The following is a 113,434-nucleotide window of genomic DNA, read 5'->3' on the forward strand; positions in this document are numbered from 1 at the left end:
CATGCTGGCCATCGACGCCGCCTCGACCGAATTCTTCAAGAACGGCAAGTACGAGCTGGCCGGCGAGGGCAAGTCGCTGGCGCCGGAGCAGATGGTCTCCTATTGGGCCGATCTGGTCGGCCGCTACCCGATCATCTCGATCGAGGACGGCATGGCCGAGGACGATTGGGAAGGCTGGAAGGCGCTGACCGACGCCATCGGCGGCAAGGTGCAGCTGGTCGGCGACGACCTGTTCGTGACCAACCCGGCGCGTCTGGCCGACGGCATCCGGAAGGGCGTAGGCAACTCGATCCTGGTCAAGGTCAACCAGATCGGCACGCTGTCGGAGACGCTGGAGGCCGTCGACATGGCCCACAAGGCCGGCTACACGGCGGTCCTGTCGCACCGCTCGGGCGAGACCGAGGACAGCACCATCGCCGATCTGGCGGTGGCCACCAACTGCGGCCAGATCAAGACCGGCTCGCTGTCGCGCTCCGACCGGCTGGCCAAGTACAACCAGCTGATCCGCATCGAGGAGATGCTCGGCACCGCCGCCCGCTTCGCCGGACGCGGCATCCTCAAGGCGTAACGCGCCTTCAGGAGTTCCGCCATGGAAAGCCCCTTCCCGGGAGACCGGGGAGGGGCTTTTTTCTGTGGTCTTCCGGGGTTGCGACCGGTGCGCGGGAGATTTCCAAATCACCACCGTGCAAGGGGCGCGCGCTTCTGGTAAACAGCCGCCATAGTTTCGCCCGCTTGGGCCGGCACCCTCTCAACGACGGCTTTTTCCGCCCGGACAGGACCCCCGACGCATGACCAAGACCACTTCATTCGCCGCTCTGCTGCTCGGCGGCCTGCTGTGCAGCGGTTCCGTCCTCGCGCAGACGGTTTCGCTGCAGGATCGTCTGGACCGGCTGGAGTCGGGGGTGGAGGCGCTGGGCGGGCGCGTCGAGGTGGCGCAGGCCTATCCGGGCAATTCCTACACGCGCGGGCAGACCGCCGAGATCCAGCCGTCCCTGGCCGCGGATTTCGAGGTGCGGCTGCAGAAGCTGGAGCGCGCCCTGTCGGAACTGACCGGGCGCTATGAAGAGGCGACCTATCAGATCTCGCAGATGAAGGACCGGCTGGAGCGGGTCAACAGCGACATCGATTTCCGCCTGAAGGAGCTGGAAAGCAAGGGCGGCGGAGCGGCCAGCGATCCGTTCGGCGGTCCGGCCAAGCCCAGCGCGGCGGCTCCGGCGGCGGCCCCCAGCGCCGCCAAGGCGCCCGAGAAGGCGGCTGACAAGCCGGCGGAGAAGCAGGCCGCCGCCCTGGCGCCGCTGCCCGCCAATTCGACCCCGGAAAAGCAGTACGAGCACGCCTTCGAGCTGCTGCGCCAGTCCGACTACGACAAGGCGGAAAAGGCCTTCAGCGACTTCCTGGCGAAGAACAAGAACCACCAGCTCGCCGGCAACGCCCAGTACTGGCTGGGTGAGACCTATTACGTCCGCAACAAGTTCCAGGACGCCGCCGTGGCCTTCGCCGAGGGCGTGCAGAAGTACCCGAAGAACAACAAGGCGGCGGACAACCTGCTGAAGCTCGGCATGTCGCTGCAGCAGCTGAACCAGAAGAAGGACGCCTGCACGGCCTTCAACCAGCTGATCACCAAGTTCCCCGAAGCGTCGGCGAGCGTGAAGCGCCGCGCCGACACCGAGCGCCGCCGCCTGAACTGCGCCTGACGGGCGCGGTGAGCGAGCCCGCCCCGGCCGGGCCGATTTCGGCACCCGAATTCGCCGTCCGCATGGACCGGCTGGGCGGCTTCGAGGCGCGGCCGCGCGTGGCCGTCGGCGTGTCCGGCGGGGCGGACAGCCTCGGGCTGGCCTTGCTCGTCCAGACTTGGGCGGCGGAGCGGGGCGGGGATGCCCTCGCGCTGATCGTCGATCATGGCCTTCGCGCGGAATCCGCGGCGGAGGCCGCCCGTGTGGGCGGCTGGCTGCAGGCCCGCGGCATCGCCCATGCCATTCTGCGTTGGGACGGCGAGAAGCCGGCGACCGGCATCCAGGAGGCGGCCCGCGCCGCGCGCCACCGTCTGCTGTCCGAGCGCTGCCGGGAGGAGGGCATCCTCCATCTGGCGCTCGCCCACCACCGCGACGATCAGGCGGAGACGGTGCTTCTGCGCTTCGCCCGCGGCTCCGGAATCGACGGGCTGGCTGGCATGGCGCCGGTGCGCGCGGGCGGCGCGGCGCGGGTGATCCGGCCGCTGCTGGACCTCTCCCATGACCGGCTGGTGGCGACCTGCCGCGCCTTCGGCCAGGAGTGGATCGAGGACCCCTCCAACCGCAACCCGCGCTTCGCCCGCGCCCGCCTGCGCGCGGCGGGGGAGGCGCTGGCCGCCGAGGGGCTGGACGCGCCGCGTCTGGCCGACCTCGCGCGCCGGGCCGCCCGCGCCCGCAACGCGCTGGAGGCGGGAACCGCCGCCCTGCTGGCCGAGGCCGTGGAGGTCCATCCCGAGGGGTGGCTGCGGTTGGATCCGACTCCTCTCCTGGGCGCGCCGGAGGAGATCGGCCTGCGCGCGCTGGCCCGCTGCATCGCCGCCATCGGCGGCGCCGCCTATCCGCCGAGGGACGAGGCGGCGGAGCGTCTGCTCGCCGACATCGCGGGGGGACGCTTCCGGGGGCGCACGCTGGGCGGCTGCCGAATCGTGCCGCTGCGGGGACTTCTGATGATCGCGCGGGAACCGGTCGGGGTGACCGAATGGCTGGACCTTACCCCTGGCGGGGAAGTCTGGTGGGATCGCCGATTCGCCGTTCGGCTGGGGCCGGGGGCGAATGGGGCGGTCAGCGTGGCGAAATTGGGGCGGGACGGGTGGCAAACGGTGCGGTCCGCAGGCCCGGATTCGGGCCGCATCGCCCTGCCCGAACCGGTCCGCGAGACGCTGCCGGCGCTGTGGGACGGAAACGGGCTGGCGGTGGTGCCGCATCTGGGCTTCAGGCGGCCCGGATTCCCCCTTTCGGCGGTCGCTTTGCACGCGCCCGGGGTGGTGTTGGCCGGCCCAGCTTTTCCGGTTGTTTCGGACCGTGTCGGCATTATTTAATCTGGGAACGTGCCCGTAAGCCCGGGAGGGGTGGCTCCGCATCGGCCTACCTTTCCGCGCAGGGTTCGCAGAAAGGCTTTCGACGTGAACAATTTCGGCAAGAATCTCGCGCTCTGGATCATCATTGGGCTGCTGCTGGTGGCCCTGTTCAACCTGTTCCAGAGCTCTTCCACGCGCAGCCCGCAGACGACGGTTCCGTTCAGCGAGCTTCTCGCCGAAGTGGACCGCGGCCAAGTGGCCGACGTCACCATCAAAGGAAACCAGGTCTCCGGCCACTTCACCGACGGCCGGTCCTTCAGCACCTACGTCCCGCCCGAAGCCGGGCTGGTCGAGCGGCTGACGCAGAAGAACGTGCGCATCAGCGCCGTTCCGGATGACAGCAACGTGCCCTCGCTGTTCTCCGTCCTGCTGTCCTGGTTCCCGATGCTGCTGCTGATCGGCGTCTGGATCTTCTTCATGCGTCAGATGCAGTCGGGCGGCGGCAAGGCCATGGGCTTTGGCAAGTCCCGCGCGCGCCTGCTGACGGAGAAGGTCGGCCGGGTCACCTTCGACGACGTCGCCGGCATCGACGAGGCCAAGCAGGAACTGGCGGAAATCGTCGAGTTCCTGAAGGACCCGCAGAAGTTCCAGCGTCTGGGCGGCAAGATCCCGAAGGGCGTGCTGCTCGTCGGCCCGCCGGGCACCGGCAAGACCCTGACCGCGCGCGCCGTGGCGGGTGAGGCCAATGTGCCCTTCTTCACCATCTCCGGCTCCGACTTCGTCGAGATGTTCGTGGGTGTCGGCGCCAGCCGCGTCCGCGACATGTTCGAGCAGGGCAAGAAGAACGCCCCCTGCATCATCTTCATCGACGAAATCGACGCCGTGGGCCGCCATCGTGGCGCCGGCCTGGGCGGCGGCAACGACGAGCGCGAGCAGACCCTGAACCAGCTGCTGGTCGAGATGGACGGCTTCGAGGCGAACGAGGGCGTCATCCTCATCGCCGCGACCAACCGTCCGGACGTGCTCGACCCCGCGCTGCTGCGTCCGGGCCGCTTCGACCGTCAGGTCGTCGTGCCGAACCCGGACGTGCTGGGCCGCGAGAAGATCCTCAAGGTCCACATGCGCAAGGTGCCGCTGTCCCCGGACGTCGACGCCAAGGTGATCGCGCGCGGCACCCCGGGCTTCTCGGGCGCCGACCTCGCCAACCTCGTCAACGAGGCCGCGCTGCTCGCCGCCCGCATCGGCAAGCGCGTCGTCGGCATGGCCGAGTTCGAGGCCGCCAAGGACAAGGTCATGATGGGCGCGGAACGCCGCTCCATGGTCATGACCGAGGACGAGAAGAAGCTGACCGCCTATCACGAGGCCGGTCACGCCATCGTCGCCATCCACCAGCCGGACAGCGATCCGGTGCACAAGGCCACCATCATCCCGCGCGGCCGCGCGCTCGGCATGGTGATGCGCCTGCCGGAAGGCGACCGCATCTCGCTGTCCCAGGCCAAGCTGCACGCCGACCTGCGCGTCGCCATGGGCGGCCGCATCGCGGAAGAGCTGATCTTCGGCAAGGACCGCGTGACCACGGGCGCGTCGGGCGACATCAAGATGGCGACCGACATGTCGCGCCGCATGGTCACCGAGTGGGGCATGAGCGACAAGCTGGGCCCGCTGCTCTACGGCGAGCCGACGCAGGAGGTCTTCCTCGGCCACTCCGTCACCCAGCACAAGAACATGTCCGACGCCACGGCCCGCACGGTGGACGAGGAAATCCGCCGGATCGTCGACGAGGCGTACGGCGAGGCCCGCCGCATCCTGACGGAGAACATCGACCAGCTGCACACCATCGCCAAGGGCCTGCTGGAGTATGAGACCCTGAGCGGTGAGGACATCGCCCGCCTGCTGCGCGGCGAGCCGCTGATCCGCAACGACGAGCGGGAAGGCTTCTCTCCGGCCCCGCCGAAGCAGCCGACCCCGACCTCGGGCCGCCGCCCCTCGGTGCCGACCACTAAGGAAAGCGGCGGAATGGACCCGGAGCCCCAGGGGACCTGATCTCCGGCATCCGATCCGCACCGCTGCTTCGTTCAGAGAAACCGGCGCTCCGCAAGGGGCGCCGGTTTTTCTTTGCCGGCCGCTTCCCCGGCGTTTTCCGAGGCATCTTCCGGCTGTACGTGCGTCCCGTACGTCTTGGCGGAACCGACCGGCGGGGCCATCGTGTTGAACAGGGTCGCCTCCACCGAAAGCGCCGCCGATGCTGTTCCTGCCCATCTACGACGACAACCCGACGCGGCGGACGCCGGTCGTCACCATGGCGCTGATCGCGCTGTGCGTGATGGTGTTCCTGTGGCAGCTCTCGCTGGGCGCGCGGGGCGGAAACCTCGCCGTCTATTCCTTCGGCCTCGTCCCGGCGGTGCTGTTCGGCTATGCGGACCTGCCGGAACCGTTGCGGGTCGTTCCGCCCTGGATGTCCATCATCACCTCGATGTTCATGCATGGTGGCTTCCTGCACCTCGCCGGCAACATGCTGTACCTCTGGATCTTCGGCAACAACGTCGAGGACAGCATGGGGCGGGGCCGCTTCGTGGTCTTCTACCTGCTGTGCGGAACGGCGGCGGCGCTCGCCCAGAGCTTCGCGGCCCCGACCTCCCAGGTGCCGATGGTGGGGGCGAGCGGGGCCATCGGCGGGGTGCTCGGCGCCTATCTGGTGCTGCACCCGCGGGCCAATGTCGGCGTCTTCTTCTGGTTCATCATCATCGTGCGCGTCATCAGCGTCCCGGCGGTGCTGGTTCTGGGCTTCTGGTTCGTCGGCCAGATCCTGAGCGGAGTCACCACCCCGACCTCCGACGACAGCGGCGGGGTGGCCTTCTGGGCGCATGTGGGCGGGTTCGTCATGGGGGCGGCGCTGATCCCCTTCTTCAAGCGCCCCGAGGTGCGGTTGCTGGAGCCGCCGCACAGCCGCGCCTTCGCGGTCGTGCCGCCCGGCACCCGGCTGCGCCGTGGCAGCGTGCCGGAAGCCGGTGACCGCCACCGTCCCTTTCGCTAAACGATAGAGAAAAACTATTGATGTGTTCGGATCGTTCGATTGGACCTTTCGCCGCTCGGCACGCATGCTGAGGCTGCACAAAAACGGCGGCGTTCGGGAGTTCCACGATGACCAAGACCTTCAGCTTTGCCTGCATCCACTTCACGGTGGCTTTCACGGTCGGCTATCTGATGACCGGCAGCATCGCGGTGGGTGGCGCGCTGGCGCTGGTGGAGCCGCTGTGCAACACGGTGGCCTATCACCTGCACGAGCGGGCCTGGGCGGCCCATGAGCGGCGCAAGGTGCTGGCGGCCGAGGCGGAGCCGGCGGAAGGGGCCGCCGTTCCTGCTTGAAAGGAGCGGTAAAACCCCTCTCCTGTGGAACAACAGGAGAGGGGCAGTCGGAGAGGCTCAACGCGACCGCAGGTAGGCCAGCACCGCTTCCGGAGCGGATTCGCCGTAGGGGTCGCCGCCCTCGCCGGCGTCGTTGATGCCCGGCTCCTCGAACAATTTCTCGATCACGCCGTCGGTCACCACCATGGCGTAGCGCCAGCTCCGCATGCCGAAACCGACATGGTCCTTGTTGATCAGCATGCCCATGCGCCGGGTGAAATGGCCGGAGCCGTCGGGGATCAGCTTGACGTTCTTCACGCCGAGATGCTTGCCCCACTGGAACATCACGAAGGCGTCGTTGACGCTGAGGCAATAAACCTCATCGACGCCCAGGTCGCGGAACTCGGGATAGAGCGCGTCGTAGGTCGGCACCTGCTGGTTGGAGCAGGTCGGGGTGAAGGCGCCCGGCAAGGAAAAGACGACGACGCGCTTGCCGGCGAACAGGTCGTCGCTGCTGACGTCCTGCCAGCGGAACGGGTTGGGGCCGCCGACGCTTTCGTCGCGCACGCGGGTCTTGAACACGACCGAGGGGACTTTGCGTCCTTCCATGAGGGTCTCCGGATCGAAGGGAAGCGGTTGGTGTGGGATGGCCTGAAGCTTAGCCCTTCAACGGATTGACGAAAACCGGCCGGAGCCGCCTGCGCGGTCTTGTCTCAGCCGGCTTCGTGGATCAGGGGAGAAGCGCCTCCGCGAAGGGGCGGAAGGCGCCCTCCGTCACCAGCCGTTTCGCCGCCGCGATGTCCGGTGCCATCGCACGGTCTTCCGTCCACACCGCCACGCGGGCGCGCAGCAGCCCCCGAGCGCGCTCCAGCGCGGGGGAGGAGGCCAGCGGCGCCCGCAGGTCGATCCCCTGGGCCGCGGCCAGAAGCTCCACCGCGACGATCCCCGCCAAATTGTCGGCCATGTCCGTCAGGCGGCGGGCGGCGTGGGTCGCCATGCTCACATGGTCCTCCTGGTTGGCCGAGGTGGGCAGGCTGTCCACGCTGGCCGGGTGGGCCATCTGCTTGTTCTCGCTGGCCAGCGCCGCCGCAGTGACCTGGGCGATCATGAAGCCGCTGTTCAGCCCGCCATCGGCCACCAGGAAGGGCGGCAGGCCCGACAGGTGGGTGTCCATCAGCAACGCGATCCGCCGTTCCGACAGCGCCCCCGTCTCGGCGATGGACAGGGCCAGCACGTCAGCGGCCATCGCCACCGGCTCGGCGTGGAAATTGCCGCCCGACAGGATGTCGCCGCTGTCCGGGAAGACCAGCGGGTTGTCGGAGACGGCGTTGGCCTCGCGCTCCAGCACGCCCGCGGCGAAGCGCAGATGGTCGAGCACCGCGCCCATCACCTGGGGCTGGCAGCGCAGGCTGTAGGGGTCCTGCACCGTCTCGTGCCCCTCCCGGTGGGAGTCGCGGATGCCGCTGCCCTGGAGGAGGGAGCGGTAGACGGCGGCCACGTCGCGCTGACCCGGCTGGCCGCGCAGCTCGTGGATGCGGGCGTCAAAGGGGCCGTCGCTGCCGAGGGCGGCATCGACGCTGAGGGCCCCGGCGACCAGGGCGGCGGCGAAGCCGTCCTCCGCGGCGACCAGCCCGGCCAGACCCAGCGCGGTGGACACCTGGGTGCCGTTCAGCAGGGCCAGGCCCTCCTTGGCTTCCAGCGTCAGCGGCGCCAGCCCGGCGCGGGCCAGCGCCTCGGCGGCGGGCAGCCGCTCGCCGTCCACGTCGGCCTCGCCCTCGCCGATCAGGACGCCGGTCAGGTGGGCCAGCGGCGCCAGATCGCCGGACGCCCCGACCGACCCCTTGGCCGGCACCACCGGCAGGACACCCCCGTTGTAAAGCGCCAGCAGCGCCTCGATCACCGCCATGCGCACGCCGGAATGGCCGCGCGCCAGCGCGTTGACCTTCAGCGCCAGGATCAGCCGGACGACGCCCGGCGGCAGGTCCGGTCCGGTGCCGGCGCTGTGCGACAGGACCAGCCGCCGCTGCAGCTCCCGCACCTGATCCGGAGGAATGCGCTTCTTCGCCAGCAGGCCGAAGCCGGTGTTGACGCCATAGACCGCGCGCTCCCCGCCCGCTGCCTCCGCCACCGTGCGGGCCGAGGCGTCAATGGCGGCGCGGCAGCCGGGCGTCAGGGCCAGGACCGGCGGGTCGCGCAGGATGCGGCGCAGGTCGGGCAGGGCGAGACGGCCGGGGTCGATGGTCAAGGTGTCGGTCATGCGGCGTTCCTTCAAGCGGGGCGGCGCGAAACGGGGTGAACAGGGCTGTCCTTCACATGAGGCGTCCTTGTCGTTTGCGCAAAGGGGGTGGTTTTCAGTGGCATTCCTGTGATGTCCCTCAATCTTCAGATTTCATTTACCAAAAACGCGCCAACTGACCTCGCCTGCATCCAGTGGGCACTGCCGCAAACGGTGACAATTGGAGGGCTGTAAATGCCTCGCCTGTTTTCTCGCGGGTCTGAAAAGACCAATAAAGACATGGCTCACGGGGGACGCTATTTCACCCGGGTACTCGTTGGTGCATTTGTCTTCAGCGCCACCATCAATCTTCTGATGTTGGCGATGCCGCTTTATTCACTTCAGGTCTTCAGCCGGGCCATTCCGTCCGGAAACATCGACACGCTGGTCATGCTGACGGTCATCGTCGTGATGGCCCTGACGCTGAGCGCCGCCATGGAAACGGTGCGGGCGCGCATCCTGGCCCGCGCGGGCAACGCGCTGGAGGTCACCTGGCGCCGCCGGCTGACCGCCGACGTGCTGGACGCCTCGGGCCGCGGCCGCCCGGACACCGCCCCGGTCAGCGACCTCATGGAGGTCAAGGGCGCGATGAGCCGCCCGTCGCTGCCGGCCCTGATGGATCTGCCCTGGGTGCCGCTGTACGTCATCGGCATCTACCTGATCCACCCGCTGCTCGCCGTGATCCTGGTCGCCGCGATGGTCATCATGACGGCGCTGGGTTATCTGAGCAACTGGGCGGTGCGCCACTTCGCCGAGGACAGCAAGGCCCCGGCCAGCCGTTCGCAGCGCCTGTTCGACTCCCTGCTGTCGCGGTCGGAAACGGTGCGCGGCCTGCGCATGGGGCCGAGCGCGCTGGATGCCGTGGCCCGCGACGCCATGACCACCTCCGCCCTGCAGGGCCGCTCGACCGAGCGCGCCGCCGCCATCGGCGCCTTCACCAAGTGGGTCCGCATGGTCATCCAGATCGCGGTGACCGGCGTCGGCGCCCTGCTGGTGATCGAGCAGCACCTGTCCTTCGGCGGCATGATCGCCACCTCCATGCTGGTCGGCCGCGCCCTCGCCCCGGTCGAGCAGACCGCCGGCGCCTGGGGCCAGATCCAGAAGTCCTACCAGGCCTTCCGCCGCCTGTTCCCGCTGCTCAAGCGCCTGTCGCTCGAGCCGGAGCGCCCGATGATCCCGGTGGAGCGCGAGCGCCTGACCGTCGAGAACCTCCTGTTCGTCTCCCCCCGCGACCAGAAGCCGATCCTGCGCAGCGTCACGCTGGCGGTCGAGCCGGGCCAGACGGTGTGCATCGCCGGCCCCAACCGCTCCGGCAAGTCGGTCCTGGCCCGTCTGCTGGCCGGCGTGGCGATGCCGTCGGCCGGCACCGTGCGGCTGGGCGGTCTGGCCGTCGCCTCGCTGAACCCGGAAACCCCGGAGCAGGGCATCGGCTACATGGCGCAGGGCGCCGATCTGCTGCCCGGCACCATCGCCGAGAACATCGCCCGCTTCACCGAGACGACGCGGGAGAAGGTCGAGGACGCCGCCAAGCGCGCCGGCATCCATTCCTGGATCGAGAGCCTGCCCGGCGGCTATGACACCGAAGTGACCGACCCGCTGTTCCCGATCACCGGCGCCTCGGCCCGCCTGATCGCCCTGGCCCGCGCCGGCTACGGCCGCCCGTCGCTGATGGTTCTCGACGAGCCGTCGGCCGGCATGGACGAGATCGGCCATAAGGCGGTGCGCGAGTTCATCGTCGAGGCCAAGAACCGCGGCGTCACCACCATCGTGCTGACCCACTCCCCGGCCTTCGTCGACATCTCCGACAAGACCTTCGTTCTGAAGAACGGCATGGCGGTCGAACTGCCGCAACGCCAGCAGGAGCAGCAGGGTCCGAACTGGAGCCGCCTGCGCAACATCGGCCCGGCGCCGGTGCAGAGCGCCGCCGGCTGACGCCGGAATGTCCAGACCAGCACCCAGCACTTCCGGCGATCAAGGACCGATTGTTATGACCGACACCACCATGAACACCTACAAGACGAAGACCATGACGTCGATCGGCGCGCTGCGCGCGCTGGTTCCCGACACCCGGGTCAGCGGGCTTCTGGCCGGCGGCTTCATGGTGCTGGCGGTGGGCTTCGGCGGGATGACCGCCTGGGCCGCGCTCGCCCCGCTTCACAGCGCCGTCATGGCCTCCGGCGCTCTGGCCCCGGAGACCGGCCGCAAGATCGTGAAGCACACCGAGACCGCCCAGATCGAGGAGATCCTCGTCAAGGAAGGCGACACGGTGAAGGCCGGTCAGGTCCTGATGCGGCTGGACAGCACGGAGGCGGCGACCCGGCTCCAGGTGCTCAGCACCTCCTGGCTGGAGACCCAGGCGCTGGAAGCGCGGCTGACCGCCGAGCTGTTCGAGCAGCCCACCATCGAGTGGCCGGAGGAGCTGCTGCGCCGCCGCGGCACCGACCGCACGGTCGAGAAGCTGATGGGCAACCAGGAGACGCTGTTCCAGGTCCGCCGCAACCAGCTCGACACCGAGGCCAAGCTGACCAAGGAGCGCGTCGCCACGCTGCGCGAGGAGGGCAAGAGCCTTCAGGAGCAGCGCAAGTTCCTGGCCCGCGAGATCCAGCTCATCGAGGACGATCTGCGCATCACCCAGGGCCTGCTGTCCCGCGGCAACGCCACCCGCACCAAGCTGGTCGAGCAGCAGAAGGAGGAGGCGCAGCTCAAGGGCCGCGACCGCGAGCTTGAGGCCCGCATCGCCCAGGCCAACCAGGCCGCCGTGGACGCCGAGGGCGAGCTTCTGCGCCGGCGCAACGACTTCCGCGAGAAGGTCCTGGTCGATCTGGAGAAGTCCCGCGGCGACGTCATCCGCCTCGCCGAGCAGATCCGCGACGCCGCCAACCGGCTGGAGACCCGCGCGATCAAGGCTCCGGACGCCGGAACCGTCGTGATGCACAGCCATTGGGCCGCCGGCGGCACGATCACCGCCAACGAGCCGATCCTGGACATCATCCCGGACGGCCGCGCCCTGCTGGCCGAGGTGAAGGTCCAGCCGAAGGACATCAAGTCGCTGACCGTCGATCTGCCGGTGAAGGTGCAGCTGACCGCCTATGACAGCCGCGTCGTCGGCTCGCTGGACGGCACGGTGACCTACGTCTCGGCCGACCGCGTGATGGACCCGATCACCCGGCAGGAATCCTACATCGCGCGGATCAAGCTGAAGGACAGCGACTCCCATCAGGTCCACAACCTGACCATCAAGCCGGGCATGCCGGTGGAGGCGCGCATCCTGCTGTCCGCCCGCACCCCGCTCGACTATCTGGTGCAGCCGCTGTCGCACTCCTACGTCAAGGCGTTCATCCAGGAGTAACGGCCGGGCCGGAGGGCGTCACGCTCCGCGATGGTTCGGAAAAGGAAAGGGCGGCTTCCCACAGGGGAGGCCGCCCTTCCTTGTTTGGCGAAGCGGGACGGTGTCAGCCGCGCGGGCCGTGCAGGCGCCGCGCCGCGAGGTCCAGCGCGAGCTTCAATTGGGCCAGAGAATAGGGTTTGTTGACGACGCCCAGCGGGTAGGTCTCGGTGATGCGGGCCATGATCGCGTGGTTGGCGTAGCCGGACAGGAAGATCGAGCGGATGCCGTAGTTGGCGCGCAGGCGCCGCGCCGCCTCGATCCCGTCGCCGCCGGCCAGACGGACGTCCATCAGCGCGACGTCGGGGCGCTCGCGGCCGGCGATGGCCACCGCCTCCTCCTCGGTGCGGGCGGTGCCGCAGACGATGTGGCCGAGGTCCATGGCGGCCATGCCCACCGCCTCGGCGGCGAGGGTCTCGTCCTCCACGATCAGCAACCGCAGCGGACGGACCGCCGCCTGGGTGCCGCGCCGGGATGTCTCGGTCCGGTCGGTCTGGGCGGCCGGGCCGCAGCGGTGCCGCCATTCCAGGCTGGACGCCGGTCGTGCCAGCATATCCACATCGTCCCGTGTCATGACCATCACCCCTATGCGTCGCCGCAGGTGTTATTGGTAAAGATTCATTTACCAAATAAAGTGGTAGCCTCACCCATTTTGGAGTTCAAGGAAAATCGGTGTGACGTGGGTGCGTTCGGACGAGGTGCGACCTTCCCGCAACAGCGGAGCGACGGTGCCAGGGCGCCAGCGGCGTGGCGACAGCGGAAGGTCAGCGTTTGGGCCGGCTCAGCCAGTCCACGTTGCCGCTGCGGGGAGCGCTGCCGTTGACGCCGGGCCCGCTCTTGCGCCCGGACAGGGGAGAGAGCCAGGAGGGAGCCGGCGGCGCGTCGGGCGTGGGCTCCGGTGCTGCGGGGCGCTGTGGCGCCGGGGCTGGGGCGCGCGGCACGAAGGGCGAGAAAACGGGCGCCGGCGGTGGCGGCGGGGGTGGCTCCTCGCGCGCCGGTTCGGAGGCGAAGGGCGGGGCCGGCTCGTCGGACGGCGGCGGCGCGTAGGTTCGGGGGGCGGTCTGGGGCGCGGCCGGCGACGCGGTCTGCGGGGAGGGCGGCGGTGCAGCCGGCGTCCCGGTGGAGGGCTGGGGGCGCGGATCGGCGACGGTCCGCGTGGGGCGGTCGTCATCGTCCACCGGGCCGGTCTGGGTGTTGATCCGCCGGGCCTCGTCGCGGATGGTCAGCAGGGTGGAGACAGCGAACTGGAGCAGCGGCGCCATCGTCTCGGAGTTCGCCAACTCCTCCGCCGTCAGGGCGGCGAAGCGCTGGCGCACCTGCTCCACCGCGTCCTCGATGCTGTCGCGCAGGGCGCCGGTGTCCTGGAGGACCCGTTCCAGATCCTCCCGGAGGGCCGATATCTCGCAGGCCTGACGCAGCTCGTGGAAGCCGATGGGCGTCCCCGGCGTCCGCCCGGAGTCGGCGGTCCGCTGATCCTGCGATCGGAAATCATAGGGCATCTTCGCCAAACGCCGGGCCCTATCCTGCAATCCAGGCGGAGACCAAGGAAGGTTGCCGCGTCACAGGTTTAATGCGGTTGAACATGGTTGGAAACCGTTTGCGCACCCCAATCGCTTGTACTATTTTTTCCGCACCGGGGGGAACGGAATCCTGCGGTATCACAAATCCTACCCACCCCTCCCCAGAACCACGCATGCCGGGTACTCACGGTGTCGATTGATCGCGCGGAACTGGAACGGCTTCTTGCCGATCGTCCGACTGCAAACCGCTCGGCCATGCAGGCTGTCCGCGAAAGCTACGCCGACATCGGCCTGATGCGCGAGCGTGGCCTGTCCTGGGCGGACATCTCGGATGTGCTGGCGAAGCTGGGTGTCACCGCCCGCGACAACCAGCCGATTTCGCCCGTCACCCTGCGCTCCGCCTTCTTCCTCGTGGGGAACGAGGAACGCGACGGTGGCGCGGACGGGGCGGTGGCGGGCGAGACGACCCCGCGTGAAACGCTGGACGCGGTGCACCGCGCCGCTCTCGCCGCGGGCCGGCCGGACGACGCCGAGGATGCGTCGGAAACTCCGGCGTTGGCCGAACCGGAAGCGGCTGCACTAGAAGCAACGGAACCCGAAGCCGTCGAACCCGACGCTGTCGAACCCGACATGGCGGACGGAGCGGCCGATGGCCCGCCGGACGCCGACGTGCCGGAACCCCCGCCTGTTTCCGAACCGGAGCCGATGCCCGTTTCCGAACCGCCGTCCGCCGGTGCGCCGGAGGAGCCGACTCCGGCCCCGGCTCCGGAGGTCTCTCCCATGCAGGCTCCGATTCTCAAAGCTCCGGACCTCAACGTTTCAACACCTCAAAATTCGACATCGAACAGACTCTGGAAAGGCGACCGCATGCTGGGCACCATCTTCGTTCTCAACGACCGCGGTGGCGTCGGCAAGACGCTGCTGTCCCATCACCTGATGGCGACCGCCATGCTCGAAGGCCTTCAACTCAAGGTCGTCGAGTATGAAGTCAACGAGCGCCTGAACCGTCTGTTCGGTCCGGAGGTGGTGGAGCACCGCCGCATCACCCAGGACTTCATGAACATGATGGGCTCGGGCGACGGCTTCTACGAGTTCTGGGACCAGATCGGTCCGGAACTGCAGCGCGGCGGCCGCCTCTACGACTTCGGTGGCAACATCTCCCAGTGGTTCTTCAACTGGGCCGAGGTGTCGGGCTTCGACTACTATGTCGGCGAGGGCGAGCGGCTGACCTTCATGGTGCCGGTCACCGTCGATCTGGCCTCGCTGTCCACCGGCATGAACACGCTGGAGCGCATCGCCACCATCGCCCCGAAGGCCAAGCGCGTCCTGGTCGAGAACGGCTTCTCCGGACCGTTCTCGCAGCTCGACGACAGCCAGTACGCCCGCCGCAAGGCGGAGATGGTGGAGCGCGAGGGCGTGGAGGTCATCTCCATGGCCCCCTGCACGGCTCCGGCCTGGGCGCGCCTGACCGGCCACCGCATCGACGAGGTGGCGCAGATGACCCGCGAGGATCTGGTGAAGCTGGGCATGACCCCGCCGGTCGCCTCCCGCTCGCTGATCATCATCCACGAGTGGCTGCGCACGATGCGGCAGGCGCTGTCGCCCTACCTGCGCGACGCCTTCAACCAGTCCGCCGCCCCGGCCGCCACCAAGACCGGCGCCCGTCAGGGCGCGCTCTGACAGGACCGCGCATCTCCAGCATGCGGAAACGGGGGCCTTCGCGGCCCCCGTTTCTTTTTGCCGTCCGGCTGGTTCAGGCGAAGGCCTCGACCAGGGCCGCGAACTCCTGCGGGCGTTCGGCGTGCAGCCAGTGGCCGGCGCCCTCGATCATCTCGATGGTGGCCTTGGGGAAGTGGCGGCGGATGGCGGCGTGGTTCTCCGGCACGATGTAGTCGGACCGGGTGCCGCCGATGAACAGGGTGGGGCCGTCGTACCGGGCGTTGCCCAGATCCGGGAAGCCGATCAGATCGGCCATGCGGGCGCCGATGGCGTCGAGGTTGATCCGCCAGTGAAACGACCCCTGCTCGAGAACGAGATTCTGCAGCAGGAAGGAGCGCAGGGGGGCTTCCGGCACCGCGTCCACAAGCTGCGCCTCGACCTCCGAGCGGCGGGTGCAGCCGTCCAGCCTGGCCTGCTTCATGGCCGCCACGAAGGGGGCGTGGGTGTGGGTGTAGGCGACCGGCGCGATGTCCGCCACCGCCAGCCGCTCAACCCGGTCGGGATGGGTCAGCGCCAGAGCCATCGCCACCTTGCCGCCCATGGAGTGGCCGACCACCGACGCCCGCGCGAAGCCGCGGTCGTCGAGGAAGCGCAGCACGTCCGCGGCCATCGCCGGGTAGGTCATCTCGTCCGACCAGGGGGCGCCGCCGTGGTTGCGCAGGTCCAGCGCGTAGACCCGGTGCCGCTCCGCGAAGCGCTTCGCCAGGGTCTGCCAGTTGCGCGCGGACCCGAACAGGCCGTGCAGGACCAGCAGGGGGGTGCCGCCGTTCGCTTCGCCGGCTTCCAGATAGGTGAGGGGAAGACCCTGGGCCATGGACGTTCCGCTTGTCTGAAGGTGGGGGATGGGACAATGGGTGGGCGGCGATCCTAGCAGACCGTTTCCGCCCGCCGCCTTCAAATTCCACACGGGCTGGCATGCCGAAAGGCGTGACGCGGGCGGGGAAAACGCTAGGATGGCGCCGCCCATCAGAGGACCCGTACCACCGTGCTCCGCAACATCCTGTCCGTCGGCGGGCTGACGCTGGTCAGCCGCGTCCTTGGCTTCCTGCGCGACGTCCTGACCGCCGCGCTGCTCGGCGCCGGGCCGGTGGCCGACGCCTTCTTCGTGGCGTTCCGGCTGCCCAACCATTTCCGCGCCCTGTTCGCCGAGGGGGCCTTCAACTCGGCCTTCGTGCCGCTGTTCTCCGCCAAGCTGGTACAGGACGGGCAGGCCGCCGCCAAGCGCTTCGCCGAGGAGGTGATGAGCCTGCTGCTGGCGGTGCAGCTTCTGTTCCTGGCCGGCATCCTGGCGATCATGCCGCAATTCATGACCGTCTTCGCGCCGGGCTTCTCCGACGAGCCGGAGAAGTTCCGGCTGGCCGTGCTGTTCACCAGCATCACCTTCCCGTACCTGCTGTTCATCTCGCTGGAATCGCTGCTCGCCGGCGTGCTCAACAGCATGGGCCGGTTCGGGGCGGCGGCGGCGGCGCCGATCCTGCTCAACCTCTGCCTGATCGCGGCGATGGTGCTGGCCGCGCCGCTGATGCCGACGGTGGGCCACGCCCTGTCCTGGGGCGTCTTTGCAGCCGGGCTGGCGCAGTTCCTCTATCTCTATTGGGAAGCCAGCCGCGCCGGGATGGGGCTGCGTCTGGCCCTGCCGCGTTTCACGCCCGATGTGAAGCGGTTCCTGACCGTGCTGGGGCCGGCAGCGCTGGGGTCCGGCCTGACGCAGATCAACCTGTTCGTCGACACGCTGATCGCCTCGCTGCTGCCGACCGGGGCGGTGTCCTACCTCTACTATGCGGACCGGCTGAACCAGCTGCCGCTGGGCGTCATCGGGATCGCGGTCGGCACCGTTCTGCTTCCGGAAATGGCCCGGCGCATCAAGGGCGGCGACGAGCCGGGCGCGGTGGAGAGCCAGAACCGGGCGGTGGAGCTGTCGCTGGTGCTGACCCTGCCGGCGGCGGCGGCCTTCCTGGTCGCCGGCCTGCCCATCGTGTCGGTGCTGTTCCAGCACGGCGCCTTCGGCCCGACCGACGCGGCGCAGTCCGCCGCGACCCTGCAGGCCTACGCGCTGGGCCTGCCGGCCTTCGTGGTGATCCGCAGCCTCGTCAACGGCTTCTACGCCCGGCACGACACGGCGACCCCGGTGCGGGTGGCGCTGGCCGCGACGGCGGTCAACGTGGCGCTGAAGCTGGCCCTGATGGGGCCGCTGGCCCAGGTCGGGCTGGCGGTGGCGACCTCCGTCGCCGCCTGGGTCAACGCCGGCCTGCTGGCGTGGTTGCTGACCCGGCGCGGGCTGTTCAAGGCCGACGCCCGGCTGCTGCGCAACCTGCCGCGCATGGCCATCGCGGCGCTCGCCATGGGCGGCACGCTGTGGCTGGTGCAGACCCAGCTCTCGCCCTGGCTGACCGCCCATGGGCTGTTCGAGCGGCTGGGTGGGCTGGTGCTGCTGGGCCTTGCCGGCCTGTTGGTCTACGCGGTGCTGGCGGTCGCGCTGGGCCTGCTGCGCCGGTCGGACCTCGGGCGGTTCCGCCGGCGCCGCAAGAGCGGCTAACGCCTAAGCCGCCGGCCCGTTCTTGACGGGACGGGCCGGGTCGGCGGTCCATTCCGACATCGACCCGTCGTAGAGGCGGACCCCGTCGATCCCCGCCACCTCGCTCAGCGCGAACCAGGACACCGAGGCGAGGTGGCCGGTGTTGCAGAAGGTGATCGTCGCGTCTCCCGTCCCGGCCTGATCCGCCAGCGCCTTCACCGCGTCGGCGGTGAGGAAGCGCTTCTCGGCGGCGGAGTAGAGGGCGCCGTTCTCGATCAGCACCGCCCCCGGCAGCGTGCCCGGAACGCGGGCCTGCGGGCTCTTGGCCTTGCCCTCGAACTGCTCGGCGGAGCGGGAGTCCAGAAGCGGAACGGAGCCGCCGGCCACCGCCGCCGCGACCACGGGCAGGGGCGCGCGCAGGTCCTCGCGGGGCGCCGCGGTGAAGGTGGTGGCGGGGCGGGTGGCGGCGGCCGTGGCGACGGGCTGGCCGGCCTCGCTCCAGGCGGCGAAGCCGCCGTCCAGCACCGACACGCGGTCATGGCCCAGCGTCTTGAGGGTCCAGTAGACGCGCGTCGCGTTCCCCATGTCGGCGGCGCTCAGGCCGCTGGCGACCAGGACGACGTGGTCCCCGTTGCCGATGCCCAGCCCGCCGATCAACCTTTCCAGAACGTCCGCGTCGGGCAGCAGGCCCGGGACGCCGTCCACCGTCGCCCGCCAGCCGGCCTTGGCGTAGTCGGAATGGATCGAGCCGGGGATGAAGCCACCCGAGGGCGGCGTGCGCACATCGAGGATCACGAGGTCCGGGCGGGTGAGGGCGCCCTTCAACCAGGCGCTGTCGACCAGCGGGCGGTGGGAATCGGTGGTCATGGCTCTGCCTTCGCGGCTGGTTTCACGTCGGGGTTTCACGTCGGGCGGGCAGGGTATCAACACAAGGCGGCGCAGGAAAACCAAATCTGCGCTGTTGATTCCCATCCTTGTCGCAGGCCCTCGCGACGGTCGCCGTTGCCCCGGCGCGCCCGGTGCGGTAACTCTAGTCGGTTGACGGGTCCGGTGACCCGGGGTGAAGGAGTGCGGCATGGCCAACATCGACGATCTGCTGGGCGCCGGCTCGTCCGACGACATGAGCAGCGACGCCTTCGCCATCGGCGACGCGCCGGTCGAGATCAAGGTGGTCATCGGCACCGCCATGCTGCGTGTCCGCGACCTGCTGAAGCTGGGCCGCGGCGCCGTCGTGGAGCTGGACCGGCACCTGAAGGACCCGACCGACGTCTATGTGGAGGGTGTGCTCGTCGCCCGCGGCGAGGTGGTCATCGTGGACGACAAGATCGGCGTCACCCTGACCGACTTCGTGAAATCCAGCCGCGAGTGGAAGCGCTAAGGTTCTGGCGCTTCGATGCGCTTGCGCAATGACATGTTCCGGAAGCGAAACGACTTGTTGCGCTCCCGGAACAATCATGATGCGGCTTCGCAACGATCCTTAAATCGTCACTCGGCCGGCTCGGGGACCACGATGTCCAGCGGCGTGCCGGTGGCGTGGGCGTAGAGCATCAGGTCGTTCAGCAGTTCGGCCTCCTGCTCGCCGGCGTCCTTGCGGCGGATGGCGACCAGCTTGTCGAGCGCCTTGATGTTGAAGCCGGCGGATTTGACCTCGCTGCGCAAATCCTTCAGGTCGGCCTTCAGGCCGTCGATCTCGTCCATCAACCGCTCCATGCGGTCGGCGAACTGCTTCAGCTGGTCGGCGGCGGTGGTGTTGAAACCGGTCGTCACGACGGAACCATCTCCTTCAGGAACGGGAACCCCGCCGCCTTCGGCACCCTGCCGGGCCGCGGGGGGAGGCGCTGTTAGCACAGCTCGCGGCGCTTTGTCCGGGGACAACGCGCTGGCTTGACGCGGCGTGGCCGGCAGTGCTTTCGTGGCTGCGGCCGTCCCTGCGGCGCTGGAGAGCGAACACGATGTCCGACCTGCCGCCGCTTGGCACCCCGCGCCTCTTCTCGAATCCGCGCGCCGACACGGACCAGCCCTACGGGCCCGCCGAACGGGCGATCCTGAGCCGCGCCGCCTTCCAGGACGCGATGACCGAGATCGGCGCCTGGCCGGGCTACGCCCCGACCCCGCTGCGCTCGCTGGGCGGGCTGGCCCGCGCCGCCGGCATCGACCGCGTCTGGTACAAGGACGAGAGCAGCCGCTTCAACCTGCACAGCTTCAAGGCGCTGGGCGGCGCCTACGCCGTGCTGCGCCTGCTGGTGCGCGAGGTGCAGGCCCGCGTGCCCGGCGTGCCGGTGACCGCGCTGGATCTGGTGGTCGGGCGCTACGCCAAGGTGACCCGCGGCATCACCGTGACCACGGCGACCGACGGCAACCACGGCCGCTCCGTCGCCTGGGGGGCGCAGGTGTTCGGCTGCGGCTGCGTCATCTACATTCCCGGCAACTGCTCCCAGGGGCGGCAGCAGGCGATCGAATCCTTCGACGCCCGCGTCGTCCGCGTCGCCGGCAACTACGACGACGCGGTGCGGCAGGCCGCGGCGGACGCGCGGGAGCATGGCCGGCACGTCGTCTCCGACACCTCCTACACCGGCTACATGGACATCCCCCGCGACGTGATGCAGGGCTACACCGTGATGGTGGAGGAGGCGATCGGCCAGCTTCCGGCCAGCGAGCGCCCGACCCATGTCTTCGTGCAGGGCGGGGTGGGGGCCTTGCCGGCCGCCGTCTGCGGCCATCTGTGGGAAAGCTGGGGCCGCCAGCGCCCGCGCTTCGTGGTGGTGGAACCGCACGCCGCCGACTGCCTGTACCAGAGCGCCGTCAACGGCCGTCCGACGCCGTCCAAGGGTGACCTGGAGACGCTGATGGCCGGGCTGGCCTGCGGCGAGGTGTCCCTGCTGGCCTGGGCCATTCTTGAGCGCGGGGCCGACGATTTCCTGACCATCCCCGACGGCGCAGCGGTGGCGACGATGCGCCTGCTGGCCGAGGGGCGTCACGGTGGGCGGCCCATCGTGGGCGGGGAGTCCGGCGTGGCCGGTCTGGCCGGCCTGCTCTGCGCCGCGGCGGACCCGGCGACCCGTGCCAGCCTGGGCCTCGCCCCGGACGCCCGCGTTCTGGTCTTCGGATCGGAGGGGGCGACCGACCCCGAGGTCTATGAGGCCCTGGTGGGCCGCAATCCGGACGCGGTGCTGGTGGGCGCCTGACCCGGGCTTGGCCCCGCGGGCCCTGCCATGCGCGTTCCCCTGTTCTGGTCCCTTGCGCAAGCCCGGCGGGGCGGTCCACCATGGCGCCCCATGAAAATCGGACCCCGCAGACTGGACATCAGGGAATGGACCGCAGAGACGTCAACCCGCTCGTCGCCGCCACCGAGGCCCCGCCCATCGCCGAGGCGTGGCGCTGGGTGGAAGGCCGCAGCTTTCCGGCGGACAAGCCGCTGATCGACCTCTGTCAGGCGGTGCCCGGCTATCCGCCCGCCGACGCGCTGACCGCCCATCTGGCGGAGCAGGTGCGGGCGCCGGACACCGCGCGCTACACCGCCATCGACGGCATCCCGCCGCTGACCGCCGCGCTGGCCCGGCGCACCGGGTCGCTCTACGGCGCGGAGGTCGCGGCCGGCGAGGTGCTGATCACCGCCGGCTGCAACCAAGCCTTCGCGGTGGCGGTGATGGGGCTGGCGCGGGCGGGCGACAACGTGATCCTGCCCGCCCCCTGGTACTTCAACCACAAGATGACGCTGGACATGCTGGGCATCGAGGCCCGGCCGCTGGCGCTGCGCGAGGAGAACGGGCTGATCCCCGATCCGGCGGAGGCCGAGCGCCTGATCGACGCCGGCACCCGCGCGCTGGTGCTGATCTCCCCCAACAACCCGACCGGCGCCATCGCCGCGCCCGAGGCCATCGCCGCCCTCTATGAGCTGTGCGAGCGGCGCGGCGTCAAATTGCTGCTCGACGAGACCTACCGCGACTTTCCGGACTGGGAGGGGCGGGCGCCGCATGGGCTGTTCCAGCGGCCCGGCTGGCGGCGCACCCTGGTCCAGCTCTACAGCTTCTCCAAGGTCTACAGCCTCGCCGGCTACCGGGTCGGCGCGGTGATCGCCGACGCCGGCCTGCTGTCCCAGGCGCGCAAGGTGATGGATTGCCTCGCCATCTGCGCCCCGCATGTCGGGCAGAAGGCGGCGCTGTTCGGGCTGGAGAATCTCGACGGCTGGGTGGCGGAGAAGCGTGGCGACATCCTGGCCCGCGTCCACGCCTTCCAATCGGCGATGGAGGCCAGCGGCACCGCATACCGCATCGCCAGCATCGGGGCCTATTTCGCCTATGTCCGGCATCCCTTCGCCGGCAAGCGCGCCCACGAGGTCGCCGAGGGGCTGGCCCGCGATCACAACATCCTGTGCCTGCCCGGTTCCATGTTCGGTCCCGGCCAGGACGATTACCTGCGCTTCGCCTTTGCCAACGTGGACGCGGCGGTCATGCCGGAGATCGCGCGGCGCCTCGTTGAAAGCGAAGTGTAACGAACGTCAGCGGATCAGGTGGGTGACGATGTTGGCGCCCACCGCCGCCAGATGGTCGGCGTTGTCGCGGTAGTCGAGGCTGCCGGAGAAACCGCCGGCGGCCCGCACCCGCTCGATCCAGGCGGGGGCGGCGCCAAGCGCGACCAGACGCTTCACCATCTGGTCGGTGGAGCGCAGCGTCATGCGGCCGTTCTCGGCCAGACGCGGGGCGTGCACCATGAACTCCGCGGTCGGCGCGGCGTAGCGCGGGTAGCCGGCCAGATAGAGGCCGACGCACATGCTCTCGCAGGACTGCCCGCCGGCCACGCGGGTGGCGACGGCACGCCCCGCCTGCCGTTCCGCCAGCATCAGGTCGATCATGCGGTAGCCCGCGGTCGTGAAGCCGCCGGGGCTCGACAGTTCGACCACCACCGGCTGGCCGGCCGGCACGCTGCGCAGCGCGTCGGAGAAGCGCTGCTCCACGGCCGGGGTGATGATGCCGTCGAGCCGCAGCGTCGTGGAGTCCGTCTGATCGACCCGGATCAGCGTGGCGTCGGGGAAGTCGGAGGCGGCGGGCGTCGGCGCCGGGTTCGGACGGTTCACCGACAGGCTGTCGGCGGTCGCGGCCCCCGACGAGCCGACGGCCAGCAGCAGCCCCAGAACCATCATGCGTGCAGTCGCGCGAACCGGCATTGAAACCTCCTTGCTCTGGGAAGGAGGGTGCCGGGAAATGCTTGCGTGATGGTTAACGACAAGCCTGCCCAAAGGTGCAACGTCCCTCGCCGCAGGCTGTTTATGGAGGAAGGCGATCGTTCGGGCTGTGAATGGCGAAACAATTTTGCGCATTTTGCGCTGCGGCCTTGCTGATTCTGTGGGGCTTCCAGGGCTTATCGGCGGAATTGGTTAATAATGTGGCGCCGCAGCGCTTGTCGCGCGGCTGCGGAGCGCCGCCCCCGGCGACGGCGCCCGACCATGTAACTTTGGACGGGGCGGCGCGCGGCCTGATCGTGGCCGTGCCGGAGGGCTACGGCCCCGACCGTCCGCACAGCCTCGTCGTCGCCTTCCACGGGCGGACCAACAGCAACGCCGAGGTGCGGCGCTACTTCGGCCTGGAGGGACAGGCGGCGGAGCCGACGATCGTCGTCTATCCCGCCAGCCTGAAGGATTCCCGCGGCTTGAACGTCTGGTCCGACCCCGGCGACCCGCCGGACCGGCTGCGCGATTTCCGGCTGTTCGACGCCGTTCTGGAAAGCGTGGCGGCGTCCTATTGCCTGGACCTGGGCCGGGTGTTCGTTGTCGGCCATTCGCTGGGCGGGTCTTTCGCCAACAGCCTCGCCTGCGCGCGGGGCGGGGTGATCCGCGGCCTGGCCAGCGTCGGCGGCGGGTCCGCGCGGCCCAAGGATTGCGGAGGGCCGGTCGCCGCCATGGTCCTGCACAACCCGCGCGATGAGCAGGTGCCGCTGTCCGAAGCCCTGCGCCTGCGCCGCTCCCTGCTGGCCCAGGACGGACTGCCGACGGGCAGCGAGCCGGACGAGCCGCACCGCTTCAACTGCCGGCGCTACGGCACCGAGGGCGAGGAAAACCCGGTGCTGTGGTGCCCGCTGGCCGACGACCGCACCCGCAACGGGCGCTTCTACCCGCATCAATGGCCGCAAGGGGTGGGGGCGGCGATCATGGCCTTCTTCGCGCGGCTGGACTGATGCTCGCCGTCCGCGACAACGATTGTTGGCGGCACCCATTGCCGAGGCCGCCTCATTCCGCCAAGATGCCGTGAAAACGACCATCAGGGATGGAACGCATTGATGTCAGACAGCGCCGCCGTGGCGGCCGCCCTGCGGACGGAGGGGGCGGACAAGGCCGCGCTCCGCCTGGACGGCGTGACCTGCACCTTTCCATCGCCCGACGGGCGCGGGCAGACCTACACGGCGGTCCAGGGTGTGACCCTGTCGGTCGCCGCGGGGGAATTCGTGTCCATCGTCGGGCCCACCGGCAGCGGCAAATCGACGATCCTGAACGTGGCGGCGGGACTTCTCGCCCCCAGCGCGGGGCGCGCCCTGACCTTCGGGGAGCCGGTCGACGGCATCAATCCGCACGCCGGCTACATGTTCCAGGCCGACGCGCTGATGCCCTGGAAATCCGCGCTGGAGAATGTGGCCGCCGGGCTGGAGTTCCGCGGCGTGCCGCGGCGCGAAGCGGAGGAGCGGGCGCGCCCCTGGCTGGCCCGCGTCGGGCTGGACCGCTTCGGCGACCGCTATCCCCACCAGCTCTCCGGCGGCATGCGCAAGCGGGTCGCGCTGGCCCAGACGCTGATCGTCGATCCGAAGATCGTGCTGATGGACGAGCCCTTCTCGGCGCTCGACATCCAGACGCGGCAGTTGATGGAGAACGAACTGCTCGACCTGTGGTCGGCGGACCGCAAGTCGGTGGTCTTCATCACCCACGACCTGGAGGAGGCGATCTCCATGTCCGACCGGGTGCTGGTGCTGTCCGCCGGCCCCGGCGCCCGCCTGATCGGCGAGTACCGGGTGGACCTGGAGCGCCCGCGTGACGTGGCGGAGATCCGCATGACGCCGCGCTTCCTTGACCTGCACCGGGAGATCTGGGGGCAGCTGCGCGAGGAAGTGCTGAAGGGCTACGCCCAAACCAAACTGAAATGACGTCCAAGCCGACGTGAGGACCCCATGGCCGTGGCCCGTGTGAAACGCCTGCCGAGCCGCCCGGTGATCCTGCTGCTGCAGGTGGCCGTGCTGATCGGTTTCTTCCTGATCTGGCACGTCCTGACCGCGACGAAGATCCTGAGCCCCTTCTTCTTCGGCACGCCGCTGGCGGTGCTGGAACGCACCTGGAGCGACTTCGCCTCCGGCGTGATCTGGTACCATCTGGGAATCACGCTTCTTGAGACCGCGCTGGCCTTCGTCATCGGCACGGTGGCTGGAATCGCCTTTGGTTTCTGGTTCGCCCGCGCGCCCTTGGTCTCCATCGTGTTCGACCCCTACATCAAGGCGGTCAACGCGCTGCCCCGCGTGGTGCTGGCGCCGATCTTCGCGCTGTGGCTGGGTCTCGGCATCTGGTCGAAGGTGGCGCTCGGGGTGACGCTGGTCTTCTTCATCGTCTTCTTCAACGTCTACCAGGGCGTGAAGGAGGTCAGCCCGGTCGTGCTCGCCAACGCGAAGATGCTGGGGGCGAGCAACCGGCACCTGTTCCGGCACGTCTATCTGCCGTCCGCCCTGTCCTGGGTCTTCTCCAGCCTGCACACCGCGGTCGGCTTCGCCATGGTCGGCGCGGTGGTGGGCGAGTATCTCGGCTCCGCCGCCGGCCTCGGCTACCGCATCCATCAGGCGGAGGGGGTGTTCGACACCGTCGGCGTCTTCTCCGGCATGCTGGTGCTGACGATCTTCGTCGTGGTGATCGACGCCGTGGTGACCGTCATCGAGAAACGCCTTCTGCACTGGCGCCCGCAGGAGGCGCAGACGACCAACGCGCAGGGATGACCGCGCCATAGCAAAGAAATTCGGGAGGGAAGCCATGCGTATGAAAAGCGTGATCGCCGCCGCGGCGGTGGTCCTGGCCTTCGGGATCGGCGGGGCGAACGCCCAGCAGGTCGAGAAGAAGGACCTGAAGCTGGCGGTCGGCGGCAAGCCGCTGCTCTACTACCTGCCGCTGACGGTGGCGGAGCGGCTCGGCTACTTCAAGGAGGCCGGGCTGAACGTCGAGATCAACGACTTCGGCGGCGGCGCCAAGAGCCTCCAGGCGCTGGTCGGCGGCTCGGCGGACATCGTCACGGGCGCGTTCGACCACACGGTGCAGATGCAGGCCAAGGGCCAGCCGATCACCGCGGTCGCCTTGCTGGGCCGCTATCCGGGAATCGTTCTGGCCGCGGTCAACAAGGCCGGTTCGATCAAGTCGGTCAAGGAGTTGAAGGGCAAGAAGATCGGCGTGACCGCTCCCGGCTCCTCCACCAACTTCATGGTCAACTATCTGCTGACCCAGAACGGCATGACCCCGGAGGACGTGTCCTTCATCGGCGTCGGCGGCGGCCCCAGCGCGGTGGCCGCGGTGAAGCGCGGCGAGATCGACGCCATCGCCAACCTTGATCCGGTGATCAGCCAGCTGGAGGCCGACGGCGACGTCACCACCATCGCCGACACCCGGACGGAGAAGGGCACGCTGGACACCTACGGCGGGCCGTACCCGGCGGCGGTGCTCTACACCACGCCGGACTTCATCAAGGAGAATCCGAAGACCACCCAGGCGCTGGTCGACGTCTTCGTGCGGACGCTGAAGTGGCTGGACCAGGCCAAGACCGAGGACGTCCTGAAGGTCCTGCCGCCGGAATACTTCCTCGGCAACCAGACGCTCTACGCCCAGGCCTTCGAGCATTCGAAGCCGACCTATTCGCCCGACGGCCGCTTCTCCCAGGAGGGGCCGGAGGCCGCCTACAAGGTGCTGAAGGCCTTCGACAAGGCGGTGGCCGCGACGGACATCGACCTGTCCAAGACCTACACGAACGCCTATGTCGAGGATTCGCTGAAGCGCATCAAGTGAGTTGTTCCCTCTCCCGTCCCGGGAGAGGGTGGCCCGAAGGGCCGGGTGAGGGTCGCTCAAGGATTGAGGCTCTGATTCTTGACGGTACCCTCACCCTCCCACCGCTTCGTGGCGGGTCCCTCCCTCTCCCGGGGCGGGAGAGGGGAGACAGGTGCGACACTCCGTCACCGGCACCCCCGGTCTCCGCGCCGGTAGACTGGACCTAATTCGTCCTGTTTCGATGCGGAGCACCAACCCCATGGCGGAAGTGATCTTCTACGGTCTGTCCGGCTGCACGGCGAACGCCAAGCAGAAGCTGCAGCTCCAGGCCGCCGGCCACACGCTGGTGGAGCGCGATCTGGCCGCGGAGCCCCTCACCGCCGAAACCCTGCGCCCCTTCTTCGGGGACCGTCCGGTCGAGGACTGGTTCAACCGCCGCGCCGCCGCCGTGAAGACCGGCGCCGTGAAGCCCGACGAGCTGGACGAGGAGTCGGCGCTGGCTGCCCTGCTGGCCGACCGCGACCTGATCCGCCGCCCGCTGCTCCAGGTCGGGGCGGACCGCAAGGCCGGGTTCGACCCCAACGCGCTGCACGCCTGGATCGGCCTGACCGCGTCCGGCGAAAGCTGCGACGACAAGCATTCGCGCGGCGTCTGCGACCATGGCCATCACCATTTCCCGAAGCAGGGCTGAGCGCGGAATCAACTGGCGGGAGGACCGGGGGGAGTGGTTGAATGCCGGGCTATGGACCGGCCCGACCAAGAGCTTGCGGAACTCCTCTCCAGCCTGGGCGCGCGCCTCTCCGCCGCGCCGCCCGGTGCCTTGGCGCATCTCCGCGAACCGTTGCGGGCGCTGCGCGACCGGCTGTCCACCGTCCTGGATGACCCGACGTCATGCCAGCCTCCGGAGGACGGCGAGACGCATTTCCGTGCCTTGCTGTCCGACGCCATCGGCTGCGTGTCCGAAGGCTTCGTGCTGTTCGGCGCCGACGGGCGGCTGGTGCTGTGCAACGACCGGTACCGCGCCGCCTACCCGCTGCTGTCCGACCACCTGGTTCCCGGCGTCCGCTTCGCCGACCTGCTGCGGGTCGCGGTGGAGCGGGGGGCCGCCGGCGACGATCTGGGCGACCCGTCCGACTGGATCGCCGAGCGGCTGAGCCGTCATATCCGCAGCGGGCCGCCGACCGACCACCAACTCGGCGACGGGCGCTGGTACCGCATCAGCGAACACGCCACGCGCTTCGGCGGCGTGGTCAAGATCCTCACCGACATCACCGAGCTGAAGCGGCACGAGGAGGCGCTGGCCGACAGCGAGGCGCGCTACCGCCGGCTGGTGGAGATGGCGCCCTACGGCATCCTGATCTGGGACGGGCTGCGGCTGCGCTTCGCCAACCGCTCCGCCGCGCTGATCCTGGGCAGCGGCGATCCCGAGGCCATGCTGCGCATCCCGCTGGTCGAGGCGACGGAGTTCGACGGGATTCAACGCCTGTTCGACTGGCTGCCCCCGCCCGGCGGCGGGCTGGAGGCGCCCCCGCCGGTCGAGGCCCGCTTCCTCACCGCGCAGGGCGCCCTGCGCGAGCTGGAGGTCGGCATCCACCCCTTCGCGGTTGAGGGGGAGGCGGCGTGGTTCCTCGTCCTCATCGACATCACCGGGCGCAAGCAGGCGGAGCGCGCCATCCAGCAGGCGCAGAAGATGCAGGCCATCGGCCAGCTGGCCGGCGGCATCGCCCACGAGTTCAACAACATGCTGACGGCCATCGGCGGCTTCGCCCAGATGGCCCGCCGCGCTCCGCAGGACCGGCCGCGGGTCGAGCAGTGCCTGACCGAGATCGTCAAGGCGACCGACCGCGCCTCCGGCCTGACCGCCCAGCTTCTCAGCTTCGGGCGGCCCGGCCAGACCGACGCGGCGCGTCCCGTGCGCGTCGGCGCGGTGATCGACGATCTGCGCCGCTTCCTCGGCCCCACGCTGGGCGAGCGCCACCCGCTGCGGACCGAAGGCGCCGGGGGCGGGGCGGTGGTGACCATCGACCCGGCCCTGCTGCACCAGTCGCTGCTCAACCTCGTGCTCAACGCCCGCGACGCCATGCCGGAGGGCGGGCCGATCACCATCGCGGTGGAGCGGCCGGACGGTCTCGGAGTCACCATCACCGTCGCCGACACCGGTTGCGGCATCGACCCGGCGGTGATCGACCGCATCTTCGAACCCTTCTTCACCACCAAGGAGCCGGGAGCCGGAACCGGGCTGGGGCTGGCGCTGGTCTATTCCACGGTGGCGCGGGCCGGCGGCACGGTCGAGGTGGACAGCGAGCCGGGGCGCGGCACCGTTTTCACGCTCCGCTTCCCGGCGGAGGACGCCGCGGAGCCGCAGGAGGCGGACGCCCCCGGCCTGGACGCCTTTGGTCTTGATGGCCCCGCCTTCCTCGACGCGGAGGATGGGGAACCGGAGGGGCTTTCGATGGCCGCCACCGTCCTTCTGGTCGAGGACGAGGCGCAGGTGCGCGACTTCATCCGCCTGACGCTGGAGGACATGGGCATGCGGGTGGTCTGCGCCGCCGACGGCAGCGAGGCCCTGCGCGCCTACGCCGACCATGGCGGGGCCTTCGACCTGCTGGTGTCCGACCTCGTGATGCCGCAGTTCGGCGGGGCGTCGGTGGCGCGCGCGCTGCGCCGGGAGAATCCGGACCTGCCGGCCGTCCTGATGTCCGGCTACCCGCCGGAGACGGAAAGCCTGGACGACCTGTTGGCGGAAGGATGCCGCACCGTCTTCCTGCGCAAGCCGATCAACCCGGACGAACTGGCCGACACCATCCACGCGCTGCTGATCTGATGGCGGGGCATCGATGAGCGCCGCTCCACCATCCTCAACCCTGTCGACCGACGGCATTCCCATCGGCGTTTACGACGTCGACGCGCTCCTTGGCGAGCTGAGCGGCGACGCCCCGGTGGAATCGCCGGAGTCCGCCGTCTGCGTCCGCGTCGAGGAGATCTTCGCCCCCGCCGCGCGATTCCTGATCGCGGAGGAGCTGGCGGAGTTCCTGGAGGCGCGCGGCATCACGCCCACCGAGTTCCTGCACAAGGTGGAGCCGCAGCGCTCCTTCCTCGACTGGCCGCGCCGCGCCCAGGTGCTGGAGCGGGTGGCCCAGCGGCAGGCCCGCCCCGGACGCCGGTCGCCCGCCATGCGGCTGGAGGAGCTGAAGCGGCTGGAGCAGGAGGTGCTGGCCGTCACCGCCCGGCGCGCCCACGGCGGCACGGCTCTGGCCATCGACGCCAAGCAGTTCGCCGCAACGGTCGCCCAGACCATGGCGCGGACGCCGGGTTTCCCCGGGCGCCACACCATCGATTGCTGGCTGTCCGCCTGGCTGGGGGAAGGGCGCAACCACGAGCTTCGGCTGGTGCGGATCCTGTCGCTCGACGGCGACGGGCTGTCCGGCGAGGGCATCGCCATCCTCGACCAGATCGTCGGGGAAATGCTGGCCAACGGGCTGGTGGTCGAGGCGCTGTTCGGCTGGGCGGACGGGCTGCGCGGCGTGCTGGACGCCATGGCGATGGTCTGGCGTGGCGAGGCGCCGTCGCACCCCGACGCCCCGGCGGTCCTGCACCGCCTGTCCGCCTTCGTCGCCCGTCATCAGGCGCGCGCCGCCCGGCTGGGGCTGGAGGCGGGGGTTCACCACGCCCTGCTGGGGGATGCGCCGCTGTCCGGCGGCAAGGCGGAGCCGAACAGCGTGGCGGCGGTGCTGGACGAGCTGTCGGCGATCAGCCTCCTCGCCGCGCGCCTGACGGTGAAGGGCGGGGTGATCGGCGGGGAGCGCACGACCCGGCTGATCGACCGGCGGGTGGCGCTTCTGCTGTCCGGCGCGCGGCTGGAGGCGGTGCTGCACGCCAAGAGCCACTACGCGCGCATTGTCGATCTGCTGGCCTTCGAGGGGGCGGTGTCGGGGGAGCGCAGCCGGCGCATGATCGTCGCCCATCTGCGCCGCCATCTCGAGGCCCGCGACTTCACCCAGCGCCTGTTCGAGACGGCCCGCACGCCGCGCGCCCGCATCAAGGCGCTGGCCGACTTGCAGCGGCGCGTGCAACGCTCGACCCTGCCGGACGGGCTGCGCGAGCGCTACGTCCGCATGCTCGACGAGATCCAGAACACCTTCCTGCGCACCAACAAGGTCTTCGCCCGCATCGCCAAGGACCGGCCTCCCCAAGTCGACGAGGTCATGGAATTCGCCAGCCTGCTCGCCGAGGGCGCCTTCACCGAGGGGAAATGCGTGGCGGCGGCGCGCGAGCTGGTCGGGCACCATGTCCGCTCCACCGCCTTCCTGCGCGGCTACCTCGCCCGCTGCAAGGACGCGACGGAGCAGCGGGCCGAGCGCTTCGCGCGGTTCTTCGCGACGCTGGCCGAGGCGGGCCTGCCGATGCGCGCCATGAACACGCTGCGCGTCCTGCTGGCCGACGACGAGCCGGCCGCGCGCGGCTATGTCGAGATGATCCTGCGCGACCTCGGCATCACCGACCTCACCATCGCCCAGGACGGGCGCGAGGCGCTGACCCGATTCGAGGAGCGGCAGGGCGCCTTCGACCTGATCGTCTGCGACTGGAAGATGCCGCGCCTGTCCGGGCTGGAGTTCCTGAAGCTGGTCCGCGCGGTGCGGCCCGACATGCCCTTCCTGATGGTCACGGCGCTCGCCACCATCATCGCGGTCGAGGAGGCGATGGCCCACGACGTCACCGCCTACATCGCCAAACCCTTTTCTCCCGAACAGCTCGAGGAGAAGATCCTGGTTCTGGTGAACCGGCGCTGAGCGGTGGAAATCCTATGCTCACGGTGGAATCCGTTCGTATGAAGGCGAACAACGAAACCGGCTGTTAACGGCTCGCCTCCTATTACGGGTCTATGCGCATCGCGCCTTTCGCGGTGGTACACCCATGAGGATGGAGCGGGGCTCCGTGGATCTTTCCGGCCGGGGCGGGCTGCCCCCCACCGACACCGACCTTGACGTGCGTGCCGGCCGGCTGGCCGGGGAAGCCGCGCCGCGCCGTGGGCCGGGCGGGCTGACCGACCTGCTGTTCCTCATGCTCGGCGCCGCCGGCCTGCTGGCCGTGATGATGCCGGAGGAGGGGCGCGACCGGCTGATGCTGCCGCTCGGCGTGATGACGCTGGCGATGGCGGCGCTGGCCGTGCTGTCGGTGCGCCGCGCCCGCGCCGCGGCGGCGGCGTTGGACCGCTCCGCCCGCCTGCTGCGGGCCGCCAACGAGGAACTGGCCGCCAGCCGCCAGCGCTTCCGCGATTTCGCCGAGGCCGCGTCCGACTGGTTCTGGGAGAGTGCCCCCGACCACCGTTACACCTACGTGTCCGAACGGCTGCCGGAGATCCTCGGCGGCGATCCGGCGCCGGTGTTCGGCGATTCGCTGCTCGACCTCGGCGCGCTGGTCGAGGACACCGACACCTGGCTGGACCATCTGGCCGACATCGAGGCCGGGCGGGCCTTCCGCGACCTGGAGGTCACGCTGCGCGACGGGGCGGGCGACACCCGCGTCTTCCGCATCAGCGCCCAGCCCTTCACCGACGCGGACGGGCGGTTCGCCGGCTACCGCGGCACCGGCATCGAGACGACCGCCGAGACGCTGGCCCTGGTCGAGGCGCGCTTCATGCAGTCGGTGGTGCACGACGCGCTGTCCAGCATCTCTGAGGGCTTCGTGCTGTTCAGCCCGGACGACCGGCTGATCTTCTGCAACGAGCGCTACCGCAGCGCCTACCCGAATCTGGCCGACGTGCTGGTGCCCGGCACCGCCTTCGAGGACATCCTGCGCGCCGGCGCCGAACGCGGGGGCTACGAGGGCGACGACCGCGAGATGGCCGACTGGATCGCCGAGCGGATGAAGCGCCACCTGCTGCACACCGATCCGGTGGACGGCCGCCTGTCCGACGGACGCTGGTACCGCATCAGCGAGCACGCCACCGGTTCCGGCGGCATCGTCAAGATCCTGATGGACATCACCGAGCTGAAGCGGCGGGAGGAGCAGCTCGCCGGCCAGACGGAGCGGCTGGAGGCCACCGTCAGCGCGCTCAGCGAGAGCGAGAAGCGCTACCGCCAGCTGGTCGAGCTGGCGCCCTACGGCATCGTCATCTGGGACCGCCGGGCCATCCGCTTCGGCAACGCCGCGGCGGCGTCCATCCTGGGGGTCGACGGCAGCGGCGGGCTGGAGGGGGTTGACCTCAACCGCTTCATCGTCGAGGCGGATACGGTGACGGCGCGGCTGGGGCTGGGCGCGGAGGGCGACCAGCAGAGGGTCGAATGCGCGATCGCCCGCCCGTCGGGCGAGCAGCGTCATGTGGAGATCGGCGCCTTTCCCGCGGTCTACCAGCGGGAGCCGGCGGTTCTGCTGGTGCTGAACGACGTGACCGAGCGCCGCCGCGCCGAGGCGGAGCTGCAGAAGTCGCAGAAGATGGAGGCGGTGGGCCGCATGGCCGGCGGCATCGCCCACGAATTCAACAACATGCTGACCGCCATCGGCGGATTCGCCCGGCTGGCCGAACGGGCGCCGGACGATCCGGGGCGCGTCACCACCTGCGTGCGGGAGATCGCCAAGGCGTCCGACCGGGCCGCCGCGCTGACCGCCCAGCTTCTCGACTTCTCGCGCCGACGCCCCTCGGACGAGAGGGAGGTGGTGGCGCTGGCGCCGCTGGTGCGCGACCTGAAGGTCTTCCTGAAGCCGCTGATGAGCGCCGGCATCGATCTGGACATCCGCATCGGGGATGGGGACGCCCACGCCGTCGCCAACCCGGTGATGCTGAACCAAGCCATCCTCAACCTCGCCCTCAACGCGCGCGACGCCATGCCGGACGGCGGACGGCTGACCATCGCGCTGGACAGCGTGCTGCCGGACGGGGCCTTCTTCGGGCGGCACGGCGCGCTGGCGCACGGGCGCTACGCCGTGATCCGGGTCATCGACGAGGGCTGCGGCGTGCCGGAGGCGGTGCGCGACCGCATCTGGGAACCCTTTTTCACCACCAAGGAGCCGGGCAAGGGCACCGGCCTCGGCCTGTGGATGGTCTACGGCACCGCCCGGCAGGCCGGCGGCGCCGCCGAGATGGAGGCCGGGCCGGACGGGCGCGGCAGCGTCTTCTCCATCCATCTGCCCGCCGTTCCCGCCCCCGTTCCGGCCGTTTCGCTGGCGGGCGGGCTGGGGCTGGGCGAGGACGAGGGGGCCGCCATCCTGCTGGTGGACGACGAGGATTCCGTGCGCACCTATGTCCGGCTGGCGCTGGAGGAGGCCGGCTGCACGGTGACGGAGGCGGTGGACGGGCTGGACGCGCTGGAGCGCTGGGACGAATGCGGCGGGCTGTTCGACGCCGTGGTGTCCGACATGTCCATGCCGCGCATGAACGGCCTTGAGCTGAGCCGCGCCTTGGCGGAGCGCAACCCCGACCTGCGCATCCTCTTCCTGACGGGCTACGCGTCCCATGAGACGGCGGCGGACATGACGGCACAGCCGGGCCGCCGGATCGTCATGAAGCCAGTGGCTCCGGACCGCCTGATCGAGGCGGTGCGTGAGCTGCTGGCCGAATGAGACGGGAGTCGGGAATGGCTTCGGACCAGCGCAACACGGACGGCGGCCGGGAAACCGACGCCGACGGCGGAATCGACACAGCGGTCTGCCGGACCCCGGAGGACTTCTACACCCCGCAGGGCCGCGACAGCATCGGCCGGCATTGCCAGCGCTATTTCGACGAGAACGCGCTGACCCCGACCGAGCTTCTGCACTCCCCCCGCCACCAGCAGAGCCTGTCCAACATCCCGACCTTCGTCGCCATCCTGCAGCAGGCGGAACGGGCGATGGACCGCAAGGGCGCGCTGACCGCCCTGGTCAACGAGGTCGCCCGCGTGACCCGCGAGCGGCTGAAGGACGCCCAGCCGCCGGACCTGACGCCGGCCAGCTACGCCGCGACGGCGGAACGGCTGATCGCCGCCCGCGACGCCTTCACCGGGCGCTTCATGGTCGACGCGGCGCTGACCACGCATCTGTACCAGGGCCGCAGCTTCGCCGAGAAGGCGCGGCTCCTGCTGGAACTGGCGGACGGTCTGGAGGACGCCGACGCGCTGGCGCCGCTCGACCGGCTGCTCGGCGAGATCCTGCGCAGCGACACCGGCACCGCCTCCTGCTCGATGGACGCGCCCTTCGTGGACCGGGTGGACATGATCGTGTCGCTGATCGCCGGCGACAAGCCGCTGTCCGACGAGGCGCCGCCGGTCTTCCGGGGGCTGGAGACGCTGGTGCGCCGCACGGCCATGCCGGTGCTGAGCGACAGCCTGATCTTCGCGCTGCGCCGCGAATTGTCGAAGCCCGACCGCTTCACCATCACCAGCGCCGGCGACCTGTTCGGGGTGGAGGCGGTGCAGCGGGAGATCATGGCGCTGAGCCAGGTGTCGCAGCGGCTGCGCACGGGAGAGGGCTATTTCGGCGGCGCCCGGACGGAGGCGGCGCTCCAGCGGCGCAGCGCTCTGCTCGTCAACGAGGACACGCTGCCCGAGATCACCAAGGGCCGGACGCTGATGCAGAAGCTCCGCATCCTGTTCGTCCTGCAGAGGATGCCCCTGTCGCCGAGCGCCGAGCGGGCGGTGAACGGCTACCTGACGCAGTTCTTCGACGGGCGGGATTTCGCCGGGCGCCTGCTCGACTGCTGGAAGGAGAAGACCGAGAAGCTGAAGGGGCTGGCCGAGGTGCAGAAGCTCGTGCTCGACAGCGCCTTCGCCGAGGACGCCCGCGAGCACATGGCCGGGCAGATCGACGAGATCCAGAACGCCTTCATCCGCACCCAGCGCCTGCTGAGCCCCCTCCAGGGCAAGGACGAGCCGAACCCCGACATGGTGCTGGAGATGGTGCGGCTGGCCGGCGACGGCGCCTTCTGCCGCGGCAAGAGCCGGGCGGCGGTCGCCAAGGCGCTGTACCGGCAGGTGCACCGGCCGCGCTTCGTGCGCTCCTTCCTGCTGGGCGCCACGGGCGGCAAGGAGCGCTCGGCCCGCGCCTCCTGGATGCGTGGGGCCCTGGGGGTGATCGGGGTGCCCTTCATCGACCTCGGCGCCATCCGCGTCCTGGTCGTCGACGACGAGGACGGGCCGCGTCACTTCGTCGAATCGGTGCTGCGCGACCTCGGCATCGGCCACATCGACACGGCGGCGGACGGGCAGGAGGCGCTGCTCCGGCTGGCCGGGGACGGGGCATACGACCTGATCGTCTGCGACTGGATGATGCCGAAGGCCAGCGGCCTGGACGTGCTGCGCCGCGTCCGCGAGGTGCGGCGCGATCTGCCCTTCCTGATGGTGACGGCGCTCGCCACGCTGAAGGCGGTGGAGCGGGCGCTGGCCCACAATGTCAGCGCCTACATCGCCAAGCCCTTCACCCCGGAGCAGCTCGAGGAAAAGGTCTTTCTCGTCCTGACGCAAAAATCGGCCCCCGGCGCCTGAGAGGAGCAACCAAAGCTGGCTGCGGCATTCTTTTCTGTCTCCTGTGGGTTATCAATTTTTCGGCTGGGATACCAAAACAATCTCAACGGTTGCTCTGATGTTGTTGGACTTTCTTTGCGGTGAATTGAGTAAAACTATTAATAAATGAGTCACGATTGCTTCGATAGCATTCCGGCAAAGAAACGGCCCGCGCGCCACCGCCCGTCGGCGCGGATTTGTCGGAAGGGTTGTCATGTTCGATAATGTGTCCATCCGCTCGAAGCTCTGGGGACTGGTGGCTTTGGCGAGCGTCGCGTCGGCGGCCGTCGTCGGGGCCGGCCTCTGGCTGAATTACCAGCGCATGCATGCGGACCGCGTCCAGTCCCTGCGCTTCATGGTGGAGGCCGCCCACAGCATGGCCGCCGCCTACGAGGCGGAGGCCGCCGCCGGGCAGATCACGCGGGAGGAGGCGCAGGCCCGTTTCAAGCGGTCGCTTCTCGGCATGCGCTACGGCGGGCAGGAGTATCTGTTCGCGATCACGCTGGACGGCTTCGGCTTCGCCCACCCCAGCCCGAAGCTGATGGGGCAGAACGTGTCCGGCGTGAAGGACACCAAGGGCGCGCCGATCCTGATGGACATGGCCCGGATCGCCAAGGCCTCGGGGGAAGGCACCTACGGCTATTACTGGAACGTCGCCCCGAACAGCGACGAGACCGCCGCCAAGCTGTCCTACATCAAGGTCTTCCAGCCCTGGGGCATCTACATCGGGACGGGCGTCTTCATCGACGACATCCGCGGTGCCTTCCTGGGCACGCTGTGGACCGTTCTGGTGGTAGCCGGTCTTCTGGCGGTGCCGGCGGTCGCCCTGATCGCGCTGGTCGGCGTGCGGCTCAGCGCCACGATCCGCAGCCTCAGCGCCCGCATGCACGCGCTGGCGGACGGCGATCTCTCGGTCTCCTTTCCCGAGGCGAACCGCCGCGACGAGATCGGCGCCATGGCCGGCGCCGCCCGCGTGTTCCTGGGCAACGCCGCGGAGAAGAAGCGCCTGGAGGCCGATCAGGCCGCGGCGCTGCGCCGCTCGGAGGAGGACAAGCGCCGCACCCTCGCCGGTCTCGCTGAACGGTTCGAGCGGAGCGTCGGCGAGGTGATGAAGTCGGTGTCGCACGAAACCGAGGCGATGGAGCGCGAGGCCCAGGAGATGACCCGCGCCGCCGGGCAGACCGACCGGCTGGCCGGGGCGGTGGCGTCGGCGACGGAGCAGACCTCGGCCAACGTGCAGACGGTCGCGGTCGCGACGGAGCAACTGTCGGGCTCGGTGGGGGAGATCAGCCGCCGGGTCGCCGACGCCTCGCGGATCGCGCGCGAGGCCGCCACCGCGTCGGAGCGCGCCACCGGCAAGGTGACCGGGCTGGCCGAGGCGGTCGGGCGGATCGGCACCGTGGTCAGCCTGATCAACGACATCGCGGCGCAGACCAATCTGCTGGCGCTCAACGCCACCATCGAGGCGGCGCGCGCCGGCGAGGCCGGCAAGGGTTTCGCGGTGGTCGCCGGCGAGGTGAAGAGCCTCGCCAGCCAGACCGCCAAGGCGACCGAGGAAATCGCCGCCCAGGTCGCCGGCGTCCAGTCCGCGACCGGCGAGGCGGTGGCGGAGATCGGCGGGGTGGCGCGGGTGATCGAGCAGGTGAACGGCATCGCCACCATCATCGCGTCGGCGGTGGAGGAGCAGGGGGCGGCGACCCAGGCGATCAGCCGCAACGTGCAGCAGGCCGCCGAGGTCACCCGCGATGTGGCGCGCGACATCTCCGGCGTGACCGCCGCCGCCGGGCAATGCGGGAAGATGGCCTACGCCGTGCTGGAGGCATCCCGGCAACTGGCCCAGCAGTCGGAGACCCTGAACGGCGAGATCGGCGGATTCCTCGGCACCCTGCGCACGCAGTGAACGGTGGGGCGCCGGCGGGCCGTCAGTCGGCGGCGGCGCGCACCCCCAGATCCGGGGGCGCCGCTGGAACCGTCGCCTTCGGCGCCGGCTTTTCCCGCTCCGGCTTCTCCAGAACGGTCGTCTCCACCCAGTCCGCGACGTGGCGGGCGACCGCTTCCCAGCCGGGTTCGAGCATCATGCTGTGCCCCATCTCCGGGAAGAAGACCGGCTCCGTCCGGAAGGCGCGGGCGGTGGCCTCGACCTGATCCTTGGGGATCAGCCGGTCCTCCTCCGCGCCCAGAACGGCCACGCGGACGCCGCGGGCCGGCAGCAGCGGGAAGGGAATCCAGCCGCCGATGTCGAGAAGCACGCGCTGCGATTCCTCCTGCATCCGCGGCTCATAGCGCTTGGCCAGTTCCAGCGGCACGCGGTCGGAGAACATGGCGCGGCGCACCGCCTCCGCTTCGATCCCGTTGGAGAAGGTCATCAGCATGCCCATCTGCTGGAACACGTAGGGATCGCTCCAGGCCAGCCGCAACGAGGACTCCAGCAGGCCGTGCGGCGGAGCGGAGGCCATCAGCACCGCCCCCGGGAAGCGGCGCCGGGTCATGGCCCGCTGAACCACCATGCCCCCCATGGAGTGGCCGATCAGCACCGGCGGCGCCGAGCAGGAGGCCACGGCGGTCAGCACGTCCTCCACGTAATCGGCGATGCCGAAGCTGTTCAGCCGGTCCCGTCCCGCGCTCCCGCCATGGCCGCGCAGGGAGACGGCGTGCGCCTCCCATCCCTGCTCGGCGAACCAAGGCAGGAAATGCTCGTCCCAGATCCAGCCGGCGCAGAAGGCGCCATGGACGAACAGCAGGGGCACGGGCTTCACCGGACCCGCGGGGCGGCGGCTGAGGATTTCGAGCTGGGGCATGGGCGGTCCGATCCGGATGCTGCGGTGCGGGAAGAAGCCAGAGGTAGCCCGCATCGGTCCCGCTGTCGACCCGCGCTCAGCCGTTGGCAGCCTTGAGCAGATGGGTGGCGAACCAGGACCGCGCGGAGTCGGCCACCTGATCCAGTTTCCCCGTCTCCTCGAACAGGCGTCCGGCCCCCGGCACGACCTCCAGCGCCTTGGTGCAGTGCAACCGGGCGAAAGCGTCGTTGTTGAGGTCCAGCGCCGGAGCGTCCTTGCCGCCGACCACCAGCAGGGTGGGGGCGGCGACGGCGTTCAGCCACTCCTCCGCTAGATCGGGGCGCCCGCCGCGGCAGACCACGGCGCCGATCCCGTCATGCTCCGCGGCGCGCCCCGCCGCGATCAGCGCCGACGCCGCCCCGGACCCGGCGCCGAAGAAGCCGATGGGCTTGCGCTCCACCGCGGTGGTCGCGCGCAGATGGCGGACGGCCAGCAGCAGCCGCTCGGACTGGCGGTGGACGTCGAACTGGTTGGCCGGGTCGGCCTTTTCCTCCTCGGTCAGCAGGTCCATCAACAGCGTGGCGAATCCCGCCTCGCGCAGGCGGGCGGCGACGCGGACGTTGCGCGGGCTCGTCCGCCCGCTGGAGGTGCCGTGGGCGAAGACCACCGCCGCCTCGAAACCGGCGGCGGGTGTCCCGAATTGCCCCGCAAGGCCGAGCGGTGGAATGTAGAGCGTCGTCTCCATGCGCCTTTCCCCCTTTCGTTGGGCCTTGCCCCGATGAGGTGCCCGGCCGGTGGCTTAACAGGCCGGGTGGTCGGTCCGTGCCCGATGGCCTACACTGGCGATCAGTGGCGATCCCGGACCGAATCCAGAGATCGCTATCGTTCCCCGGTAAAGGGAGACCCACCTTTGTCAGACGAAGCCCCGCCCAACGCGCCGCCCGCCGTCCCGGTCCTCGACCCCGCCGCCGTCGGGGCGAAGCTCGGCGCCACCGACTATCCGGAACCGTTCCGCGCGGCGGTCGCCGGGCGCCTGCGCAAGCGGCTGGGCAATCCGCTGGGGATCACCAGCTTCGGCGTCAACCTGACCCGGCTGGAGCCGGGCGCCGCCTCGGCCCTGCGGCACTGGCACACCCGCCAGGACGAGTTCGTCTATGTGCTGGACGGCGAGCTGACCCTGGTCACCGACGCCAGCGAGACGATCCTGCGTCCCGGCATGTGCGCCGGCTTCCCGGCCGGCAAGCCCGACGGGCACCAGCTCGTCAACCGCTCCGACGAGCCGGCGACCTATCTGGAGGTCGGCGACCGCACCGCCGGTGACGAGGCGCATTACCCGGACGAGGATCTGCGCTACGACAGCGCGACGGATCGCTTCACGCACCGCGACGGCACCCCCTGGTGAGAGAGCGGGCTGGCGAGGGAGCGGGCCGGCGAGAGGAGCGGGGCTCGGTCGCCGACCCCATCCGTCAGGGCACCGCCCGCGCGCCGAGGAAGGCCGGCTCCGCCAGAGGGTAGGCGGACCGCCGCAGCCGGGCGATGTGCCCCGCGGCCCGGGCGCATTGATTGCGCAGCTCGGGCACCGCGGTCATCTCCCAGAAGGGCGGGCGGCTGACCGGGCCGAGCGCGAACAGCCGGTCCGACGCCTGCCCGTCCTCGCCGATCAGGGCGCCGTCCTCCGTGACGTCCAGCCCCAGCCGCAGCGGGTCGGGCCGCGCCAGACCGCGCGTCAGCAGGGCCTTGACCAGGGGATGGCCGATCCGGCCGAAGTCGCACTCGGTGCCGGTGGCGTTGACGATGGCCCCCACCTTGCGGGTCCAGACGGTTCCCTCCGCCCCGCGGGCGCGGACGGTCGCCTCCACCCCGTCCGGCGCGAGCGCCAGCGTCTGCAGACGGCCGGCGCGGATGGCCAGCCGCCCGTTGGCGCAGAGCGCGGCGATGCGGCCGGCCACCTCCGGCGCGATCCGGTGGCGATGGACCTCCCAATAGGGGCGGACGTGGCGCAGGAAGCGCCGCCGCTCCTCGATCGGCAGGTGGCTCCAGATCAAGTGATGGTAGGGGCGCAGCGCGTCGAAGGCCGACCGCCAGTCGAACCCCGTCTCCCGCGCGCGACGGACGTCGGCCTTCAGGGCGATCATCACGTCCAGAACGGTGCGCGGCATCACCTGCGGGTGGATGAAGCTTTTGAAGGGCCGGGTCTCCTCGTGTGTCTGTGGCAGCAGGCCGCGGCGCGACAGAGCGACGATGGGGCCGCGGTGCCCCTGGTCCTCCAGCGACAGCACGGTGTCCACCATGGTCAGCCCGGTGCCGAGGATCAGCACGGGCGCGTCGGGTGCGATGGTGGCCAGCGCCGGCCAGTCCCAGGGCGAGCCCACATAGCGGCTGGACGCGTAGACCTCGGGGGCCGGGACGGGCGGCGGCGAGGGGGCGAAGTTGCCGACGCAGAGAACCGCCGTGTCCACCGACAGGCTGGTGCCGTTGCCCAGCCGCAGCCGGGTGCCCCGCGCGTCCGACGCGACGTCCACCGCCTCCGCCTGCGACACGGTGAGCGAGACGTGGGGCGGGGCGGCGGCCACGGCCTCGCGCAGGACGTCCCGGATGTAGGCGCCGTAGCGGGCGCGGGAGACGAAGGCGTGGCCGCTGGGCGGAACCGCTCCACTCCCGTCGCCTCGCGCCTCATCGTCCTGGGCCCACAGCCAGCGCAGGAAGTGCCGAGGGTCGTCCGGATAGGCGCTCATGTTGTAGGCGCGCACGTTCAGCAGATGCGCGGCGTTGGGCGTGGAGTAGGCGAGCCCGGCGCCGAGGCTGGGCGTGCGTTCGATCAGGTGCAGGCTGGTCGGCTCATCGGCGCAGCGCAACAGATGCGCGGCGAGGACGCTGCCGGTGAAGCCGGCCCCGATGATGGCGATGCGGCGTTTCGAAGGGCGTGCTGACAACGTCGTCGCTCCTCTGCTCTGGCCGTGCGAAGGGGGGCGGTGATCCGGTGCCAGGGGTATTTCCCGCGCCGGATGGCCCAGCCGGCCACTCTTCGGTGCAGGATTGGACAGGTCAACCGCTATTCCGGCGTAGGAGAAACCCCTGGCACCGCCGTGGGATTTATGGTTAACAAGAAATTAACGATAACCGGGGATGGTTTCGCACCTTCGAACCATGTACGGCAGGACCGATGCGCGACCACCCCTTCCGACCCGCAACAACCATTCCGTCCCATGCCAATCCGGGGCCGTCGGACCGCCGTGAACCCGACGTGCAACTGGCCGCCATGGTGCCGCAGAGCGTCAAGCGCGCCGTCCGCCGCCGCGCCGAGGAGGAGGGAACGACCGTCCGCAGCGTCCTTCTGCGCGCTCTGAAGCATGCCGGGATCGCCGAGGTGGACGAGGCGGAGATCGCCGACCGCCGCATCGCCGCCGGCGCCGAACGCTCCGGCGCCTGGAAGGCCACGCGTACCCGTTGACGGGACGGTCGCCCATCGCGCACGGTCACACGGAGCCATTTTCCGAAAGCCGTCCTGTATGAGCCTTCTTCACCGCCTGCTGCTTCTTGTCCTCGTGGCGATGATTCCGGCGGCCGTCATCGAGGTGAAGAACGAACTTTCCCTGCGCGCCGCGCGGGAGGCGGAGGTGGGGCGGGATGCCCTGCACCTCGCCGCGCTGTTCGAGGCGGAGCAGCACCGCATGATCGACGGGCTGCGGCAGGTGCTGAACACGCTGGTCAAGGCCGACCCGGCGCGGGCACCCGGCTCGCCGGCCTGCCAGGCGTTGATGGACGACCTGCGCGCGTCCTATCCCGGTCATCTCGGCATCGTGATCGCCGGGCTGGACGGGGTGGTGCGCTGCGCGACCGATCGCGCCTCGCTGGGGATTTCCATCGCCGACCGCGAATATTTCCGCGACGCGCTGGACAGCGGCCGGATGACGCTGGGCGAGCATGTTCTCCAGCGGACCGACGGACACTCCGCCATGCCCGTCGCTCTGGCCTTCCAGGACGCGGAGGGGCGGCCGGCCGGCGTCGTGACGGCGATGACCGACGTCTCCTGGATCGCCGATTTCCTGTCCAAGCGGCCGCTGCCCGACAACGCGCGGATCACGCTGCTGGACCGCCACGACCGGGTGGTCGCCCAGGTGCCGTCCCAGCCTGATCAAGACCGGCCGAACCAGTCTGTGTCGAACCGGACTGGCGACGTTCCGCCTCCGGCAATCACCGCGCTGCTGTCCCGCGATGCCCCCGGCGTCGCCGAGGTGACCGGGGCGGACGGGCGGCCATGGATCATCGCCTATCGGCCGACCGGCCGGAGCATGGACGGCATCGGGGTCGTGGTCAGCCTGGACAAGGGCGAGGCGCTGGGGCCGATCCGCGGCGCGATGGTTCAGGCGATGACCGGCATCGCCATGGTGCTGCTTCTGACGCTGCTCTCCGTCTGGTGGGGGGCCAGCCGGTTCCTGCGGCGGCCGGTGGCGGCCCTGGTCGCGACGGCGGAGCGCTGGAAGGGCGGCGACCTGACGGCGCGCAGCGGCGTGGCCGACCAGTCGTCCGAACTCGGCACGCTGGCCCGCGCCTTCGACGGCATGGCCGAGGAACTGGCCCGCCAGCAGCAGGTGCGGGAGCAGGCCAGCGCGCTGGCCCATAAGACGGCCGCCGTTCTGGGCAGCAACACCGACGGGGTGTTCGAGGTGGACCGCCACTGGCGCATCACCTTCATGAACGAGCGCGCCCGGGCTCTGATCGCCGGGGGGCGCGACCTGGTCGGCCAGGATTTCTGGGACGTCTTTCCCGAGGTGTCCGCCAGCGTGTTCGGGGAGAACTACCGCCGCGCCATGCGGGATCAGACGCCGGTCGAGTTCGAGGAATACAGCGCCTCCTGCGAGGCCTGGTTCGCCGTGCGCGCCTTTCCGTCGCCGGACGGGCTGGCCGTCTTCTTCCAGAACACCACCGCCCGCAAATGGGGGGAAGCGGCGCTGACCTCCGCCAACCGGGAAAAGAGCGCGTTGCTGGCGCAATTGAACAGCCTGCTGCAGAACGCGCCGGTCGGTTTCGCCTTCTTCGACCGCGATCGCCGCTACATCCGCATCAACGAGCAGCTGGCCGATTGCAACGGCATCCTGGCCGAGGCCCACATGGGCCGCACTCTGGCCGACCTGCTTCCCGTCGTGGGCGCCAGCGTCAATCCGATGATCGACCGGGTGTTCGACACCGGCGAGCCGATCCCCTACCGGGAGATCGTGGGCGAGACGCCCAGGGAGCCGGGCGTGACACGCCATTGGCTGACCGCCCTGTTCCCCGTCCACGAGGATATGGAGGTCGCGGCGGTCGGCGCCGTCGTGATGGAGGTCACCGATTTGCGCCGGGCCGAGATGGCGCGCCGCCAGAGCGACGAACGGTTCCGGTCGGTCTTCGAACTGGCCGCTGTGGGCATCGAGCGGGTGGGCTTGGATGGCCGTATCCTCGACGTCAACGCCAAGATCTGCGACATCGTCGGCTACCCGCGGGAGGAACTGCTGACGCGGACCTTCCGCGACATCACCGATCCGGAGGATCTGCCGGCGGAGGAACAGCTGATCGAGCGGTTGCTGTCCGGTGAGCTGGCCAGCTACGCCCTGGAAAAGCGCTACCGCCGCAAGGACGGCGGAGCGGTGTGGGTGCGGGTGACCTCGTCGCTCGCCCGGATCACCGGCACGGAGCCGGCCTACCGAATCACCGTCGCCGAGGACATCACCGAGCGAAAGGCGATGGAGGCCGCGCTGCGCTCCGCCCGCGACGAGGCGGAACGCGCCAACCTCGCCAAGTCGAAGTTCCTGGCGGCGGCCAGCCACGACCTGCGCCAGCCGCTCCAGTCGCTGTTCTTCTTCTCCGCCGCCCTGTCGGCCCATGTCGGCTCGGGCGGGGGCGCCAAGATCCTGACCCATCTGGAGCAGGGTCTGGACGCGCTGAAGGGGCTTCTCGACAGCCTGCTCGACGTGTCGCGCCTCGACGCCGGGGTGGTGACGCCGGTGCTCGAGGACTTCGACGTGGCGGAGGTGCTGGACCCGATCCGCGCCGCCTACGCGCCGGTGGCCGCCGGCAAGGGCATCGGCTGGCAGGTCGAGGTCGCCGGCGGGCGGGTGCGCAGCGACCGCACGCTGCTGGGCCGGCTGCTGCGCAATCTGGTGGAGAACGCCATCCGCTACACCGAGAGCGGGCTGGTCCGGGTGCAGTGCCGGCCGGACGGGCGGTTCCTGTCCATCATCGTCCAGGACACCGGCATGGGCATTCCCGACGATCATCTGGAGCGGATCTTCGAGGAGTTCCATCAGGTCGGCAACCCGGAGCGGGACCGCAACCAGGGGCTCGGGCTCGGCCTTGCCATCGTCCGGCGGCTGTCGCGGCTGCTCGACCATCCGGTGGAGGTGCGCTCGGCGGTGGGCAGGGGGTCGGCCTTCCGGGTGCTGGTGCCGCTGGGCGAAACGGTGGTGCCCGCCGCCGCGGGGCCGGGAAACGAGGCGCCGGGGATGGGGCAGGGCCGCCTCGCCGTTCTGGTGGACGATGACGCCATCGTGTTGATGGGGCTTCAGCTGATCCTGACGGAATGGGGGTACGCCGTGCTGGCGGCGGGGAGCGCCGACCAGGCCATGGAGCGGCTGGCCGCCCAGACGCGTGTTCCCGACATCGTGATCGCCGATTACCGGCTGCGCGAGGGGCGGATCGGGACCGAGGTGATCCTGCGCGTGCGCGAGCGCTACGGCGCCGGAGTTCCGGGGGTGATCCTGACCGGGGAGACCGGGCCGGATTGCCTGCTGGACGCCACCGCCCACGGGCTGACGGTGATCCACAAGCCGGTGACCCCCCGCGAACTGGCGGTCGCGGTGGACCAGCAGCTGAAGGTCGTGCCGTCGTGAGACGGGCGCCGCGGCCTTATCGCGTGAGGCCCCAGCGCCGGTACCACGCGTTCAGGTCCCGCGCGGAGTCGATCCGGATCTTCGGCAGGTCGGCCTGATCGAAAGTGCGCAGGTTCCTCGCGCGGTTTCTCGGCGTGGCGACGGCGATGTGCCGGATCATCTCCCACTTGATGCTGTCGCGGCGGCCCTCCAGCGCGCCGCGCCGCTCCCGCTCGAACAGGGTTCGGCGGAAGTAGCGCAGCAGGCTGAGCGGCATGGGCACATCCAGGTAGATCAGGCCCGTCGCCCGCCGGAAACGCTGCGGGATGCAGCGCGAGTAGTTTCCCTCCATGACCCAGCGCTCGCCCGCGATGGCTTCGTCGTGCAAGGCAACGAATTCCTCGGTCGGCCGGGGTTGCCAATCCGTGTTGGGGGCGTGGTACAGCCGGTCGAGATGGACGACGGGAAAGCCGCTCCGCCGCGCGATCGCCTCGGCAAGGGTGGATTTGCCGCTGTTGGACGGCCCGAGGATGCAAATGCGTTGGCCGAGGTCGGAAAGCTGCATGGATTGATACCGTTACGAGACAAAGCCCGGTCGGGCCGCGAAAAGCGCGGCGATCCTAGCGGGCCTCGGCGCGCCGCGACACCCCACCCATGCGGTACGCCGTCGGTGTCGTCCGGCGGTCACTCCGCCTGGGCGAGCTCCTTGGCAGCCGGGCGGGGGGCGAGGGCGGCGCGGCCGGCGTCGGTCAGGCGGCAGACCAGCCAGTCGGGCTTCAGCGGGTTGTGGAACCAGCGCTCCGCCCAGCCGGACTTCAGGCAGCTTTCGATGGTCTGGCGCTTGACGCGCTGGCCGTCGGTGTCGAACAGGGGCAGCTTGCCGCCGGGCTGGTCCAGGCCGTTGCGCAGCCACGCCGCCTGCGCCTCGGTGGGGCGGCGTCGGGATGTGCTGCGTCGGGGTGCGGCCATGGTTCGTCGCCTCGGAGGATGTTGCGGCCCGGCTGTTGCGCCCTGGCGGCCTGTGGCAAGATTCGGGCACTCTACATCGAAAGGGTTCGGTCATGGAATTCGTCTTCGCCTACATCACCGCCGGATCGCGGGACGAGGCCCGGCGCATCGGCCGCGCGCTGGTCGAGGAACGGCTGGCCGCCTGCGCCAACATTTTCGATGGCATGACCTCCATCTACCGCTGGCAGGACGCCATCGAGGAAGCCGGGGAGACGGTGCTGATCGCCAAGACGCGGGCGGAGCTGTTCGAGCCGCTGGCCGCGCGGGTGCGGGAGTTGCACAGCTACGAGGTCCCTTGCGTGGTGGAGCTGACGGTGGGGCGCGGCAACCCCGGCTATCTGGACTGGCTGCGCGACGCGACCGCCTGACTCCCGGTCCGGATCGCCGCATGCCCGCCATGTCGGCGGCGCATTGGACCCTCTCCGACCCGCGTGCCAGTTTCGCAAGGGTTGCTTTCAATCGCAAATCATCCGGATGCGGAGAATTTCCATGACCGACACATCGGCGCGGCTGTCGATCGGCTTTTCCTGGATCGGCCACGCGCTGATGCACATCGTGTCGGCCCTGTTCCTGACCGTCGTCCTGGCGCTGGAACGGGAATGGAAGCTGCCCTATGACGAGCTGATCCGGCTGTGGACGCTGGGCGCGCTGATGATCGGCGTCGGCGCGCCGCTGGCCGGATGGCTGGGCGACCGTTGGAGCGAATGCCGGATGATGGCGGTCTTCTTCCTGCTGACCGGGGCGGGGACCATCGCCTGCGGCCTGACGGACGGCCCGGAAGCGTTGCTGTGGGCGCTGGCGGTGCTCGGGCTCGGCTCCTCCATCTACCACCCGGTGGGCATGGCCTGGATGGTCAAGAACGCCACCAACCGCGGCAAGGCGCTGGGCTACCAGGGCATTTTCGGCACCATCGGCATCGCCTCGGCGGCGGTGGTGGCCGGCGGCCTGACGGAATGGCTGGGCTGGCGCTCCGCCTTCCTGATCCCGGGGGCGGTCTGTCTGGGGCTGGGCGTCGTGCTGGCCCTGCTGATCGCGCTGGGCAAGGTCGAGGATCGCCAGGGCGACGTGAAGCCGATCCCCAAGGCGTCGCGCGGCGACGTCATCCGCGCCTTCTTCGTGCTGTCGGTGACGATGGTCTGCGCCGGGCTGATGTTCAACGCCATGCAGGTGGTGCTGCCCAAGCTGTTCGAGGCGCGGCTGAGCGATCTGCTGGGCGGCAGCACGCTGGGCGTCGGCGGCGTGGTGACGGCGGTCTATCTGTTCGCCGCCCTGCCGCAGCTCATCGGCGGGCATCTGGCGGACAAGTACCCGCTGAAGCGCATCTACACCCTGTGCCTGCTGGTCCAGGTGCCGATGATGGCGGCGGTGGCGGTCCTGGCCGATCTGCCGCTGGTCGGTGCCGCGGCGCTGGTCGTCGTCGCCTCGCAGGTGCAGATCCCGGCGGAGAATCTTCTGCTCGCCCGCTACACGCCGGAGAAGCACCGCGGGTTGGCCTATGGCGCCAAGTTCATCCTGTCCTTCGGCGCCGGCCCGCTGGCCGTGCAGCTCGTCGCGCTGGTCTATGAGCGGACGGGCGAGTTCGTCATGCTCTACGTCACGCTGTCGGTGCTGGCGCTTGTCGCCTTCGCGGCGGCGCTTCTGCTGCCGCGCGACCGCGACGTTCCGGCCAAGCCCGCCGCGGCCCCGATGGCGGCGGCGGAGTAACGGTTCACATCCGGCCCGGCGGGCCGGGGTAGGGCGCGTCGCCGGGCAGGTCGGCCACCACCGTGCGTCCCGTCCAGGTGAGAAGCCAGGCGTCGCCGACCCCGGCGGCGCGGATCTCGGCCAGACGGCGCAGGGCGGTCGGGCGATCCTCCGGCGGCAGGACGAGGCGGTGGATGCGGCGGCCATGCACGTCGGCCGCCACGATGCCGGCCTCCGGATGGCCGATCCGCGCGCGCTGCGCCTCCGCCTGTCCACGCTTGGAAAAGCTGCCCGCCACCACAAGGAAGCGCCGTTCGGCGGGGCGCGGCATCGGCGGCAGAGCGGCGATCTCCACCTCCGCCGTCACGGGAAGCGGCGCCGGCGGTGGCGGGGCGGGGAGCGGCGGCGCATCGGTTTCCGGAAGGGGCACCGGCACGCTCTCGGCGCTGCGGGCCACCGGCACGATCACCGGCTTGCAGACATAGCCCCAGGTCAGAACGCGGAAGGTCGCGCAATCCTGCTGCAGCATGGCCGACAGCATGTGGTCGGTGCTGCTCTTGCTGGTGCCGACATACAGCATCCCGTCCACCGCGAAGGACGCGGCGGTCATCGCCACCGGCGCCCCCGCGCAGCCGCCCAACCCCACCAGCGCGGCCGCCGCCACTCCCCGCCTGAGCCGTCCGCTCATGCCCCGTTTCCCCGCCCTGTTCGCGTCCCCACCCATCCTGTGTCAGGGTCGGTGCTATGACCAGCGGAGGTCAATGGAACGGCCAGCGCTCATCCGTTCGCGCCATGCCTACCTCTTGCGTGGTGTCCCTCCGCCCGCCAAGCCTTGCGCGGCGGCGGACGGAGGGACGCCGGCGTCAGGCGGACAGCGCGCGGTCGAGGTCGGCGATGATGTCCTCCACGCTCTCCAGCCCGATGGACAGGCGCAGCACGTCCGGACCGGCGCCCGCCTGGGCCTGGGCCTCCGGCGAGAGCTGGCGGTGCGTGGTCGAGGAGGGGTGGATGATCAGCGACCGGCTGTCGCCGATGTTGGCGAGGTGGCTGAGGAGCTGGACGTTCTCCACCACCTTCACACCGGCGTCAAAGCCGCCCTTGACGCCGAAGGTCAGCACGGCGCCGGCCCCCTTGGGCAGGTACTTCTTGGCCAGCGCGTTGTACTTGGAGGACTCCAGCCCGGCGTAGCTGACCCAGCCCACCGCCGGGTGGCTCTCCAGGAACTGCGCGACCTTCAGCGCGCTGTCGCTGTGGCGCTGCATGCGCAGCGGCAGCGTCTCGATGCCGTTCAGCGTCAGGAAGGCGTTCAGCGGCGCCTGGCTCGGCCCGAGGTCACGGAGACCGACGGCGTGGCCGTGGATGGTGAAGGCCAGATGCCCGAAGGTCTCCTGGAACTTCAGCCCGTGATAGCCGGCGTCCGGCTCCGACAGGGCGGGGAACTTGCCCGACTTGCCCCAGTCGAAGGTGCCGCTGTCGATGACCACGCCGCCGACCGAGGTGCCGTTGCCGGACAGGAACTTCGTGGTCGAATGCACGACCAGCGTGGCGCCCCACTGGATCGGGTTGATCAGGTACGGGGTCGCCAGCGTGTTGTCGACGATCAGCGGAATGCCGGCCTCGTCGGCGATCCTGGCGATGGCCTCAAGGTCGGTGACCACGCCGCCGGGGTTGGCGAGGCTTTCCACGAAGATGGCCTTGGTCTTCGCGGTGATGGCGGCGCGGACGTTCTCCGGCTGGTCGGTGTCCACGAAGATGGACTTCCAGCCGAAGGCGCGCGGGAAGCTGGTGCCGAGCTGGTTGAGCGTGCCGCCGTAGAGCTTGCGCGAGGCGACGATCTCGTCGCCCGGCTCCATCAGCGGGAACAGGGCGAGCAGCTGCGCGGCGTGCCCGGAGGAGGTGGCCGTGGCCCCCGCGCCGCCTTCCAGGTTGGCGAGCCGCTCCTCCAGCACCGACACGGTCGGGTTGGTCAGGCGGGAGTAGATGAAGCCGACCTTCTGGAGGTTGAACAGCGAGGCCGCGTCGTCCACGTCGTCGAAGACGAAGCTGGTGGTCTGGTAGATCGGCGTCTGGCGCGCCCCGGTGGCGGGGTCGGGGGCGGCGCCGGCGTGGATGGCGCGGGTCTCGAAACCGAAGGACTTCTGCTCGCTCATGATGGCTTCCTCTGCTTTTTACATCAGTTTTTTGAAGGATTTGGCCGGTGCGGCCTTCTTGGACGTCAGGATGTTGGAATTGACGCCGATGCGCCCGATCTCGTGGAACAGGCGCTGAAGCTCGATCTTGGGGCAGCGGTTCATGACCACGGTCAGCCCCGCCGCCTCGGCCCGCGCCGCCGCCTCGTCGTTGCGCACGCCGAGCTGCATCCACACCACCTTGGCGCCGATGGCGATGGCCTCGTCCGTGACGCCTGCGGCGGCGGTGGCGTTGCGGAAGACGTCCACCATGTCCGGCGGCTCCGGCAGCTCGGACAGGCTGGCGTAGACCCGCTCGCCGAGGATGGTCTGGCCGGCCAGCTTCGGGTTGACGGGGATGACGCGGTAGCCCTTGTCGCGCAGATACTTCAGCACGATGAAGCTGGCCTTCACCGGGTCGTTCGACGCGCCGACCAGGGCGATGGTCTTCACCCGGTCCAAGACCTGGCGGATGAAGTCGTCGCTGTAGCCGTCGTGCGAGGGGGCGGGGCCGCTCATTGGCCGCACCACACCGCCGGGCGCTTCTGCAGGAAGGCATCGATGCCCTCCTCGGCGTCGCGGGCCAGCATGTTCTCGGTCATCACGCGGGCGGCGTAGGCGTAGGCCTCCTCCACGTCCAATTCGACCTGGCGGTAAAAGGCCTCCTTGCCGATGGCGAGCGTCAGCGGCGACTTCGCGGCGATCTTGCCCGCGGCCTCCGCCACCACGGCGTCGAGCCGGTCGCCGGGCACCGAGCGGTTAACGAGACCGATGCGCGCCGCCTCGTCGGCGCCGATCAGGTCGCCGAGCAGCAGCATCTCCATGGCCGCCTTGCGCCCCACGGCGCGGCTCAGCGCCACCATGGGGGTCGAGCAGAACAGGCCGATGTTCACGCCCGGCGTGGCGAATCGCGCCGTGTCGGCGCAATAGGCGAGGTCGCAGGTGGCGACGAGCTGGCACCCCGCCGCCGTGGCGATGCCGTGGACCTTGGCGATCACCGGCTGGCGGAGGCGGCTGACCGTCAGCATCAGTTTGGAGCACTGGACGAACAGCGATTCATAGGCCGCGCGGTCCGGATTGGCGCGCATCTCCTTCAGGTCGTGCCCGGCGCAGAAGGCCGGCCCGGCCCCGGCCAGCACCACGGCGCGGACCGAGGAATCCTCGTGGATGGCGTCCAGCTGGGCTTGCAGCGCGCCCATCAGTCCGACGGACAGGGCGTTGCGCGCCTGCGGGCGGTTCAGCGTCAGGGTGGCGACTCCGTCACGGTCCTCGCGGAGAACCAGCGGCGCCTCGGCGCCGATCGAGGGTGGGGTGTCCTTCATCGCTGTCCAATCCTCCCGGATGTTTTGATCGTTGGCGGGAACAGTACCCCGACCGCCCCCGCCACGGAACCGGGCGTGTGGTGCGTTCATCTAACGGCGGCAAGGCGGACAACTCAACCTATTTGTTTATTTGGCTTGTAGATTTTTGATTCGGTCGCTCGATAAGATGGTGTGAAATATCCGCCGCCGAGATGCGCTTGGCGGGCCGGACGATGTCCGCCATGATTGCGCATCCATAAGAAAAGCCATGGGTGAGGGAATGAGCGCGCCGGTCGTGTCCGCCGAGGAACTGGAAGCCCTGATTCGCGAGGGTGTGCCGCTCGTCGGCAATTACGGGATCACCATCGAGCAGCTCGGCGCCGGGACCGTGCGCATGAAGCTGCCCTACAACGACAGCTTCGTCCGTCCCGGCGGCACGGTGACCGGGCCGGCGATGTTCGGACTGGCCGACGTGGCGCTCTATGCCGCCGTCCTCAGCCTGATCGGGCGGGTGGAACTGGCGGTGACCACCAGCATGACCATCAACTTCCTGCGCCGCCCGGCGCCGGTTGCCATCACCGCCGACTGCCGGATCCTGAAGATGGGCAAGCGGCTGGCCTACGGCGAGGTCCTGCTGTTCTCCGAGGGCGATCCGGAGCCCGTCGCCCACGCCACCGGCACCTATTCGATTCCGCCGCACGACCCGGTGACGCTAGCGGTATCCGGATACCACGATCCGGAGAGTGCCTGAAAACATCAATGATATCAACGGCTTTGCTTTCACGGTAAAATGATACCGCGATCCTAGATCGTTGATACAAAACGAATATTTTTCCGTTGACAGAGTCCCCGTGCGCTGCGTACAACACCGGCCGCTTCGGCGCCCCGGGGATTGAACGTCCAGTTTCGGTGGCCCGCCGATCCACGTTTAGTCAACGAGTGTGGCGATGAAGACCTTCAATCTGAAGCCGACCGACATCGAGAAGAAGTGGTACGTCGTCGATGCCGACGGCCTCGTTCTCGGCCGGCTTGCCAGCATCCTGGCGAACATCCTGCGCGGCAAGAACAAGCCGACCTTCACCCCGCACATGGATTGCGGCGACCATGTCGTCGTGATCAACGCGGAGAAGGTCAAGCTGACCGGCAACAAGCGCCAGGACGACATCTTCTACTGGCACACCGGTTATCCGGGCGGCATCAAGGGCCGTTCCAAGGGCCAGATCCTGGACGGCAAGTACCCGGAGCGCGTGATCGAGAAGGCCGTGGAGCGCATGGTTCCGCGCGGTCCGCTCGGCCGCAAGGTGATGACCCACCTGAAGGTCTACAAGGGCGCCGCCCACCCGCACGAGGCGCAGCAGCCGGTCGCTCTCGACGTTGCGGCCATGAACCCGAAGAATAAGCGGAGCGCGTAATCCAATGGCTCAGGTTACCACCACCCTTTCCGGCCTGAAGGACATCGCTGCCGCTCCGGCCGCCGCCTCCGCCGAAGTGGTCGCCCCGAAGCTGGACGCCCAGGGCCGCGCCTACGCCACCGGCAAGCGCAAGGACGCCGTCGCCCGCGTGTGGATCAAGCCGGGCTCCGGCAAGATCGTCATCAACGGCCGCGACCAGGAAGTCTACTTCGCCCGCCCCGTGCTGCGCATGATGATTGCCCAGCCGTTCGGCATCACCGACCGCGCCGACCAGTTCGACGTGATGGTCACGGTGGCCGGCGGTGGTCTGTCCGGCCAGGCCGGCGCGGTCCGTCACGGCATCTCCAAGGCGCTGACCTACTTCGAGCCGGCGCTCCGTCCGCCGCTGAAGGCCGCCGGCTTCCTGACCCGCGACGCCCGCGTCGTCGAGCGTAAGAAGTACGGCAAGGCCAAGGCCCGCCGCAGCTTCCAGTTCTCGAAGCGCTAAAGCCTACCGCGGACCCGCGTTACTGCTGTACAAGCGAGGGGCGTCCCGACGGGGCGCCTCTTTCTTGTTTCAGGTCTGTTTCACTCGTCTTCACCGTTCCGTGCCCATCCCCGTGCGTCAAAAGGAACAGCGTCCATGGCCAACAGCACTTCCCCCATCCGCGTCGGCATTCTCGGTGCGTCCGGTTACACCGGCGCCGAGCTGGTGCGCATGCTTCTCCGCCATCCCGGCGTGGAGATCTGCGCGCTGACGGCCGAGCGACAGGCGGGGAAGCCCATGGCGGAGGTGTTCCCGCATCTGGGCCAGTTCAACCTGCCCGGCCTCGTGAAGATCGAGGAGGTCGCCTGGGACAAGCTGGACGCCGTCTTCTGCGCCCTGCCGCACGGCACGACGCAGGAGGTCATCGCCGGCCTGCCGCGCCACATCAAGGTGGTGGACCTGTCCGCCGATTTCCGCCTGTCCGATCCCGCCGAATACGCCACCTGGTACGGGCATGAACACCGCGCCGTTGACCTCCAGAAGGAGGTCGCCTACGGCCTGACCGAGTTCAACCGTCAGGGCGTGCGCAAGGCGCGCGTGGTCGCCAACCCCGGCTGCTACCCCACCTGCTCGCTGCTGGCCCTGCTGCCGCTGCTGATGGACGAGATGATCGAGCCGGGCGGCATCGTCATCGACGCCAAGTCGGGCGTCTCCGGCGCCGGGCGCGACGCCAAGCAGCAGAACCTCTTCACCGAGGTGTCGGAGGGCTTCAACGCCTACGGCGTCGGCCATCACCGCCACATGCCGGAGATCGAGCAGGAGCTGCGGCTGGCCGCCGGGCGCCCGGTGACGGTCAGCTTCACCCCGCACCTCGTCCCGATGAACCGCGGCATGATGGCAACGATCTACGTCCGCATGGCCGACGGGGTCACCGCCGACGACCTGCGCGCCACCCTGACGGCGCGCTACGAATCGGAGCCCTTCGTGAACGTCACGGCGGCGGGCATCGCCCCGGCGACCCGCCACGTCCGCGCCTCCAACCAGGCGCTGATCGGCGTCTTCCCCGACCGCACCCCGCGCGGCGCCATCATCGTCTCGGTCATCGACAATCTGGTGAAGGGCGCCTCCGGCCAGGCCATCCAGAACATGAACGTCATGTTCGGCCTGGGCGAGACGACCGGCCTGGAGCAGGCCCCGCTGTTCCCGTGACCGAAGAGAAACAGCCTGAGGAAAAACTGCCTGCGATGTCCGGCCTGATATTGCCCTTCCAGGGCACGCATCCGAAGATCGACCCCAGCGTCTATGTGGCGCCGACGGCCTCGGTCATCGGCGACGTGGAGATCGGGCCGGGCAGCAGCGTCTGGTTCGGTTGCACGATCCGCGGCGACGTGAACGAGATCCGAATCGGTGCCCGGACCAACATCCAGGACGGTACCGTCATCCACGTCGCTTCGGCGGGGCAGGGGACCTACATCGGAGACGACGTGTCGATCGGCCACATGGCCCTGTTGCACGCCTGCACGCTGGAGAGTGGCTGCTTCATCGGCATGCAGGCCTGCGTCATGGACGGCGCCTACGTCGAGTCGGGGGCCATGGTGGCCGCCGGGGCCTTGGTGACCCCCGGCAAGCGTGTGGCCGCGGGGCAACTTTGGGCCGGAAGTCCCGCAAGACCCATGCGTGCACTTACGGAAAAGGACACATCTTTCTTCCCGGTAAACGTCCGGAACTACGTGCGGCTTGCTCAAATCTACAGAGAGGGCTAATACCTCTTTAGTGCGTCGCAGCACTGTGGCATACTAGCAACAGTGACACCGGCACGAAACGTGTAGGACTTCCGAAGGGTATGTTTGTACGTGGACAAACCCCACATGTTTCGCGTTTTGTCACGTTACATGCACGCGATAAGTCCTATCGTTTGTGCGATTCGTCCTCCGCGAACCAAGCGGTAGGGAGTGTGTCTCTAAGGGAGTGGAGAAATGAACAGCTTCTTCCGCGCTACCATGGCCGTCGTGCCGGCCGCCGTCGTCGCTTTCGGCCTGACCGCCGGGGCTCAGGCCCAGAGCGCCGACACCGCCGAGTGGTGCAACCCGGTCATCGGCTGGAACGACACCCCGGTCCGCACGGCGGATGGCGGCTACGCCACCCACCAGGGCAGCTACAAGTGCCCGCCGGCCGCCGCTCCGGCGGTTGCCCCGGCCCCGGCCGCCCGCGCCCAGACCGAATACCTCGTGTTCTTCGACTGGGATAAGGCCAACGTCACCCCGGCCGCCGATCGCGTGATCGGCGATGCGGCCGCCGCCATCGGCAAGGGCGCCAACGCCCGCGTCCATGTCGTCGGCCACACCGACACCTCGGGTTCGCCGGCCTACAACCAGCGTCTGTCGGTGCGTCGCGCCGAGGCGGTGAAGCAGGCCCTCGTCTCCAAGGGCATCGCCGCCGGCGCCATCACCACCGAGGGCAAGGGCGAGAGCCAGCTCCTGGTGCAGACCGGCCCGAACGTCCGCGAGCCGTCCAACCGTCGTGCGCAGATCCTGCCGCGCGGTGCGAACGCCCCGTCGTCGTAAGGCGCAGGTTCCCTTTCGGGACACGGAGCCCCGGACCTCGGTCCGGGGCTTTCGCCGACCAAGGAAAAGGCCCCGGACCAATGGTCCGGGGCCTTTTCTTTTCAGCCGTCCCTTTCGGTCCGGACATCCGGAGAGCGGCGGACCGCTCCCGGACGCGGGACATCAGACCCTGGTATCAGAGCCGGAAGGTCAGACGATGCGCACCTTGGCGTAGGAGCCGGGCGCGTCCTCCAGGACGGGCAGGCCGCCCTTGGCCGGGTCGCGCGCCGGGACCTTGCCGTTGGAGAAGGTGGAGACCCAGTTGTTCCACTCCGGCCACCAGGAGCCGGGGGTCTGCTCCGACGAGGCCAGCCAGTCGTCGGACGCCTTCGGCAGCTTGGCGTTGGTCCAGTAGCAGTACTTGCCGGCGGCCGGCGGGTTCACCACGCCGGCGATGTGGCCGGAGGCCGCCAGCACGAACTTCACCGGGCCGGAGAACAGGTGGGCGCCCATGTAGGTGGACTTCCACGGCGCGATGTGGTCTTCGCGGGCCGACAGGAAGAAGGACGGGGTCTTGACGTTGCGCAGGTCGATCGGCACGCCGCCCAGCGACACCCCGCCCGGCTGCGCCAGAAGGTTCTTCTGGTACATGTTGCGCAGATAGAAGCTGTGCATCGCCGCCGGCATGCGGGTCGAATCGCTGTTCCAGTAGAGCAGGTCGAACGGGAACGGGTCCTTGCCGAGCAGGTAGTTGTTCACCACGAACGACCAGATCAGGTCGTTGGCGCGCAGCATGTTGAAGGTGGTCGCCATCTTCGAGCCGTCCAGGTAGCCCTGCTGGGCCATCTGGCTCTCGATCATGGTGAGCTGCTCCTCGTCGATGAAGACCGACAGCTCGCCGGCTTCGGTGAAGTCCAGCATGGTGGTGAAGAAGGTGGCCGACTTGATGCGGTCGTCCTTCTTGGCGGCCATGTAGGACAGGGTGGAGGCCAGCAGCGTGCCGCCCAGGCAGTAGCCGATGGCGTTCACGTCCTTCTCGCCGGTCACCTTCTCGATGGCGTCCAGAGCGGCCAGGACGCCCTCGAACATGTAGTCCTCGAAGCCCTTCTGGGCCAGCTTCTCATCCGGGTTCACCCAGGACAGGACGAAGACGCTGTGGCCCTGGTCCACCGCCCACTTGATGAAGCTGTTCTTCTCGCGCAGATCCAGGATGTAATACTTGTTGATCCAGGGCGGCACGATCATCAGCGGCCGCTTGTTCACCTCCGGCGTGGTCGGGGTGTACTGGATCAGCTGCATCAGGTCGGTCTGGAAGACGACCTTGCCCGGGGTCACGGCGATGTTCTTGCCGACCTGGAAGGCGTCGTAATCGGTCATGGAGATGCGCAGCTCGCCCTTGCCGCGCTCCAGGTCCTTCAGAAGGTGCTCCAACCCCTTCACGAGGTTCTCGCCGCCCGTCTCGATGGTCGTGCGCAGCACCTCCGGGTTCGTCATGACGAAGTTGGAGGGCGCCATCGCGTCGACGAACTGGCGGGTGTAGAAGTCGACCTTCTTGGCCGTGTGGTCGTCCAGGCCGTCCACCCCGTTGACCGTGGACTGCATCCACCGCGCCGACAGCAGGTAGGACTGCTTGATGAAGTCGAACAGGGTGTTCTCGTCCCAGGCCGAATCCTTGAAGCGGCGGTCGTCCTTCGCCGGGGCGATGACCGGCTGGGCCTCCTGGCCGAAGAAGCGCTGGGTGGTGCGCTGCCACAGGGTCAGGTAGTCCTGCCACAGCGTCATCTGCGCCTTCATCAGCTTGGCCGGGTCGGCCATCATGCGCGTGGTCATTTCCAGGAACGCATGGCCGACGCCCATCGGGTCGGGGTTCTTCGCGCCGACGCCGTCCGAGGCCTGACGGGACAGGAATTCGGTGACCAGCCGCTGGCTCTGCTCGGCGATGCGGGTCATCGCCCGCGACATCTCCACCGGGTCGGGAAGCTTGACGTCAGGGGCCTGGTTTTCGGCCATTGGTGCGGTCCTTCTTCTTTAGGCGAGTTTTAGGCTTCAGGAGGGACGTTGTGCGGTTTATACAGTGCCTGCCGGAAGTCTGTTCGGTCGGAGTGCGGTCCGGTCCTGGCATCGCGACCTGGTTATGCCATGTCCGTTCGAGCCGGGGTCCGTCATACACCTCTCGTATGAAGATTTCATTTCGCCCACCACCGTTCAAGCGGCTGGATGGGTTCGGATGTGGGGTTCGCAGAATGGAAACGGGTATCCGACGCGGCTTGGTTGCGAAGGCAGGCCGCCTGGGGCCGGCCCTGTCCGTCCTGGTTGTTTTCGCCCTGCCGGCCTGCAGCGACCGCGTGCTCGACACGGGGCTGGTCGGCGCCGTGACCGGTCGCGACGTGCCCAGCCAGGAATCGCCGGTGCGCGGCATGTCCGGCGCGAACCGGGAATACCCCAACCTCGGCACCGTCCCGCCGCGCCCCACCGACCTGCGGACGGAGGCGCAGCGCCAGCAGGATCTGGACCGTCTGGCCCAGGACCGCGCCGCCGCCAAGACCATGCTGCCGACCCCCATGGACGTTCCCCCGCCGCCGGACATCACGCCTGGACAGCCAAGCGCCGGGAAGCCCGCCGCCGGAAAGCCCAATTGAGGGCCGGGGTGTAGCAAAGGGCGGGCGCCGCCAGTAATCCGTAAGTATACCTATGCGGAGCGTCCTTCGGCCTTTGATGGCGTCCCATGGAAGGAAAGGGACGCGCCGGTCTTGGCCCGGTCGATGCGCAGTTACGAAGGCGGTGGCGCGGACCACGGAGCACCCATTGCTGCTGCCAAGGTGGAAAAACTACGTCTTGCGGCGGCGGGTCCGCAACAGATTTTCAAACTGCGACTATTTGGCGCGTCGGCTTCGCTTCAGGTTGGGAGGGCTCCCCGGCCTGCCGGCCATGGCGCGCGGCCATGGCGTCGCGGCATGACCGCCCTGCGCCGCCCGTGGTTGCCGGAAATTATAAGGCGCCCTTACAATAAGGGATGCTTGATGAATCCCCCTTCGGAATGATCCTGATCGACTGCGCGCGGCTTCTGCGCGCGCGGTTCGACCGTGCCCTGGACGACGCCCGGCTCGGCCTCACGGCGGGGGAGGCGCGGGCACTGGTTTATGTCTGCCGCCACCCCGGCTCGCGCCAGACGGTGCTGGCGACCCACATGTGGGTTGAGCCGATGACCCTGGTCGGCTTCCTCGACCGTCTGGAGGCGCGCGGGCTGGTGGTTCGCGAGCCGGACCCGGCGGACCGCCGCGCCAAGATCGTCCAGCCGACCCCGCAGGCCGAGCCGCTGGCGCTCCAGGTCCTGGAGGCCTTCCGCACCGAGCGTGAGTCGGCCATGGCCGACCTCTCGGCGGAGGAGATCGAGCAGCTCAAGGACATGCTGGCCCGCCTGCGCAACCGCATGATCGCCGACGATCGCGGCGGGGCCGGCCAATGAGCCGCCCGCCCGTCCAGGCCGACGCGCCCGCCATGACGGAGACGCGGACGGCCGTCATCGGAACGCTGATCGTCACGCTGGGTCCGCTCAGCCTCGCGCTCTACACGCCGGCCCTGCCGATGCTGGTGGAGGCGTTTCAGTCCACCCCGGCGGCGCTGAAGCTGACGCTCTCCGTCTATTTCTTCGGCTTCGCCTTTTCGCAGCTCGCCTGCGGGCCGCTGTCCGACGCCTACGGTCGGCGGCCGGTCGCCCTGGCCTTCTTCGTCACCTATGTCCTGGGCAGCGTGGTGGCGGCGCTGTCGGGCAGCATCGAGTGGCTGCTGGTCGGGCGGGCCCTGCAGGGCATCGGGGCGGCGGCGGGCATCGCCATCTCCCGCGCCATCGTCCGCGACCAATTCACCGGTCAGCGGTCTGCGCGCATCCTGAACCTGATCGGCCTGATGCTGGCCATCGTGCCGGCGGTGGCGCCGACGCTCGGCGGGGTGATCCTGGGCACGGTGGGCTGGCACGCCATCTTCGTGGTGATGACGCTCTACGGCATCGCCGTGCTGACCGTCTTCGCGCTGGGCACGGCGGAGACCAACCGGACGCGCGACCGTTCGGCGGCGCGGCCCGGGCCGGTGATCCGCAACTACCGGACCCTGCTGACCGACCGGCGCTTCATGCGGGCGGGGCTGGTGCTCGGCACGACGCTGGGCGGCCTCTACACCATGGCGGCGCTGCTGCCCTTCGTGATGATCGAGCGGGTGGGGCTGAGCCCGACCGTCTTCGGCTTCGCCATGCTGCTGCAGACCGGCTCCTACACGCTGGGGGCGACGCTGGCCGGGCGGCTGCTGCGCCGGGTGGACGCGATGCGGCTGATCCCCTACGGGCTGGCCTGCGTGGCCGTGGGCGGGCTCGGCTTCGCCCTGGCGCCCCTGACCGGCGACCCGACCGTGGCGAGCGTGATGGGGCCGACCGCGGTCTGGGCCTTCGGCATCGCCCTGGTCATGCCCGGGGCGACCAGCGACGCCCTGGCCGGCTTCCCCCGCATGGCGGGAGCGGCCTCGGCGCTGATCGGCTTCATGCAGATCGGCGGCGGGCTGGCGGGCACCGCGGTGGCCGCCCTGTTCGCCGATCCCTACACCGCGACGACGGCCATCATGCCGGGCCTCGCCCTGCTGTCGCTGCTGTCCTACGGGCTGCTGCGCGTCCCGGCGTCCCGGCGCGGCCACCCGGCCAAGCCCGCCCGGCCGGAGGACCTGGAGGTCGCCGTGGACCCCGTCGCCCTGATCGGCGCCGGCGGGGAGGAGATCGAGGAGGCACTGCACCAGCGCCGGGCCTCCGGTCGCAAGGGAGGCTGAAGACGGGCTTGGGCGTCCGGGATGCCTTGGGCAGCGCAGGAATGCGTCCGGACGCGAATTTTACCTCGCTTCTGAAGATGCGGGGCGGTAGATAAGTGGTCCCGGTCCGCAAATATGGGTTCGTGGCGTGGCCGGACAAGGCTTCGGAGCGTCCATGAGCGATTCAGAATTCCACCGGATCAAGCGGCTTCCGCCCTACGTCTTCGCCGAAGTGAACGCCATGAAGGCGCGAGCCCGAGCTGCCGGCGAGGACATCATCGACCTCGGCATGGGCAACCCGGACCAGCCGACGCCCCAGCACATCGTCGACAAGCTGATCGAGGCCGTGCGCGATCCCAAGACGCACCGCTATTCGAACTCCCGCGGCATCCCCGGCCTGCGCAAGGCGCACGCGGCCTATTACAAGCGCCGCTTCAACGTGGACGTCGACCCGGAGTCGGAGTGCATCGTCACCATCGGCTCGAAGGAGGGCCTGGCCAACCTCGCCCAGGCGATCACCAGCCCCGGCGACATCATTCTGGTGCCGAACCCCAGCTACCCGATCCATCCCTTCGGCTTCATCCTGGCCGGCGCCTCGGTGCGCCATCTGCCGGTGGGGCAGGCCAACGGCACCTCCACCGACATCGACAGCTTCATGATCATGCTGGAGCGCGCCGTGCGCCACAGCGTGCCGAAGCCGCTGGCGCTGGTGCTGAACTACCCGTCCAACCCGACGGCGGAGGTGGTGGGGCTCGACTTCTACCGCCCGATCGTCGAGTTCTGCCGCAAGCACGGCATCTACATCCTGTCGGATCTGGCCTACGCCGAGGTCTTCTTCGATGGTGACCCGCCGCCCTCGATCCTGGAGATCCCGGAGGCGCGCGAGGTGGCCGTCGAGTTCACCTCGATGTCGAAGACCTATTCGATGGCCGGCTGGCGCATCGGCTTCGCCACCGGCAACAAGAAGCTCATCACCGCGTTGGCCCGCATCAAGTCGTATCTGGACTACGGCGCCTTCACGCCGATCCAGGTCGCCGCGACGGCCGCGCTGAACGGCCCGCAGGATTGCGTGGAGCAGGTGCGCACCATGTACCGCCAGCGCCGCGACGTGATGATCGAGGGGCTGGCCTCGGCCGGCTGGACGGTGCCGAGCCCGTCGGCCTCGATGTTCGCCTGGGCGCCGATCCCGGAGCCTTTCGCCCATCTCGGCTCGCTGGAATTCTCCAAGCTGCTGCTGCAGGAGGCCAAGGTGGCCGTGGCGCCGGGCGTCGGCTTCGGCGAATACGGCGACGGCCATGTCCGTCTGGCGCTGGTGGAGAACGTCCACCGCATCCGCCAGGCGACCCGCAACATCAAGGAGTTCTTCCGCTCCAACGCCGCCGGTGCGGCGGCGAGCAAGGACCCGGCGGCGCGCGCCGCCCTCCTCGACCCGGAGAAAGCGAAAGTCTGATGTCCGACTCCCACAAAACAGGCCCCCTGAAAATCGCCGTCGCGGGCCTGGGCACGGTCGGCGCGGGCGTTCTGAAGCTTCTGGAGCGGCAGGCCGACCTGATCGAGCAGCGCTGCGGCCGCCGCATCGAGGTGGTGGCGGTCAGCGCCCGCTCGCGCGGCAAGGATCGCGGCGTCGACCTGTCGGCGGTCGAGTGGCACGACGATCCGGTGGCGCTCGCCGCCCATCCCGGCGTGGATGTAGTGGTCGAGCTGATCGGCGGGTCCGAGGGGCCGGCGAAGGAGACGGTCGAGCTGGCGCTGGAGCGGGGGCGCCACGTCGTCACCGCCAACAAGGCGCTGCTCGCCCATCACGGCACCGCGCTCGCGGCCAAGGCGGAGGCCGCCGGCCTCGCCATCGGATTCGAGGCGGCGGTGGCCGGCGGCATCCCGATCATCAAGGGGCTGCGCGAGGGGCTGGCGGGCAACCGGGTGTCGGAGGTGCACGGCATCCTCAACGGCACCTGCAACTACATCCTGACCGAGATGCGCACCACCGGCCGCGACTTCGCGGACGTGCTGGCCGATGCGCAGAAGCTGGGCTACGCGGAAGCCGACCCGAGCTTCGACATCGACGGCGTGGACGCGGCGCACAAGCTGGCGATCCTGACGTCGGTGGCTTTCGGCACGCCGGTGGACTTCCAGAACGTCCATGTCGAGGGCATCCGCCACGTCTCGGCCGTCGACTTCGACTACGCCGACGCGCTCGGCTACCGGATCAAGCTGCTGGGCATCGCCCGGCGCACCGATCACGGGATCGAGCAGCGCGTGCACCCCTGCATGGTGCCGAAGGCGGCGCCCATCGCGGCGGTGGACGGCGTGTTCAACGCCGTGATCGCCCAGGGCGACTTCGTCGACCGCGTGCTGTTCGTCGGCCGCGGCGCCGGCGAGGGGCCGACGGCCTCGGCCGTGGTCGCCGACCTGATCGACATCGCCCGCGGCCGCTCCACCCCCACCTTCGGCGTGCCGGCGGCCCAGCTTTCCGAGGCCCAGCCGTCGCCGATGGAGGCCCGCCGGGGGTCGTACTACGTACGCCTGATGGTCGTGGACCGCCCCGGCGTGATAGCGGATGTTGCGGCGGCCATGCGCGACCAGAACGTCTCCATGGAGCAGTTCCTGCAGCGCGGGCGCGCCCCCGGCGAAGCGGTGCCGGTGGTCCTGACCACCCATGACACCGACGAGGCGGCCATGCAGCGCGCGCTTGCCACCATCGCCGCCAAGGAGTCGGTGGTCGAGCCGCCGCGCATGATCCGCATCGAACAGTTTTGACCGAACCATAGAAGAACCGAGCATCGATTCGGGGGAGAACAACCAATGTCCGTTCATGTCGACCTGTCCGGTATGGACCGGAACCTGGCTCTGGAAGCCGTCCGCGTCACCGAGGCCGCCGCGCTGTCCGCGTCGCTGCTGATGGGCCGCGGTGACGAGAAGCTTGCCGACCAGGCCGCGGTCGACGCCATGCGCCAGGCGCTCAACACCCTCTACATCGACGGCACCGTCGTGATCGGCGAGGGCGAGCGCGACGAGGCGCCCATGCTCTACATCGGCGAGAAGGTCGGCGCCGGCATCGGCCGCGGACCGAAGGTCGACATCGCGCTCGACCCGCTGGAAGGCACCACCATCTGCGCCACCGGCGGCCCGAACTCGCTGGCCGTCATCGCCATGGCGGACGAGGGCGGCTTCCTGAACGCTCCGGACGTCTACATGGACAAGATCGCCGTCGGCTCCGGCCTGCCGGAAGGCGTGGTCGATCTCGACGAGACGCCGGCCAACAACCTCAAGGCCCTGGCCAAGGCCAAGGGCACCGAGGTGCAGGAACTGCTGGTCTGCATCCTGAACCGTCCGCGCCACGCCGAGCTGATCGCCCGCGTCCGCGAGGCCGGCGCGCGCATCATGCTGATCAACGACGGCGACGTCTCGGGCGTGATCGCCACCAGCCAGGTCGGCACCGGCGTCGACATGTATGTCGGCTCCGGCGGCGCGCCGGAGGGCGTTCTGGCCGCGGCGGCGCTGCGCTGCATCGGCGGCCAGTTCCAGGGCCGTCTGTTGTTCCGCAACGACGACGAGAAGGCCCGCGCCGCCCGCTGGGGCGTCAAGGACCTCAACAAGAAGTACAGCCTGACCGAGCTGGCCAGCGGCAACGTCATGTTCGCCGCGACCGGCGTCACCGACGGCGCCATGCTGCGCGGCGTCCGCCGCTTCCCCGGCGGGGCGACGACCCATTCGGTGATCATGCGCTCCAAGTCGGGCACCGTGCGCTACGTCGAGGCGCACCACAACCTGCAGCGCAAGCCGAGCATGGCCTGAGGCCGGGCAAGGAAAAAAAGGGGCGCGCGGTGGCCTGCCGCGCGCCCCTTTCCTTTTCTCGCGACTACAGACCCTTCCGCCGCCGTCCCTCGGCGTCGGCGGCCTTCATGGCGGCCAGCACGCGTCGCGGGGTGATCTCGTGCGGCTCGTTGTGGATGGTCTCGCCCTCCGCGCAGGCCCGCTCCGCCGCCAGCAGAAGCCGGTCGTCGGACACGTCGCCAAGGCCGATCTCGGCCAGCGTCGTCGGCAGCCCGACCGCCTTGCAGAAGCCGTAGACCTCGTCCAGCACCGCCGGCGGCCGGTCGGTCAGGATCAGCAGCGTCAGCGTGCCGAAGGCGACCTTCTCGCCGTGCCAGTAATGGTGCGTTTCCTCCAGGACGGTCAGGCCGTTGTGGACGGCGTGCGCCGCCGCCAGCCCGCCGCTCTCGAAGCCCAGCCCGCTCAGCAGCGTGTTGGCCTCGACGATGCGCTCCAGCGCTGGGGTGACCACGCCCTGTTCGCAGGCCGATTTGGCGAGCACGCCATACTCCAGCAGCGTGTCGTAGCACAGCCGGGCCAGGGCGAAAGCGGTCATCGGGCCGACGCGCCCGGTCATGTTGCCGCCGCGCTTGATGCGGCAGTCCTCCGCCTCGAACCAGGTGGACAACGCGTCGCCCATGCCGGAGACGAGGAAGCGCACCGGGGCGTTCGCCACCACGCCGGTGTCGACCAGGACAAGCTCCGGGTTGCGCGGCAGCACGAGGTAGCGCTTGAAGGCGCCTTCCGGCGTGTAGATCACCGACAGGGCGCTGCACGGCGCGTCGGTGGAGGCGAGCGTCGGGACGATGGCGGTGCGCGCGTCCAGCGCGTGGGCGACCGCCTTGGCGGTGTCGAGCGCCTTGCCGCCACCGATGCCGGCCACGGTGTCGGCGCCCATGGCGCGGGCGATGCCGACCAGCCGGTCGATCTCCTCGTCGGAGCATTCGCCCCGGAATTCCTGGATGTTCAGGTCGACGCGCCCGGCGGCGGCGTCAACCAGCCGGCCCTTGAGCGTCTTCAGGACGAAGCCGTCGGTGATGGCCAGAACCGTCTTGCCCAGCCGGGCCAGATCCTCCCCAAGGTTGTCGAGGGCGCCGTTGCCCTGAACGTAGCGGGCTGGAAAGATCGCCGTGGTGATCATGGTTCCCTCCTCCGCGTGATGATGATCACAGTGGAGCAGGACGATTCTCCACCCGCAATGACCTGCCTCAAGTTGCGGTGCGGCAAGTGGTCCTGCCACCTTTGCGTACAGACGCGACGGTGGCGGCGCGGTCGGCGGTCCCCATCCGCTGGCCCGCTTGTCCCCCATCTGCTATGGCTTCGGCCTTTCCGATCCGTGGCATTCTGGGCAGCATGACCGACACCGTTCCCCCCTTCCTGAACGTCGCCCATTCCCTGTCCGGCAAGCGCTGGCAGGCGCGGCCCTACGACGAGCGGCTGGCCTGGGGGCTGGCGCAGGGGCGCGGGCTGCCGGAGATCGTCGGAAGGGTGCTCGCCGCCCGCGGGGTGACGGAGGAGGCCTGCGACGGCTTCCTGAACCCGACGCTGAAGGCGCTGCTGCCCGACCCCTCCCGCTTCAAGGACATGGACGTCGCGGCGGAGCGCATCGCCCGCGCGATCATGGACGGCGAGCCGGTGGCCGTCTTCGGTGACTACGACGTGGACGGGGCCACCTCCTCCGCGCTTCTGCGGCGCTTTTTCCGGGCGGTGGGGGCCGACCTGCGGATCTACGTGCCCGACCGCATGAAGGAGGGCTACGGTCCCAATGGTCCGGCGCTGCTGCGGCTGAAGGCCGAGGGCGTGCGGCTGGTGGTGACGGTCGATTGCGGAATCTCCGCCTTCGCGGCGCTGGAGGCGGCGGCGGAGGCCGGGCTGGAGGTGGTGGTGCTTGACCATCACGCGGCGGAACCGCGCCTGCCGCCGGCCGTCGCCCTCGTCAACCCGAACCGGCTGGACGAGGACGGCGCCTACCGGACGCTGTGCGCGGCGGGGGTGACCTTCCTGACCGTGGTGGCGGTGAACCGGGCGCTGCGCGGCGCCGGATTCTACGCGGGCCGGAACGAGCCGAACCTGATGGAGTGGCTCGACCTCGTGGCGCTGGGCACGGTGTGCGACGTGGTTCCCCTGACCGGGCTGAACCGGGCGCTGGTGGCGCAGGGGCTGAAGGTGATGGCGCGGCGCGCCAACCCCGGCCTGTCCGCCCTGTCCGACGTCGCCGGGGTCAAGGAGAAGCCGGACGCCTACCACGCCGGCTTCGTGCTCGGCCCGCGGGTCAACGCCGGCGGGCGGGTCGGCGCGTCGGACCTCGGGGCGCGCCTGCTCTCCACCGACGACCCCATGGAGGCGATGGAACTGGCCCAGAAGCTGGAGGCCCACAACGCCGAGCGCCGCGCGGTGGAGCAGGGCGTGCTGGCCGACGCCATGGCCCGGCTCGAAGAACACGCCGAGGAGCTGGCCGAGCTGGTCTTCGTGGCGGGGGAGGGCTGGCATCCCGGCGTCATCGGCATCGTCGCCAGCCGTCTGAAGGAGCGCTACAGCCGCCCCGCCTGCGTCATCGCGCTGGAGGAGGGGGCGGACGGCACGGTGATCGGCAAAGCTTCGGGCCGCTCGGTGCGCGGGGTCGATCTCGGGGCGGCGGTGATCGCGGCGCGTCAGGAAGGGCTGCTGATGGCCGGCGGCGGACACCGCATGGCGGCGGGTTTCACCGTGGCGGGGAACAAGCTGGCCGACCTCCAGGCCTTCCTGACCGGCCGCGTCGCCGAACAGGTCGCCGCGGCCCCGCTGGTGCCGACGCTGGAACTGGACGGCGCGCTGTCCGTGGGGGCGGCGAACGCCGCGTTGGTGGACCGGTTGAACCAGCTCGGTCCCTTCGGCACCGGCAACGCCGAGCCGCGCTTCGCCGTCACCGATGCCCGCGTGGTGCGGGCGGACGTGGTCGGGGCGAATCACGTCCGCTGCATCCTGCAGGGCGGCGACGGCGCCCGGCTGAAGGCCATCGCCTTCCGCGCGCTGGACAGCGAAATGGGAAAAGCCCTGCTGATGGGCCGCGGATCGCCCTTCCACCTCGCCGGCGTCCTGCGCATCGACCGCTGGAACGGGGCGGAGGGAGTCCAGCTGCTGATCGACGACGCCGCACCTTCGCAAACCATGTGAATGCAAACAAATTCGACGCGGTGACGGTGCATGGGGGGCATACGCGAACGGGGTAGAAAGGAGTTGGAAAAAACGCTTGCGCTCGGCCCGTCATCCCATTAGTAATCCCGCCACGCCAACGACGTCCCCATCGTCTAGAGGCCTAGGACACCGCCCTTTCACGGCGGCGACAGGGGTTCGAATCCCCTTGGGGACGCCACCTTCTCACAGGTTGGCACCGGTTTCGAAAGCTCAGCCCTTGGCTGAGCTTTTGTCGTTTCAGGTGAACTTTTCCAGTCCTTTGCCGGCTGCGGGCAGCCCGACCGGCGTGACGTGGCCGCCAACGTCTCCCGCCCGCTGAAATAGCGCCAAGCGGCGGTTTCCAGGGGCGACCCCGTGGACTACCGTTCCTCACGCCCTCCGACAGGGCCAAGGGAACGGGAGACATCCATGACCATTCCGACAACACGCCTTCCTTCGGGAACCGCCGTGCCGGTGCTCGGCCAGGGCACTTGGTACATGGGCGAGGACAGCCGCGACCGCGCGCGGGAGGTGGCGGCGCTGCGGCTCGGCCTCGACCTCGGCATGACGCTGATCGACACGGCGGAAATGTACGCCGACGGCGGGGCGGAGGAGGTGGTCGGCGAGGCCATCGCCGGGCGCCGCGACGAGGTGTTTCTGGTCAGCAAGGTGCTGCCGATGAACGCCAGCCGCCGCGGCACCGTCGCCGCCTGCGAACGCAGCCTGACGCGCCTGCGCACCGACCGCATCGACCTGTATTTGCTGCATTGGCGCGGCAGCCACGACTTCTCCGAGACGATCGCGGCCTTCGACACGCTGATGCGCGACGGCAAGATCGGCGGATGGGGCGTCAGCAACCTCGATCTTCAGGACATGGAGGAACTGGTCGGCGCGCCGGGCGGGGAGGGCGTGCAGGCCAACCAGCTTCTCTACAACCTGACCCGCCGCGGCATCGAATACGACCTGCAGCCCTGGTGCCGGGGGCGGGGAATTCCGATCATGGCCTATTCGCCCATCGAGCAGGGGCGGATGCTGCGCCACCCGGAGCTTCGCCGCATCGCCGACCGGCACGGCGTGACGCCGGCGCAGGTTGGGCTGGCTTGGCTGCTCCGCCAGGATGGAGTGATCACCATCCCCAAGGCGTCGGACCCCGCCCATGTTCGCGACAACCGGGCCGCCGCCGACCTGCGGCTCGACGGCCAAGACCTCGCGGACCTCGACCGGGCCTTCCCGCCACCGCGCGGACCGCGCCCGCTGGAGATGCTGTAACGCGGCGAAGCGCCGCGCTTGCGGTGGCGGACTCGATTTCCTCGGCCGAATGGCCTATCTATGCTGCATTGCGGAATCAGGGATGCCTGGGTCCGCTCTGCGGCTCATCTGGGAATCGAAGCATGCTCGCCATCGTTCTTCTGTCCATGCTGCTGTCGGGCTTCGCCATCGTCGTGGCGCGGATCCTGACCGCTGAGGTCGCCGCCGCCGGCATGCCGGTCCGCGATCCCTGGTCGCCCGGTCATCTCCGTCGGGTCAAGAAGGCGCGCAAGGCGCAGGAGGAGATCGAGGGCGGCCCGTCCTGGGCGTCGTTCCCCCGCGCGCTCTGACCTCCTCCCCCAACGGTCCCTCCCCAAAAGCAGATCGGGCCGGGAAATTTCCCGGCCCGATCGCGTTCGGGTGCTGATGGAGCGTCCAGTGCCTTACTGGGCCGGCTCCGCCGCCAGCTTCGAGGCCGGCAGGCTCTCGTTGATCTGGCGGGCGCGCATCGGCTTCAGGACGAAGATGGCCAGCAGGGCGGCGATGCCGTTGACCGCGGCGGCGAAGAAGAACACCGCCTGCCAGCTGCCGGTCGAGGCGACCGCCACGTTGGCGAAGGGAACGACCAGCGACGCGGTGCCCTTGGCGGTGTACAGCAGGCCGGCGTTCGTGGTGGCGAACTTCGAACCGAAGGAGTCGCCGCACAGCGCCGGGAACAGGCTGTAGATCTCACCCCAGGCGAAGAACACCAGACCCGTCAGGATCACGAAGGCGACGGGGTTGTGGCCCCACTGGTTCAGCGCCAGGATGCCGAAGCACTCCAGGGCGAAGGCGATGAACATGGTGTTCTCGCGGCCGATGTGGTCCGACACCCAGCCGAAGAAGGGGCGGGTGACGCCGTTCAGCACGCGGTCGATCGACAGGGCGAAGGTCAGCGCCGGCAGGGTCAGGCCCATGATGCTGACGGGAACGCCGTCGAGGTGGAAGTCCTTGGCGATCGGACCGAGCTGCGCGGTCGCCATCAGGCCGCCCGCCGCCACCATGACGAACATGGCGTACATGACCCAGAAGACCGGGGTCTTGAGCATCTGCACCGGGGTGTAGCTCTCGCGGGTCTGCGACACCGACGAGCGGGTGACCTCCGGAACCTGACCCTTCTTCGGCGACGCCAGGAACCACGCCAGCGCGAGGATCACCGCGCCCTGGCCGATGCCGAAGGTCATGAACGTGGCTTCGTAGCCCGAGGAGTGGATCATGTTGGCGATGGGAACGACCGTGAGGGCCGAACCGGCGCCGAAACCGGCGGCCGTCAGACCGGCGGCGAGACCGCGGCGATCGGGGAACCACTTCAGCGCGTTGCCCACGCAGGTGCCATAGACGCCGCCGGCACCGATGCCGCCCAGCGCCGCGCCCAGATAGAGCATGGCGAGCGAGTCGGCCACCGAGTTGACCGCCCAGGCCGCGGCGCAGAACACGCCGCCGATCAGGACGACGATGCGCGGGCCGAACTTGTCGACGAACCAGCCTTCGACGGGAACCAGCCAGGTTTCCATGACGACGAAGATGGTGAAGGCCACCTGGATGGCCGCACGGCCCCAGCCATGCTTCTGGTCGATGGGCTCGACGAACAGGGTCCAGCCATACTGCAGGTTCGCGATCATCGACATGCAGATGACGCCGATGACGAGCTGGAACCAGCGGCCACCGAGGGGCCCCTTCGGGGCCTCCGTGAGGGCTTGGTGCATTTCTCTCCTCCTAGAAGCGATCTCTTTGCGAAGCGGTCTTTTGCTTTTTTGAGTCGGGTTGTTTTTGTTTTTTGACCGGAGGCGTCCCCGTGGTGTGCCGGGTCGTCTCCATCGCCTTGGCTTGACCGTGGAACCGGCCGCTTGGTGTGGGCGGCTTAAGCTCCCGGGATGAGCGTTTTTGGCATTAGAGATATGGTATGCCAGATACAGTTTCCGGCGCAAGCTGTTTGTCAGCGTAACAAACAGACCGATGCGGGAGAGCCCTTCTACCACCTTCGGAAGTGCCGATGGCCCTTGCCCGATTGGGGATACGGCGCGACATGGCAGTGGGCGGCGCTGACGGTTCGTCCGCAAAGCGATTTGGCCCATTCTGGTATCTGGTATACATATAAGGCAAGTGCGCGCGTCGACTCGGGACGGCATGCCGCTGCCGCGCCGTCGCGCGATCATCCGCTTCAAAGCATCGGAACAGGGGAGGAGACGACTCGATGACCACCGCCATTTTCACCCACCCGGACTTTCTGGCGCACGACACCGGCCCGGGGCACCCGGAGCGTCCGGAGCGCATCGCCGTGGTGTGGGAGGTTCTGAAACGCGACGAATTCCGCGATCTGCCCCAGTTCGAGGCCCCGGAGGCGGAGGTCGAGCAACTGCGCTGGGTGCATGACCCGGCCTATGTGGACGCCGTGCTGAACGCGGTCCCGGACAGCGGCCATGTCCGGCTGGACGCCGACACCGTGTTGTCGCCCACCTCCCGCTCGGCGATCCTGCGCGCCGCCGGGGCGGTTTGCGCGGCGGTGGACGCGGTGCTGGACGGGACGGCGAAGAACGCCTTCTGCGCCGTCCGACCCTGCGGCCACCACGCCGAGCCGGCCCGCGCCATGGGCTTCTGCGTCTTCAACAATGTGGCGGTCGGCGCGGAGCACGCCCGCAAGCGGCGCGGCCTGACCCGCGTCGCCGTGGTCGACTACGACGTGCATCACGGCAACGGCACGCAGGCGATGTTCTGGGACGACGCCGACCTGTTTTTCGCCTCCACCCACCAGTCGCCGCTCTATCCCGGCACCGGCTCGATGAGCGAGACCGGAGTCGCCGGCAACATCGTCAACGCGCCGCTGCCGCCCCACGCCGGAACGGTGGAGTTCCGCCAAGCCATGGAGCGCCGGATCCTCCCCGCCCTGGAGGAATTCCAGCCGGAGCTGATCCTGATCTCGGCCGGTTTCGACGCCCACGCCCGCGACCCTCTGGCCTCGCTGAACTTCACCGGCCCGGATTTCGAGTGGGGGACCCGCAAGCTGGTGGAGGCGGCGGACCGGCTGTGCGGCGGCCGCGTCGTGACGGTGCTGGAAGGCGGCTACGACATGGTGGGGCTCGCCGAGGGCTGCGCCGCCCACCTCCAGGCCCTGATGCGCGCCTGAGCGGGATTCCCACGGCGGTACGCCGGGTGATTTCGGGGGACTTTGCGCAGGTGCGTCATAAGGTCGGTTGCTTCCTGCACGGATTATCTGGTATACCAAATACCAGAGAGACGAACGAAGTCCCTCGAACACACAAAAAAACGGGAGTTACGCACGATGGACCAGCGGATCGCCGAACAGAACGCCGCTCAGAAGGCTGCCGACCAGCACACCATCGAGATCACCCTGGCGAAGACCGACGCCGACATCGCCGACAGCTACGCGGTGGTGAAGGAGCTGCGCACCCACATGACCGACGCCGACGCCTACGCCGCGCAGATCCGCCGCCAGATGGAGGACGGCTACAACATGGCCCTCCTGCGCATCGACGGCGAAGTGGCCGGCTGCGGCGGCTTCCGCGTCCACGAGACGCTGTCGCGCGGTCGCTATATGTATGTTGAGGACCTCGTCACCTCGCCGAAGCACCGTTCCTTCGGTCTGGGCGACAAGCTGTTCGATTGGCTGGCCGCCCAGGCCCGCGAAAAGGGCTGCGCCCAGATGGAAATCATCTCCGGCGTCCAGCGCGGCGACGCCCACCGTTTCTATCACCGCAAGCGGATGACGGTTAAGGCTTTCCAGCTCGTCCTGCCGCTCACCTGATCCAGCGCTCCGGATGGACCCGCGAACCGGGCGTCCGGACGGGCCGGGCGTCCGGTTTTCCATGCTCGAACTTTCGTTGGAAAACCCAGGATTCTCGCCCGATTCCGGATCATGTCCCTCCCTCGACAGGGTCTATTTTGCCAGTTGACATCTGGTATCTGGTATACCAAACTCCGTATTTGTTCGGTGTGCTGATTGATTGGGGTTACTGCAAAGGCTGCGCGGCGCGTGGCCGATAATTGGGGGAGAGGAAACGGGTTATGAAGATCTGCATCTTTGGGTCCGGGGCCATCGGCGGGTATCTGGGTGTGCGTCTCCACCAGGCCGGCGCGGATGTCAGCCTCGTGGCGCGCGGCGCCCACCTCACGGCCATGCGTGAGAACGGCGTGAAGCTGATCGTCGGAGAGGAAGAAACGGTCGTCCACCCCCGCTGCACCGACAACGCGGCGGAACTCGGCCCGCAGGACTACGTCATCATCGGTCTCAAGGCCCACTCCGTTCCCAGCGTCGTCAACGCCATCCAGCCGCTGCTCGGCAAGGACACCGCCGTGGTCACCGCGGTCAACGGCATCCCCTACTGGTACTTCTACAAGAACGGCGGCGAGTTCGAAGGTCGCGTGCTCGACACCGTCGATCCCGGCGGAATCCAGTGGAACGGCCTGGGGCCGGAGCGCGCCATCGGCTGCGTCGTCTACCCCGCGACGGAAGTCGTCGAACCCGGCGTCATTCAGCACATCTACGGCGACAAGTTCTCGCTGGGCGAGCCGGACGGCAGCCAGTCGGACCGTGTGAAGAAACTCAGCGCGGCCATGGAGGCCGGCGGCCTGCGCGCCCCGGTGCTCGACCGGATCCGCGACGAGATCTGGCTGAAGCTGTGGGGCAACCTCTGCTTCAACCCGATCAGCGCGCTCACCCACGCCACGCTGGACGTCATCTGCTCCGATCCGGAGACCCGCGCCGTCGCCAAGTCGATGATGCTGGAGGCCAAGGAGATCGGCGACCGTCTGGGCGTGCATTTCCGGGTGGATGTGGAGCGCCGCATCAACGGCGCCGGCGCCGTCGGTGCGCACAAGACCTCGATGCTCCAGGATCTGGAGCGCGGCCGTCCGATGGAGATCGACGCCCTGCTGTCGGTGGTCCAGGAGATGGGCCGCATGGTCGGCGTGGCGACCCCGACCATCGACGTGGTCCTGGCCCTCGTCCGCCAGCGCGGCGAGATCGCCGACTGCTACACCCGCCCGCAGCGGGCGTCGTCCGAGGCCGCCCCCGCGGTCGCCGCCCAGTAGGGCGGACACCGTCCGGCCCCGCACACAGAAACCAACGCCCCCAACGACGAAGCGAAGCAACGCCGAGGGGCCGGACAATCGCTTCACAGGAGGAGCGTCATGAGGGTTGAAGACATTCTCCGCCGGAAGGGGACGCGCATCGGCACGGTGCGCATCAACGAAACCGTGGAAACGGCGTTGCGTCTTCTGAAGGCGGAAAACACCGGCGCGCTGGTGGTCAAGGACGTCTGCCGGACCGAGGGCAACACGGTCGTCGGGGTGATTTCGGAACGCGACATCGTGCGCAGCCTGACCGACCGCGGGCCGGGCATCCTGTCCCTGCCGGTCACGGCGGTGATGAGCCATCATCCCGTCTGCTGCGCGCCCGGCGATTCCGTCCGTCGCGTGCTCCAGCTGATGGACGAGCACACCATTCGCCACATCCCCGTTCTGGACGGCGCCTCGCTGGTCGGCGTGGTCAGCGTGCGCGATCTCATCAAGGCGCAGCTCGACGCGGCCCCGCCGGACGCCGAGCCGGCCGAGGTCGTCAGCTATCCCGTCGCCGCGGCCCAGTGACGGACGACGGCACCCTGGGCTGCAACGCCCGGGACAGCCTTCCCATGACGGCGGCGGTGATCCGGAGGCGGTCACCCGCATCCATCCCGGGTGACCGCTCCGCCGCCCTGCGGTCCTGACGCCGGACCACGCCTCGTCGCTGGCCGGCACCGACATCATTCGAGAATTGACCGGCGGGCCGCCCGCCGAGGCCGCCCGCCGTCGAGGCCGGAGCGCTGACGCCTCGTCCTGCCGATTGCTTTGGGAGGCAATCAACAACCATGAAAATCGCCATACCCAGGGAGCGGCGCGCGGGCGAGAATCGCGTCGCGGCGTCTCCGGAAACCGTCAAGAAGATCAAGGCTCTCGGTCTCGACGTCGTGGTCGAGACCGGGGCCGGTCTGGGCTCGAACCTGCCGGACCGGGTCTATCAGGACGCCGGCGCGGAGATCGCGCCGGACGCCGCGTCGGCGCTGGCCGACGCCGACATCGTGCTGAAGGTGCAGCGCCCGCTGCTGGCCGGGGAAGGGGACCTCGACGAGCTGGCGCTGCTCAAGCGCGGCGCGCTGCTGTTCGCCATCCTCAACCCCTACAACAGCCGCGACCATGTGGCGGCCTACGCGGCGGCCGGGGTCAACGCGTTTGCCATGGAGTTCATGCCGCGCATCACCCGCGCCCAGGTCATGGACGTGCTGTCCTCGCAGGCCAACCTCGCCGGCTACAAGGCGGTGGTGGACGCCGCCAGCGAGTACGGCCGGGCCTACCCGATGATGATGACCGCGGCGGGCACGGTGCCGCCGGCGCGCGCCTTCATCATGGGCGTCGGCGTGGCCGGCCTGCAGGCGATCGCCACGGCCAAGCGGCTGGGCGCCATCGTCTCGGCGACCGACGTGCGTCCGGCGGTCAAGGAGCAGGTGCAGAGCCTCGGCGGCAGCTTCGTCGCGGTGGAGAACGACGAGTTCAAACAGGCCGAGACGGCGGGCGGCTACGCCAAGGAGATGTCCGACGACTACAAGCGCCAGCAGGCGGCGCTGGTGGCCGAGCACATCAAGAAGCAGGACATCGTCATCACCACGGCGCTGATCCCCGGGCGCAAGGCGCCGATCCTGGTGACGCGCGAGCATGTCGCCTCGATGAAGCCGGGCTCGGTGATCATCGATCTGGCGGTCGAGCAGGGCGGCAACGTCGAGGGCTCGGAGCTGGGCAAGGTCGTCATCACGGAGAACGGGGTGAAGATCGTCGGCCACGCCAACTACCCCAGCCGCATCGCCGAGAGCGCCTCGCTGCTCTACGCCAAGAACCTGCTCGCGCTGCTGCAGTCGCTGCACGACAAGGACCCCGAAGACAACACAAAGGGTCGCGTCACGCTCAACTGGGACGACGAGATCGTGAAGGCCATCGCGCTCACCCGCGATGGACAGGTCGTCCATCCCGCCTTCGCGGACGCGGTCCGCGAAGTCCAGACCGTCTGAGGAGGCGGCTTCCATGGAACATCCCGATCCCGCGAGCCAGATTGAGGCCTTCCGCCACTCGCTCCTCACCCTGACCAACCAGACGGCGGAGCTTCAGGTCCAGGTCGCCCAGATGACCCACGCAATGCCGATCCCGACCCCTGTCCTCGACGCGGCGAGCCACGGCAGCTTCTTCATCACCGGCCTGACGGTGTTCGTTCTGGCCTGCTTCGTGGGCTACTACGTGGTGTGGCGGGTGACGCCGGCGCTGCACTCGCCGCTGATGGCGGTGACCAACGCGGTGTCCTCGGTGATCATCGTCGGCGCCCTGATCGCCGCCGGCCCGGCCGGCTTCGGCTTCTCCAAGATCATGGGCTTCCTCGCCGTCATCCTGGCCAGCGTCAACATCTTCGGCGGCTTCCTGGTCACCCAGCGCATGCTGTCGATGTTCAAGAAGAAGGGCAAGTAACCATGGAAAGCCTCTCCGCCCTTCTTTACCTCGTCGCCTCGGTCTGCTTCATCATGGCCCTGCGCGGCCTGTCCAGCCCGGAGACCTCCCGCCAGGGCAACCTCTTCGGCATGGCCGGCATGACCATCGCCGTGCTGACCACGCTGGCCCTGCCCATCGTCCAGTCCTACTGGATGATCGTGCTCGGCATCGCCATCGGCGGCGGCATCGGCTACGTCATCGCCAAGAAGATCGAGATGACCGCCCTGCCGCAGCTCGTCGCCGCCTTCCACTCGCTGGTCGGTCTGGCCGCGGTGTTCGTGGCGCTGTCGGCCTTCTACTCGCCCGAGGCCTACGGCATCGGCGTGCCCGGCGCCATCGCCAAGGGCTCGCTGGTCGAGATGGCGCTGGGCACCGCCATCGGCGCCATCACCTTCACCGGCTCGATCGTCGCCTTCGCCAAGCTGCAGGGTCTGGTCACCGGCAAGCCGCTGGTCTTCCCCTTCCAGCACCACCTCAACGCCGGCCTCGGCATCCTCACCGTCCTCCTCATCGTCTGGCTGGTGCAGAGCAACGCCGACGCCCCGATGTGGCTGATCGTCGCCGTGTCGCTGGCGCTCGGTCTGCTGCTGATCCTGCCGATCGGCGGCGCCGACATGCCGGTGGTGATCTCGATGCTGAACAGCTACTCGGGCTGGGCGGCGGCGGGCATCGGCTTCACGCTGCAGAACAACCTGCTGATCGTCACGGGCGCGCTGGTCGGCTCGTCGGGCGCGATCCTGTCCTACATCATGTGCAAGGGCATGAACCGCTCGATCTTCAACGTCATCCTGGGCGGCTTCGGCGGCGACAGCGGGGCGGCGTCGGCGGCGGCCAGCGGCGAGCGCGGCACGGTCAAGGCCGGCTCGCCGGAGGACGCGGCCTACATCATGAAGAACGCCCAGTCGGTGATCATCGTCCCGGGCTACGGCATGGCGGTGGCCCAGGCCCAGCACGCGCTGCGCGAGATGGCCGACCTGCTGAAGAAGGAGGGCGTCGAGGTCAAGTACGCCATCCACCCGGTGGCGGGGCGCATGCCGGGGCACATGAACGTGCTGCTGGCCGAGGCCAACGTGCCCTACGACGAGGTGTTCGAGCTGGAGGACATCAACCGCGACTTCAGCACGGCGGACGTGGCCTTCGTGATCGGCGCCAACGACGTGACCAACCCGGCGGCCAAGACCGATCCGCAGTCGCCGATCTACGGCATGCCGATCCTCGACGTCGAGAAGGCCAAGACGGTGTTCTTCATCAAGCGCGGCATGGCCGCCGGCTACGCCGGCGTCGAGAACGAGCTGTTCTTCCGCCCCAACACCATGATGCTCTTCGGCGACGCCAAGAAGGTCACCGAAGAGGTCGTGAAGGCCACCGAGTGAGACTCGGCTGAAAGGAAAAGCCCCTTCCCGGACGAACCGGGAAGGGGCTTTTTTGTTGCCGCATCGGCGGTCGGCTCAGAAGCCGACCGCGCCTTCGGCGACGTGGTCGATGATGGCCAGGTGATTCTCCACGCGGGTGACGCCGGGGGTGTTCTCGGCGGCGACCCGCAGGGCGTCGCGCTGCGCCTCGGTGCGCACGCTGCCCCAGAGATGCACCACGCCGTTGCGCACGACGATGTTGTCGCTGATCTCCGGCGCCCAGGGCTGCGCCCGCAGGGTCTCAAGAAGCCGGTCGCGCAGGACGCGGTCGTCCGCTGCGGGCGGGGTGACGTCCGGCGCGATGCTGGCCAGGACGTGCAGCAGGTTGGCGCGGCTGATGATGCCGACCAGCTTGCCGTTGCTCAGCACCGGGACGCGCTTGATGCGGTTGCCCTCCATCAGGCGGACCACCTCGTCGAGCGGGGTCTCCTCCGTGACGGAAATCAGCGATTCGGTCATCGCGTCGCGCACATGGCGGCCATGAGACTTGGTGTAGTCGGCGGCCTGGTTCGGCGCGCCCGCGAACATGGCGAGCCACCAGGAGGCCCGGCGCACCGTGCCGGTCTCCGCACGGCGCAGCAGGTCGCCCTCGCTGATGACGCCAAGCAGGCGCCCGTTCGAATCGCAGACGGGCAGGCCGCTGATCCGGTTCTCCAGCATGCGCTTCGCGGCTTCGGTCACCGTGGCGTCGGGACCGATGGTGACCACCTGACGGGTCATGATGTCCGCAGCTTTCATGGCTTTCCTCCGTTTGCCTGATTCATTGACCCCGCCAACTTACACACACGCGAAGTGCGGTCAAACCGTCTGGTGTACGGTATACCAATTTGCCGCAGGGCGAATGCCCCGGCGGGGCAAATTTTACAGGCGGGAAAAAAGAAGGCTCCGCTGGCAGGATGCCGCGGAGCCGTCAGGTGGGGGAATCTACAGGGAGGAATGCGTGTAGTTCCAAGGACGTTTGTACCCCCAGCGATCCGTTCCGGCCATAGTGGATTCGGTATACCAGTCATGCTCCATGTGGATATCGTATACGGTATGCCAAAAGGTCCCCGAAAGCGCAGAATTGCTGGGCTGGAGCGCGGGAAAGCGCGCCTCGTCGTTCATCGAAGAAACAGTCCGCGAGCCGAACATATCCGCTTGTCATGAACTGGCATCTGGTATACCGTATCACCAATCCAAGCCGCTTCCCTCTCCGGGGCAATGAAAGCGCGGCCCAAACCCCGTCAACCGGGGAAGTCCCGGATCATTCCGGGGACGGAGAGAGAGGGACGGGAACGCCAATGCAGACGATGAGTTTCTCGGTCGCACCCCTCGATCAGGGGATGAGCTTCAAGGCCAAGGCCTACCAGGCGTTGCGCCAGGCCATCACCCAGATGGACATCTACGGCGGGCCGAGCGAGATCCGCCTCGACGAGCGCCAGCTCTGCGAGGCGCTGGGCGTCAGCCGCACCCCGGTGCGCGAGGCGATGGCGCTGCTGGAGCAGGAGGGCTTCATCCGCTCCATGCCCCGGCGCGGCATCTTCGTGGTGCGCAAGACCAAGGCGGAGATCATCGAGATGATCACCGTCTGCGCGGCTCTGGAGGGCATGGCCGCCCGCCTCTTCGTCGAGCGCGCCGACGAGCGCGGCATGGCCGACCTGCACGAGACCTTCGACCGCTTCGCCGAAGGCGAGCTGGCCGATCACGTGCTGGAGTATTCCGACGCCAACGTCGCCTTCCACCAGTCGATCATCCAGGCCTCGGGCTGCACGCTCATCGCCGACCTGACCGACCGCTTCTTCATCCACATGCGGGCCATCCGCCGCGTCACCATGCGCCGCGGCGGCCGGGCCGAGACGTCCATCGTCGAGCACCGCGACATCATCGACGCCCTGACCCGGCGCGACGCCGACCTGGCCGAGCGGCGGGTGCGCGAGCACACGCTGGGGCTGGCCCGCCATGTCGAACAGCACTGCGATTTTCTCGATTGACCGATCGTGATCCGAATAAGAGTCGGGGAGGAGTAACCCTTATGTCAGCCGTCACAGTCCTCAACAACCAAGCCACGGCCGCCACCGATGCGGAACCGGCGCTGACGGATGGTTTCCAGCTCGTCATCGATGCCCTCAAGCTCAACGGCATCGAGAACCTCTACGTCGTGCCGGGCATCCCGATTTCCGACCTGCTGCGCATGGCCCAGGGCGAGGGGCTGCGGGTCATCTCCTTCCGCCACGAGCAGAACGCCGGCAACGCCGCGGCGATCGCCGGCTTTCTGACCAAGAAGCCGGGCGTGTGCATGACCGTCTCGGCGCCGGGCTTCCTCAACGGCCTGACCGCGCTGGCCAACGCCACCACCAACTGCTTCCCGATGATCCTGATCTCCGGTTCCTCGGAGCGCGAGATCGTCGACCTCCAGCAGGGCGACTACGAGGAGATGGACCAGCTGGCCATCGCCAAGCCGCTGTGCAAGGCGGCCTTCCGCGTGCTGCACGCCCAGGACATCGGCATCGCGGTGGCCCGGGCCATCCGCGCCGCGGTGTCGGGCCGTCCGGGCGGCGTCTACCTCGACCTGCCGGCCAAGCTGTTCTCGCAGGTGATGGACGCCGCCGAGGGTGCCCGCTCGCTGGTCAAGGTGGTCGACGCCGCGCCGGCGCAGCTGCCCTCGCCGGACTCGGTGGCGCGCGCGCTGGAGGTGCTGAAGGGCGCCAAGCGGCCGCTGATCATCCTGGGCAAGGGGGCGGCCTACGCCCAGGCCGACGAGGCGGTGCGCGAGCTGGTCGAGAAGAGCGGCATCCCGTTCCTGCCGATGAGCATGGCCAAGGGTCTGCTGCCCGACACCCACCCGCAGTCGGCGGGCGCGGCGCGCTCGATGGTTCTGAAGGACGCCGACGTGGTGGTGCTGGTGGGGGCGCGGCTGAACTGGCTGCTGTCGCACGGCAAGGGCAAGACGTGGGGCGAGCCGGGGTCGAAGACCTTCATCCAGATCGACATCGAGCCGCGGGAGATGGACAGCAACGTGGCGATCGTGGCGCCGCTGGTCGGCGACATCGGGTCGTGCGTGTCGGCTCTGACGGCGGGCATGGCCAAGGGCTGGACGCCGCCGCCGGCGGAGTGGACGGGGGCCGTGGCGGCGCGCAAGGAGGCGAACATCGCCAAGATGGCGCCCAAGCTGATGAGCAACGCCTCGCCGATGAACTTCCACGGCGCTCTGGGCGCGCTGCGCCGGGTGGTGCAGGAGCGTCCCGACGCGCTGCTGGTGAACGAGGGGGCCAACACGCTGGACCTGGCGCGCGGGATCATCGACATGCACCAGCCGCGCAAGCGCCTGGACGTCGGGACCTGGGGCGTGATGGGCATCGGGATGGGCTTCGCGGTGGCGGCGGCTGTGGAGTCGGGCAAGCCGGTTCTGGCGGTGGAGGGCGACAGCGCCTTCGGCTTCTCGGGCATGGAGGTGGAGACGATCTGCCGCTACAACCTGCCGGTGTGCATCGTGGTGTTCAACAACAACGGCATCTACAAGGGGACGGACGTGAACCCGACGGGCGGGTCGGACCCGTCGCCGATGGTCTTCGTGCCGGACTCGCGCTACGACAAGATGATGGAGGCCTTCGGCGGCGCTGGCGTCAACGTGACGACGCCGGACGAGCTGTACCGGGCGGTCAGCGCGGCGATGGACAGCGGCCGGCCGACGCTGATCAACGCGGTGATCGACCCCAACGCCGGGTCGGAGAGCGGCAACATCGGCAGCCTCAACCCCACCAGCGCCGTCCGCAAGGGGCCCAAGACCTGACGGTCGAACGTTACTAAGGACGCCGGTTCTCCGGTTCCAGGCCGGGCGGCCCTGCCAGCGAGGGGCGGGGCCGCCCTTTTCAAACACAGAGCACCACCGGGAGGAACGACGATGGGAAAAGCTCTTGAAGGCGTGCGGGTTCTGGACTTTACCCATGTTCAGTCGGGTCCGACCTGCACGCAGCTTCTGGCGTGGTTCGGCGCCGACGTGATCAAGGTCGAGCGTCCGGGCGAGGGCGACATCACGCGCGGCCAGCTGCGCGACGTGCCCGAGGCCGACAGCCTCTACTTCACCATGCTGAACCACAACAAGCGGTCCATCACGCTGGACACCAAGAACCCGGACGGCAAGCGCGTCCTGGAGGATCTGGTGCGCATCTGCGACGTGATGGTCGAGAACTTCGCCCCCGGCGTGCTCGAGCGCATGGGCCTGACCTGGGAGCGCATCCAGGAGCTGAACCCGCGCATCATCGTCGCCTCGGTCAAGGGCTTCGGCCCCGGCCCCTACGAGGACTGCAAGGTCTACGAGAACGTCGCGCAGTGCGCCGGCGGCTCGGCCTCGACGACCGGCTTCGACGACGGCCCGCCGATGGTCACCGGCGCCCAGATCGGCGACAGCGGCACCGGCCTGCATCTGGCGCTGGGCATCGTGACGGCGCTCTACCAGCGCACCCAGACCGGGCGCGGCCAAAAGGTGCTGGCGGCCATGCAGGACGCCGTGCTCAACCTCTGCCGCGTCAAGCTGCGCGACCAGCAGCGGCTGGAGCGCGGCCCGCTGAAAGAGTACCCGCAGTACCCCAACGGCGCGTTCGGCGACACCGTGCCGCGCGCCGGCAACGCCTCGGGCGGCGGCCAGCCGGGCTGGATCCTCAAGTGCAAGGGCTGGGAGACCGATCCCAACGCCTACATCTACTTCATCACCCAGGCGCCGGTCTGGGCGAAGATCTGCGACGTCATCGGCAAGCCGGAGTGGGTGACCGATCCGGACTACGCGACGCCCGCCGCGCGCCTGCCGCGCCTGAAGGACATCTTCGCGACCGTCGAAGAATGGACCATGACCAAGACGAAGTTCGAGGTCATGGAGATCCTGAACAAGTACGACATCCCCTGCGGCCCCATCCTGTCGATGAAGGAGCTGGCGGAGGACCAGTCGCTGCGCGAGACCGGCACCATCGTCGAGGTCGATCACCCGACGCGCGGCAAGTACCTGACCGTCGGCAACCCGATCAAGCTGTCGGACAGCCCGACCGAGGTCACCCGCTCCCCGCTGCTGGGCGAGCACACCGACGAGATCCTGCGCGAGGTGCTCGGCTTCGACGAGCGCCGCATCGCCGAGGTCCGCGACAGCGGCGCGCTGGGGCTGGTCGTTCCCCGCATGGCCGCCGAGTAAAGACAGCCGTGGCAGGGGCGTCCCGACTGGACGCCCGCTCCATGAGAGAGGCCGGCCCGCCGGCGCGCCGTCCCGGAGGTGGGAGGCGTGGCCGCGGCCATCCGGCGAGCCATCGGCTCGCATCGTCATTCTTCCACACATTCAGCACAGGACGCAGGGTGCCGGCGCGGAACGCGCCAGCGCCGATGCCGGCCTGCGCCCCGCACCCTTCCATTTTAAACTCCCGAAGACAGCCATGAACATCCATGAGTATCAGGCCAAGGGCCTGCTGAAGACGTACGGCGTCGCGGTGCCCCGCGGCGGCGTGGCGTTCTCTCCCGAGGAGGCCGAGACCGTCGCCCGCGAGCTGGGCGGCCCGGTGTGGGTCGTGAAGTCGCAGATCCACGCGGGCGGCCGCGGCGCCGGCCGCTTCAAGGACAACCCCGGGGGCAAGGGCGGCGTCCGCGTCGTCAAGTCCGTCGAGGAGGTCGGCAAGAACGCCGGCGAGATGCTGGGCCACGTTCTGGTCACCAAGCAGACCGGTCCGGACGGCCGCGAGGTCAAGCGCCTCTACGTCGAGGAAGGCGCTGACATCAAGCGCGAGCTGTATCTCGGCATGCTCGTCGACCGCGCCACCGGCCGCGTCACCATCATGGCGTCCACCGAGGGCGGCATGGAGATTGAGGAGGTCGCCCACAACACGCCGGAGAAGATCGTCAAGGTCGCCGTCGATCCGGCCACTGGCATCCAGGGCTACCACACCCGCAAGGTCGCCTTCGCGCTCGGCCTCGAAGGCAAGCAGGTCGGGGCGGCGGGGAAGTTCCTGACCGCCATGTACCGCGCCTTCACCGAGCTTGACTGCGCGATCGTCGAGATCAACCCGCTGATCGTCACCGGTTCGGGCGAGATCCTGGCGCTCGACGCCAAGATGGCCTTCGACGACAACGCCCTGTTCCGCCACAAGAACGTGGCCGAGTTGCGCGACGTCGCGGAAGAGGACCCGGCCGAGGTCGAAGCCGCCAAGCATGACCTCAACTACGTCAAGCTGGACGGCAACATCGGCTGCATGGTCAACGGCGCCGGCCTGGCGATGGGCACCATGGACATCATCAAGCTGTACGGCGGCGAGCCGGCCAACTTCCTCGATGTCGGCGGCGGCGCCACGAAGGAGCGCGTCACCGCGGCCTTCAAGCTGATCCTCTCCGACCCGAACGTCGAAGGCATCCTGGTCAACATCTTCGGCGGCATCATGCGTTGCGACGTCATCGCCGAAGGCGTGGTCGCGGCCGCCCGCGAGGTGCACCTGCACGTTCCGCTGGTCGTCCGCCTGGAAGGCACGAACGTCGAGCTGGGCAAGAAGATCCTTGCCGAGTCCGGTCTGCCGATCCTGTCGGCCGACAACCTCGCCGACGCCGCCGAGAAGGTGGTCAAGGCCGTGAAGGAGGCCGCGTAAGATGGCTGTTCTCGTCGATAAGAACACGAAGGTGATCTGCCAGGGCTTCACCGGCGCCCAGGGCACCTTCCATTCCGAGCAGGCGATCGCCTACGGCACCAAGATGGTCGGCGGCGTCACCCCGGGCAAGGGCGGCACCAAGCACCTCGACCTGCCGGTCTTCGACACGGTGGCCGACGCGGTCGAGAAGACCGGCGCCAACGCGTCCGTCATCTACGTGCCGCCGCCCTTCGCGGCCGACGCCATCCTGGAGGCGATCGACGCGGAGATCCCGCTGGTGGTGTGCATCACCGAGGGCATCCCGGTGCTCGACATGGTGCGCGTCAAGCGGGCGCTGGGCAACTCCAAGACCCGTCTGATCGGGCCGAACTGCCCGGGCATCATCACGCCCGACGAGTGCAAGATCGGCATCATGCCGGGCCACATCCACAAGCGCGGCAAGATCGGCATCGTCTCGCGCTCGGGCACGCTGACCTACGAGGCGGTGGCGCAGACCACCGCGGCGGGGCTGGGCCAGACGACCTGCATCGGCATCGGCGGCGACCCGGTGAACGGGACGAACTTCGTGGACAGCCTGGAGCTGTTCCTGAAGGACCCGGAGACCGAGGGCATCATCATGATCGGCGAGATCGGCGGCGACGCCGAGGTCAAGGGCGCGGAGTTCATCCGCGACTCCGGGACCAAGAAGCCGGTCGTCGGCTTCATCGCCGGGCGCACCGCGCCTCCGGGCCGCCGCATGGGCCATGCCGGTGCGGTGATCTCCGGCGGCAACGACACCGCCGACTTCAAGATCGAGTTCATGAAGTCCGTCGGCATCGCCGTCGCCGACAGCCCCGCGAGCCTGGGTTCCACCATGCTCAAGGTCTTCAAGGGCTGATCCGTTTTCGTCGCTGTGGTGTTTTCCCCGAAGTGACTGGCCGCGCCGGCAACGGCGCGGTCTTCTTTTTTATGTATTCATGCGGGGGAGGGAGCGTTTTCGCAATGTGGAAAGTCGGAAAAGAGGCGTTGCGCCGAGTGGTCTGACCAGTCATCTTGGTCTTGCACAGGGTGCTTCACCCTTTGTATCGGGCGGGTTGTTGCTCTGCATTTATGCGAGCCTCTCGAAATCACTGGCCGTGCTGGAAACAGCACGGCCATTTTTTTGCTCTCAGCGATCGGTCGTGCGGGCGAGGGTGAGGAAGCCGGCGATGTAGTCCACGCTTTCCTCGCCGCGGCGGACGCCGAGATGGATGCTCTTGCCGATCCCTTCGGTTCCCAGCCGCACGCAGCGGATGGGCAGCCCGGCGCCCTCCTCGCGCACCAGCCAGTCCGGCAGGACGGTAACTCCGCGCCGGGCGGCGACGAGCTGGAGCATCAGGTCGGTCGTCTCCGCCGTTTTGTGACGGAGCGGACGGCAGTGGGCCGGGACGAGGAAGCGCGTGTAGACGTCCAGCCGTTCCAGGCCGACCGGGACGGTGATCAGCTCCTCCGCGCGCAGGTCCTCGGGCCGCGCCACGCCCCGCGCGGCGAGCGGATGCGCGTCGTGCACCACGAGGACCAACTCGTAATCGAAGACCGGCGTGAACAGCACGTCGGGGGTTTCGATGGGATCAGGGGTGACCAGCAGATCGATCTCGTTGTCGAGCAGCGCCGCCACGCCGTCGAAGCGGAAGGCGGTGCGGACATCGATGTCCACGTCCGGCCATTGCGCGAGATAGCGGGCGGTCATCCGCATCAGCCAGGCTTGGCAGGGGTGGCATTCCATGCCCGCCCGCAGCGCGCCGCGGCGGCCCGACGCGAAGTCGGCAAGAACCCGCTCGGCGTGTTCGAATTGCGGCAGCAGGCGCTGCGCCAGCGACAGGAGATGCTGCCCGGCCTGGGTAAAGCGGAGGATGCGCCCCTTCTTCGTCCAGATCTCCACGCCGCAGCGCTCCTCGAACTTGCGCACCGTGTGGCTCAGCGCCGACTGGCTGAGGTTCAGGCGGTCGGCGGCGGCGGTGACGCTGCCCGCCCGGTCCACCTCCCGCAGGATCGTGAGAATCTGGCGGTCAATCATTCATGACCCCTGTTCATCCAATCATGAGAAAATACCATTTTCATTCATGATGACGGGTCGGTAGGTGTGGGGCAACCGTCACTGAGCGATTCCCGGGAACCGTCATGAGTCAAGCCGACACCAACCGTTACGCGCATGGGACGGCGAACGTTCTGCGCCTCGCCACCGCGCAGGCCCTGGCCGGCGCCAACGCGGTGGTCGTCTATGCGACGGGTGCCATTGTCGGGAACACGCTGGCGCCGAGCCCGGCGCTGGCCACGCTGCCGCTCTCGATCTTTGTCGTGGGAATGGCGATCTGCACCATTCCCGCCGGGGCGATCGCCCGGCGGCATGGGCGGCGGGCCGCCTTTCTGGCGGGGACCGGCTGCGGCGTGCTCGTCGGGCTGCTCTCCGCCCTGGCGGTGGTTCTGGGGAGTTTCTGGCTGTTTTGCGCGGCGATGATTCCCGGCGGCGCCTACGCCGCCGTGGTCCTGTCCTTCCGCTTCGCCGCCACCGATTGCGTCGAACCGGAGCGGCGGCCGAGGGCCATGTCCGCCGTGATGGCGGGCGGCGTGTTCGCCGGTGTCATCGGGCCGCAGCTCGTCACCGTCACGATGGATGTCTGGCCGCCGTATCTGTTCCTGGCGACTTTCATCGCCCAGGCCGCCGTGGCGGCGGTGTCCGCCCTGGTGCTCGTCGGGGTTCGGCTGCCGATGCCGACCGCGGCGGAGTCAGCCGGGGGGCGGCCGCTCGGCGTCATCGCGCGCCAGCCGCGATTCCTCACCGCCGTGCTGTGCGGAGTCGTCTCCTATCTTCTGATGAACTTCATCATGACGGCGGCGCCACTGGCGATGCGGCTGTGCGGCCTGTCGCAGGAGGTGTCCAACCTCGGGCTGCAATGGCACGTGATCGCCATGTACGCCCCGAGCTTCGTCACCGGGCGGCTGGTCGAGCGCTTCGGCGCGCCCCGCATGGTGTTCGCCGGCCTGGGCCTGATCGCCGCCTCGGCCGTGGTGGGGCTGGGGGGCATCGACGTGGCGCATTTCTGGGTCAGTCTGATCCTTCTGGGAGTCGGCTGGAACTTCGGCTTCCTCGGGGCCTCCGCGCTCGTTCTGGAGTGCCACCGCCCGGAGGAGAAGACCCAGGTGCAGTCGCTCAACGACTTCATCGTGTTCGGAACGATGGCCCTGGGGTCCTTCGCGTCGGGCGGGCTGCTGGCGATGTTCGGCTGGGACACGGTGCTGTGGGTGTCCTTCGTGCCGCTGGCGGCGGCCATCGCGGCGCTCGCCGTCACCGCCTCGTCCCGCGCCGCCTCCGCCACCGCCTGACGCCGGTCCGCGCGTCATCCTGCGAAAACGCCATCAAGCCCCGCCTTCAAGGCGGGGTTGACCCTCCCGGCCGTCCGGCTTTCGAAAGCCCGAAAAATTTTTGGATGAAAAGCGCAACGCGCCAAAAGTTCGTGTTGCCAACAATCATGTCTCTGGCATACCATATGCCGTATCTGGAGCGCCACGAACGCAGGGACGGCGTGACCGGCTCTCCAGCGCACCATTGAACCATGACTCACATCGGCACGGAACAAGGCCGCCCATGGCGCGGCGACGCGGACGCTTGCTCAGGCGCCGCCTCGTCCGCCCGAGGGGACCCTCATGCCCGGTATCAAAGCGTCGCAATCCCACGGGAGGGAATGATGGTTGGATCGACAGAATCCCAGAGGCCAGCGTTTAACAGTTCCGGCGGCTCTCAGGCGCCCATTTCCGACGGCGCGCGTTGGATGCAGATCGTCGTCGGCATCGTCTGCATGGTGGCCGCGGCCAACATCCAGTATGCCTGGACGCTCTTCGTGCCGGAAATCCAGGCCACCCATGGCTGGACCCGCGCTTCGATCCAGACCGCCTTCACCGTCTTCGTCGTCGTCCAGACCTGGCTGACCCCCATCGAAGGCTACTTCATCGACCGCTACGGCCCCCGCGCCATCGTCGCCTTCGGCGGCGTGATGACCGGCCTCTCCTGGATCATCGACAGCTACGCCGGCTCGCTCGGCATGCTCTATGTCGGTTCGGCCATCGGCGGCATCGGCGTCGGCTGCGTCTACGCCACCTGCGTCAACAGCGCCCTGAAGTGGTTCCCGGACAAGCGCGGCCTTGCCGTCGGCCTGACCGCGGGCGGCTACGGCGCCGGCTCGGCCGTGACGATCCTGCCGATCGCCAACATGATCCACTCCTCGGGCTATCAGGCGACCTTCTTCTGGTTCGGCCTGCTGCAGGGCACGATCATCCTCATCGCCGCCTTCTTCCTGCGCGCCCCGCAGAAGGATCAGGTGAAGGCCTCGACCAAGGTCCTGCAGTCCCGCCGCGACTACACGCTGAAGGAAGCGCTGCAGACGCCGGTCTTCTGGGTCATGATGGTCATGTTCATCTGCACCGTGTCCGGCGGTCTGATGGCGGTGGCCCAGCTCGGCGTGATCGCCCACGATCTGGGCGTGAAGGAAGCCCCGATCAGCCTGTTCGGCATCACCATGGCGGCTCTGCCCTTCGCGCTGATGCTCGACCGCGTGATGAACGGCATCTCCCGTCCGCTGTTCGGCTTCGTCTCCGACCACATCGGCCGTGAAGCGACGATGTTCATCGCCTTCACCTTCGAAGGCCTCGGCATCCTGATGCTCAGCCGCTTCGGCCACGACCCGATCATGTTCCTGATCCTGTCGGGTCTGGTGTTCCTGGCCTGGGGCGAAGTGTACAGCCTGTTCAGCGCCACCTCGGCGGACACCTTCGGCACCAAGCATGCGGCGAAGATCTACGGCGTGCTCTACTGCGCCAAGGGCGTCGCGGCCCTGCTGGTCCCGCTGGGCAACCTGCTGATGGAAGCCACCGGCACCTGGGCGACCGTGCTCTACATCTGCGCCACCATGGACCTCATCGCGGCCTTCTGCGCCATCGCCGTCCTGCGGCCCATGCTGCGCAAGCACCACGCCCGAAACGCCGAACTCGCCGCCCAGCAGGGTGCGGGTGGGCTGGCGGTGCAACCCGGCCACTGATCGGTCCGCGAAGCTTTAGGTTTCGCATCCCGGATGACGTTATCGTCGATGACGGCCGCCGCGCGCACCCCGCGCGGCGGCCTTCTTTCATTCCAGGAAGAAGGGGCGGTTGTGGCCCTCGCCGGACTGGTTGAAGCGGTCCGACGACCAGAGGCCGTCCGGCTGCTCGTCCTGAGGATCGGAGTTCCACTCGTCGTCCTCCCGCATCAGCAGGGTCAGGCCGTGGCCCATCAGGCCGGCCAGGGCGACGAAGGCGATCATCTGTGATTCGAGCATGGGACGGGCTCCGGGCACTCGGGAGGGGGCTTTGTTTTTTGTTGTGATGCAGCATAGCGGCCCGGCTCAGGCTGCGCAATAGGATTTTGTATACCAGATAATGGATACCAGAACCGCGCCAATTGCATTGGCCAATTGATTTGGTGGTGCGGGATTCGCCGTGAATCGCGTTGACGTGGGCAGGGCGGATGGTTCAGCATGGCGACGTTCCAAGGGGAGCCCCATAGCACGGGGCTGAGATGATGCCGTAAGGCGCCGAACCCTTTGAACCTGATCCGGGTCGTACCGGCGTAGGGACAGGAACAAACGGGCCATCGTCACGCGCACTCCCTCCAGGGGACCGCTCCGGTCGTCCGTTCTGCCGCTCCGTCACACCCGGGTCTCCAACGATCCTATGTGCGATGGAGATCCACAGCAGATGCCTGACTCACTTCCCCCCGCTTCCCAAAAGGCCGCGCCGTCCGACCACTTCTCGGTGACGACCGGCCCGCTGCCGTCGTCCAGCAAGGTCCATGTGGCGGGGGAGCGCTTCCCCGACCTGCGCGTGGCCATGCGCGACATCCATGTGGGCGGCGGCGAGCCGCCGGTGCGCGTCTACGACACCTCCGGTCCCTACAGCGATCCCGCCGTGCGGACCGACATCCGCCGCGGGTTGGCGGAGCTGCGGCGTTCCTGGATCGAGGCGCGCGGCGACGTCGAGGCCTATGAGGGCCGCGAGGTCCGTCCGGAGGACGACGGGCTGCGCGCCGGCGAGACGCGCGCCGTGCCCGTCTTCGACCGCGCCGGGCGCCGCCCGCTGCGCGGCAAGCCGGGCCGGGCGGTCACGCAGATGGCCTACGCCCGCGCCGGCATCGTCACGCCGGAGATGGAGTACATCGCCGTCCGCGAGAATCTGGGCCGCCAGAGGCTGGCCGAGGCGGCGGCGCGGGACGGCGACGACTTCGGCGCCTCCATCCCCGACCATGTGACCCCGGAGTTCGTCCGCGACGAGGTGGCGCGCGGGCGGGCGATCATCCCGGCCAACATCAACCACCCCGAGTCGGAGCCGATGATCATCGGCCGCAACTTCCTCACCAAGATCAACGCGAACATCGGCAACTCCGCCGTCGCGTCGTCGGTGGGGGAGGAGGTCGACAAGATGGTCTGGTCGATCCGCTGGGGCGCCGACACCGTGATGGACCTGTCCACCGGCCGCAACATCCACACCACCCGCGAATGGATCCTGCGCAACAGCCCGGTCCCCATCGGCACCGTGCCGATCTATCAGGCGCTGGAGAAGGTCGGCGGCAAGGCCGAGGACCTGACCTGGGAGATCTTCCGCGACACGCTGATCGAGCAGGCGGAGCAGGGGGTGGACTATTTCACCATCCACGCCGGCATCCGTCTGGCGCACATCCCGCTGACCGCGAAGCGCACCACCGGCATCGTGTCGCGCGGCGGCTCGATCATGGCGAAATGGTGCCTGTCGCATCACCGCGAGAGCTTCCTCTACGAACGGTTCGAGGAGATCTGCGAGATCATGAAGGCGTACGACGTCGCCTTCTCGCTGGGTGACGGGCTGCGCCCCGGTTCCATCGCCGACGCCAACGACGCCGCCCAGTTCGCCGAGCTGGAGACGCTGGGCGAGCTGACCAAGATCGCCTGGAAGCATGACGTTCAGGTGATGATCGAGGGGCCGGGCCATGTGCCCATGCACAAGATCAAGGCCAACGTCGACAAGCAGCTGGCCCTGTGCGGCGAGGCCCCCTTCTACACGCTCGGGCCGCTGACCACGGATATCGCGCCGGGCTACGACCACATCACCAGCGCCATCGGCGCCGCCATGATCGGCTGGTTCGGCACGGCGATGCTCTGCTACGTCACGCCGAAGGAGCATCTGGGGCTGCCGGACCGCGACGACGTCAAGGTGGGCGTGGTCACCTACAAGATCGCCGCCCACGCCGCCGACCTCGCCAAGGGTCACCCCGGCGCGCAGGAGCGGGACGACGCCCTGTCGCGCGCCCGCTTCGAGTTCCGCTGGCGCGACCAGTTCCACCTGTCGCTCGATCCGGAGACGGCGGAGCGCTTCCACGACCAGACCCTGCCGGCGGAAGGGGCGAAGGTCGCGCATTTCTGTTCGATGTGCGGGCCGAAGTTCTGCTCGATGAAGATCACGCAGGAGGTGCGGGAGTACGCCAACTCCGGCATGGCCGAGATGTCGGAGAGCTTCCGTGTCAAGGGCGGGGAGATCTATCTGGAGGAGGGGCAGGCGGCCAAGTAGCGCCCGAATCGAAAAGGGGACGCCCTCGCGGGCGCCCCCTCGCTTCGGCTCCTTCCCCAGGCGGGGGGAGGGGAAGAGAGCGTCAGGGCGTGGCCGTTGCGCTTCGGCCGCCCGGCGCGCCGTGCGACTCGGCGGCCATGCGGCTGCGCATCGGGCGCAGGACGAACAGCGCCAGCACGGCGGCCAGCGCGTTGACCGCGGCGGCCAGCAGGAAGACCGCGTGCCAGCTTCCCGTGGCGTCGGCGATGATGTTGGCGAAGGGGATCAGCAGCGCCGCCGTGCCCTTGGCGGTGTAGAGCAGCCCGGCGTTGCTGGCGGCGAACTTCGACCCGAAGGTGTCGGCGCAACAGGCCGGGAACAGGCTGTAGATCTCGCCCCAGGCGAAGAAGACCAGACCGGTCAGCAGAACGAAGGCCACCGGGTCGCGGCCGTAGAGGCTGAGCGCGACGATGCCCACCGCCTCGATGGCGAAGGCGATGAACATGGTGTTCTCGCGCCCGATGTGGTCGGACACCCAGCCGAAGAAGGGGCGGGTCAGCCCGTTCAGCACCCGGTCGATGGACAGGGCGAAGGTCAGGGCGGGCAGGGTGAGGCCGAGGATGCTGACCGGCGCGTGGGCCAGCCCGAAATCCTGGGCGATCGGGCCGAGCTGCGCCGTCGCCATCAGCCCGCCGCCGGCCACCATCACGAACATGGCGTACATGACCCAGAAGACCGGGGTGCGGACCATCTGGCTCGGCGTGTATTGCCGCTGCGCGGGCGGGGCGGCGAAGCCGCCGCGGGCGAGGGAGGCGGAGGGCGGGGCGACCAGCAGCCAGGCGAGCGCGAAGACGACCAGCCCCTGGCCCAGCCCGAAGGCCATGAAGGTCGCCTCGTAGCCCGAGGTCTCGATCATCGTGGCGATGGGCACCACCGTCAGGGCGGAACCGGCTCCGAAGCCCGCCGCGGTGATGCCGGCGGCCAGACCGCGCCGGTCGGGGAACCATTTCAGCGCGTTGCCCACGCAGGTGCCGTAGACGGCGCCCGCCCCGATGCCGCCGATGGCCGCCGCCACGTAGAGCACGAGAAGAGAATCCGCCACCGCGTTCAGCGCCCAGGAGGCGGCGCAGAGCACCGAGCCGAACAGCACGACGATCCGCGGGCCGAAGCGGTCCACGAACCAGCCCTCGACGGGCACCAGCCATGTTTCGGTGACGATGAAGATGGTGAAGGCCACCTGGATGGCCGCACGGCCCCAGCCATGCTTGTCGTCGATGGGTTCGACGAAGAGGGTCCACCCGTACTGGAGATTGGCGATCATCGACATGCAGATGACGCCGGCAAGCAACTGCATCCAACGCCCGCCGACAGGCAGGGCGCTCCGCGCACCGGTTTGGCGCATATGGTTCCTCCCGGATGGGTCCGCTATCTCGTTCTTGTCCTGGCGCGCGCGGGGTGCGTTCGGTGCCCGACCGCTTCGCTTTATCCTTCGAACGGGGCAATCCGGTTGCATGCCGTTGGCATGCCAGACGCCAAATTCGTGATGCCTTGACGATGAGTGTGGCGGATAATCCGTGGAGACAGCAACAAATTTTCGTGAGCGGGCGCCGCTCTGGCCGTAAGTGATATATCAAATCGGCCGGCGACGCCTCACCGCTTACACGACCAGAACGGCCCGGAAGTCGTTGACGTTGGTCAGCGTCGGCCCGGTCACCAGCAGGTCGCCGAGCGCGCTGAAGAAGCTGTAGCCGTCGTTGTCGGCCAGCCTCTCCTTGGCGTTGACGCCGGCCTCGGCGGCGCGGGCCAGCGTGTCGGGGGCGAGCAGGGCGCCGGCGTTGTCCTCCGTCCCGTCGATGCCGTCGGTGTCGGCGGCCAGGGCGTGCACCCCCTTTATTCCGTCCAGCGCCACGGTCAGCGCCAGCAGGAACTCGGCGTTGCGCCCGCCGCGGCCCTTGCCGCGCACGGTCACCGTGGTCTCGCCGCCCGACAGCAGAACGCAGGGCTTGGCCGCCGGCTGGTCGTGCTCGACGATCTGGCGGGCGATGCCGGCATGGACGAGCGCCACCTCGCGCGACTCGCCCTCCAGCGCGTTGCCGAGGATGACCGGGGTGACGCCGGCCTTGCGGGCGACCTCCGCCGCGCGCTCCAGCGCCATCTGCGGGGTGGCGACCAGGATGGTGCTGACGCGCTCCAGCCGCGGGTCGCCGGGCTTCGGGCTCTCGTCGCGGCCGGCCAGCAGATGGTCCATGACCGGCTGCGGCGGGGTGATGCCGTACTTCTCCAGAACGGCCAGCGCGTCGGCGTAGCTGGTCGGGTCCGGCACGGTGGGGCCGGAGGCGATCACCGACAGGTCGTCGCCCGGCACGTCGGAGATGACCAGCGAGACCACCCGCGCCTTGGTCGCCGCGGCCAGCCGCCCGCCCTTGATGGCGGACAGGTGCTTGCGGACGCAGTTCATCTCGGTGATGTTCGCGCCGGAGCGGAGCAGCGCCTTGGACACCGCCTGCTTGTCGGCCATGGAGATGCCCGGAGCGGGCAGGGCGAGCAGGGCGGAGCCGCCGCCGGAGATCAGGCAGAGCATCAGGTCGTCGGGGCCGAGCGAGGCGGCGATGTCGAGGATGCGCCTTGCCGCCTGTTGGCCCGCCTCGTCGGGGACGGGGTGCGACGCCTCGACCACCTCGATCCGCTCGCAGGGCACGTTGTGGCCGTAGCGGGTGACGACCAGACCGGACAGCGGACCCTTCCAGTGATCCTCCACCGCCTTCGCCATGGAAGCCGCGGCCTTGCCGGCACCGACGACGACCGTGCGGCCCTTCGGCGGTTCCGGAAGATGCGGCGGCACGCACAGCGCCGGCTGCGCCGAGGCGACGGCGGCGCGGAACATGTCGGTCAGGAGCGCGCGGGGATCGGTGGTCGTCATGGTCTGGTTCTGTCCCTTCCCTGAGCCGCGCCGTTCGCCGGCGCCGGTCCTCATGTGCTGGGAATGCTAACGGATTTGGCGCGGCGGGCAATGGGGAGGGCGTCTTTCCCTCTCCCGTCCCGGGAGAGGGTGGCCCGAAGGGCCGGGTGAGGGTCGTGCGAGGATTGATCGCTGATCCTTGGTGGCACCCTCACCCTCCCATGCTGCGCATGGGCCCCTCCCTCTCCCGGGGCGGGAGAGGGAATGTCAGGCACCCTCACTCCGCGGGTTCGGTCACGCGGTGGTTCTGGCCGATCTCGTGGTTGGCGAGCAGCTCCAGCGCGCGGACCATGCCGGAATGGTCCCACGCCTTGCCGCCCTGGGCGGCGCAGGCGTTGAACAGCTCCTGGCAGGTCGCCGTGTTGGGCAGCGACACGCCGAGCGCGCGGGCGCCGGACAGGGCGAGGTTCAGGTCCTTCTGGTGCAGCTCGATGCGGAAGCCCGGATCGAAGGTGCGCTTGACCATGCGCTCGCCATGGACCTCGAGGATGCGCGAGGAGGCGAAGCCGCCCATCAGGGCCTGACGGACCTTCGCCGGGTCGGCGCCGGCCTTGGACGCGAAGAGCAGGGCCTCGCCCACCGCCTCGATGGTCAGGGCGACGACGATCTGGTTGGCGACCTTTGTCGTCTGGCCGTCGCCGTTGCCGCCGACCAGCGTGATGTTCTTGCCCATCTTCTCGAACAGCGGCTTCACCGTCTCGAAGGCCTTCTCCGGCCCGCCGACCATGATGGTCAGCGAGGCGGCCTTGGCGCCGACCTCGCCGCCGGACACCGGGGCGTCGAGGTAGTCGCAGCCCAGCTCGTTGATGCGCTGGGCGAAGGCCTTGGTCTCGATCGGGGAGATCGAGGACATGTCCACGACGATCTTCCCGGCGGACAGCCCCTCGGCGACGCCGTTCGGGCCGAACAGGGCGGCCTGCACATGGGGGGTGTCGGGGACCATCGTGAAGACGATGTCGGCCTTCTGAGCCACCTCGCGGCTGGAGCCGCAGGCCGTGGCACCCTTGGCCAGCAGGTCTTCCGGGGCCGGGTTGATGTCGTAGACGAACAGGGTGTGGCCGGCGTCGGCCAGATGACCGGCCATGGGGCGGCCCATGATGCCGAGACCGATGAATCCAACGTTCATGGCTGTGTCCTCAAATCTTCTGTGTTCGGGCGGTCGAAACAGGGTGCGCGATCAGGCGGCCCCCCCTCAGGCGATGGCCATCAGGCGGCGACGGTCTCGCCGGGGGTGGCGGCGCGCATCCAGCCCAGCCCTTCGCTGGTCCCCTTGGCCGGCTTGTACTCGCAGCCGACCCAGCCGTCGTAGCCGATCCGGTCGAGCGCCGCGAAGACGAAGGGGTAGTTGATCTCGCCGGTGCCCGGCTCGTTGCGGCCCGGATTGTCGGCGATCTGGACATGCGCGATCTTCGGCAGCAGGCGCTGGATGGTCGGGACGAGATCGCCCTCCATGATCTGCATGTGATAGACGTCGTACTGGATGAAGAGGTTGTCGGAGCCGACGGCCTCCAGGATCCGTTCCGCCTGCGCGGTGTTGGTCAGGTGGAAGCCCGGAATGTCGCGGGTGTTGATCGGCTCGACCAGGAAGCGGATGCCGGCCTGCTTCAGCGCCTTGGCGGCGAAGGACAGGTTGTCCACGAAGGTGCGCTCCAGCGCGTCCGCCGCCACGCCCGCCGGGGCCTTGCCGGCGAGGCAGTTGATCTGCTTGCAGCCCAGCGCTGTGGCGTACTCGATGGCGCGGCCCACCCCGTCCTGGAACTCGCCCACGCGGTCCGGCAGGACGGCGATGCCGCGCTCGCCCGCGTCCCAATCGCCCGCCGGCAGGTTGTGCAGGACCTGGGTCAGCCGGTTGGCGGCCAGCCGCTCGGCCAGCGCGTCCTTCTCGAAGGCGTAGGGGAACAGATACTCGACGCCGGTGAAGCCGTCCTTCGCCGCCGCGGCGAAGCGGTCGAGGAAGGGCAACTCGTTGTAGAGCATCGTCAGGTTGGCGGCGAACTTGGGCATGTCTCTCTCCCGGATGTTCGTTTCGGGCCGGATGTTCGTTACAGGCTTGGCCGGTTGGCGGTCAGGATCGGAGGGCGACGAAGGGGGCGTCAATGCGACGGCCGCCTTTTTTCACCCTGCGGAACCGTGGAACTGGTTGGGCCGCTTGCCCCCACCCTGACCCTCCCCCGCTGGGCGGGGGAGGGGATTGGGGCGCGCGGTGCGCCGATCAGACCCGCACCAGCTCCGGCTCGTCCGCGGGCACGTCCAGCACGTCCTCGAACTCGGTGATGTTGTTGATCTCCGTGCCCATGGCGATGTTGGTGACGCGCTCCAGGATGACCTCGACGACCACCGGGACCTGGAACTCGTCCATCCACTGCTGCGCCTGCGCGAAGGCGGATTGCAGGTTGTCCGGGTCGGTGACGCGGATGGCCTTGCAGCCCAGACCCTCGGCCACCGCGACGTGGTCCACGCCGTAGACGCCGATCTCCGGGGCGTTGATGTTCTCGAAGGAGAGCTGGACCTGGAAGTCCATCTGGAAGGCGCGCTGCGCCTGCCGGATCAGCCCGAGATAGCTGTTGTTCACCAGCACGTGGATGTAGGGCAGCTTGAATTGCGCGCCCACCGCCAGCTCCTCGATCAGGAACTGGAAGTCGTAGTCGCCGGACAGAGCGACGATCTTGCGCTTCGGGTCGGCCACCCGAACGCCGAGCGCCGCCGGCAGGGTCCAGCCGAGCGGACCGGCCTGACCGCAGTTGATCCAATGGCGCGGCTTGTAGACGTGCAGGAACTGCGCGCCGGCGATCTGCGACAGGCCGATGGTCGAGACGTAGCAGACGTCCTCGCCGAAGGCGGTGTTCATCTCCTGATAGACGCGTTGCGGCTTGATCGGCACGTTGGCGAAGTCCGACCTGCGCAGCATGGAGCGCTTGCGGACCTGGCAGGTCTTCACCCACTCCGACCAGTCGCGCAGCTTGCCGGCGGCCTTCCATTCCTTCGCCACCTCGATGAAGAGGTCGAGCGCGGCCCCGGCGTCGGACACGATGCCCAGGTCCGGCGCGAAGACGCGGCCGATCTGGGTCGGCTCGATGTCCACATGCACGAACTTGCGGCCCTTGGTGTAGACGTCGACCGAGCCGGTGTGGCGGTTGGCCCAGCGGTTGCCGATGCCCAGCACGAAGTCGGACGCCAGCATGGCGGCGTTGCCGTAGCGGTGGGCGGTCTGCAGACCGACCATGCCGGCCATCAGCGGATGGTCGTCCGGGATGGCGCCCCAGGCCATCAGGGTTGGGATGACCGGCAGGCCGGCGATCTCGGCGAACTCGACCAGACGGTCGCTGGCGTCGGCGTTGATGATGCCGCCGCCGGCCACCAGCAGCGGACGCTCCGCCGCGTTCAGCATGGCCAGCGCCTTCTCCACCTGGGCGCGGGTCGCCGCCGGCTTGTAGGTGGGCAGCGGCTCGTAGGAGTCAGGATCGAACTCGATCTCGGCCATCTGCACGTCGATCGGCAGGTCGAGCAGCACCGGGCCGGGCCGGCCGGAGCGCATCAGGTGGAAGGCCTGCTGGAAGGCGTAGGGGACCTGCCCCGGCTCCAGCACGGTGACCGCCCACTTGGCGACCGGCTTGGCGATGGACGGGATGTCCACGGCCTGGAAATCCTCTTTGTGCAGGCGGGCGCGCGGCGCCTGGCCGGTGATGCACAGGATCGGAATGGAGTCGGCGGAGGCCGAATAAAGGCCCGTGATCATGTCGGTGCCGGCGGGGCCGGAGGTGCCGATGCAGACGCCGATGTTGCCGGCCTTGGCGCGCGTGTAGCCTTCGGCCATATGCGACGCGCCTTCGACATGGCGCGCAAGAACGTGGCCGATGCGGCCGTTGCGTTGCAGCGCCGCGTAGAACGGATTGATGGCCGCTCCGGGGACGCCAAAGCAAACGGACACGCCTTCCTTTTCCAGGACATGCACCGCCGCTTCAATCGCCATCATCCTAGCCATGGCTTGGTCTCCTCCCTCGCGTAACGGGTCGCTGTTGCGTTGGATTGAGCTTTCATCAGCGGGGCGGCTATTGGCAAAGTGTTGGCGAATCCTTTCCGCGTGATGGAAATCGCGCCGAACGGGGCAGTCCTTCACGGCGCCGCGGACAATTATGCTGCACTTGCACAGTCCCGATGGCGCTGTCATCGTGAGCGGATGATGGCGATCCCAAGTCCCCGCCTCCTGGCGATCACCGACCGGCGGCAGGCGGCGCAGCCCCTGCCGGATCAGGCGGCGCGCCTGTTCGCCGGGGGGCTGCGATGGCTGTCGCTGCGCGAAAAGGATCTGGACGAGTCGCGGCAGATCGCCCTGGCGCATGCGCTGGTGGAGCGGGCGCGGCCCTGGGGGGCGCTGGTCACGCTGCACGGCGATCCGGATCTGGCGCTGGCCGCCGGGACGGACGGGGTGCATCTGCCGGAGGGCGCCGACGTGGCGGCGGCACGGCGGCGGCTCGGCCCCGGCGCGCTGGTCGGGCTGTCGGCCCACGACGCGGAGGGGATTCGGCGGGCCGCGGCGGGCGGGGCGGACTACGTCACCCTGTCGCCCGTCTTTCCGTCGCCGAGCAAGCCTGGCTACGGCCCGCCGCTCGGGACGGAGGGGCTGAGACGCTTGGCCGCGGAGGCGCCGCTGCCGGTCATCGCGCTCGGCGGCGTGGAGTCGGGCACTATCGGAGACTGTCTGGACGCGGGAGCCGCCGGAGTGGCGGTCATGGGCACGCTGATGCGGACGCCGGACAGCCTGTCCGGTCTGCTCAAGGCCTTGAAAGCTGGACACCCATAAGGACCGGGGCCGGGCGGAGCCGTCCTTTCCTTATCGTGGTTCTGGACTTTTCAGTCCGAAATGTGCATCTGGTATCTCATATACGAAAACGATGCGATGCCTTTCGCACGACCGGGCCGGCGCACAGTGGGGTGTTTCCGGACGGCCAGCATTGAGGAACGGTGCCGACCATGAACCCTCCGCCGATCAACGTCCAGCCGCTCGACACCGGAACGACCTTCCGCAGCCAAGCGTACCATGCGTTGAAGCAAGCCATCTCGCAAATGGACATTTACGACCATAACGACGAGATCCGGCTTGAGGAGCGGCAGCTCAGCGAGCTGCTGGGCGTCAGCCGGACGCCGATCCGCGAGGCGCTGACCCTGCTGGAGCAGGAGGGGTTCATCCGCCTCCAGCCGCGCCGGGGCATCTTCGTCATCCGCAAGACCAAGGCCGAGATCGTCGAGATGATCCAAGTCTGGGCGGCGCTGGAAAGCATGGCCGGGCGGATGGTCGCGACCCAGGCCACCGACGAGGACATCCGCACCCTGTGGGACCTCTTCCGCAACTTCGAGATGCGGAACCCCAAGGAGCATGTCAACGAATACTCCGACGCCAACATCGCCTTCCACAAGAGCATCATCCGGCTCAGCGGGTCCAAGCTGATCCAGGAGATGACCGACAACCTGTTCATCCACATCCGCGCCATCCGCAAGCTGACCATCGGCCAGGACAACCGGGCGGAGCGGTCGATCAACGACCACAAGGAAATCATCAAGGCCCTGGAACGCCGCGACGTCGATCAGGCCGAACACCTGATCCGCGACCACACGCTGGGTCTGGCGGCGCACGTCGAGAAGCATTGCGACTTCCTGGAGTAATGGTGCCCCGCCCCCGGTGAGGGGGAAGGGCACATCACGGGTGGTCAGGCCGGCTCGTGGAGCTGAGCGGTCGTCACGCTGTTCAGCCCGTTCGCGGTGATCGTGACCACGCGCAGGCTGTTGGTGGTGCCGGGCGTTCCGAAGGGAACGCCCGCCGTCACGATCAGCGACTGGCCGGGGGCGCCGATGCCCTCCTGGGCGGCGACGAGGCTCGCCCGCTCGACCATTTCCGCGAAATTCGCCACGTCGGCGGTCCACACCGGGTGCACGCCCCAGGCCAGCGACAGCAGGCGGGCGGTGCCGCGTTCGGCGCTGAGGCCGAGGATCGGCACGGTCGGCCGCTCGCGCGAGGCGCGCCGCGCGGTGGAGCCGGTGCTGGTGAAGGTGGCGATGCCGGCGGCCGAGATGGTTTCGGCGATCTGACGGGCCGCGGCGGACAGGGCGTCCGGGGTGGTCGCCTCCGGGCTCGGGTGCTCGGAGTCCATGATGCGGCGGTAGAGGGGGTCGCGCTCGACCCGGCGGATGATGCGGTCCATCATCGCCACGGCCTCCACCGGATGCTTGCCCGACGCGGACTCCGCCGACAGCATCACGGCGTCCGACCCGTCATAGACGGCGGTCGCCACGTCCGACGCCTCGGCGCGCGTCGGCGTCGGCTCGGTGATCATGGATTCCAGCATCTGGGTGGCGACGATCACCGGCTTGCCGGCGGCGCGGCTCAGGCGGATCATCCGCTTCTGCAGGCCGGGCACGTCCTCCGGCGGCAGCTCCACGCCGAGGTCGCCGCGGGCCACCATCACGGCGTCCGACAGGGCGATGATCTCCTCGAGTCGGGGCAGGGCGGCGGGCTTCTCCACCTTGGTCATGATGTGGGCGCGGTCGCCGATCAGGGCGCGCGCCTCCAGGATGTCCTCGGGCCGCTGCACGAAGCTGAGGCCGATCCAGTCCACGCCCAGCGTCAGGCCGAACTGCAGGTCGTTGCGGTCCTTCTCCGACAGGGCGCTGAGGGCCAGCGTGGTGCCGGGGACGTTCATGCCCTTGCGGTCGGACAGGGTGCCGCCGACCATGACCTCGGTCTCCGCGTGGTCGGGGCCGCAGCTCAGCACGCGCAGGCGCATGCGCCCGTCGTTCAGCAGAAGCTCGTGGCCCGGCTCCAGGCTGGCGAAGATCTCCGGATGGGGAACGCAGACGCGGCTGCGGTCGCCGGGGGTCGGGTCGAGGTCGAGGCGGAAGCGGTCGCCGCCGGCCAGGATCACCGCCACCTCCTTGAAGGTGCCGACGCGCAGCTTCGGGCCCTGAAGATCGAGAAGCACGCCGATGGGGCGCCCGACCGTCTCCTCGACCGCGCGGATCTGGCGGTAGCGTTCGGCGTGGTCGCGCTGCGTGCCATGGCTGGCGTTCAGGCGGAAGACATCCACGCCGGCCTCGGCGAGGGCGAAAATCTGGCTGTAGGTCGAGCTGGCCGGCCCCAGAGTGGCGACGATCTTGGTGCTGCGGTTGCGCTGCATGGCGCGGGCCTCCTGAGAGGGCGATGACGAGACGATGCGGTGCGGCTCGTGCGGTGACTGCGTGGGGTGCTGGGGCGATGCTGCGACTAGGGTGGGGTGGGGGTCAAATCGCCGCTATGGCTTTTCCACATAGCGGGAAGTCACACGGTTGGTTTGACCGGGGGTGAGCGCTCGGCGGACACTGGGCGCCCGCGATCAGCCAGGACGATGCCATGAACACGCCTGTCGAGCCGCTTTCCGCCGCCGGCCTGATCCTTCTGCGCGACAGCGTGGACGGGCTGGAGGTCTTCATGATCCAGCGCCACCGCGACCTTCGCTTTGCGCCCGGCGCCACGGTGTTTCCCGGCGGGCGGCTGGACGCGGAGGACAGCGAACTGCCCTGGCGGGAGCTGTCGCTGCCGCTGACCGACGACATGCCGCAGCGGATGGCCGCGATCCGCGAGGCGTTCGAGGAGTGCGGGCTGCTGATGACCGGCGGCGCGGTGGATGCCGCCCTTCTCGACGGGCTGCGGGGCGCTTCGGGCGGGACCTTCCTGGAGCGGCTGCTGGCGGCGGGGATTGAGCCGGACGTGGGGGCGCTGGTGCCCTTCGCCCGCTGGGTCACGCCGGAGAGCGTGTGGCGGCGCTACGACACCCTGTTCTTCATCGCCAAGGCGCCGCCGCGCCAGACCGCCGTGGTCGACGGGGTGGAGGCGGTCGCCGGATTCTGGGGCACACCGCAGGCCATCCTGGCCGAGGCGGAAGCCGAGCGGCTGTCGCTGGTCTTCGCCACCCGGATGACTTTGCTGCGTCTGGCCGGCTGCCGCACGGTCCGCCACGCCATGGAGGAGGCCGTGCGCTTTCATCCCCTGCCCCCCATCCTGCCCCGTCCCGCCGACACCCCCGAGGGGCCGGCGCTGTGCATCCCGGAAGGGCTGGGTTACCCGCTGACCCGCGTTCCGCTAGAGCAGGCGCGGCTGGGCTGAGCGCCCCGGCCAGCCCGGTTGCGCGCCGCGCATTTCCCGCCATCAATTCGCCTAAAATTCCGCTATGCGGAATTTCCCGTGCCTTTTTTCGCCGCCGAAGCGTTATCGTCGCAAATGCGACTATTTGTGCATTGCACTCAGTTCGCAAAGTGGCATTATGGGGAAATAAGATATCGGTTTGACCGGAAAATTTTTCCGTTCATGTCCATTGGGTGCCTGAACGCCACGCCGACGCGAGGATAGGTCCATGCTCCACCAGTCCATCATCCAAGGCTCCACCGACACCAGCGGCACCATCGCCGTCGGTGCCGCTGTGGTTGCCGGGCACGCGGCGCTGCCGGCGGCCGGTGGACCGGTTGCCGGTGGACAGGGCGTTGGTGGACAGCGGTGGGTCTACGCCTTCGGCGGTGGCGGTGCGGAGGGGCACGGCGGCATGCAGGCGGAGCTGGGCGGCAAGGGCGCCGGGCTGGCCGAGATGGCCCGGCTGGGCGTGCCGGTGCCGCCGGGTTTCACCATCGTGGCCGAGGCCAGCCGCCGGCACCGCGCCGGGCAGGGCGGCTTCCCCGCCGGGCTGGCCGCCCAGGTGGAAGAGGCGCTGACCCGGCTGGAAGGCGTGGCGGGGGCCCGCTTCGGCGGGGCGGAAAACCCGCTTCTGGTGTCGGTCCGCTCCGGCGCTCGCGCCTCGATGCCCGGCATGATGGACACCATCCTGAATCTCGGCCTGACCGACGCGACGGTGAAGGGGCTGGCGACGCGCAGCGGCGACGCCCGCTTCGCCTACGATTGCTACCGCCGGCTGATCCAGACCTACGGCACGGTGGTGCAAGGGGTGGGCGCCCATGTCTTCGACGCGGCGCTGGAGGCTTACAAGGAGACGCGCGGGCTGAGCCGCGACGCCGAGCTGCGCGCCGCCGACTGGCGCGCCGTCGCCGCCGCCTACCGCGCGGTGATCGAGCGCGAGGCGGGGGAGCCCTTTCCTCAGGACGCGCGGACCCAGCTCTTCGCCGCCATCGGGGCCATCTTCCGCTCCTGGAGCAACGCCCGCGCCGTGACCTACCGGGCGCTGCACGGCATTCCCGACGACTGGGGCACCGCGGCGACGGTGCAGTCGATGGTGTTCGGCAACCGCGGGGGCGCCTCCGGCACCGGGGTGGCCCACAGCCGCGACCCATCCACCGGCGAGGCCGCGCTGTGCGGCGAGTTCCTGGCCGACGCCCAGGGCGAGGACATCGTGTCCGGCCTGCGCACGCCGGGGCCGCTGGCCGGCGCCGACGCCTCGCTTGAAGCGGTCGCCCCGGCGGCCTTCGCCGAGCTGGGCCGCATCGCCGACCGGCTGGAGCGCCATTTCGGCGACATGCAGGAAATCGAGTTCACCGTCCAGCAGGGCCGCCTGTTCATCCTCCAATCGCGCGCCGGCAAGCGGACCCCGGAAGCGGGGGTGCGGATCGCCACGGAGCTGGCGCAGGCCGGCATCATCTCGCGGGCCGAGGCGGTGCGGCGCGCCGACCTGCCGGCGCTGGCGGACAGCCTGCGCCCCATCGCCGATCCCGACGCCCCCCGCGACGTGATCGCCTGCGGCCTGCCGGCGTCCTCCGGCGCGGCCACCGGCATCGCGGTCTTCACCTCGGACGAGGCGGTGCGGCTGGCGGCGGAAGGCGTGGCGGTGGTGCTGTGCCGTCCGGAAACCTCGCCCCACGACGTGCACGGCATGCAGGTGGCCTGCGCGGTGGTGACCGCCCGCGGCGGAGCGACCAGCCACGCCGCCACCGTCGCCCGCGCCATGGGCCTGCCTTGTGTCACCGGGGCGCGCATGTTGCGCGTCGATCCGGCGGCCGGCGTGATGACCGCGGGGGACGTGACCGTCCGGGCCGGCGAGATCATCACCGTCGACGGCGGGGCCGGCCACGTGATCCTGGGCAGCGTGCCGATGATCCGCCCCGAGCCTCCGGAAGCCATGGCGCTGCTGCTGCGCTGGGCCGAGGGCGTCGGTGAATGATGACGTGAAGCCATGAAGAAAGGCCCGCCGTCCGATGGGACGACGGGCCTTCTGGCTGGGGCCTGTGCGCTTCCGCCGCTCCGCGGTCAGTGGGCGTAGACCGGGGTTTCCTGGGCCGGGGGCTGGGTGTGGGCGACCATCTCGGTGAGCTGGAGCTTGGTGAAGTCGCGGGCGCTGACGACGCCGACCAGCGTCGAGCCGTCGAGCACCGGCAGATGGCGGATGTGGTGGCGGTCCATCAGCTCGAGCGCGTGGACGACGCTGTCGTCGGGCGAGCAGGTCTGCGGTGCGCGCGACATCAGCATGAAGACCGGCGTCTTCAGGACGGAGGCGCCGCGGTCCAGCAGCGCGTAGACGACGTCGCGCTCCGACAGCATGCCGGCAACGGCGTTGCCCTCGGTCCGGCAGACGTCCTTGACCACCAGGGCGCTGATGTTTTCCGACTTCATCAGCCGGATGGCCTCCTCGATGGTTTCGCCGGAACGCACGGTGACGACGCGGGATTCCTTGGTCCGAAGAATGTCGGCGACTTTCATGGCGAGCCCTCCACCAGACAGCGGGTTGCGTAAGCGCGCCCTGCACGGAGACCCCCACGGGGGACCGGAACTTGACCGGTGGAACCGCGGCGGGCCGGTCGAAGGCCGTCGGCGGCACCTGGGCATCGGGCAGTGGCAGGTGATGGATATTTGGTATACCAGATGCCACGGGGCGTCAATAGCTAATGTGACGAACAATCAGTGAAATCGCATTTTCATGCAATGAGACCACCGAACCACGCGGCCATTCCCGTGACGTTCACCCGCCTCCTATGGCGTTTGTCAGGGTGCCCACAACGATAGCTGGCATGCCAAATACGTGAAGAAGCCGACGGTGGGGGTGCGATGCTTGCCATGGTGCTGCTGATGGTCGCTGCGTTCGCGTCGGGCGTTCTCAACGCCGTCGCCGGGGGCGGGGCCTTCATCACCTTTCCGGCGCTGCTGTTCGCCGGGGTGCCGCCGGTCAGCGCCAACGTGTCGAGCACCGTCGCCCTGTTCCCCGGCCAGATGGCCAGCGCCTGGGCCTACCGCAACGAGATCCGGGGCGTGACGGAGGTCAGCGTCACCGCCTTCTCCGTGGTCAGCCTCGTCGGTGGCGTGGTCGGGGCCGTCCTGTTGCTGACCACGCCGGACCGCGCCTTCGCCGGGCTGGTGCCCTGGCTGCTGCTGTTCGCCACCGCGGTCTTCGCGGTCGGCAGCTTCATGCCGGCGCTGGCCGCCCGGCTGCGGCTGGGAGGGCGTTCCGTCCTGGTCGTGCAGTTCGTCATCGCCATCTATGGCGGCTATTTCGGCGGCGGGATCGGCTTCCTGATGCTGGCGGCGCTGACCCTGTTCGGCCTGCGCGACATCCACGCCATGAACGGTCTGCGCATCCTGCTGGCCGCGCTGATGAACGGCGCGGCGGTGGCGGCCTTCTGCCTGTCCGACGCGGTGTCCTGGCCGGAAACCGCCGTCATGGCGGTGTCGGCGATCGCCGGCGGCTATGCCGGCGCGTACGCCGCGAAGCGGGTCAGCCGCGACGTGATGAAATGGGTGGTGGTGTCGATCGGCGTGGGGCTGACCCTGTACTTCTTCATCAGGGGCGCCGGGGCCTGAGGGCGCCCCACGCCGGGTCCCGTCAGGGCTGGCCGGGGGCCGCGATCGGACGCAGACCCTTGGCGTAGCTCTTCCACCGCTCCTGATAGACGGCGGCGGGGGCGCGCATGCGCTCCACATCCTCGTCCGACAATGTGCGCACCACCTTGCCCGGCGCGCCGAGCACCAGCGAGCGGTCGGGGATCTCCTTGCCCTCCGCGATGAAGGCGTGGGCGCCGATCAGGCAGTCGCGGCCGATGCGGGCGCCGTTGAGCACCGTGGCGCCGATTCCGATCAGGCTGCCGTCGCCCACCGTGCAGCCATGCACCATCGCCAGATGGCCGATGGTCACGTTCTTCCCGATGAGCAGCGGGAAGCCGGGATCGACGTGGAGGACGGCGTTGTCCTGGACGTTGCTGCCGGCGCCGATGTGGATGCGCTCCTGCTCGGCGCGCATCACCGCGCCCCACCACACGGACACGTCCTCCTCCAGCAGGATGTCGCCGACGACCGTGGCGCTGGGGGCCACCCAGCAGTTGGGCGACAGCTGCGGGACCTTGTCGTTGAAGGCGTAGATCACCCGTTCCTCCATATTTTATCGCTCGCCGATCCTAGCGCGGATCGGTGCGGCGGGGTGCGATTGCTGCACCGCGCTATACCCATAATAAAAATGCGTGATAGGATGGGTGCGCCTGGTTCCCGATCCGTGTGAGGCCCCCCATGCCGCTCTATTCCTACCATTGCACCGCCTGTAACCACGACTTCGAAGCGCTGGTGCGCTCGTCGGAGACGCCCGTTTGCGCCTCCTGCGGGTCGGAAGCGCTGGAGCGGAAGGTGGCGCGCATCGCGCCCGACACCAAGACCGACAAGTTCCTCAAGACCGCCCGCCGCGCCGCCGCCGCGGAGGGCCATTTCAGCAACTACAGCAAGGCGGAACGCTCGCGTATCTGAAGCGAATTTTCGTTCGCTTTAAACTCATGTGGCCTGATTGCCGGCCGGGACCGCCGCGGCCCAGAGCGGACTGCGATCCGCTTCAGCGCTGGGCGTTCACGTCCCGTCCGGTATCCCGTACTTGCGCAGCTTGTTCGCGATCATCGTGTGCGAGGTGTGGAGCCGGGCGGCCAGCTTGCGGCTGGACGGGTAGCGCGGGTAGAGGCGGCGGAGCAGGCCGCGCTCGAACGCCGCCGCCGCCTCGTCCCAGCTGGACGGTTCGGCGGGTTCGCCGCCGGTTTCGGCCTCCATGCGCGCCCCGGCCAGCTCTAGGTCGGCGGCGTCGAGATAGGCGCCGTCGCTCATCGTCACGGCGCGGAAGATGACGTTTTCCAACTGGCGGACGTTGCCCGGCCAGGGGTTGGCGAGCAGGGCGGCGCTGGCCGCGACGGTCAGTCGGCAGGGCGGGCGGCGGGCCTGGGCGCAGGCGCGGGCGATGAAATGGCGGGCGAGCAGAAGGATGTCGTCGCCGCGCTCGCGCAGCGCCGGGACCTGGAGCGACAGCACGTTCAACCGGTAGAACAGGTCCTCGCGGAAGCTGTGCCCGGCGACCATGGCGTCGAGGTCGCGGTGGGTGGCGCTGACCACGCGCACGTCCACCGACTGCTCGCGGTCGCCGCCGACGCGGCGGAAGCGCCCGTCGTTCAGGAAGCGCAGCAGCTTGGCCTGGAGGTAGGGCGACATCTCCCCGATCTCGTCGAGGAAGACGGTGCCGCCATGGGCCAGCTCCAGCAGGCCGGGCTTGCCGCCGCGCTGCGCCCCGGTGAAGGAGCCGGGGGCGTAGCCGAACAGCTCGCTCTCCGCCAGACTCTCCGGGACGGCGGCGCAGTTCAGCGCCAGGAAGGGCTTGTCGCGGCGCGGGCTGGCGCGGTGGCAGGCGTGGGCGATCAGCTCCTTGCCGGTGCCCGTCTCGCCCAGGATCAGCAGCGGCGCGTCCACCGCCGCGACCCGCGCCGCCCGCGCCTTCAACGAGCGGATCGGGGCGGACTCGCCCAGGATGCGGTCGAAGCCGCCCTCGTCGAAGTTCTGCAGCGCGTTCAGCCGCTCGCCCAGACGGCTTGGCGCGAACAGCGTGACGACGCCGCCGGCCGGCCGGCCATCCTCCACGATGGGGGTGGCGTCCAGCAGGAAGGTCTGGCCGTTCAGCGTGACCTCCTGCCCGGCGGCAAGGCGGAAGCCGTTGTCCACGAGCAGGTCGGACAGCTCGGCGTCGCCGAACAACCGGCCGAAATCGGCGCCGGTCAGGTCGGCCTCGCTGCGCCCGGCGACCGTCGCCGCGGCGGCGTTGGCCACCACGATGCGGCCCGCGCGGTCCACCGCCAGCACCGGATCGGGCAGGGCGGCCAGCAGCGCGTCGAGATGGAGCCGCCGCCGCGTGCCGGGCAGGATGTCGATGGGCGTCACGGACTCCACGCCGAGCACGGCGCGCAACGCCGCGTCGAGCGCCCCGAAGCCCTGCACGTCCAGCTCCGGGGCGTCGATGTGGATGTGCGGCGGGTCGACCTCCACCGCGACGACGTTCAGCCGTCGCTTGGCGAGCACGGCCAGGATCTCGTGGGCGATGCCGACCCGGTCGGCGAACAGAACGTCGATGCGCATGGCTCTCCCCGCTGGAGGGGACGAGGGTACCACGGCAGGGCCGCCTGTAAACAGGCATGTACGCTGTAACGATTTCCGTACGTACCGGTCAAGTTACTGAATTGGAATATATTTAATGACGATTAAGCGGTGCCGGCCAAGCGGTGTGTAACGATTTCCGTACAGATTGGTCCGGCGCGTGATCCTCCGCCCCAGCAATTCCGCGGCTTCCCGCACTTGGCATCGGGATTGCGAGGGGAGTGCGGACAAATCCGTGATCTCGGGAGTCTCCACATGCGCGTCATCGTCCTCGGCAGCGGCGTCATCGGCGTTTCCACCGCGTATTTCCTGGCGAAGGCCGGCCATGAGGTCACGGTGGTGGACCGGCAGCCCGGCCCGGCGCTGGAAACCAGCTACGCCAACGCGGGCGAGGTGTCGCCGGGCTATTCCGCCCCCTGGGCGGCGCCGGGCCTGATGACGAAGGCCGTGAAGTGGATGCTGATGAAGCATTCGCCGCTGGTGATCCGGCCCACGCTCGATCCGGCCATGTGGTCCTGGTGCCTGAAGCTGCTGGCCAACGCCAACGAGCGTTCGTACGAGATCAACAAGGGCCGCATGGTCCGGCTGGCCGAATACAGCCGCGATTGCCTGCGCGCCCTGCGCGACGAGACCGGAATCCGCTACGACGAGCGCGCCAAGGGCACGCTCCAGGTCTTCCGCACCCAGAAGCAGGTGGACGCCGCCGCCACCGACATGGCCGTCCTCGACCGCTTCAAGGTGCCCTACAGCCTGCTGGACGTCGAGGGCTGCGCGGCGGTCGAGCCGGCGCTGCGGCTGGTCAAGGAGAAGATCGTCGGCGGCCTGCTTCTGCCCGGTGACGAGACGGGCGACTGCTTCCGCTTCACCAACGCGCTGGCCGCCCTGGCGGCGGAAATGGGGGTGGAGTTCCGCTACAACACCGGCATCCGCAAGCTGGAGAGCGACGGGCGCCGCGTCACCGGCGTGGTGACCGACGCCGGGACGCTGACCGCCGACTCCTACATCGTCGCCATGGGCAGCTACTCCCCGATGCTGGTGAAGCCGTTCGGGCTGGACCTGCCGGTCTATCCGGTGAAGGGCTATTCGCTGACGCTGCCCATCGTCGATCCGGCGGGCGCGCCGGAATCCACGGTGATGGACGAAACGCACAAGATCGCGGTGACCCGCCTGGGCGACCGCATCCGCGTCGGCGGCACGGCCGAGCTGACCGGTTTCGACCTGACGCTTCGTCCGGGCCGCCGCGGCCCGCTCGACCATGTGGTCGGCGATCTCTTCCCGACGGGCGGCGATCTGTCGAAGGCGGAGTTCTGGACCGGCCTGCGGCCCAACACGCCGGACGGCACGCCCATCGTCGGCCCGACCCCGGTGCGCAACCTGTTCCTCAACACCGGCCACGGCACGCTGGGCTGGACGATGGCCGCCGGCTCGGGCCGGGTGGTCGCCGACGTGGTCGGCGGGCGCCAGACGGAGATCGACATGGACGGGCTGACGGTCGCCCGCTACGGCCGCTCCGCCGCCGCGGCCAGCCGCCCGACGGTTGGCGGCGTGGCCCGCCCGGCGGCCCGGTGAGGTCTGCGCTCCACAGGGTTTATTCCTGCCGGGCCTGGGCGCCCTGGTTCAGGCGCGCGGTGTTGAACTCCTTCATGCGCGCCGCGTCGAAGGAGCCGAGCGCCTTCACCTGGTCCGGCGTCGCCTGCAGAGTGACGGAGGTCAGGCCCGGCTCCAGCGCCGCCGCCTTCCAGGCGACGGCGTAGGGGCCTTCGCCCTCCGGCTCGGGCGTGACCACGACGGCCTTGAGAGCGCCGTTGCGGTCGAACACCAGATCCTCCACCGTGCCGAAGAAACCCGCCTCCGTCGCGCCGCCCGCCGTGTTGGCCGGCTGGCCGATGAGGGCGGAGACGCGCCAGTCGCCGGGGCGGCTGCCGGCCTGCTGCTGGCGCCGGATCAGGTCCAGCGTGTCGGGGCCGGTGACCGGATAGGCCAGGATGCCGTCCACCGATCCAGGCATGAGCTGGTGCCAGGGCACGGTGAAGCGCGCCTCGCCGACGTCGAGCATGCCGCTGGCCTCGATCACCGCGCTTTCCAGCCGACCGTCCGGGCCGACGACGAGGTCGACCACCTGCCCGAGTTCCTCGCCGAGCAGCCCCTCGACCTCCGTCCCAACGATCACGCCGGCCCGCCAGCCCTGGTAGAGCCGTGGGTAGGACGCCTCCGCGGTCCGCACCGTCTCGGCGGACTGGGAGGGGTGGGCCTGCGAGGGTTGAGCCTGGACGGGTTGAGGAACGCCCAGGGTCAGGGACGTGGCGATGGCGAACGCGGCGAGGATGCCCGCCGAAGTGCCGCTGTAACGCATGGGTCTTGTGCTCCCGATTGTGACGCGCGGTCCGTCAAAGGGAACATGGGAGGTGCGTGGCGGTTCCGGAGGGAACTCCCCGGAGGTACGCCGGTTGCTGACCGGACAGGCCAACCGAGGAGGCGAGACCATGGCAGGAAAACTTGAGAAGAAGACCGTCGCGGTTCTGGCGACCGACGGCTTTGAGCAGGTCGAATTGACCGAACCGTTGAAGGCGCTGCGCAACGAAGGCGCCGATGTGCGGATCGTCGCGCCGCAGGGCGGGCAGATCCAGGGCTGGAACCACCACGACAAGGCCGACCGGGTGGACGTGGACACGACTCTCGACCAGGCGGATCCCGGCGCCTTCGACGCGCTGGTCTTGCCGGGCGGCGTCATCAACCCTGACGCGCTGCGGCTGGAGCCCAAAGCCATCGAGTTCGTGCGCAGCTTCGTCCAGTCGGGCAAGCCGATCGCCGCGATTTGTCACGGCCCCTGGACTCTGATCGACGCGGGCGGCGCGAAGGGCAAGCGCATGACCTCCTGGCCGTCGCTGAAGGCCGATCTCAGCAACGCCGGGGCGAACTGGGAGGACAGCGAGGTGGTCACCGACCAGGGGCTGGTGACGTCGCGCAAGCCGGACGACCTGCCGGCCTTCTGCCGCAAGATGGTGGAGGAGTTCGCCGAGGGCCGCCACGGCGCACACCGCCACGCGGCCGAGTAAATCCGCATCGTCCCCTCTCCCCGCGCCGGGAGAGGGGACGGACCGCTCAGACCGACGCCAGCGGCGACAGGCCGTTCTGGATCGCCCAGACCGCGGCCTGGGTGCGGTTCTGCGCGTTGATCTTCCGCATCACGTTCTTGAAATGCATCTTCACGGTCGATTCCGTGATGTGCAGGTTGCGTGCGATGGCCTTGTTCGACTGCCCGGCGAGCAGGCAGCGCAGGATCTGGATCTCGCGCTTCGACAGCTCGTTGTTGGTGGGCTGGGCGCGCTCCGGCTGCGGGCGTTCGGTGTTGGCGTTGGCGATCAGCAGGCTGGCGACATGGGTCGGATAGACCACCTCGCCCAGCATGACCAGTTGCAGGGCGCGCAGCAGGGACTCGCTCGACATCGACTTGTTCAGGTAGGCGTCGGCCCCGGCCTTCAACGACAGCGACAGCGTGCGGTCCGCGATGGCGTCCGCCAGCACGGCGATGCG

At 69.1% G+C, this 113,434-nt stretch carries 100 protein-coding genes, 1 tRNA gene and 1 riboswitch (2 of these 102 cut by a window edge); of the genes, 67 read left to right on the plus strand and 34 right to left on the minus strand.

Features of this window, described 5'->3' with window-relative positions; all coding sequences use genetic code 11:
• From eno to ABVN73_RS04795, 6 genes are all read left to right on the plus strand, one after another.
• Window positions 1–568, plus strand: partial view of a phosphopyruvate hydratase gene (gene eno / locus ABVN73_RS04770; RefSeq protein ID WP_353859150.1) — the final stretch only. Its footprint begins 710 nt before the window's first position; 568 of the gene's 1,278 nt are visible here — the last part of the coding sequence; the start codon falls outside the window, past its left edge; the stop codon is at window positions 566–568.
• 220 nt (window positions 569–788) lie between these two features.
• On the plus strand, window positions 789–1,694 hold the full coding sequence (gene ybgF, locus ABVN73_RS04775) for a tol-pal system protein YbgF (RefSeq protein WP_353859151.1): 906 nt from the start codon (window positions 789–791) through the stop codon (window positions 1,692–1,694).
• A gap of 8 nt (window positions 1,695–1,702) precedes the next feature.
• Window positions 1,703–3,049: a tRNA lysidine(34) synthetase TilS gene (tilS, locus tag ABVN73_RS04780; protein WP_353859152.1), complete on the plus strand. Its 1,347-nt coding sequence runs from the start codon at window positions 1,703–1,705 to the stop codon at window positions 3,047–3,049.
• Between the two features lie 84 nt (window positions 3,050–3,133).
• Window positions 3,134–5,071 carry an ATP-dependent zinc metalloprotease FtsH gene (ftsH, locus tag ABVN73_RS04785; RefSeq protein WP_014240204.1) on the plus strand — a complete coding sequence of 646 codons (1,938 nt, stop codon included), beginning with the start codon at window positions 3,134–3,136 and terminating at the stop codon, window positions 5,069–5,071.
• A 199-nt stretch (window positions 5,072–5,270) separates the two neighbouring features.
• Entirely contained in the window at window positions 5,271–6,062 is a 792-nt protein-coding gene (locus ABVN73_RS04790) for a rhomboid family intramembrane serine protease (RefSeq protein WP_353859153.1), read from the plus strand.
• 107 nt (window positions 6,063–6,169) lie between these two features.
• On the plus strand, window positions 6,170–6,394 hold the full coding sequence (locus ABVN73_RS04795; protein WP_353859154.1) for a DUF2061 domain-containing protein: 225 nt from the start codon (window positions 6,170–6,172) through the stop codon (window positions 6,392–6,394).
• Between the two features lie 57 nt (window positions 6,395–6,451).
• On the opposite strand, the gene ABVN73_RS04800 is transcribed toward ABVN73_RS04795, so the two are convergent.
• Both ABVN73_RS04800 and hutH read right to left on the minus strand, forming a co-directional pair.
• Window positions 6,452–6,982: a peroxiredoxin gene (locus ABVN73_RS04800; protein ID WP_035673199.1), complete on the minus strand. Its 531-nt coding sequence runs from the start codon at window positions 6,980–6,982 to the stop codon at window positions 6,452–6,454.
• A gap of 121 nt (window positions 6,983–7,103) precedes the next feature.
• Window positions 7,104–8,630 carry a histidine ammonia-lyase gene (hutH, locus tag ABVN73_RS04805; RefSeq protein ID WP_353859155.1) on the minus strand — a complete coding sequence of 509 codons (1,527 nt, stop codon included), beginning with the start codon at window positions 8,628–8,630 and terminating at the stop codon, window positions 7,104–7,106.
• A 258-nt stretch (window positions 8,631–8,888) separates the two neighbouring features.
• Here hutH and ABVN73_RS04810 point away from each other — a divergent pair, with 258 nt between their 5' ends.
• Window positions 8,889–10,580, plus strand: a complete 1,692-nt coding sequence (locus tag ABVN73_RS04810) for an ATP-binding cassette domain-containing protein (RefSeq protein ID WP_353859156.1) — start codon at window positions 8,889–8,891, stop codon at window positions 10,578–10,580.
• A gap of 55 nt (window positions 10,581–10,635) precedes the next feature.
• Window positions 10,636–11,997 (plus strand): HlyD family type I secretion periplasmic adaptor subunit, encoded by a 1,362-nt coding sequence (locus ABVN73_RS04815; protein WP_353859157.1) that lies wholly within the window; start codon window positions 10,636–10,638, stop codon window positions 11,995–11,997.
• A 103-nt stretch (window positions 11,998–12,100) separates the two neighbouring features.
• Here the strand turns inward: ABVN73_RS04815 and ABVN73_RS04820 are convergent, their stop codons facing one another.
• The gene (locus tag ABVN73_RS04820; protein ID WP_353859158.1) at window positions 12,101–12,607 is read right to left on the minus strand and encodes a response regulator; all 507 of its coding nucleotides are present in this window, start codon (window positions 12,605–12,607) and stop codon (window positions 12,101–12,103) included.
• Between the two features lie 190 nt (window positions 12,608–12,797).
• Window positions 12,798–13,532 carry a hypothetical protein gene (locus tag ABVN73_RS04825; RefSeq protein WP_353859159.1) on the minus strand — a complete coding sequence of 245 codons (735 nt, stop codon included), beginning with the start codon at window positions 13,530–13,532 and terminating at the stop codon, window positions 12,798–12,800.
• A 276-nt stretch (window positions 13,533–13,808) separates the two neighbouring features.
• Here ABVN73_RS04825 and ABVN73_RS04830 point away from each other — a divergent pair, with 276 nt between their 5' ends.
• Window positions 13,809–15,233: a hypothetical protein gene (locus ABVN73_RS04830; RefSeq protein ID WP_353859160.1), complete on the plus strand. Its 1,425-nt coding sequence runs from the start codon at window positions 13,809–13,811 to the stop codon at window positions 15,231–15,233.
• 73 nt (window positions 15,234–15,306) lie between these two features.
• Here ABVN73_RS04830 and ABVN73_RS04835 read toward each other — a convergent pair whose 3' ends face one another.
• Complete coding sequence (locus ABVN73_RS04835; protein ID WP_353859161.1) at window positions 15,307–16,086, minus strand: alpha/beta fold hydrolase; 780 nt, start codon at window positions 16,084–16,086, stop codon at window positions 15,307–15,309.
• Between the two features lie 171 nt (window positions 16,087–16,257).
• Between ABVN73_RS04835 and murJ the strand changes: the two genes are divergently transcribed.
• Complete coding sequence (murJ, locus tag ABVN73_RS04840) at window positions 16,258–17,808, plus strand: murein biosynthesis integral membrane protein MurJ (RefSeq protein WP_353859162.1); 1,551 nt, start codon at window positions 16,258–16,260, stop codon at window positions 17,806–17,808.
• A gap of 3 nt (window positions 17,809–17,811) precedes the next feature.
• Here the strand turns inward: murJ and ABVN73_RS04845 are convergent, their stop codons facing one another.
• The gene (locus ABVN73_RS04845) at window positions 17,812–18,654 is read right to left on the minus strand and encodes a rhodanese-like domain-containing protein (protein WP_353859163.1); all 843 of its coding nucleotides are present in this window, start codon (window positions 18,652–18,654) and stop codon (window positions 17,812–17,814) included.
• 208 nt (window positions 18,655–18,862) lie between these two features.
• Here ABVN73_RS04845 and fliN point away from each other — a divergent pair, with 208 nt between their 5' ends.
• The gene (fliN, locus tag ABVN73_RS04850) at window positions 18,863–19,165 is read left to right on the plus strand and encodes a flagellar motor switch protein FliN (protein ID WP_014240218.1); all 303 of its coding nucleotides are present in this window, start codon (window positions 18,863–18,865) and stop codon (window positions 19,163–19,165) included.
• A gap of 107 nt (window positions 19,166–19,272) precedes the next feature.
• On the opposite strand, the gene ABVN73_RS04855 is transcribed toward fliN, so the two are convergent.
• Window positions 19,273–19,554 (minus strand): DUF2312 domain-containing protein, encoded by a 282-nt coding sequence (locus ABVN73_RS04855; RefSeq protein ID WP_014240219.1) that lies wholly within the window; start codon window positions 19,552–19,554, stop codon window positions 19,273–19,275.
• 185 nt (window positions 19,555–19,739) lie between these two features.
• Here ABVN73_RS04855 and ABVN73_RS04860 point away from each other — a divergent pair, with 185 nt between their 5' ends.
• Window positions 19,740–20,972: a diaminopropionate ammonia-lyase gene (locus ABVN73_RS04860; RefSeq protein WP_353859164.1), complete on the plus strand. Its 1,233-nt coding sequence runs from the start codon at window positions 19,740–19,742 to the stop codon at window positions 20,970–20,972.
• Window positions 20,973–21,097: 125 nt separating this feature from the next.
• Window positions 21,098–22,279 (plus strand): aminotransferase, encoded by a 1,182-nt coding sequence (locus ABVN73_RS04865; protein ID WP_353859165.1) that lies wholly within the window; start codon window positions 21,098–21,100, stop codon window positions 22,277–22,279.
• Window positions 22,280–22,285: 6 nt separating this feature from the next.
• Here the strand turns inward: ABVN73_RS04865 and ABVN73_RS04870 are convergent, their stop codons facing one another.
• Window positions 22,286–22,951, minus strand: a complete 666-nt coding sequence (locus ABVN73_RS04870) for an ATP-dependent Clp protease proteolytic subunit (RefSeq protein ID WP_353859166.1) — start codon at window positions 22,949–22,951, stop codon at window positions 22,286–22,288.
• A 167-nt stretch (window positions 22,952–23,118) separates the two neighbouring features.
• Here ABVN73_RS04870 and ABVN73_RS04875 point away from each other — a divergent pair, with 167 nt between their 5' ends.
• The 10 genes from ABVN73_RS04875 (at window position 23,119) to ABVN73_RS04920 (ending at window position 38,155) form a co-directional block, all read left to right on the plus strand.
• Window positions 23,119–23,958 (plus strand): hypothetical protein, encoded by an 840-nt coding sequence (locus ABVN73_RS04875; RefSeq protein ID WP_353859167.1) that lies wholly within the window; start codon window positions 23,119–23,121, stop codon window positions 23,956–23,958.
• Between the two features lie 102 nt (window positions 23,959–24,060).
• On the plus strand, window positions 24,061–24,915 hold the full coding sequence (locus tag ABVN73_RS04880; RefSeq protein WP_014240224.1) for an ABC transporter ATP-binding protein: 855 nt from the start codon (window positions 24,061–24,063) through the stop codon (window positions 24,913–24,915).
• 24 nt (window positions 24,916–24,939) lie between these two features.
• Window positions 24,940–25,749, plus strand: a complete 810-nt coding sequence (locus tag ABVN73_RS04885; RefSeq protein ID WP_014240225.1) for an ABC transporter permease — start codon at window positions 24,940–24,942, stop codon at window positions 25,747–25,749.
• A gap of 34 nt (window positions 25,750–25,783) precedes the next feature.
• The gene (locus ABVN73_RS04890) at window positions 25,784–26,803 is read left to right on the plus strand and encodes an ABC transporter substrate-binding protein (protein ID WP_353859168.1); all 1,020 of its coding nucleotides are present in this window, start codon (window positions 25,784–25,786) and stop codon (window positions 26,801–26,803) included.
• Window positions 26,804–27,041: 238 nt separating this feature from the next.
• Window positions 27,042–27,473: an ArsC/Spx/MgsR family protein gene (locus tag ABVN73_RS04895; protein ID WP_353859169.1), complete on the plus strand. Its 432-nt coding sequence runs from the start codon at window positions 27,042–27,044 to the stop codon at window positions 27,471–27,473.
• Window positions 27,474–27,524: 51 nt separating this feature from the next.
• Window positions 27,525–29,606, plus strand: coding sequence for an ATP-binding protein (locus ABVN73_RS04900; protein WP_353859170.1), 2,082 nt, complete (start codon window positions 27,525–27,527; stop codon window positions 29,604–29,606).
• A 13-nt stretch (window positions 29,607–29,619) separates the two neighbouring features.
• Complete coding sequence (locus ABVN73_RS04905) at window positions 29,620–31,572, plus strand: response regulator (RefSeq protein ID WP_353859171.1); 1,953 nt, start codon at window positions 29,620–29,622, stop codon at window positions 31,570–31,572.
• Between the two features lie 145 nt (window positions 31,573–31,717).
• Window positions 31,718–34,342, plus strand: a complete 2,625-nt coding sequence (locus ABVN73_RS04910) for a response regulator (RefSeq protein ID WP_353859172.1) — start codon at window positions 31,718–31,720, stop codon at window positions 34,340–34,342.
• 14 nt (window positions 34,343–34,356) lie between these two features.
• Entirely contained in the window at window positions 34,357–36,237 is a 1,881-nt protein-coding gene (locus tag ABVN73_RS04915; protein WP_353859173.1) for a response regulator, read from the plus strand.
• A 232-nt stretch (window positions 36,238–36,469) separates the two neighbouring features.
• Window positions 36,470–38,155 carry a cache domain-containing protein gene (locus ABVN73_RS04920; protein WP_353859174.1) on the plus strand — a complete coding sequence of 562 codons (1,686 nt, stop codon included), beginning with the start codon at window positions 36,470–36,472 and terminating at the stop codon, window positions 38,153–38,155.
• A 22-nt stretch (window positions 38,156–38,177) separates the two neighbouring features.
• Here the strand turns inward: ABVN73_RS04920 and ABVN73_RS04925 are convergent, their stop codons facing one another.
• A complete protein-coding gene (locus ABVN73_RS04925) occupies window positions 38,178–39,053 on the minus strand; it encodes an alpha/beta hydrolase (RefSeq protein WP_353859175.1) in 876 nt (291 codons plus the stop codon).
• A gap of 76 nt (window positions 39,054–39,129) precedes the next feature.
• Window positions 39,130–39,777 (minus strand): dienelactone hydrolase family protein, encoded by a 648-nt coding sequence (locus ABVN73_RS04930; RefSeq protein WP_353859176.1) that lies wholly within the window; start codon window positions 39,775–39,777, stop codon window positions 39,130–39,132.
• A gap of 165 nt (window positions 39,778–39,942) precedes the next feature.
• Here ABVN73_RS04930 and ABVN73_RS04935 point away from each other — a divergent pair, with 165 nt between their 5' ends.
• Entirely contained in the window at window positions 39,943–40,434 is a 492-nt protein-coding gene (locus ABVN73_RS04935) for a cupin domain-containing protein (RefSeq protein ID WP_353859177.1), read from the plus strand.
• A gap of 64 nt (window positions 40,435–40,498) precedes the next feature.
• On the opposite strand, the gene ABVN73_RS04940 is transcribed toward ABVN73_RS04935, so the two are convergent.
• A complete protein-coding gene (locus tag ABVN73_RS04940) occupies window positions 40,499–41,965 on the minus strand; it encodes an FAD/NAD(P)-binding protein (protein WP_353859178.1) in 1,467 nt (488 codons plus the stop codon).
• A gap of 311 nt (window positions 41,966–42,276) precedes the next feature.
• Between ABVN73_RS04940 and ABVN73_RS04945 the strand changes: the two genes are divergently transcribed.
• Both ABVN73_RS04945 and ABVN73_RS04950 read left to right on the plus strand, forming a co-directional pair.
• A complete protein-coding gene (locus tag ABVN73_RS04945; RefSeq protein WP_353859179.1) occupies window positions 42,277–42,483 on the plus strand; it encodes a hypothetical protein in 207 nt (68 codons plus the stop codon).
• Window positions 42,484–42,541: 58 nt separating this feature from the next.
• Window positions 42,542–45,901, plus strand: a complete 3,360-nt coding sequence (locus ABVN73_RS04950) for a PAS domain-containing protein (protein WP_353859180.1) — start codon at window positions 42,542–42,544, stop codon at window positions 45,899–45,901.
• A gap of 16 nt (window positions 45,902–45,917) precedes the next feature.
• On the opposite strand, the gene ABVN73_RS04955 is transcribed toward ABVN73_RS04950, so the two are convergent.
• Window positions 45,918–46,445: an isopentenyl transferase family protein gene (locus ABVN73_RS04955; RefSeq protein ID WP_353859181.1), complete on the minus strand. Its 528-nt coding sequence runs from the start codon at window positions 46,443–46,445 to the stop codon at window positions 45,918–45,920.
• Between the two features lie 119 nt (window positions 46,446–46,564).
• Window positions 46,565–46,849, minus strand: a complete 285-nt coding sequence (locus ABVN73_RS04960) for a hypothetical protein (RefSeq protein WP_353859182.1) — start codon at window positions 46,847–46,849, stop codon at window positions 46,565–46,567.
• Between the two features lie 92 nt (window positions 46,850–46,941).
• Between ABVN73_RS04960 and cutA the strand changes: the two genes are divergently transcribed.
• Window positions 46,942–47,256, plus strand: a complete 315-nt coding sequence (gene cutA, locus ABVN73_RS04965) for a divalent-cation tolerance protein CutA (RefSeq protein WP_353859183.1) — start codon at window positions 46,942–46,944, stop codon at window positions 47,254–47,256.
• Between the two features lie 121 nt (window positions 47,257–47,377).
• Entirely contained in the window at window positions 47,378–48,592 is a 1,215-nt protein-coding gene (locus tag ABVN73_RS04970) for an MFS transporter (protein WP_353859184.1), read from the plus strand.
• A 4-nt stretch (window positions 48,593–48,596) separates the two neighbouring features.
• Here the strand turns inward: ABVN73_RS04970 and ABVN73_RS04975 are convergent, their stop codons facing one another.
• The 4 genes from ABVN73_RS04975 to ABVN73_RS04990 all read right to left on the minus strand — a co-directional run bounded on the left by ABVN73_RS04975 (window position 48,597) and on the right by ABVN73_RS04990 (window position 52,061).
• The gene (locus tag ABVN73_RS04975; protein WP_353859185.1) at window positions 48,597–49,259 is read right to left on the minus strand and encodes an SPOR domain-containing protein; all 663 of its coding nucleotides are present in this window, start codon (window positions 49,257–49,259) and stop codon (window positions 48,597–48,599) included.
• A gap of 175 nt (window positions 49,260–49,434) precedes the next feature.
• Window positions 49,435–50,721, minus strand: coding sequence for an O-acetylhomoserine aminocarboxypropyltransferase (locus ABVN73_RS04980; RefSeq protein ID WP_353859186.1), 1,287 nt, complete (start codon window positions 50,719–50,721; stop codon window positions 49,435–49,437).
• Between the two features lie 18 nt (window positions 50,722–50,739).
• The gene (locus ABVN73_RS04985) at window positions 50,740–51,258 is read right to left on the minus strand and encodes a CoA-binding protein (RefSeq protein ID WP_353859187.1); all 519 of its coding nucleotides are present in this window, start codon (window positions 51,256–51,258) and stop codon (window positions 50,740–50,742) included.
• Window positions 51,255–52,061, minus strand: coding sequence for an enoyl-CoA hydratase (locus ABVN73_RS04990; RefSeq protein ID WP_353859188.1), 807 nt, complete (start codon window positions 52,059–52,061; stop codon window positions 51,255–51,257). The genes ABVN73_RS04985 and ABVN73_RS04990 overlap by 4 nt, the downstream gene beginning before the upstream one ends.
• 259 nt (window positions 52,062–52,320) lie before the next feature.
• Between ABVN73_RS04990 and ABVN73_RS04995 the strand changes: the two genes are divergently transcribed.
• From ABVN73_RS04995 to ABVN73_RS05020, 6 genes are all read left to right on the plus strand, one after another.
• Window positions 52,321–52,791 carry a PaaI family thioesterase gene (locus ABVN73_RS04995; protein ID WP_109070212.1) on the plus strand — a complete coding sequence of 157 codons (471 nt, stop codon included), beginning with the start codon at window positions 52,321–52,323 and terminating at the stop codon, window positions 52,789–52,791.
• A gap of 196 nt (window positions 52,792–52,987) precedes the next feature.
• Window positions 52,988–53,452 carry a 50S ribosomal protein L13 gene (gene rplM, locus ABVN73_RS05000; RefSeq protein WP_014240247.1) on the plus strand — a complete coding sequence of 155 codons (465 nt, stop codon included), beginning with the start codon at window positions 52,988–52,990 and terminating at the stop codon, window positions 53,450–53,452.
• A 4-nt stretch (window positions 53,453–53,456) separates the two neighbouring features.
• Complete coding sequence (rpsI, locus tag ABVN73_RS05005; protein ID WP_014240248.1) at window positions 53,457–53,939, plus strand: 30S ribosomal protein S9; 483 nt, start codon at window positions 53,457–53,459, stop codon at window positions 53,937–53,939.
• Window positions 53,940–54,074: 135 nt separating this feature from the next.
• Window positions 54,075–55,127: an N-acetyl-gamma-glutamyl-phosphate reductase gene (gene argC / locus ABVN73_RS05010; protein ID WP_109070211.1), complete on the plus strand. Its 1,053-nt coding sequence runs from the start codon at window positions 54,075–54,077 to the stop codon at window positions 55,125–55,127.
• A 35-nt stretch (window positions 55,128–55,162) separates the two neighbouring features.
• Window positions 55,163–55,681 (plus strand): gamma carbonic anhydrase family protein, encoded by a 519-nt coding sequence (locus ABVN73_RS05015; protein WP_353859461.1) that lies wholly within the window; start codon window positions 55,163–55,165, stop codon window positions 55,679–55,681.
• 213 nt (window positions 55,682–55,894) lie between these two features.
• A complete protein-coding gene (locus ABVN73_RS05020) occupies window positions 55,895–56,482 on the plus strand; it encodes an OmpA family protein (protein WP_035673278.1) in 588 nt (195 codons plus the stop codon).
• Between the two features lie 189 nt (window positions 56,483–56,671).
• Here the strand turns inward: ABVN73_RS05020 and phaC are convergent, their stop codons facing one another.
• Window positions 56,672–58,471 (minus strand): class I poly(R)-hydroxyalkanoic acid synthase, encoded by a 1,800-nt coding sequence (phaC, locus tag ABVN73_RS05025; protein WP_353859189.1) that lies wholly within the window; start codon window positions 58,469–58,471, stop codon window positions 56,672–56,674.
• Window positions 58,472–58,728: 257 nt separating this feature from the next.
• Here phaC and ABVN73_RS05030 point away from each other — a divergent pair, with 257 nt between their 5' ends.
• The 6 genes from ABVN73_RS05030 to glpX all read left to right on the plus strand — a co-directional run bounded on the left by ABVN73_RS05030 (window position 58,729) and on the right by glpX (window position 65,044).
• Entirely contained in the window at window positions 58,729–59,100 is a 372-nt protein-coding gene (locus tag ABVN73_RS05030) for a hypothetical protein (RefSeq protein WP_353859190.1), read from the plus strand.
• A gap of 374 nt (window positions 59,101–59,474) precedes the next feature.
• The gene (locus tag ABVN73_RS05035; RefSeq protein WP_353859191.1) at window positions 59,475–59,927 is read left to right on the plus strand and encodes a MarR family transcriptional regulator; all 453 of its coding nucleotides are present in this window, start codon (window positions 59,475–59,477) and stop codon (window positions 59,925–59,927) included.
• Window positions 59,924–61,270 carry a multidrug effflux MFS transporter gene (locus tag ABVN73_RS05040; RefSeq protein ID WP_353859192.1) on the plus strand — a complete coding sequence of 449 codons (1,347 nt, stop codon included), beginning with the start codon at window positions 59,924–59,926 and terminating at the stop codon, window positions 61,268–61,270. Before ABVN73_RS05035 ends, ABVN73_RS05040 begins: the two co-directional genes overlap by 4 nt.
• Before the next feature lie 154 nt (window positions 61,271–61,424).
• Window positions 61,425–62,699 (plus strand): LL-diaminopimelate aminotransferase, encoded by a 1,275-nt coding sequence (locus ABVN73_RS05045; RefSeq protein ID WP_353859193.1) that lies wholly within the window; start codon window positions 61,425–61,427, stop codon window positions 62,697–62,699.
• Complete coding sequence (locus ABVN73_RS05050; protein ID WP_353859194.1) at window positions 62,699–64,006, plus strand: homoserine dehydrogenase; 1,308 nt, start codon at window positions 62,699–62,701, stop codon at window positions 64,004–64,006. The genes ABVN73_RS05045 and ABVN73_RS05050 overlap by 1 nt, the downstream gene beginning before the upstream one ends.
• Before the next feature lie 45 nt (window positions 64,007–64,051).
• Window positions 64,052–65,044 carry a class II fructose-bisphosphatase gene (gene glpX / locus ABVN73_RS05055; RefSeq protein ID WP_172428683.1) on the plus strand — a complete coding sequence of 331 codons (993 nt, stop codon included), beginning with the start codon at window positions 64,052–64,054 and terminating at the stop codon, window positions 65,042–65,044.
• 64 nt (window positions 65,045–65,108) lie between these two features.
• Here glpX and ABVN73_RS05060 read toward each other — a convergent pair whose 3' ends face one another.
• The gene (locus ABVN73_RS05060; RefSeq protein ID WP_353859195.1) at window positions 65,109–66,203 is read right to left on the minus strand and encodes a glycerol dehydrogenase; all 1,095 of its coding nucleotides are present in this window, start codon (window positions 66,201–66,203) and stop codon (window positions 65,109–65,111) included.
• Window positions 66,204–66,415: 212 nt separating this feature from the next.
• On the opposite strand from ABVN73_RS05060, the gene recJ reads away from it, so the two are divergent.
• The 4 genes from recJ to ABVN73_RS05080 all read left to right on the plus strand — a co-directional run bounded on the left by recJ (window position 66,416) and on the right by ABVN73_RS05080 (window position 69,813).
• The gene (recJ, locus tag ABVN73_RS05065; protein ID WP_353859196.1) at window positions 66,416–68,215 is read left to right on the plus strand and encodes a single-stranded-DNA-specific exonuclease RecJ; all 1,800 of its coding nucleotides are present in this window, start codon (window positions 66,416–66,418) and stop codon (window positions 68,213–68,215) included.
• Window positions 68,216–68,338: 123 nt separating this feature from the next.
• Window positions 68,339–68,414, plus strand: a tRNA-Glu gene (locus ABVN73_RS05070).
• A gap of 230 nt (window positions 68,415–68,644) precedes the next feature.
• Window positions 68,645–69,484 (plus strand): aldo/keto reductase, encoded by an 840-nt coding sequence (locus ABVN73_RS05075; protein WP_353859197.1) that lies wholly within the window; start codon window positions 68,645–68,647, stop codon window positions 69,482–69,484.
• A gap of 122 nt (window positions 69,485–69,606) precedes the next feature.
• Window positions 69,607–69,813, plus strand: a complete 207-nt coding sequence (locus ABVN73_RS05080; protein WP_353859198.1) for a hypothetical protein — start codon at window positions 69,607–69,609, stop codon at window positions 69,811–69,813.
• A gap of 93 nt (window positions 69,814–69,906) precedes the next feature.
• On the opposite strand, the gene oxlT (ABVN73_RS05085) is transcribed toward ABVN73_RS05080, so the two are convergent.
• Complete coding sequence (gene oxlT, locus ABVN73_RS05085) at window positions 69,907–71,208, minus strand: oxalate/formate MFS antiporter (protein WP_353859199.1); 1,302 nt, start codon at window positions 71,206–71,208, stop codon at window positions 69,907–69,909.
• A gap of 488 nt (window positions 71,209–71,696) precedes the next feature.
• Here oxlT (ABVN73_RS05085) and ABVN73_RS05090 point away from each other — a divergent pair, with 488 nt between their 5' ends.
• The 7 genes from ABVN73_RS05090 to ABVN73_RS05120 all read left to right on the plus strand — a co-directional run bounded on the left by ABVN73_RS05090 (window position 71,697) and on the right by ABVN73_RS05120 (window position 78,399).
• Window positions 71,697–72,626, plus strand: a complete 930-nt coding sequence (locus ABVN73_RS05090; protein ID WP_353859200.1) for a histone deacetylase family protein — start codon at window positions 71,697–71,699, stop codon at window positions 72,624–72,626.
• A 156-nt stretch (window positions 72,627–72,782) separates the two neighbouring features.
• Window positions 72,783–73,265 carry a GNAT family N-acetyltransferase gene (locus ABVN73_RS05095; protein ID WP_353859201.1) on the plus strand — a complete coding sequence of 161 codons (483 nt, stop codon included), beginning with the start codon at window positions 72,783–72,785 and terminating at the stop codon, window positions 73,263–73,265.
• Between the two features lie 260 nt (window positions 73,266–73,525).
• Window positions 73,526–74,551, plus strand: a complete 1,026-nt coding sequence (locus ABVN73_RS05100; RefSeq protein WP_353859202.1) for a 2-dehydropantoate 2-reductase — start codon at window positions 73,526–73,528, stop codon at window positions 74,549–74,551.
• 99 nt (window positions 74,552–74,650) lie between these two features.
• Complete coding sequence (locus tag ABVN73_RS05105; RefSeq protein ID WP_353859203.1) at window positions 74,651–75,106, plus strand: CBS domain-containing protein; 456 nt, start codon at window positions 74,651–74,653, stop codon at window positions 75,104–75,106.
• Window positions 75,107–75,366: 260 nt separating this feature from the next.
• The gene (locus tag ABVN73_RS05110) at window positions 75,367–76,557 is read left to right on the plus strand and encodes a Re/Si-specific NAD(P)(+) transhydrogenase subunit alpha (protein ID WP_353859204.1); all 1,191 of its coding nucleotides are present in this window, start codon (window positions 75,367–75,369) and stop codon (window positions 76,555–76,557) included.
• 112 nt (window positions 76,558–76,669) lie between these two features.
• Window positions 76,670–77,005 (plus strand): NAD(P) transhydrogenase subunit alpha, encoded by a 336-nt coding sequence (locus ABVN73_RS05115; RefSeq protein WP_353859462.1) that lies wholly within the window; start codon window positions 76,670–76,672, stop codon window positions 77,003–77,005.
• A gap of 2 nt (window positions 77,006–77,007) precedes the next feature.
• Entirely contained in the window at window positions 77,008–78,399 is a 1,392-nt protein-coding gene (locus ABVN73_RS05120) for an NAD(P)(+) transhydrogenase (Re/Si-specific) subunit beta (protein WP_353859205.1), read from the plus strand.
• A 75-nt stretch (window positions 78,400–78,474) separates the two neighbouring features.
• On the opposite strand, the gene ABVN73_RS05125 is transcribed toward ABVN73_RS05120, so the two are convergent.
• On the minus strand, window positions 78,475–79,176 hold the full coding sequence (locus ABVN73_RS05125; RefSeq protein WP_353859206.1) for a CBS domain-containing protein: 702 nt from the start codon (window positions 79,174–79,176) through the stop codon (window positions 78,475–78,477).
• Between the two features lie 542 nt (window positions 79,177–79,718).
• Between ABVN73_RS05125 and ABVN73_RS05130 the strand changes: the two genes are divergently transcribed.
• From ABVN73_RS05130 to sucD, 5 genes are all read left to right on the plus strand, one after another.
• Window positions 79,719–80,408 (plus strand): GntR family transcriptional regulator, encoded by a 690-nt coding sequence (locus ABVN73_RS05130; protein WP_014200112.1) that lies wholly within the window; start codon window positions 79,719–79,721, stop codon window positions 80,406–80,408.
• A gap of 41 nt (window positions 80,409–80,449) precedes the next feature.
• A complete protein-coding gene (gene oxc / locus ABVN73_RS05135) occupies window positions 80,450–82,207 on the plus strand; it encodes an oxalyl-CoA decarboxylase (protein ID WP_353859207.1) in 1,758 nt (585 codons plus the stop codon).
• Between the two features lie 111 nt (window positions 82,208–82,318).
• The gene (gene frc / locus ABVN73_RS05140; RefSeq protein ID WP_353859208.1) at window positions 82,319–83,596 is read left to right on the plus strand and encodes a formyl-CoA transferase; all 1,278 of its coding nucleotides are present in this window, start codon (window positions 82,319–82,321) and stop codon (window positions 83,594–83,596) included.
• 235 nt (window positions 83,597–83,831) lie between these two features.
• On the plus strand, window positions 83,832–85,028 hold the full coding sequence (sucC, locus tag ABVN73_RS05145; protein WP_353859209.1) for an ADP-forming succinate--CoA ligase subunit beta: 1,197 nt from the start codon (window positions 83,832–83,834) through the stop codon (window positions 85,026–85,028).
• 1 nt (window position 85,029) lies between these two features.
• Entirely contained in the window at window positions 85,030–85,905 is an 876-nt protein-coding gene (gene sucD / locus ABVN73_RS05150) for a succinate--CoA ligase subunit alpha (RefSeq protein ID WP_014241630.1), read from the plus strand.
• Between the two features lie 270 nt (window positions 85,906–86,175).
• Here sucD and ABVN73_RS05155 read toward each other — a convergent pair whose 3' ends face one another.
• Window positions 86,176–87,063 carry a LysR family transcriptional regulator gene (locus ABVN73_RS05155; protein ID WP_353859210.1) on the minus strand — a complete coding sequence of 296 codons (888 nt, stop codon included), beginning with the start codon at window positions 87,061–87,063 and terminating at the stop codon, window positions 86,176–86,178.
• A gap of 104 nt (window positions 87,064–87,167) precedes the next feature.
• Between ABVN73_RS05155 and ABVN73_RS05160 the strand changes: the two genes are divergently transcribed.
• Both ABVN73_RS05160 and oxlT (ABVN73_RS05165) read left to right on the plus strand, forming a co-directional pair.
• Window positions 87,168–88,370 (plus strand): MFS transporter, encoded by a 1,203-nt coding sequence (locus ABVN73_RS05160; protein WP_353859211.1) that lies wholly within the window; start codon window positions 87,168–87,170, stop codon window positions 88,368–88,370.
• Between the two features lie 446 nt (window positions 88,371–88,816).
• A complete protein-coding gene (oxlT, locus tag ABVN73_RS05165) occupies window positions 88,817–90,079 on the plus strand; it encodes an oxalate/formate MFS antiporter (protein ID WP_353859212.1) in 1,263 nt (420 codons plus the stop codon).
• 87 nt (window positions 90,080–90,166) lie between these two features.
• On the opposite strand, the gene ABVN73_RS05170 is transcribed toward oxlT (ABVN73_RS05165), so the two are convergent.
• The gene (locus ABVN73_RS05170) at window positions 90,167–90,355 is read right to left on the minus strand and encodes a hypothetical protein (protein WP_145626533.1); all 189 of its coding nucleotides are present in this window, start codon (window positions 90,353–90,355) and stop codon (window positions 90,167–90,169) included.
• A gap of 202 nt (window positions 90,356–90,557) precedes the next feature.
• Window positions 90,558–90,670, plus strand: a riboswitch (TPP riboswitch).
• Window positions 90,671–90,773: 103 nt separating this feature from the next.
• On the opposite strand from ABVN73_RS05170, the gene thiC reads away from it, so the two are divergent.
• A complete protein-coding gene (thiC, locus tag ABVN73_RS05175) occupies window positions 90,774–92,615 on the plus strand; it encodes a phosphomethylpyrimidine synthase ThiC (RefSeq protein WP_353859213.1) in 1,842 nt (613 codons plus the stop codon).
• A gap of 82 nt (window positions 92,616–92,697) precedes the next feature.
• Here thiC and oxlT (ABVN73_RS05180) read toward each other — a convergent pair whose 3' ends face one another.
• The 5 genes from oxlT (ABVN73_RS05180) to gcl all read right to left on the minus strand — a co-directional run bounded on the left by oxlT (ABVN73_RS05180) (window position 92,698) and on the right by gcl (window position 99,535).
• The gene (oxlT, locus tag ABVN73_RS05180; RefSeq protein WP_353859214.1) at window positions 92,698–93,996 is read right to left on the minus strand and encodes an oxalate/formate MFS antiporter; all 1,299 of its coding nucleotides are present in this window, start codon (window positions 93,994–93,996) and stop codon (window positions 92,698–92,700) included.
• Window positions 93,997–94,251: 255 nt separating this feature from the next.
• The gene (locus ABVN73_RS05185) at window positions 94,252–95,514 is read right to left on the minus strand and encodes a glycerate kinase (protein ID WP_353859215.1); all 1,263 of its coding nucleotides are present in this window, start codon (window positions 95,512–95,514) and stop codon (window positions 94,252–94,254) included.
• 256 nt (window positions 95,515–95,770) lie between these two features.
• Window positions 95,771–96,679: a 2-hydroxy-3-oxopropionate reductase gene (gene glxR / locus ABVN73_RS05190; protein ID WP_353859216.1), complete on the minus strand. Its 909-nt coding sequence runs from the start codon at window positions 96,677–96,679 to the stop codon at window positions 95,771–95,773.
• A gap of 80 nt (window positions 96,680–96,759) precedes the next feature.
• Complete coding sequence (hyi, locus tag ABVN73_RS05195) at window positions 96,760–97,557, minus strand: hydroxypyruvate isomerase (RefSeq protein WP_353859217.1); 798 nt, start codon at window positions 97,555–97,557, stop codon at window positions 96,760–96,762.
• Window positions 97,558–97,765: 208 nt separating this feature from the next.
• Window positions 97,766–99,535: a glyoxylate carboligase gene (gene gcl / locus ABVN73_RS05200; protein ID WP_353859218.1), complete on the minus strand. Its 1,770-nt coding sequence runs from the start codon at window positions 99,533–99,535 to the stop codon at window positions 97,766–97,768.
• A 195-nt stretch (window positions 99,536–99,730) separates the two neighbouring features.
• Between gcl and ABVN73_RS05205 the strand changes: the two genes are divergently transcribed.
• Window positions 99,731–100,354, plus strand: coding sequence for a thiamine phosphate synthase (locus tag ABVN73_RS05205; protein WP_353859219.1), 624 nt, complete (start codon window positions 99,731–99,733; stop codon window positions 100,352–100,354).
• Between the two features lie 170 nt (window positions 100,355–100,524).
• A complete protein-coding gene (locus ABVN73_RS05210; protein WP_014240292.1) occupies window positions 100,525–101,214 on the plus strand; it encodes a GntR family transcriptional regulator in 690 nt (229 codons plus the stop codon).
• A 44-nt stretch (window positions 101,215–101,258) separates the two neighbouring features.
• On the opposite strand, the gene pyk is transcribed toward ABVN73_RS05210, so the two are convergent.
• The gene (gene pyk / locus ABVN73_RS05215) at window positions 101,259–102,722 is read right to left on the minus strand and encodes a pyruvate kinase (protein WP_353859220.1); all 1,464 of its coding nucleotides are present in this window, start codon (window positions 102,720–102,722) and stop codon (window positions 101,259–101,261) included.
• A 212-nt stretch (window positions 102,723–102,934) separates the two neighbouring features.
• Here pyk and ABVN73_RS05220 point away from each other — a divergent pair, with 212 nt between their 5' ends.
• Together ABVN73_RS05220 and ABVN73_RS05225 are read left to right on the plus strand one after the other, a co-directional pair.
• Window positions 102,935–103,687 (plus strand): NUDIX hydrolase, encoded by a 753-nt coding sequence (locus tag ABVN73_RS05220; protein WP_353859221.1) that lies wholly within the window; start codon window positions 102,935–102,937, stop codon window positions 103,685–103,687.
• A 247-nt stretch (window positions 103,688–103,934) separates the two neighbouring features.
• Complete coding sequence (locus tag ABVN73_RS05225) at window positions 103,935–105,683, plus strand: PEP/pyruvate-binding domain-containing protein (RefSeq protein WP_353859222.1); 1,749 nt, start codon at window positions 103,935–103,937, stop codon at window positions 105,681–105,683.
• An 86-nt stretch (window positions 105,684–105,769) separates the two neighbouring features.
• On the opposite strand, the gene ABVN73_RS05230 is transcribed toward ABVN73_RS05225, so the two are convergent.
• A complete protein-coding gene (locus ABVN73_RS05230; RefSeq protein WP_353859223.1) occupies window positions 105,770–106,219 on the minus strand; it encodes a CBS domain-containing protein in 450 nt (149 codons plus the stop codon).
• 345 nt (window positions 106,220–106,564) lie between these two features.
• Between ABVN73_RS05230 and ABVN73_RS05235 the strand changes: the two genes are divergently transcribed.
• Entirely contained in the window at window positions 106,565–107,314 is a 750-nt protein-coding gene (locus tag ABVN73_RS05235; RefSeq protein WP_353859224.1) for a TSUP family transporter, read from the plus strand.
• Between the two features lie 22 nt (window positions 107,315–107,336).
• Here ABVN73_RS05235 and ABVN73_RS05240 read toward each other — a convergent pair whose 3' ends face one another.
• Window positions 107,337–107,885, minus strand: a complete 549-nt coding sequence (locus tag ABVN73_RS05240; RefSeq protein ID WP_353859225.1) for a gamma carbonic anhydrase family protein — start codon at window positions 107,883–107,885, stop codon at window positions 107,337–107,339.
• A gap of 128 nt (window positions 107,886–108,013) precedes the next feature.
• Here ABVN73_RS05240 and ABVN73_RS05245 point away from each other — a divergent pair, with 128 nt between their 5' ends.
• A complete protein-coding gene (locus ABVN73_RS05245; protein WP_353859226.1) occupies window positions 108,014–108,244 on the plus strand; it encodes a zinc ribbon domain-containing protein in 231 nt (76 codons plus the stop codon).
• Between the two features lie 96 nt (window positions 108,245–108,340).
• On the opposite strand, the gene ABVN73_RS05250 is transcribed toward ABVN73_RS05245, so the two are convergent.
• Window positions 108,341–109,882, minus strand: coding sequence for a sigma 54-interacting transcriptional regulator (locus ABVN73_RS05250; RefSeq protein WP_353859227.1), 1,542 nt, complete (start codon window positions 109,880–109,882; stop codon window positions 108,341–108,343).
• Window positions 109,883–110,155: 273 nt separating this feature from the next.
• Here ABVN73_RS05250 and ABVN73_RS05255 point away from each other — a divergent pair, with 273 nt between their 5' ends.
• Complete coding sequence (locus ABVN73_RS05255; protein ID WP_353859228.1) at window positions 110,156–111,469, plus strand: D-amino acid dehydrogenase; 1,314 nt, start codon at window positions 110,156–110,158, stop codon at window positions 111,467–111,469.
• A 19-nt stretch (window positions 111,470–111,488) separates the two neighbouring features.
• Here the strand turns inward: ABVN73_RS05255 and ABVN73_RS05260 are convergent, their stop codons facing one another.
• Window positions 111,489–112,253 (minus strand): PRC-barrel domain-containing protein, encoded by a 765-nt coding sequence (locus tag ABVN73_RS05260; RefSeq protein WP_353859229.1) that lies wholly within the window; start codon window positions 112,251–112,253, stop codon window positions 111,489–111,491.
• Window positions 112,254–112,383: 130 nt separating this feature from the next.
• Between ABVN73_RS05260 and ABVN73_RS05265 the strand changes: the two genes are divergently transcribed.
• The gene (locus ABVN73_RS05265) at window positions 112,384–112,956 is read left to right on the plus strand and encodes a type 1 glutamine amidotransferase domain-containing protein (RefSeq protein WP_353859230.1); all 573 of its coding nucleotides are present in this window, start codon (window positions 112,384–112,386) and stop codon (window positions 112,954–112,956) included.
• 46 nt (window positions 112,957–113,002) lie between these two features.
• On the opposite strand, the gene ABVN73_RS05270 is transcribed toward ABVN73_RS05265, so the two are convergent.
• Window positions 113,003–113,434: the 3' portion of a response regulator transcription factor gene (locus tag ABVN73_RS05270; RefSeq protein ID WP_353859231.1), read on the minus strand. 231 nt of this gene lie beyond the right edge of the window; the window shows 432 of its 663 coding nt (coding positions 232–663); the start codon falls outside the window, past its right edge; the stop codon is at window positions 113,003–113,005.

This window comes from Azospirillum formosense, from assembly GCF_040500525.1.
Classification (GTDB): domain Bacteria; phylum Pseudomonadota; class Alphaproteobacteria; order Azospirillales; family Azospirillaceae; genus Azospirillum; species Azospirillum formosense_A.

Coding starts and splice junctions, on each gene's coding strand:
- ybgF (WP_353859151.1), top strand. CDS start 789: ATGACCAAGACCACTTCATTCGCCGCTCTGCTGCTCGGCGGCCTGCTG.
- ABVN73_RS04790 (WP_353859153.1), top strand. CDS start 5,271: ATGCTGTTCCTGCCCATCTACGACGACAACCCGACGCGGCGGACGCCG.
- ABVN73_RS04795 (WP_353859154.1), top strand. CDS start 6,170: ATGACCAAGACCTTCAGCTTTGCCTGCATCCACTTCACGGTGGCTTTC.
- ABVN73_RS04800 (WP_035673199.1), bottom strand. CDS start 6,982: ATGGAAGGACGCAAAGTCCCCTCGGTCGTGTTCAAGACCCGCGTGCGC.
- hutH (WP_353859155.1), bottom strand. CDS start 8,630: ATGACCGACACCTTGACCATCGACCCCGGCCGTCTCGCCCTGCCCGAC.
- ABVN73_RS04810 (WP_353859156.1), top strand. CDS start 8,889: ATGGCTCACGGGGGACGCTATTTCACCCGGGTACTCGTTGGTGCATTT.
- ABVN73_RS04815 (WP_353859157.1), top strand. CDS start 10,636: ATGACCGACACCACCATGAACACCTACAAGACGAAGACCATGACGTCG.
- ABVN73_RS04820 (WP_353859158.1), bottom strand. CDS start 12,607: ATGACACGGGACGATGTGGATATGCTGGCACGACCGGCGTCCAGCCTG.
- ABVN73_RS04825 (WP_353859159.1), bottom strand. CDS start 13,532: ATGCCCTATGATTTCCGATCGCAGGATCAGCGGACCGCCGACTCCGGG.
- ABVN73_RS04830 (WP_353859160.1), top strand. CDS start 13,809: ATGCAGGCTGTCCGCGAAAGCTACGCCGACATCGGCCTGATGCGCGAG.
- ABVN73_RS04835 (WP_353859161.1), bottom strand. CDS start 16,086: ATGGCCCAGGGTCTTCCCCTCACCTATCTGGAAGCCGGCGAAGCGAAC.
- ABVN73_RS04845 (WP_353859163.1), bottom strand. CDS start 18,654: ATGACCACCGATTCCCACCGCCCGCTGGTCGACAGCGCCTGGTTGAAG.
- fliN (WP_014240218.1), top strand. CDS start 18,863: ATGGCCAACATCGACGATCTGCTGGGCGCCGGCTCGTCCGACGACATG.
- ABVN73_RS04860 (WP_353859164.1), top strand. CDS start 19,740: ATGTCCGACCTGCCGCCGCTTGGCACCCCGCGCCTCTTCTCGAATCCG.
- ABVN73_RS04865 (WP_353859165.1), top strand. CDS start 21,098: ATGGACCGCAGAGACGTCAACCCGCTCGTCGCCGCCACCGAGGCCCCG.
- ABVN73_RS04870 (WP_353859166.1), bottom strand. CDS start 22,951: ATGCCGGTTCGCGCGACTGCACGCATGATGGTTCTGGGGCTGCTGCTG.
- ABVN73_RS04880 (WP_014240224.1), top strand. CDS start 24,061: ATGTCAGACAGCGCCGCCGTGGCGGCCGCCCTGCGGACGGAGGGGGCG.
- ABVN73_RS04885 (WP_014240225.1), top strand. CDS start 24,940: ATGGCCGTGGCCCGTGTGAAACGCCTGCCGAGCCGCCCGGTGATCCTG.
- ABVN73_RS04890 (WP_353859168.1), top strand. CDS start 25,784: ATGCGTATGAAAAGCGTGATCGCCGCCGCGGCGGTGGTCCTGGCCTTC.
- ABVN73_RS04895 (WP_353859169.1), top strand. CDS start 27,042: ATGGCGGAAGTGATCTTCTACGGTCTGTCCGGCTGCACGGCGAACGCC.
- ABVN73_RS04900 (WP_353859170.1), top strand. CDS start 27,525: ATGGACCGGCCCGACCAAGAGCTTGCGGAACTCCTCTCCAGCCTGGGC.
- ABVN73_RS04905 (WP_353859171.1), top strand. CDS start 29,620: ATGAGCGCCGCTCCACCATCCTCAACCCTGTCGACCGACGGCATTCCC.
- ABVN73_RS04915 (WP_353859173.1), top strand. CDS start 34,357: ATGGCTTCGGACCAGCGCAACACGGACGGCGGCCGGGAAACCGACGCC.
- ABVN73_RS04920 (WP_353859174.1), top strand. CDS start 36,470: ATGTTCGATAATGTGTCCATCCGCTCGAAGCTCTGGGGACTGGTGGCT.
- ABVN73_RS04925 (WP_353859175.1), bottom strand. CDS start 39,053: ATGCCCCAGCTCGAAATCCTCAGCCGCCGCCCCGCGGGTCCGGTGAAG.
- ABVN73_RS04930 (WP_353859176.1), bottom strand. CDS start 39,777: ATGGAGACGACGCTCTACATTCCACCGCTCGGCCTTGCGGGGCAATTC.
- ABVN73_RS04950 (WP_353859180.1), top strand. CDS start 42,542: ATGAGCCTTCTTCACCGCCTGCTGCTTCTTGTCCTCGTGGCGATGATT.
- ABVN73_RS04955 (WP_353859181.1), bottom strand. CDS start 46,445: ATGCAGCTTTCCGACCTCGGCCAACGCATTTGCATCCTCGGGCCGTCC.
- ABVN73_RS04960 (WP_353859182.1), bottom strand. CDS start 46,849: ATGGCCGCACCCCGACGCAGCACATCCCGACGCCGCCCCACCGAGGCG.
- cutA (WP_353859183.1), top strand. CDS start 46,942: ATGGAATTCGTCTTCGCCTACATCACCGCCGGATCGCGGGACGAGGCC.
- ABVN73_RS04970 (WP_353859184.1), top strand. CDS start 47,378: ATGACCGACACATCGGCGCGGCTGTCGATCGGCTTTTCCTGGATCGGC.
- ABVN73_RS04975 (WP_353859185.1), bottom strand. CDS start 49,259: ATGAGCGGACGGCTCAGGCGGGGAGTGGCGGCGGCCGCGCTGGTGGGG.
- ABVN73_RS04980 (WP_353859186.1), bottom strand. CDS start 50,721: ATGAGCGAGCAGAAGTCCTTCGGTTTCGAGACCCGCGCCATCCACGCC.
- ABVN73_RS04985 (WP_353859187.1), bottom strand. CDS start 51,258: ATGAGCGGCCCCGCCCCCTCGCACGACGGCTACAGCGACGACTTCATC.
- ABVN73_RS04990 (WP_353859188.1), bottom strand. CDS start 52,061: ATGAAGGACACCCCACCCTCGATCGGCGCCGAGGCGCCGCTGGTTCTC.
- ABVN73_RS04995 (WP_109070212.1), top strand. CDS start 52,321: ATGAGCGCGCCGGTCGTGTCCGCCGAGGAACTGGAAGCCCTGATTCGC.
- rplM (WP_014240247.1), top strand. CDS start 52,988: ATGAAGACCTTCAATCTGAAGCCGACCGACATCGAGAAGAAGTGGTAC.
- rpsI (WP_014240248.1), top strand. CDS start 53,457: ATGGCTCAGGTTACCACCACCCTTTCCGGCCTGAAGGACATCGCTGCC.
- argC (WP_109070211.1), top strand. CDS start 54,075: ATGGCCAACAGCACTTCCCCCATCCGCGTCGGCATTCTCGGTGCGTCC.
- ABVN73_RS05015 (WP_353859461.1), top strand. CDS start 55,163: ATGTCCGGCCTGATATTGCCCTTCCAGGGCACGCATCCGAAGATCGAC.
- ABVN73_RS05020 (WP_035673278.1), top strand. CDS start 55,895: ATGAACAGCTTCTTCCGCGCTACCATGGCCGTCGTGCCGGCCGCCGTC.
- phaC (WP_353859189.1), bottom strand. CDS start 58,471: ATGGCCGAAAACCAGGCCCCTGACGTCAAGCTTCCCGACCCGGTGGAG.
- ABVN73_RS05035 (WP_353859191.1), top strand. CDS start 59,475: ATGCTTGATGAATCCCCCTTCGGAATGATCCTGATCGACTGCGCGCGG.
- ABVN73_RS05040 (WP_353859192.1), top strand. CDS start 59,924: ATGAGCCGCCCGCCCGTCCAGGCCGACGCGCCCGCCATGACGGAGACG.
- ABVN73_RS05045 (WP_353859193.1), top strand. CDS start 61,425: ATGAGCGATTCAGAATTCCACCGGATCAAGCGGCTTCCGCCCTACGTC.
- ABVN73_RS05050 (WP_353859194.1), top strand. CDS start 62,699: ATGTCCGACTCCCACAAAACAGGCCCCCTGAAAATCGCCGTCGCGGGC.
- glpX (WP_172428683.1), top strand. CDS start 64,052: ATGTCCGTTCATGTCGACCTGTCCGGTATGGACCGGAACCTGGCTCTG.
- ABVN73_RS05060 (WP_353859195.1), bottom strand. CDS start 66,203: ATGATCACCACGGCGATCTTTCCAGCCCGCTACGTTCAGGGCAACGGC.
- recJ (WP_353859196.1), top strand. CDS start 66,416: ATGACCGACACCGTTCCCCCCTTCCTGAACGTCGCCCATTCCCTGTCC.
- ABVN73_RS05075 (WP_353859197.1), top strand. CDS start 68,645: ATGACCATTCCGACAACACGCCTTCCTTCGGGAACCGCCGTGCCGGTG.
- ABVN73_RS05080 (WP_353859198.1), top strand. CDS start 69,607: ATGCTCGCCATCGTTCTTCTGTCCATGCTGCTGTCGGGCTTCGCCATC.
- oxlT (WP_353859199.1), bottom strand. CDS start 71,208: ATGCACCAAGCCCTCACGGAGGCCCCGAAGGGGCCCCTCGGTGGCCGC.
- ABVN73_RS05090 (WP_353859200.1), top strand. CDS start 71,697: ATGACCACCGCCATTTTCACCCACCCGGACTTTCTGGCGCACGACACC.
- ABVN73_RS05095 (WP_353859201.1), top strand. CDS start 72,783: ATGGACCAGCGGATCGCCGAACAGAACGCCGCTCAGAAGGCTGCCGAC.
- ABVN73_RS05100 (WP_353859202.1), top strand. CDS start 73,526: ATGAAGATCTGCATCTTTGGGTCCGGGGCCATCGGCGGGTATCTGGGT.
- ABVN73_RS05105 (WP_353859203.1), top strand. CDS start 74,651: ATGAGGGTTGAAGACATTCTCCGCCGGAAGGGGACGCGCATCGGCACG.
- ABVN73_RS05110 (WP_353859204.1), top strand. CDS start 75,367: ATGAAAATCGCCATACCCAGGGAGCGGCGCGCGGGCGAGAATCGCGTC.
- ABVN73_RS05115 (WP_353859462.1), top strand. CDS start 76,670: ATGACCCACGCAATGCCGATCCCGACCCCTGTCCTCGACGCGGCGAGC.
- ABVN73_RS05120 (WP_353859205.1), top strand. CDS start 77,008: ATGGAAAGCCTCTCCGCCCTTCTTTACCTCGTCGCCTCGGTCTGCTTC.
- ABVN73_RS05125 (WP_353859206.1), bottom strand. CDS start 79,176: ATGAAAGCTGCGGACATCATGACCCGTCAGGTGGTCACCATCGGTCCC.
- ABVN73_RS05130 (WP_014200112.1), top strand. CDS start 79,719: ATGCAGACGATGAGTTTCTCGGTCGCACCCCTCGATCAGGGGATGAGC.
- oxc (WP_353859207.1), top strand. CDS start 80,450: ATGTCAGCCGTCACAGTCCTCAACAACCAAGCCACGGCCGCCACCGAT.
- frc (WP_353859208.1), top strand. CDS start 82,319: ATGGGAAAAGCTCTTGAAGGCGTGCGGGTTCTGGACTTTACCCATGTT.
- sucC (WP_353859209.1), top strand. CDS start 83,832: ATGAACATCCATGAGTATCAGGCCAAGGGCCTGCTGAAGACGTACGGC.
- sucD (WP_014241630.1), top strand. CDS start 85,030: ATGGCTGTTCTCGTCGATAAGAACACGAAGGTGATCTGCCAGGGCTTC.
- ABVN73_RS05155 (WP_353859210.1), bottom strand. CDS start 87,063: ATGATTGACCGCCAGATTCTCACGATCCTGCGGGAGGTGGACCGGGCG.
- ABVN73_RS05160 (WP_353859211.1), top strand. CDS start 87,168: ATGAGTCAAGCCGACACCAACCGTTACGCGCATGGGACGGCGAACGTT.
- oxlT (WP_353859212.1), top strand. CDS start 88,817: ATGCAGATCGTCGTCGGCATCGTCTGCATGGTGGCCGCGGCCAACATC.
- ABVN73_RS05170 (WP_145626533.1), bottom strand. CDS start 90,355: ATGCTCGAATCACAGATGATCGCCTTCGTCGCCCTGGCCGGCCTGATG.
- thiC (WP_353859213.1), top strand. CDS start 90,774: ATGCCTGACTCACTTCCCCCCGCTTCCCAAAAGGCCGCGCCGTCCGAC.
- oxlT (WP_353859214.1), bottom strand. CDS start 93,996: ATGCGCCAAACCGGTGCGCGGAGCGCCCTGCCTGTCGGCGGGCGTTGG.
- ABVN73_RS05185 (WP_353859215.1), bottom strand. CDS start 95,514: ATGACGACCACCGATCCCCGCGCGCTCCTGACCGACATGTTCCGCGCC.
- glxR (WP_353859216.1), bottom strand. CDS start 96,679: ATGAACGTTGGATTCATCGGTCTCGGCATCATGGGCCGCCCCATGGCC.
- hyi (WP_353859217.1), bottom strand. CDS start 97,557: ATGCCCAAGTTCGCCGCCAACCTGACGATGCTCTACAACGAGTTGCCC.
- gcl (WP_353859218.1), bottom strand. CDS start 99,535: ATGGCTAGGATGATGGCGATTGAAGCGGCGGTGCATGTCCTGGAAAAG.
- ABVN73_RS05205 (WP_353859219.1), top strand. CDS start 99,731: ATGATGGCGATCCCAAGTCCCCGCCTCCTGGCGATCACCGACCGGCGG.
- ABVN73_RS05210 (WP_014240292.1), top strand. CDS start 100,525: ATGAACCCTCCGCCGATCAACGTCCAGCCGCTCGACACCGGAACGACC.
- pyk (WP_353859220.1), bottom strand. CDS start 102,722: ATGCAGCGCAACCGCAGCACCAAGATCGTCGCCACTCTGGGGCCGGCC.
- ABVN73_RS05220 (WP_353859221.1), top strand. CDS start 102,935: ATGAACACGCCTGTCGAGCCGCTTTCCGCCGCCGGCCTGATCCTTCTG.
- ABVN73_RS05225 (WP_353859222.1), top strand. CDS start 103,935: ATGCTCCACCAGTCCATCATCCAAGGCTCCACCGACACCAGCGGCACC.
- ABVN73_RS05230 (WP_353859223.1), bottom strand. CDS start 106,219: ATGAAAGTCGCCGACATTCTTCGGACCAAGGAATCCCGCGTCGTCACC.
- ABVN73_RS05235 (WP_353859224.1), top strand. CDS start 106,565: ATGCTTGCCATGGTGCTGCTGATGGTCGCTGCGTTCGCGTCGGGCGTT.
- ABVN73_RS05240 (WP_353859225.1), bottom strand. CDS start 107,885: ATGGAGGAACGGGTGATCTACGCCTTCAACGACAAGGTCCCGCAGCTG.
- ABVN73_RS05245 (WP_353859226.1), top strand. CDS start 108,014: ATGCCGCTCTATTCCTACCATTGCACCGCCTGTAACCACGACTTCGAA.
- ABVN73_RS05250 (WP_353859227.1), bottom strand. CDS start 109,882: ATGCGCATCGACGTTCTGTTCGCCGACCGGGTCGGCATCGCCCACGAG.
- ABVN73_RS05255 (WP_353859228.1), top strand. CDS start 110,156: ATGCGCGTCATCGTCCTCGGCAGCGGCGTCATCGGCGTTTCCACCGCG.
- ABVN73_RS05260 (WP_353859229.1), bottom strand. CDS start 112,253: ATGCGTTACAGCGGCACTTCGGCGGGCATCCTCGCCGCGTTCGCCATC.
- ABVN73_RS05265 (WP_353859230.1), top strand. CDS start 112,384: ATGGCAGGAAAACTTGAGAAGAAGACCGTCGCGGTTCTGGCGACCGAC.